The following is a 113,750-nucleotide window of genomic DNA, read 5'->3' as shown; positions in this document are numbered from 1 at the left end:
GGCGGTTTCCACCTTGATCCAGCCGGCGCGCTGGAACAGCAATGTCAGCGGCGCATGGCGCTCTACCACATGGAAAACCGGGTAACCGCGACCGGGCCCGGTATGGATATCCACGTAGGGCTCCGCGACCTTGACTTGCAAGGGAGGTGACGGTTCGGATGAAACCGCTTTTACCGGTAACAGCACCAGCATGGATAACAACACAACTACAAGGCGCAACGGGTGCGTCTCCCCTTTCAATCGGACATCAAATAAGCCCGGCATGTCGATTCCGGACTTGTTTTCATGGCAAGCCATTTACGCCATTCGCCTTGTGAACAAGGCTCCAACGGCACCAGTCAGGTTACACAGGACTGGCGCTTTATCAGTTTTCGGGCACCCGGAACGGGTCGTTATAGAGCTGCGCCCCCAGGTCGGCCCATTCCGCCAGCAACCGCAATTCTTCCACCGTCAGCCAGCTGTCATGGACAGCACCCTGGGCAAAGGTATCAAAGAATGCGTCGGAATTGCGCGCCTGGCCAGCCCGTATGGGCGACGAGACCGGCACGGTTTCCGTCACCGGAACAGGGTTACCCATGTTATCCAGAATCAGCTCGCCGTCTTCATCAGTTTGGTAAACCACGTTGCCATCACCGTCAGTGACGATCTCCAGCCGGTCGACCAGGGCGCCGTCTTCCAGCACCAGCTCGTTGTCATTGAACAGCAGTTCCCGGTAGCTGGTGGGCTGTAACGGCTGATCTGCAGACGCCTCACCGGTGAGTTCCAGCTGTGCCGGCGGCACCTGCAACGCATTCATGGCATCCCGACGATTGTGGCAAGAAGAACAGGTAACATCCTCCAGGTTGCCGCCCACATCGGCTTGGCGTGGCAGATCCCAAAGCGGCTGGATATGGTCCTGATAATGGATCACGGTTCGGCATTCCGCCTGCCATTGCTGCTGACAGGGCACCGGGGCGGGCGCCAGGGTCTGCAGATCCGCATAGGCCAGCAACAGGTCTTCGGCCGGAGCCGGATCACTCCAGGCATCAAAGTCGCGCATATCAATGGCAGGGATTTCCCGCTCCGGATAGAGACGGGTGAGCGCCTGGGCCATGGTTTCGCCGGCATCGGCAAATCCGACCACATCGGTGCGGGTGTTTGGGAAAGGCTGCCCGGTAAGGGGAGCGCCCGCATTGATCGAAGGTGCCATGCCATCATTGCGGCCATGGGGTAATGGCGAATTGTTGGCGTGGCACCCCTGACACTGCAGGGTTTCTCCCGGGCGCAGGTTGATCCAGGCACCGTGACGGCTGTATACCGCCTTGCCCGTGGCATCGACCAATTGCAGGCCCAGCGGTGCGTCAGCGGGCACCTGCGCACGCACCGAGCCGTCCGGTTCTACCGGCACATAGCCGACAATTTCGCGCATGCCGAAATTCGCCGCCCGCCCGAACTGGGCCCCGGCAATATCCCGGACATCGTTGTCGGGGATCAATACACCCTTGGTGATACGCAGGAAGCGCACTTGCCGCTCCTGCGGGGTAACCAGTGAGGGGTCCCGAAACTGTTCAAGCGTGGAAATACCTGGCAGCTGTGGGTTATTGAAACTGACAAACCGGCTATCCATGTCGTAGACACTGCGAATATCCAGCCGTGCCAGATTGTCTTCCGCGAGGGCATCGTCACGCTCACTGTCCAGGGCCTGCGAGGGCAGGCTTCGCGCCGTTGCCACTGCCAGCTCTGTGACCCAGAGATCATCCTGCGGGGCCACCACTGGCCGCTGGGTGCCCTCGGCCGGGTCCAGAATCCACAGCCCGAAGGCAGGGGGAGCTTCCGGCAGTCCCTGATTCAGATACTCGGCGGTGCAGGGCCGCAGGGTTTGCCCCTCCAGCAGGCGACAGGGAGACCAGGCCATCAGAAAACGACCGGAGCCATCATCCATGCTCACCAAATCCGCCAGTCGCCCTTCCACCGCCACGGCATCAGTCAGGGAGCTGGCGGGGCCCGGCAACGTCTGTTCAGCCTGACTACCAACCCGACCAAACAGTGGGCCGTCACGATTCACGTAGTTGCCAATATCGATGGCCAGCGGCTGCAACTGCCCGGCTCCGGCCTCGCGCAGACGGGCAGCGGTGAGCAGACGGCCATCGCCCATGAGCGAGAGAGGCAGAAATTCCCGAGTGCGATTATTACCGGCGTCATGGCTGTCGGCCCCATAGAGGGGGGTTAGCGACGTTCCGTCCGGGTTAACCCGGTACAGATCAAAGCGGTTATCGTTATCCTTGTTGTCCCAGCGCAGAAATATCACCCGCCCATCGCGGCCCACCAGGGGCGCCACATCATGGCTCATATTGAAGGTGATCTGCTCAATCTCCACGCCGTCCGCACTCATCACGTGCAGGGCGAAGGCATAGGTGTCACGGCCTTCTTCCAGCGGGGTGAACTGGGGTTTTCCCTCATCCAGCAACCTGGCCCGTGCCTGGCGCTGGCGGGTTGAGGCAAACACGATACGGCCATCGGGCAAATAGGCCGGATAGCGATCCTGGCCTTCTTCTGCGCGCAGGTCGCTGCTGATCAGCCGCCGCGCGACGCCCGTTTGAAAATCGTATTCCCACAGGTTCCAGGTGGGCTGCTCATCCTCGTCCGCATCGACAATCTCCGGGGCCCGCGCAGAAAACAGCAGACGACTGCCGTCGTAGCTCATGGTGAGATCGCGAACGTCGTGGCCGGCACCGAAAATTGTCGTGGTGACATCACGCGCCACAGCACGGGAGGAAGCGCTGTCGCGCACCATCAGCCTGGCCCCGGCCTGGAACGCTGCCGGTTCTTCCAGGGACTCAACCACAATCTCACCGTCGTCATCCCTGGGCAGCGAACGCTGCACATACGCCACCGGGATATCGGTTACCGTGGGGTCTTTCTGCTGATCCCCCCCGTCCATGCCACCGCAGCCGCTTATCCCCACAAGCAAGCCCAGCAGGACAGGTACCCTCATTATTTTCACCGTTCGTCCGTTTTTTTCTGGTTTGTGTCAGTATCGCGAATCTGTTGTTGATTTTCTGGGCCCCAATTCACAGAGCCTGATGCAGAATGTCATGGACAATGACTGCGGGAAACGGGAAATCTGTTAAACGGTCGATCTGTACTGCCAATCAATGACAGACAGACGACAGCGTAACAAAGAAAAAGGATACAGCCATGAAAGGCTATCGGGGGATCTTTCTGGTGGCGCTGGCTCTGAGCTTGCCTGTGACAGGCATGGCCAACAGTCGCGACCAGGCACAACGCATTCACAATCGGCTGGCGGGTGTACCGGCGGATGCCGCCACACTCACTACCATGGCCAACCTGATCGAGGGCAACCCTACCAGCGGCCCCCGTGACGCAGCGGAACTGGCCATGGACCACCCGGCGTTCTATAACGTCACTCTCAAGCAGTTCGCCACACCGTGGACCAATGAGGCCCAGGATGTGTTCGCGCCATTGAATGACTACACCGCCACGGTAATCGGTGCCATTCGCGACGATCTGGACTTTCGGCGAATCCTCTACGATGACCTGCTTTACGTGGGCAACGTCACCCCGGCGGCGTCTGCGGACAGCAATGCCCATTATCGCAACCTGGAAAGTCAGCACGCCAATCTGGCGGATGTGCTCTCCGCCAGCAGCCAGGCCAGCCAGTACGGCACGCCGTCCCAGGCCGTTGCCGGGGTGCTGACCACTCGTGCCGCTGCCAACGCCTTTTTCTATGCCGGCACCAACCGCGCCATGCTGCGCTTCACCCTGATGAACCATCTCTGCCGTGACCTGGAACAGGTGCAGGACACCACTCGCCCCTCCGACCGCATCCGTCAGGATGTCAGCCGCAGCCCCGGCGGCGACAGCCGTATTTTCCGCAACAACTGCGTCAGCTGTCACAGTGGCATGGACCCGCTGGCCCAGGGCTTTGCCTACTATGACTGGGAAGGCCCCCAGGAAGGCGACGGTGGCCGCATGGTCTACAACACCAGCGCCGACCCGGATACCGGCACCCGGGTGCAGGGCAAATACCTGATCAACAGCAACAACTTCCCCTGGGGCTACATCACCCCGAACGACAACTGGGACAACTACTGGCGAAAAGGCCCCAATGCCAATCTGGGCTGGGACCCGAATCTCAACGGCAGTGGCAGCGGCGCCGCCAGCCTGGGCCGGGAACTGGCCCACAGCGACGTGTTCGCCACCTGCCAGGCGGAAAAGGTCTTTCAGTCGGTGTGCCTGCGCAAACCCGCAGACAGTGCCGACACCTCTCAACTGGAGAGCATGACGAACCAGTTCAAAAACGATAACTACCGCATGAAGACACTGTTTGCCGATGCGGCTACCTACTGCATGGGGGACTGAGGCGATGCGATACTTACCACTTTTCAGTGCTCTCCTGGCCGCGTTGATCAGCGGCTGTGGCGGCAGCAGCAGCGGCTCCGACACCACGCCGAACGTTAACAATGGTGGCGGCAACAACAACGTCACCTATGACGGCCCTGCACCGCGCAATGCCGACGTCTCCGCCTTCAAGATCTATCTCTGGAACAATCTGGTCAGCGAGCAACGCTGCGGCGCCTGTCACCGCGATCAGCAGCCGGACTTCTTGCAGACCGGCGATATCAACCAGGCCTATGCAGCAGCCAACCCGCTGATCGACCTCAACCAGCCTGCGTCCTCGCAGATGGTGCAGAAAGTCGCTGGAGGACATAACTGCTGGGAATCGGATTCGCAATTCTGCGCCGATCAGATCAGTACCTGGATCAGCGCCTGGGCTGGCGAAAGTCTGGGGCTGGGGGGCGGCACCACAGAACTGGAAGAACCGCCGATCAAGGACCCGGGCAACAGCAAGAACTTCCCCCAGGACCCGAGCCTGTTCCAGACCCATGTCTACCCGTTGCTGGACGACCATTGCAGCGACTGCCACCAGAGTGATGCCAACACCCCTCAGGGCCCCTACCTGGCCGCAGATGATGTGAACGAGGCATACACGGCCGTGCGTAGCAAGATCGACCTGAACAGCCCGGCATTGAGCCGTCTGGTAGAGCGTCTCGGCGAAGACAGCCACAACTGCTGGAGCGATAACTGCGACAGTGATGCCCTGGCCATGGAAAATGCCATTCGCGCCATGGCGAACGCCATTGTCCCTACCGCCCCCGACAACGATCTGGTGCTGAGCAAATCACTCAATGTGGACGATGGCACCCTGGCCGCCGGCGGCGGCCGTTACGAGAGCAACATCATCGCCCGCTATGAATTCAAGACCGGCGAAGGCCTCACCGCTTTCGACAGCTCCGGGGTAGACCCGGCCATTCACCTGCAATTCAACGGCGACGTCACCTGGGAAGGCGGCTGGGGCATTCGTCTCAACAACGGCAAGGCTCAGGGCAGCACCGCCACCAGCAAGAAGCTCAGTGACATGATACGCACCACCGGCGAACTGACCCTGGAAGCCTGGCTGGTGCCCGCCAGCACCGGCCAGGATGATGCCCATATCATCAGTTACTCCGCCGGCCCGGATGCCCGCAACCTGACACTGGCGCAAAGCGGCAGCAATTATCAGTTGTTCCAGCGTATCGGTGAAGCCACTGACGGCAACGGCGAACCGGTGCTGGAAACGGCTGACGATCCGCTGCAGGCCAGCCTGCAGCACGTGGCGGTGACCTTCGACCCGGTAAACGGTCGCCAGATCTATATCAATGGTGCCCGCAACGGCGCCACTGACCGGGTCAGCCCCGCCCTGCTCAACACCTGGGACGATACCTTTGCCCTGGTGCTGGGCAACGAAGCGTCCAGTGATCGCCCCTGGGAAGGGGTGATCCGTTTTGCCGCCATCCACAACCGGGCACTCACTGAAGAACAGATTCGCACCAACTTCGACGCCGGCGTTGGCGAACGTTATTTTCTGCCCTTCTTCATCGGTCACCTGATCGATCAGCCCGGCGCCTATGTGGTGTTCGAAGTGTCCCGTTTCGATAACTTCAGCTATCTGTTCGCCGCGCCCTACTTCATCAACCTGGAGCAGGATATCGTCAGCGAGGAAGTGCCCCTGGCCGGCCTGCGCCTGGGCATCAATGGCCAGGTACCGGATGTGGCACAAGCCTTCGCCACCCTGGACACAGAGATCGGCGGCGACGGCTACAGCGAACAGGGAGAAACCCTGTCCCGCCTGGGCACCTTGCTGCCGGTGGAACAAGGCCAGGATAACGATGAATTCTTCCTGACCTTCGAACGCCTGGGCAGCCATACCCATGTGCATACCGAGCCGCAGCCCTTGCCCCTGACCCCCAACGAATACGGTGAGCAACCCCTGGCCGGGCTGCGCAACTTTGCCGAAATCAACGCCACCATGAGTGTGCTCACCGGGGTGCCGGAGGGTTATGGAGAGGTACCGGATACCTATCAGCGCCTGCGCACCCAGCTGCCCAGCGAGGAAAATATTGAAGCCTTCCTTACCGCGCATCAGGTAGGCGTGGCGCAGCTATCCATTGAATACTGCAACGCCCTGGTGGAAGCCGAGCGCAACAATGATGGCAGCATCACTCCCCTGTTCGCAGGGCTGAACTACAACGCGGGTGCCGACACCATTACCCAGCAACAATGGCGGGACTGGGTCATTTCACCGCTGTTTGAACGCATGGTCGGCAATGGTCAGGCCGACCAGCCAGCGCGGGCGGATGTGGAAGGGGAACTGGAGAACCTGCTGTTCGACACCAATCTGACACAGTGCAGCAGTGACTGCGTGGAACGCACCGCCACCGCGGCAAAGGCGGCCTGTGCCGCCATGCTCGGCAGTGCCACCATGCTGATGCAATAGAGCCTGTTTGGGGACAGAATCATGAAACGTAACTTTCTAAAAAAACGTAACCCGCCCCTGCATCCGGATGCTCCCTTGTTGAATCTGGGCCACGGTAAACCGGTCAGCCGCCGGGACATGCTGGGGCGCGGACTGCTCACCGGCGCAGCGTTCGGCAGCGTCGGCATGTTTGGTTTGTTCAGTAATCCTCGCGACGCCATGGCTGCATTGTCCGGTGATCTGGAAGGCATGAAAACCGACTGCGGCATCGCCGCCGCCGGGGCCGGCAAGATCCCCTTCATCTGTTTTGATCTCGCCGGTGGCGCCAACATTGCCGGCTCCAACGTACTGGTGGGTGGCCAGGGCGGACAACAGGATCTTCTCAGCAGTGCTGGCTACTCGAAACTGGGCCTGCCCGGCAACATGGCGCCCAATAATGACCCAACTACCATCAACACGGATCTGGGACTGGCCTTTCACAGTGATTCCCCCTTCCTGCTCGGGATTCTCGACAAGGCCCCGAATGCCACCGCCAACACCAATGGTTGCGTGATTCCGGCGCGCTCGGAAAACGATACCGCCAACAATCCGCACAATCCCATGTACGGTATTTTCAATGCCGGCGCCGACGGCGAACTGCTGTCATTGATTGGCTCTCGCAGCTCCATGTCGGGCGGCAATTCCATGTCCCCGGATGCGTCCATCATTGCCTCAGCCCGCCCCACCAAGGTAGACCGGCGCTCCGATGTCACCGGCCTGGTAGACACCGGCAAACTGGTCGGCCTGCTTGATCAGGCGGATGCGGTATCAGTGATGGAGTCCATCGCCCGCATCAGCCACAAGCGCATTGATCGTATCGACAGCGGCCTTACCGACACCAATCGCCGCGACAACCTGCGCAACCTGTTGCGTTGCGGTTATGTGGAAGCCGCAGACATCACCGACCGCTATGGCGATCCATCGACCCTGGATATCCGCCAGGACATGGACATCCTCGGCATCTTCTCGGACGCCGAACTGAACGACCGGGAGTTTGAAAAAACGGCCTCGGTGATGAAACTGGTGGTCAACGGCTACGCGGGCGCCGGCTGTATCAGCATGGGCGGCTTTGACTATCACACCGGCGAACGGGGAACCGGTGAAATTCGTGACCGCCGTGCTGGCCGCTGCATGGGCGCCTGCCTCGAATACGCTCGCCGCAAGGGAGTGCCACTGATGATTTATGTGTTCAGCGATGGCTCCGTGGCCAGCAACGGACGCATCGATGACTCTGCCGAGGGGCGCGGCAAGGGCGAATGGACTGGCGATAATTCCTCGACCGCAGCGTCCTTCTTTCTGGTCTACGACCCCAATGGCCGCCCCACCCTCAATACGACGGGCGGCACGGCGGAACAACATCAACAGCTGGGCTGGATGCGCCCGGATGCCTCGGTGGAAACCGCTGGCACCCCGGCCGCCAACAACGTGAACCTGCTGGCGGAAACCGTGTGGCTGAACTACATGGCGCTTCATGGTGAGCAAGGCTTGTTCTCGGAGAAGTTCCCCAATCACAGTCTGGGCAACAGCGACTCCATGGACCGGCTCACCGCCTTCGAGCCCATTGTCAGTGGTACCATTACCTGACGGCAACCGTTGGCGCTTTGCTTGCAACGCGAAGGGGGCAAATCAGCCCCGGTGCTTTCTTAAATCTTCGCTTTGCGAGCAACGCTCCAACTTCCACACACTGGTCCCGGATACACCGATGCATTGCCCCCGTCCGCTTCTGTCACTGCTTGTCTGCCTGCCACTGCTGCTATCGTTCCCCGTACACGCCGACTGGCAACAACACAGCTGGGATGTGATGGGTACCCGCGCCAGCATCTCCCTGTGGTCCGAGGACGATGCCGCCCCTCTGTTCCAGCAACTGGAAACGGAGATGGAGCGGCTTAACCAGTTACTGTCACCCTGGATAGACGACAGCGAGCTGGCACGACTCAACCGGCAAGGCCACGAAGCACCGCAAGCCATCAGCCCCGAGTTTTACCGGTTGCTGGAACAATCCCTGCACTACTATCAGCTCACCGGCGGCGCCTTCGACATCACCTTTGCCAGTGCCGGCCACCTCTACGACTACCGGGAGGGCAAGGCGCCCCATGATCAGGAACTGAAAATAGCCGCCCGACATATCGGTGCCGACCGGATTGAATTGCTCGCCGATAACCAGGTGCAATTTCGCACATCAGGCACCCGCATTGATCTTGGCGGGATCGCCAAAGGCTATGCCATCGACCAGGGGATCGCACTGCTGAAAGCCTCCGGCGTTGAACATGCCTGGCTAGCTCTCGGGGGTGACAGCTATGTGCTCGGTGACCACCGGGGCCGCCCCTGGGAAGTGGGCATCCAACACCCCCGCGACCAGAAAAAAGTCGCCATGCGCTTACCCATCAGCAACATCGCCATGTCCACATCCGGCGACTACCAGCGCTACTTCATCCAGGAAGGTCGTCGTATCCATCACATCCTGTCACCACAAACCGGCAAGAGCATCGATGGCCTGGCCAGCGTCACCGTACTGGCAAACAACAGTCTGGATGCAGATGCACTCTCCACCAGTGTCTTCGTGCTGGGCGTAGAAAAAGGTCTGGCGCTGATCAACCGGTTAGCGGATACCTCCGCCATCATCATCGACCGCGGCGGTAACGTTTTTTATTCCGACGATTTAACGACACCGGAATAACGGTGAACTATGCCTGCGGGGAAGGTGGATTACGCCTTCAGCTAATCCACCCTACACAAGAACGGAACGTAGGGTGGATTAGCCGGGAGGCGTAATCCACCTTCAAACACCTATTCCCACTCCAGCGCCACATCCCTTACCGGCCCGGCCCAATCTTCCGCAAACAACCCTTTCCTCACATCCCGGTGAAAACTGGAGTACGGCCACTCCTTTACCGCTGACACATAGCCATGCTTGACTGGATTGATGTAGCAGTACTCCACGTGATTGCTATAGTCCTGCTCGTTTCTGATCTGGTGCTCCCAGAAACGGCGTTGCCAGATACCTCTTTCGCCCCGACGCAAACGGCTTTCCCTGATGCTTTCCTGTCTCGGCAGTTGCTTGCCAAAGCCCGTTTTGATCAAGCGCCAGCGTAACGAGAAATCATCATCCAGATCAGGCAACGTCCACACACAATGCATATGATCCGGCAACACCACCCAAGCATTGATCATGAAAGGGTATTTACGGCGAACGCGACCAACCACATCACGCAGATTGTTCACCAGCTCGATTAACAGGGTGCTGCGACGCTGCTGCAAGTTCACGGTAAAGAACCAAGTCTGTCCGCCTTCGAGAAGACGACGATATTGGGGCATGATCACATCCTTGTGATTGCATGTATGGTTTGATGGTGGATTACGCCTTCGACTAATCCACCCTACGTTTCTATGGGCGAGTTACCAGCCAGGCGCCGGCGCCGATCATGGCGCAGCCGGCGATTGCGTTCAGGGGTTGTTGCAAGCGGGGATTGCCATGGCGAGCAATCCGCTGCGCAAGCAACGCATACACCACCTTTACGCCGCCCACACTGAAAACGGTAATCAGCAGCACCGCGACAAGATCCATTGCATCCGGCGTGTGCATATCCACAAACAGGGGAAACAGGCTGGCGTAGAAAACAATGGCCTTGATATCGCCCAGGGTCACCGCCAGCCCGGCCAGGAAACTGACCGTCTTGCTGCTACCATTGATCGACTCTGCCTTTAAGGCCGTGCCACGGCTGCGGATAAGCGTGATGCCGAACCACACCAGCCAGCCCCCCGCGGCAATGCGGACCAGTGTGAAAAACCCGCCCAGTTGCTGGGCCAGCTCGGTCATCCCCCACAGGGCAAGCGCGGCGAACAGCAAATCCGCCACCACGATACCGGCGGCCACCCAGAGACCGTGAGCTACGCCCAGCCGGGCAGAACGCACCACCACCAGCGCAACGCTGGTACTAGGCAGTGCCGCCAGCACCATCATCACCGGAATCAGTAACAGCAACCCGTATCCATCCATGGTCATGCCCTGCGATTAGCCCCGTTACCTTGTGAACAAGACTCCCACGACATCGTTGCTCTCAACACAACGTCGCGGTTAGCGCCTGGCTTGCAAGGCAAAGAAAACAGCGGCCCTTGTTACTCGACAAGCGGCGCCGAGTCACTGCTCGCCGCCGGCTCACGCCCATTGCGCAACGCCTTGTTATACAGATCCGCCAGGCCTTCATGGGCTGCCGCACTGAAACGCTTCAACCGCTTGCGGGTCACCGTGACCTGCTCAAACGCGGACGCCTGCAGAGAATATTGCTGACGCCGCATCAGCCGCTCGCCGCGCTGCTGTAAACTGGCCAACTCCTGCTCTAGTGCGGGCAGTTCCTGGCGGAAAAAATCCAGGCGCTGGACCCGGTTGCTCGCCACCATTACCCGGCTACGCAATTTTCGGGTCTGGTCCAGCATGGCGCTGATGTCATTCAGTTCCTGCTGGCGTTGCCACTGGCGTGGCACGATATCCTGCTGCATTTCCCACAACAGAACCCCCTTGTAAAAATCCAGCTTGGCGGTCATATCCGGCCGTTTACGTTTGCCCCAACTCCGGGTTTTGCGCTCGGCCTCCTGCTGAGCCTGCCAAAGACGCTGCTCATCGTCAGTGGCAAAAGGCAACGGGTCCTGATCCGATACAGCGGCCCGATAATCACCCTGCAGGCGGGTAAGGCGACCCTGGAAATCCTGCTGTGACAATTCCCGCAGCAGGGCCTGAGCCTGGGGTCTGACCTGCTGATGCTTGCGCTCATGGGCGTCGAGCATGGTCTGCATGGCGGGCAAGGTATTCTGCCATTGGGTCAGCAGATTCCGTTGACGCATCAGCTCATGGTAGTTGTGCCAGCCATGCTGGAATTCCGTGGTGGCAAACCATTCGTAGAAAGTCGGAAAACTCTTCACCCGTTTTGGTAAAAACGGGGGCACCGGGTCCATGGCGGTGGACCAGCGTGGCTCACCGACCATTTCCGCAAACCAGTCACCATTGGCAATGCGCGCCTCCACTTCCAGCAGGTACTCTTCCAGCCCGTCGAAGCGCTCCAGCGCGGTCTGAAAAGCCTGACGAGCGGAACGCTGATCGCCCATCTGTTCGTACAGATAGGGGATCGCCAGCTGCGCTTCCTGCACGGTGGAACGCTGGATCGATTTACTGTCCAGCTGCTGCAGCACTGGCAACGCCCTGCCCGGCTGGTTCTCGATCAGCAGGGCGCGGGCGTAAAGCAGCAGGGAGACATCAGCAAAGGGCCCTTCCAGGCGGGCATCGCGCAACAATTTTAGAGCACGGTCCTCCTGGTCGCTGCGCAGCATGTAAATTGCCAGCGCCAGCATGGCCTTGTCCTTGATCGCGTTCACCTCTGGCGCGCCGGGCGGCATATTGGCCAGCTCCCACAACCATTCCTGGCCCAGACCCGGGTGTTTGCCGTTGATCCAGCTGATCGCCAGGTTATAGCGCAGGTAGGCATTGAGCGGATGATTGGCGGCAAAGGCATCCAGGGATTCCGCCGCTTCTTCATAGCGGCCCAGGCGCATCAGCACCCGCGCCCTCAGGCTGTGGTAAACCTCTTGCAGATCCTCAGGCGGCGGACCGGCCTGTTGCTCCAGGGTTTCCAGCGCACGGGGGTATTTCTGTTGTCGGTAATAAAGTCCGGCAAGATGAATCCAGGCGCGCTGGGCCACTTCACCACTGACCTGCTGGTCCAGCAAGGCACTGAACACCCGCTCGGCATCTTCCGGCATACCGTAGGCGCTGTACATGGCGCCCAGCAGGACTTCCAGGTCCGCCCGGTGCACATCCACCTCGCCCCGCTCCAGGGCCATCTGCGCCCGGGTCAGGGCAGCGAAGTAATCTCCCTGTAGGTACAGATACGCCACTTCCCCATAGGCCAACTCCTGCACCTGATGCGGCTTGTCCAAACGCCCCCAGGCCAGTGAGCTGATCAGCAACAACACCACGCCACACCACTTCAGCATGTTCGCCTCAGCGCCAGTCACGGAACAGGAGACGAGGCTGCTGTTTGGCCTTGTCATCCTCAATATGCAGCTGGACGAAATGGCGGCCATGGCGCTTTTCAAACTGCCCGGTGACACCCCGTCGAATTTCCCTATCTTCAGGCCCCATTCCGGTCACAAAGGCAGTGATTTCGTGCTCGCCGTTTTTCACGTTGGCCAGCGCCAGTCGCTGCACCGCCCCGTTCTTCAAGGCCCGAATTTCCCGCTCGGTGTAAAGGTGGCTGGCCAGTACTTCGCCATCCAGCTCCAGGGTAATGCTGTCCGGCTGGAAGTAATGCCCCACATCCAGGGATACATAGATGCCTACCTGGGTATCGGCAGGAAACAGCAGCTCCTCCTCCAGCAGTAGCAGACGCTTATTGACTTCCAGTACGTCGCGCTTGAAGTCCGCCAGCTCCTGATCCAGCTCGGCCCCCTGAAGCTGGCTGGCAACCAGCATCAACAGCAACACTACTACTTGGCGCATTGCGCTCCCCCAATCCCGATGGTTTTTTGGCAATCTACCATAGCCATGCGACTTTGACTGTTGCGATCGTCACACCTGATCCGCTCTTCACGTTAACTTGTCCGATCAACGGCGATTCTTCGCCCATGACATCCCCATCGCTTCCCTATCCGGTACTGATTACCGGTGCCAGCTCAGGCATCGGCCTGGCACTCACCCGCCTTCATCTGGCGCGCGGAGACCAGGTTATTGCCAGCAGCCGCGATCCTGGCAGCTCGCCATTGGCAGCACTGGCCACCCGGCACGACACGCTGACGCTGGTGGCAGCGGATCTGACCGATCCCCAGGGGCCTGCAGGGCTCGCCGAGGAAATCAAAACGCTCAGCGAGCACCTGTCGAGAGTGATTCATTGTGCCGGTGTGCTACACGACACCAGCCGGAATCTGTCACCGGAAAAACGGCTGGAAGATCTGTCGCTAGAGAACCTGGAATACAGTTTCCGCCTGAACGCCTGGGCGCCGATGCTGCTGGCCCGGAGTCTGCTGCCACAGCTACGCCGACAGCCGGCCACCTTCGCCGTCATCTCCGCCCGGGTGGGCAGCATTACCGACAACCATCTGGGCGGCTGGTACAGCTATCGCAGCAGCAAGGCGGCGCTGAACCAACTGATGCGCACCTTCGCCGTGGAGGCCCACCGCCGGGCCCCTCATCTCACCCTGTTGGCATTGCATCCAGGCACCACTGACACCCCTCTGTCGGCGCCCTTCCAGTCCCGGGTCCCGGAAGAGAAGCTGTTTTCTGCAGACTGGGTGGCAGAGCAATTGACGCTGCAACTGGACCAGGCAATACCGGAACAGAGCGGCAGTTTTATTAACTGGCGGGGAGATCCGCTGCCCTGGTAGCAGATACAAATTTTCCACACTTGTCGCTTGCCATACCCTGCCCGCCCAAGCCACTATCGACGGGCTGATGCACAATGTGTATTGGCACCCATGCCGGCGGCCCGGTCAGGATGCCGCGCCATGCGCGCCCCATCAGGGGCGCGGTGGCGTGGCGGGAGATCGGGCCGTTCGGCATGCACCTATCCCGCTTGATCCCCGCGACGAATCATCTCCCCCTTCATTCATGCAACTTTCCCGCTATGCTTGCCTCTAATAGAGCCAATGCCAAGGAGTTCAGGAATGAAACAAGTACTTTCGCTATGGCTGATCACCGCCGCCATCATGCTGGCGGGCTGTCAACGACTGGGGTCGCTGGAGGCACCGGAAGTCAGCGTATCCGGCATTGCCCTCAACAGTATCAGCCTGTTTGAACAGGAATGGGGACTCACGTTGCGTGCCCGCAACCCCAATGACCGGGAGCTGACGCTGAAGAGCCTGGATTACGAAATCTTCATCAACGGCGAAAAGTTCGCCCGCGGCCTCACCGGCGACAGCGTCACCCTGCCCGCCATGGGCGATGCCCAGGTGACCACCACCATCACCACCAGCCTGCTGGGCAGCCTCAAACAGTTGCAGAAAATCCAGCAGCAACAGGACAAGCCGCTGCAGTACCGACTGGTGGGCAAGGCCCGCGTCGCCGGGGTGCCGCTACCCCTGTCCTTCGACAAGGAAGGCGAAATGACCCTGCCGGCGATGCCTTGACCCTTCTTTGAAAAGCATTGTTGTACCACAGAGGGCACAGGTAACACCGAGATAGAACAGCGGTGTTACCTGTGCCCTCTGTGGTAAAAATCATCCACCCTGACGCTCGCGCCGAAACCGGGCCGGGGTCTGGCCGGTCCAGCGGCGGAAAGCGTGATTGAAGTTGGACAGCTCGGAAAATCCCAGCCGATCGCTGATCTCTTCCATGCCCAGCCCGCCCAGGATTAACCACTGCTCCGCCAGCATCCGGCGCACTTCATCCAGCAGCTCCCGGTAACCGGTGCCCTCCGTGCGCAGTTGCCGACGCAGGGTGCGACTGGTGACACCCAGCTCTGAGGCCATGGCCTCCATATCCGGAAAGCGGCCCGGCTGGCTGAGCAGGCGGCGGCGCACCTGCAACGCCACCCCACCTTGTCGATAGCGCTGCACGAGTAATTGCTGGCACTGCTCTTCGCAGAGTCGGGCGGTGACCGGGTTGGCCTGGGGCAAGGGCATATCCAGCAAACCGGCGACAAACCGGGCCTGGTTGTGCGACTGATCGAAACGGGGCGCCAACCCGAAGATAGCAGTAAACGGCGCCGGGTCCTGCTCGGGCAGGCGCAGCACCAGGGAGGACAACGGAATACGGCTGGCGAACAATTCTTCCTGAACCATCATCACCGCGCTGGCATCCCTAGCCAGCAGGTAGGGGCGAATGGTTTCCGGCAGCCCGCTGTCGTCCAGCATCAGCACCGCCTCCCCCTGCTCTTCCTCAAGACGGATATCCAGGAAGGCAAAGGTCAGATCCAGATAGCGCACCCCCAGCTCCACCGCCTGCCGGAAGGTAGGGCTGCTGAGCAGGGCAAAGCCCCACACCCCGTAACTGCTCAGGTGATATCGCTGCCCCATGGCCAGGCCATGTCTGACCGGATCGTCAAGCTGCGCACAGAGGTTCTCCACCACCCGGCGCTCCTGGGCCCGCTCGATGGTCGCTTCCGGTCGGTGCAACATTGCCGGGTCAATATCGCTGCCTGCCAGACAGGCCCCCGCGTCCAGACCCTGTTCGGCGGCGTAGGCCATTTGCAGGCGCACACTGGTGATGGCTCGACGTACATCCATGAAATGTCCGTTTCCCACAATTTTCTGTCCCAGAATGCCATAAACAAGACGTATCCGTCCCGTTAGAGTAACCATCAATAAAAGATTACTGGGATGTTTACCATGCAAGTAACCCACAACGTGGTGATTATCGGTGCCGGCTTCGGCGGGCTCGGTATGGCCATTCGCCTGAAAGCCCAGGGCGAAGAGAATATTTTGATGATTGAGAAAGGCCACGACGTGGGTGGCTGCTGGCGTGACAACACCTACCCGGGCGCCGCCTGCGATGTGCCTTCGCACCTGTATTCCTTTTCCTTCGAGCGCCATTACCCGTGGAGCCGCCGCTTCGCGCCGCAGCAGGAAATCTTTTCCTACCAGCAATACTGTGCGCGCAAGTACGACCTGTACCGGCATATCCGCTTCAACACGGAAGTGGCCGACGCTCGCTACCGGGACGAAGACGGCATCTGGGAAGTAACCCTGACCAACGGCGACACCCTGACCACGCGGGTGCTGATCACCGCCACCGGCCAGCTCAACCAGCCCGCCTACCCGCCGCTGTCCGGTATCGAGGATTTCGGCGGCGCCCATTTCCACAGTGCCCGCTGGGACCACGACGTAGACCTGACCGGCAAGACCGTGGCCGTGGTGGGCACCGGTGCCAGCGCCATCCAGTTCGTGCCGGAAGTGGCCAAGGTGGCCGGCAAGGTAAAACTGTTCCAGCGCTCCGCCGCCCATGTGATTGCCAAACCGGATCGCGCCTACAGCAAACTGGAACACCAGGTGCTGAGCAAGGCACCCATTACCCAGACCCTGGACCGCCTGCGCATCTATGCCACCAACGAATCACGGGCCCTGGGCTTTACCACCTTCCAGAAGGCCATGAAGGTGTACGAGTGGCTGTTCCGTCGTCACCTGAAGCAACAGATCAACGATCCGGAACTGCGCGAGAAATTGACCCCGGATTACCCCATGGGCTGCAAGCGCATTCTGATGTCCAACGATTACTACCCGGCCCTGGCACAGGACCATGTGGAGGTCATCAATCACGGCATCAGCTCGGTGGATCAGAGCGGCCTCACCGACAGCACCGGCACCCATCACGACGTGGATGTGATCATCTACGGCACCGGCTTCAAGGCCACCGATTTCCTCACCCCCATGACCATCACCGGCCGTGACGGGGCAGACCTGAACGCGGTGTGGAAAGATGGCGCCGAAGCCTACCTGGGTATCACCGTACGCGGCTTCCCCAACCTGTTCATGCTCTATGGCCCCAACACCAACCTGGGCCACAACTCCATCATCTACATGCTGGAAAGCCAGATTCACTACATCCTGCAATGTGTGGCAGAGATGGACGAACAGGACATCAAGGCACTGGAAGTCCGCGACCGGGTTCAGGAAGACTTCAACAAGACGGTGCAGGACAAAATCAGCAATACCGTCTGGGACAAGGGCTGTCATAGCTGGTACAAGACCGAAAGTGGCAAGAACACCAACAACTGGCCCGGCTTTACCTTCGACTACCGCCGCCAGACACGGACCCTGGATCTGAGTGACTATGACCTCCTTCGTTGATCGAATCAGCCGGGCCCAGTCCGGCACCCAGCAATTGCTGGCCGGCGTCCTGCGCCAGTCCCTGGCCATGCTTTTCAAACCGGTGGCCAACCCGCGCTTCAGCGTGAAGGCCCAGCGCCGCTGGATGGACATCATGGCCAAGACCACCCTGGTCGCCCAGGATGTGCCCAGCCATGACGCCCCGCTGGGCGGCGTCCCCTGCCGTCACTATGCGCCACTGAATGCCCAGGGCACCGTGCTCTATCTGCACGGCGGCGGCTATGTGGCCGGCAGCCCGGAAAGCCACCGGTCGGTTACCTCCCACCTGGCAAAATTCGCCAATGCCCGCGTGGTCGTACCGGACTACCGGCTGGCGCCGGAGCATGCCTGCCCCGCCGCCATTGAGGATGCCGTGGCAGTCTATAAAGCCCTGCTGGCAGAGGGCGTGGACCCGGCCACCCTGGTCATCGCCGGCGACTCCGCTGGCGGCGGTCTTGCCCTGGCCGCCCTGCAAGCACTGAAGGCGGAAAAGATCGCCTTGCCCAGCAGCACCATTCTGATTTCTCCCTGGGTGGACCTGAGCCTCAACGACCTGTTCGACACTGACCGGGACATCATGCTCAGCCACGCTTGGCTGGCCAGTGGCGCTGGCGCCTATGGCGGTGATGATCCGGCTCGCCCGGCCTGCTCCCCTCTCAATGGGGACCTGTCGGGCCTGCCCCCGGTACTGATCCAGTCCGGCGGCGACGAGATCCTGCTCAACGACAGCCACCGCCTGTGCGCCGCCCTGAACGACGCTGGCACCCCGGCCCGTCTGCAGGTACACCCACAGCGCTGGCATGATTTTCAACTCCACGCTGGCGTATTGGCCGATGCGGATCAGGCACTGATGACTTGCGCCCGCTTTATCCACCAACACTGGAAGCTCGCCGCATGAAACGCATCCTGATCACCGGCGCCGCCAGCGGCATCGGCCTGGCCACCGCCAAGCGCTTCCACGAGAAGGGCTGGCGGGTGGGCCTGACCGACGTCAATGAAACCGCCCTGGCGCGGCTGGCGAGAGAGCTGGACAACAGCTGGTACCGACCTCTGGATGTGACCGACAGCATTGCCTGTGAGCATGCCTGCCGGGAGTTTGCCGAAGACGGCGGCATCGACGTGTTGTTCAACTGTGCCGGCATCCTGCGCATGGGGCGCTTCGAATCCATCACCGCAGAACAGCACAAGCAGATCATCGACATCAACGTGACCGGCCTGATCAACATGAGCCTGGCCGCTCACCCCTTCCTGCAGGAAAGCAAGGCCGCTGCGGTGATCAACATGAGTTCCGCCTCGGCCCTGTACGGGGTGCCACACCTGGCATCCTATTCCGCCAGCAAGTTCGCGGTGCGCTCGCTCACCGAGTCGTTGAATATCGAATGGGACCGTCAGGGGATTCGCGTCGTCGATATCATGCCGCCGTTCGTGAAGACCCCCATGGTGGAAAAGGCCAGCGTCCGGGCGCCGGTGGTTGACCGCATGGGCGTCAACCTGGATGCCGACGATGTGGCCAACACGGTCTGGCAGGCCGCCAATGAAAACGTGCCGGTACACAACCCGGTGGGCCTCACCTTTAAATTGATCAAGCTCCTCGACAAGGCCCTGCCCAGTGCATCGACACGGTTGTTGATGCGCTTTTTGAGCCGGGATTGACCCTCCCACCTCTGTAGGAGCGGCGCTCTCTGTGCCCCGCTCCTACAAAGTGGGCATAGAGGGCTATTGCTCTGATTGAGTCGCCGTAAATGTAATCTTCACCTTCCTCCGCCCCCAGTTCCGCGCCGCCTGCACATCCTCGCCCATATAGATATCGATCTTCTTTTTCCAGCGCCAGTGCATCTTGTCCTTCACCACCCAGGTACCGGGCAGGCCTTCGATCTGCAATTGCGCGTTATGCCCAAGCCCCATGGGAATCAGATCCCGCGACACCGCAATGGACTTCATCCCCGGTGTGAGGCGATCGCCCCAGGCGGCCAGGGCATGGTCCGCTCCCGCCCCCTGGCCATGCAGGGAATTGTAAGCCGTGGCAGTGACCGTCATGGTCACCGGGTCCGGCGCGGCAGGCTTGGTCTGATCCGCCTCACACCGCGCCACCAGCCAGGTGGCCGCCACCAGTACCAGGGTAAACGTGGCGGCATTCACCCGCCGTTGCGGGCTGACTGCTAGGCTCATGGCATGATTCTCCGTCTGGTCACTCTTATTATGCTTCACGGTCTGCTGTCGGCCTGCAACCTGGTTTCCGACAAGAGGGCGGAGGACACGGCTGCGCCCGCAGCCCTCACCGACACCCTGCGCCACTGGCAACCCGCCGGCAATCCCGATGCGGTGGTCCTTGGGCTGCACAGCTTCGGCGACTTCGGCGCTGCCTTTGACGCCATGGGCCCCTACTTTGCCGACAACGGACACCTGCTGGTCAGCTATGACCAGGCCGGGTTCGGCGAACGCACCCAGCAAGGGCAATGGGCCGGGGAAGAGCAACTGGTGTCAGAAGCGGTTTATCAGATCGAGCAACTCTATGAACGCTATCAGCGCCCGGTGTTCCTGGTGGGGGAAAGTCTGGGAGGTGCTGTGGCGATCCTGGCAGCGCTGCAAGCACCTGACAAAGTCGCCGGCATCGTGCTCGCCGGGCCTGCCGTGCGCGAGGGCATCCGCCTGCGCTACGGCTGGAATGCCGCCATTGCCAGCGCCGCCTTCATTGCCCCCGGTTACCAGTTGACCGTGGATCGCCAGCCCGATGACCCGAACCTGGCGGCCCACAGTGCCCGGCGACTGGCCGAGGATCCCCGGGTGATCCGCAACGTACGCATGGATGCCTACTGGGGTCTGATCCAGCTGGCCGACAGTGCCAGCGACCAGGCGCCATCACTCCAGACGCCGTCACTGCTGCTCTATGGCGGCAAGGACAACTCCGTACCCGCCACCGGCATCAGCCATCTACACGACCACCTGGCAGAGCGGGGCGAGTACCGCTTCTACCCCCAGGCCCCCCACCTGCTGCTGCAAGGGCCTCAGTGGCAGCTTGTGGCGGACCATATTCTCGACTGGATTGCCCGCACCCCGCACTGAGATTGGCCTCACAGGACACACTCATACTGGTAAGCTGGCGAAAACCCCAGCGGAGTAAACCATGAGCAAGCGCGTTCTGATTACCGGCGGCAATTCCGGCATCGGCTACTGTACCGCCGAGCAACTGGTCAGCCATGGCGCGGAAGTGTCCCTGGCCTGTCGCGACCAGACCAAAGGTCAGGCCGCTATCGCCCGCATCAAGAACCGCCATCCCGACGCCAAAGTGCGCCTGTTTCCCCTGGATCTTTCCGACCTGGAAAATGTGCGCGACAACGCAGCCCTCATCTACCGGGAGCTGGGTGAACTGGACGTTCTGATCAACAACGCCGGCGTGGTGCCGACCCAGCAGGAATTTACCCGCGACGGTTACGAAATGCAGTTCGGGGTCAATTATCTGGCCCCGGTGCTATTCACCCACCTGATGCTGCCGCTGCTGAAGAAAGGCAATCAGCCACGCATTCTGCATGTGGCGTCCGTGGCGCACTGGCTGGGGCGTATCAACAAGAAGACCTGGCGCGGCCGCAAGCCCTATCTGGTCATGGATGCCTATGGTCAATCCAAGCTGGGCAACATCCTGTTCAGCAATGTGCTCGCCGAGCACCTGCAGGAACTCGGCATTACCAGCAACGCCTTGCACCCGGGAGGCGTGGACACGCCCATTTTCCGACATGTGCCCAAGGCCGCCATGGCCCTGATTCGCCCGACCCTCACCACCCCGGAAAAGGCCGCCACCCTGCCCGTCAGTCTGGCCCTGGATCCGCAGTACGCCGAGGTTACCGGCGAATACTTCGCCAATCACAAACCAGCACTGCGCTCGCCACGGGCACGCAATGCAAAGCTGGCGGAAGAGCTGTATTACGACACCATGGCGGAGCTGGATCTGCCTACGCTGTAAGTTCAACGACATAAAAAAGGGGCCCCCAACGGGCCCCTGAAGGTTCACCTCACACAAAGCAGATTTTCATTAACCTCCCGGGCACAGGTTGCACTGGTCAGAGGCGCTGGCTTCGATGTCCTCATCCAGAATCTCGCTGTTGCTGCCCGTGGCAGTGACCGTATTGCTGGACTGGTAGCGATCACCGGAAGGCACCGTGCTCGGCTGGTAATCACCACTGACATCAAAGCAGACATCACTGCCCAGGATGTCGCCGGTGGCATCACAAACCCCTTTCACCACGGTCTCTCCTTCCCCCATGCCGACACCTCGGCATACCACGCCTTCAGCACAGTCCGCATCCGTCTCACAAAGCAGACCCGCATCCAGCAGGACCGTATTCATATAGTCCGCGGTAGGGTCATCCAGCTCGACACTGAGCGGCACTTCACCGGTATTGCACACGGCAATGTCATACCCGACCTGCAACACGACCTGCCCGCTTTCAGCCACAAGACCGGAACTGCAATCCTTGTCGACCCAGAGCCCTGGCGTTAGTGGCAAAGACTGGCACTGGATGGAGTACGGGTCAGCAGACACAGTGGCGGCACCAAAGGTGAGACTGGCATCCACCGTATTGGTTGGCGGGTTTTCGTTACTGAAGAAGCTTCCGCTGAAAGGCAACGTCTGCCCAGGGGCGAACGCAGACAGCAGCGTTTGCGTCAGCGTGACATCGTCACTGGTATCGTCCGGGGTACCGGCATCATCAATCACCGTAAGCGTCTCACCAGCCGGGAAGGTGCCCGCACCGCTGTTGGTAACCAGCCCCTGGAAATCCACCACATAGGTACGGTCGGTATCGTCATTCACCGTAGCCAGACGGGTGACATCACAGGTTTTGCTGACATCAATGCCACACAACGGGAAGCGGCCGAGCACAAAGTCTTTTAGTTGGGCGGTCACCGAGCGGGAAGAACGGGTTTCCACCATGAAGCTGGAGAAGCAGGGAGTCGCGCCAGCCTGGCCTGCCAGCTGCAAGGCGGCGGATACATTCAGAAAACCTTCAAAGAAAGACTCCGGCGGAAAGTCCGTCTCGCCTGTCTTTGACAGATAAGGCCATGGGCTTGTCTCGGACATCTCATTGGTGATGGCACAGGCCACATCATCGTTGCTGCCGCCGCATAGTGCTCCTATAAAACCCGGGTCCTTGGGATCACCCGTGGAAAACAATTCCTGCAAATTGCTGCTGATGTTGCCACCACTGTTCACCCACTGCATCACCTGCACATATGGCGTGCTGGTACTGCCTTGGGGAAACTCCATTACCACGAAAATATCCCCTTCCTGATGCTCACCGACAAAGGCCCCTCGCTCGCCCAGGCCGACCTGATCCTGAAAAAACCAGAAGCCGATAATGGCATCGCCATTGTTGGCATAACGGTCGGCACCGAAATGCAGCACCAGATCACCATTGACCAACTTGCCGGCTGCATACCCGTTAGTCAGATCATTCTTGTCGGGCACCGAACCGTCACGGTACTTCCAGCTGGGAATATCGTTGATGTCCTTGGAGCCGCCGCCGGTAAAAATACTCAGGGGAGCCGGATCAGCAATGATGCCGCTGAAGGCTGCCGAGCCGTTATCGTTTCCATTATGGAAGGTTTGCCAATCCTGGTCGGCATTATCAATTGCATCACCGTCCATTTCGATGAAGTTGCTGGCCATTGCCGGGGACGTCACCCCCAGAAAAAAAGCTATCAGAAAGCAGCAACAGCGCTGCCAGACTGCTAATCGTTTCATGGGACCGTCCTCCAGATAAATACGCGTATACCAGAGGCAACATTGAAAAAAACGGGCCAGATTTTTATTGGTTGTTTTTGAACGACTTGGAAAAAGACGCTTATTTTTTTGCCGTATTTTTTCCCAATTTCGGGACGCCAATACGGCCATGCCTTGAACGGAAAAAACAAAACCAACAATTTCAGATAGTTGCTCTCCCTTCTTGCCATTACCCTGCGATGATGCAGGCGCCACCCGTTTGACAGCGTTACATGCCAACAACGTTTTGTTGCAAAGCCCGGATATAAGCAGACAACCGATGGTGTAAATCTTGGTGATGGAGGGCAGAAACAGGAGGTTAGCGAACGCGCAGGACGCGACGCCCATTCCCAATAACGCGAAGGGAGTCGCAAAACCGGGACAGCACCATGAACGCCCTGGTCCGCAAGGCCCTGTTTGCCTGGGAAAGCCAGACGCTATCCCCCCTGGCCCAACACCTGCACCAGCAAGGCTGGCATCTGGTGCAGCAACCCCTGACCAGCCTGAAGCCTCAGGCATGGCCCTCAGTGGGCATTCTGGAACTACGAACGACAGAACAGCGGGAAAAGCTGGCGCCTTTTCTCGGCCAGCTCAAGCGTGGTCACTACCTGGCAATCACGGATAACAGCGCCATGCGCTGCAAGGGCATGCAACACCTGGTGGCAAACGGCTTTCGGGATTATTTCACCTGGCCCTGCAACCTGACCCACCTGCACAACACGCTGGGGCATGTACTGGGCATGAGCGCCCTCTGCCACACCAGCGTATGCGCCGAACAACCTCTGCTGCTGGGGCAATCCGCCCAGATGGAACAAGTACGCCAACGCCTCAGGCGCTTCGCCCAATCCGACCTGCCAGTTCTGCTACAAGGAGAAAGCGGCACCGGTAAGGAATGTGCAGCCCGCATGATTCACCAGGCTTCCAGCCGACATCGCGAACCTTTCATTGCGGTGAACTGTGCGGCCATCCCCGACAGCCTGTTCGTGGCCGAGTTGTTTGGCCATGAAAAAGGCGCCTACACCGGGGCGACCCAGGCAAGACGGGGTCGAGTCCATGACGCCGCCAATGGCACGCTCTTTCTGGATGAGATCGGCGACATGGATGCATCCAGCCAGACCACACTGCTGCGCTTTCTGGAATCCGGCCACTATTCCCCGCTGGGCAGTAACCGGGAATATCACTCCCCGGCCCGAATCATCTGCGCCAGCAATCGGCCGCTTGCCGAGGATGTAGATAGAGGTCGGTTTCGGCTGGACCTGTATCACCGCATCAATGTGTTGTGCCAATCGCTTCCGCCCTTAAGGGAACATCGCGATGACATTCCTGAACTGGCCAACGCCCTGCTATCGCAGCTGCCCGGCCAGCATCCACTCAACGAGGACGCCATAAACGCGCTCAAGGGCCATGATTTTCCGGGGAATGTACGGGAGCTGCGCAATTGTCTGTGGCGGGCGGCAGTACTCAGTCATAACGGCAGGCTTGATCCCGCTCATCTTGGCCTGGCAGCCCCGCTATCAACACCCGCCGCATGCTGCACCTTGCGCGAGTTTCGAGAACAACAGGAAAAACTACACCTGCAGCATTGCTTGCAGGCATGCTGTGGTGATGTGCAGCAAGCCGCTCAGATTCTCGGCATCAGCCGCTCCAGCCTGTATCGCAAGCTGGACAAGTACCAACTACCGGCACGACATTGATGTTATCGTCCTCGCTCCACGCAGGCACCGCGAACCACCCGCCGCAGCTGCGGATACACGGCCAGAAACACCTGCTCCAGCTCACCGTAGTGCGCACGAATGTCCTCGATGCTGCCCGCAAACTGATTGGCAAAACGGATTCTTGCGGCAATGCGGTCCAGCACCTCTCCCAATTGATCCAGATCCTGATAGCGACGAAAAATATCCAGCGTCACCAGACGCTCAGTGGTACGACGCATGGGTTCAGGCATGAGAATTTCGCCTTGCCGCAGCAGGGCATAATCGCGGGTAATGACAGAATCCAGCGATTGCGTATAGAAACGCGACCAATGGCGAATCAGAAAATGATCAAACAGCACATCCAGCGCAACCCCGGCAAACCGGCGGCGATGCGGCGAGAACAGCCATCGACTCTCGCGCACCCGGGGGTGCATGTCGGTAAAACGGTCAACCAGGCGGTGATTGCGTAATCCCAACCGCACGGGTGGCGGCAGCGAGGCTTCGTCCACCCCGCGCATGAAATCACCCAACAGATTGCCCACCTTGGACGCCGCAGTGGGTTGCGCCAGGGTCAGGTGGGCAAAGTAATTCATCCGCCACCACGCTCCAGCAGATAACGCAGATTTTGCCGCACCGCCGGCCATTCCTGGTTGATGATGGAAAACACGACCGTGTCCCGGTAAATCCCCCCGGGGCTTACGGTATGGTTACGCAGCACACCATCCTGCTTGGCGCCGAGCCGGGCAATGGCCTGGCGCGACTGGCGGTTGTGCCAGTGGGTGCGCAGCTCCACCGCGATGGCATCGCGGGCGTCAAAGGCATGACCCAGCAACAGCAACTTGCATTCGCTATTGATTCCGGAGCGCTGGTGACGTTTCGCATACCAGGTGTGGCCCAGCTCCAGGCGCCGGTTGTCCTCATCCACCCGAAAGAAACGGGTGCAGCCGATCAGCTCGCCAGTAGCCGCATGGCGCACCGCAAAGGGTAATGCCCCTTCTTCCTGGTGCTGGCGCAACGCCTGCTCCACGTAGGCATCCATGGCGTCCGGCTTGGCTACCAGGGTGTACCAGTGACGCCACAGCTCGCCGTCATCACAGGCCCGGGCCAACCCGGGCACATGCGCCTGCGACAGAGGCTCCAGCACCACCCGGGTGCCGGACAAGGTAACCGGTTCCAGCCAGCGTCGAGCCATGTTCAACCCGGCGGCCAGCTGAACGGGCGACCACCCAGCACGTGCACATGCAGATGGAACACGGTCTGGCTGGCGCCGGCGCCGTTGTTCACGTTGAGGCGGAAATCCTCCAGCCCTTCCTGTTCGGCAACCCGGCTTGCCACCAGCAGCAGGTGGCCAAGCAGGCCCTGGTCGCCCTCTTCGGCATCAGACAACTTGGGGATGGGCTTCTTGGGGATTACCAGGAAGTGGGTGGGCGCCTGGGGGTTAATATCCCTGAAGGCCAGGCACTGGTCGTCTTCAAAGATGATATCGGCGGGAATCTCGCGATCGATGATCTTGGAAAAAAGAGTTTCAGCCATGGTTCGAATCGCTCCGGATAGGCAAGGGCGAGCAGTTTTCAGGCCCGAAGTGTGTGCCCCGGTTCACAGCTCGCACGGGAACTGCGGGTAAAATGTCCGCTGTATGTGGCGTACACCTTAGCGGCAGCCCAGAATAATGGCATTATAGCAGCCTGTCGAAACCCAACCTTATTCCACCGGAACCGCATGGCCACTCTTTTTGTCGAAAATTTAACCGTCGCCGATTTCTCCTACCTGCACCCCAAGCGCGGCATGGTCGGTGAGTCCTGGCTGGTCGATCTGGAACTGACCGGCGACCTGGATCATCAGGGCATGGTGTTCGACTTCGGCCATATCAAGAAGCGCATCAAGCAGATCATCGACGACAACGTGGACCACCGACTGCTGGTGCCGGTGGACAGCGAGCACGCCACGGTGAGCGAGCGGGACAATAATACCAGTCTGGAGTGGCTTTACCGGGGCGGCACCATCCGCATGGTGGCACCCAGCGAAAGCCTGCTGCTGATGAGCGGCCCGGAAGTCTCCAAGGCCAACCTGACCCTGTTCCTGATGGACCTGGTACAACAGGTGGTGCCGGACAATGTGGCCGAGGTACGCATCGTGCTGCGCGAGGAAGATACCGGTACCGCGCCTTTCTATCATTATTCCCATGGTCTGAAGAAACACGACGGCAATTGCCAGCGCATTGCCCACGGCCACCGCTCCGGCATCCATATCTTCGAGAATGGCCGACGCAGCCGCTACTGGGAAAAACTCTGGGCGGACCGCTGGGAAGATATCTACCTGGGCACCGAAGAAGATCTGGAAGGGACCTACTACATCGAGGAGATCCCTCACCACCGCTTCCGCTACGATGCCCCCCAGGGGCACTTCGAACTGGTGATCCCGGAAGACCACTGCTACCTGGTGGACACCGACACCACCGTGGAACAGCTGGCCGGTCACATCGCTGAACAACTGGCCGCCGAAGCCCCTGGCAAGCACTTCCGCGTGCGCGCCTTTGAAGGCATCGGCAAAGGAGCCATCGCCGAAGCCGGCGAAAACATGCCCGGCAAGACCCACAGCGGCTGGCTCAGCGGCGCGGCGGTGATTTGAGGCCTTTATGTAGGAGCTATGCTCGCATGGCGAACCGAGCGTAGCGAGGCGACAGAGGATTGTCGTCCGCCGTTCTTTCTGAAACCTGTCGAGCGCTGAGATTCCTGATCGCCCTGCGGGCGATTTCCGCGCAAGCGCGGTTCGCACCTCAAGAGGTACTCCTACAGCGGCTTCGTAGAAATGCCGACGCCTGGGGGACTTTCTACCCTTTCCCTATCCAACGAGCATAGCTTGTAGCTCGTAGCTACTCCTCCGCCAGAATGCTTTCCGCCTCTTCCTGAATCAGCCTTCGTAACCATCGATGGGCCACGTTGTGGTGGAGCAACGACGACCAGGCCATTTTCAGTTCGAACTGGGGAATGTCGAAGGGCGGCTCCTTGATCAGCAAGCGTTCATTCTGTGCCTGCATGCGCGCCACGCGGCTGGGCAGGGTGGCGACCAGGTCGTTGTTCATGGCAAGCAACGCGGGCATCTGGTAATGACGGGTAAAGATGCTGATCTTGCGGCTCTTGCCCAACTGCTCCAGGGCATGATCAATCCAGCCCAGCCCGCCGAGTTTTTCCGGGTTCATGCCGAACCCCACCCCGAAACCGGTTTTCGATACCCAGATGTGCTGTGCCGACAGGTAGCTGTCCAGGTTGAACCCCTTGGCAATGGGGTTATCCCGATTCAACAGGCAGGAAAAGGAGTCCTTCCACAGGCTCACCTGGTGGAAGGAGCCGGGAATTTCGTTGAAGCGGTTCACCGCCATGTCTACCCGGCCCTGTTCCATGTCCTGGTAACTCACATCCGACGGCGTCAGAAAATCCAGTACCACATTGGGCGCTTCTGCACGCAAGCGCCGCACGATATGTGGCACCAGGGTAGCTTCCGCATAGTCGCTGGTCATGATGCGAAACACCCGGCGACTTTCTGCGGGCTTGAACACATCTTCCGGGGTAAACAACTGCTCGGCCTGAGACAGGATCTGGCGTACCAGCGGGCGCAACTCCTGAGCACGCTCGGTGGCAGTCATGCCGTCACTGGTACGAATCAGCAACGGATCGCCGAACAGTTCGCGCAATCGCTTGAGTGAATTGCTCATGGCGGGCTGGGTGATACCCAGTTGCTCCGCCGCCCGGGTCACATTCTGCTCGCGCAACAGCACGTCCAGGTACTTGAGCAGGTTCAGGTCAGCCGCGCCAATATTCATGATATGAATCGCCACCTAAGAAAACATCACCGAAATGGATTCTATAGCGCGGGATGCGAGGTGTCACATGGCAATGAGTTACGCCTCCAAAAGCAGACAATATCCGGGCAAATCCCGCCACTGCGTGAGATTTGCGTGAAAACATTGCAATGTAAAAGCAATTTTTACCGTTTTCGGTGTTAACCGGGTCGCTGTTTGAGGCTTAATGGCAAGCTGCCAGTATCGCCTAAAGGCAAAAAAATGCGTAAGGTCTAATGCACTGTTAACGCTACACCCTGTCGTGTTGTCTGGAACAGCCGCCCTGTATATAGAGGCTGATTTATCGTTCGCAGGTGTGATTCAGAGGTTACTATGACAAGCAGCGCAACCACGCGAGCCGAGAAGTTCGTGGTTAGATTTCCCAATGGCATGCGGGCCAGTGTCGCGGAAACCGCCGGCCTCAGCCATCGCAGCATGAATGCGGAGATCATTGCCCGCTTGCAGCACAGTCTCAGCAATTGGCCAGCTACCTTGCCCCATGGCGAAACAGCAATTCCTGACGGCAACGAAGAAGCGTACCTGCTGGAACGCTTCCGGCGCCTGCCAGCAGGGAAACAACAGGCACTTCTGGCCCTGCTGGACTGAGCGCTGACGACCTTCTGTCCTTACAATGTGCCGTTGGCCGCCTGTGATTTTTTTCAATAACGGGCATACTCTATGATGGAACATGGCCGCCACCGACTCACGGACAGAAAGGAGCCTTATCGGCCGTGACAGCTCCCCAGAACCACAACCCACTTCCCACCGGCAATGACATCAGTTTGCCGTGGCACCTGCGTCTGCCAAAGCCGCTGGAAAAAGATTTTCGCCTTTATTTTCTGGCCAGCGTGTCGAAGGTGGCACCCTGGGCGCTGGGACTGGTCGCCATTCTGATCGCCACCGCCATGCTGATCGAATCCTGGATCGGCGCGGATGTGATCACCAATTCCTGGCGCCCCCGGTTATTCACCCTGATGCTCGCCGGCGGCTGCGTTATTCTCGCCCGCACACTCCAGTGGCGAGAGTGGCTTCACCCGGCCACGCTGGCCCTGGCTTTCGCCATCGCACTGACCGGCAATTATCTCGGCGTGCATGTCGAGCACCCGCTTGCCTATACCTTTTTCCTGCACACCCCGATGTCGATCATCATGATCTGCATCCTGGTTCGTGTGCCGTTCTACTCCGCTCTGCTCAGCTCCACGGTGATGATCAGCGCCATGGTCGCCACGCTGATCGCCAACCCGGAACGAACCCCCTTCGAGGCTACTACTCTGACTATGGTGGCTATGGCCTTTGCCAGCATGAGCCTGTTTGGCCAGTATGTGTACGAGCGGCTGTTGCGCCAGCACTTCCTCTCCGAACACGTGCTTTACCAGCATCGTAACGAACTGCATTCCGCCAACCTGGTTCTGGAAAACCAGGCCACCGTGGATGGCCTCACCGGTTGCATCAACCGGCGCGGCATGGAGTCCCGGCTCAATCACCTGTTCCATCTGCACAAGCAGGGTAACCCGGATGCACCGGAACGCATCAGCCTGCTGCTGTTCGATATCGATTTTTTCAAACAGTACAACGATACCTACGGCCACCCGGCCGGGGATGAATGCCTGAAGAAAATATCCAACGTCCCCCTTTCCATGGTTCAGGCAGAGACCGATTTCGTCGCGCGCTATGGCGGCGAGGAATTTGTCATCGTGCTTACCGATTCCAGCTTCAACGACGCCCTGGTGTTTGCCGAACGGATGCGCAATCGGGTGGAGCAGCTGGGCCTGCCCCATAGCGGCTCCCGGGTCAGCCAGGTGGTCACCATCAGTGTGGGCGTCTCCTGCTCCGACCACGGCGCCAGCAATAGTGCCGAATTGCTCAAACAGGCCGACGAAGCCCTCTATCAGGCCAAGGGCGCCGGGCGTAATCGGGTGGCGTTGATGAACAGTCAGGGGTTGGTGGAGATGTTGAGTTAGTTAACAGTTAATAGTGAATAGCTAACAGCGACGCGGTTGCGGACTATAGGTTTTGAAACGCAAGAGGCCGCGCCCAGAGAATGGGCGCGGCCTCTTGCGTTTCAAACATGAAAACCCTGGATCGCGCAGCTGTTAACTATTCACTATTAACTGTTCACTGCATCTCCCCCACCACCGTCACCGGATCCAGCTTCACCTCAAACCAGTTCAACCGCCAGTCCAGGTGCGGGCCGGTGGCGCGGCCGGAGGCGCCGACTTTGGCCACCGGGTCGCCCTGCTTCACGGTCTGGCCTTTTTCCACCAGTACCTCGCTGAGGTGGATCATGGTGGAGGATACGCCGTAGCCGTGATCCATGATCAGGGTGCCGCCGGAATAATAGTTATCGTCCTGCACCAGGGTCACCACCGCATCCGCCGGGGCCACCACCACGGTACCGGTGGGCCGTGCCACGTCCACACCATAGTGGGGGCGGCCCGGCTTGCCGTTGTAGACCCGCTGGCTGCCGTAAACACCGCTGATACGCCCGGTGAGAGGCCACTGAAAATCACTGAGGAAGGCCAGCAAGGCAGAGTCGGTATCCCGCGCTGTCTTGATCTCGGCCACTTCATGCCGGATCCGCTTCAGCACCGCTTCCGGCGGCGGCTCCACGGTACGCTTGGGCACGCCCTCAATTCGCTGGATGTCGTATTCCCGTTTGCTAAGCGTCACAGGTACCTGCTGTGCCTCACCCTGCCTTTCCAGTACCAACACCTGCTCAAGGGCGTCATCACGGCCGAAACCAACGGCAAAAAAACCTTCCGGCGTGGTCCGCACGGCCCGGTCGCCCAGTTTGACCGTCACCTCCGGCGCCACCTGCCCACGCAACAGCGCCCCCTGGGTACGCTCCCCTTCCAGGGATAGCAGCCAGTCGCTGGCAAGCGACAGAGGTGACAGCAGACAGAGCACTACAAAAAAATAAATACGCACAGGAAACCTCAAGAAAAAGTCAGCAATCTTGTTGTAGGAGCGTAGCGAATAACGTCGTTGGCAGCGCGATAGCCAGAGTTTCGAGTTGCGAGAAGCGAGTTTCGAAAGGCAAACCCCAAAACGCGGTAAAGCCTGATGATTTTCGCTTCTCGTGACTCGTGACTCGTGACTGACTTATCGCCTCGCTAGCGACGCTCCTACAGAAAACCCGTCACAAAAACGCGCTGCCATCCTCCACATCCAGCTGCACCGGATCCAGATGTTTCTCGGCGTACTGGCGCCACACCCGGGAACGGATGAACAGCCGGTACAGATCCGGGTCCAGGTGATCGTTGTCGCGCATGCGTTGCAGGATGCCAAGCGCTTCGCTGAGTTTCAGTGGCGTCTTGTAGGGTCGTTCCTTGGCAGTCAGGGCCTCGAACACGTCGGCGATGGCCATGATGCGCGCCGGAATCGACATCTGGTCGCGGGTCAGCCCCAGCGGAAAGCCGGTGCCGTCCATTTTTTCATGGTGGCCGCCCGCATATTCCGGCACCTGGCGCAGCTTGGGCGGGAACGGCAGGGAGCCGAGCATGTCCAGGGTCACATCCATGTGGCCATTGATGATTTGCCGCTCCTCCGGAGTCAGGGTGCCCCGGGGAATGCACAGGTTGTAGACCTCGTCGTCAGTGAGCAGGGGCTTTTTCTGGCCCCAGGCATCGGTCCAGCGCCGCGCAGCGATGTCACGTACCCGTTGCTGATCCACCTGAGCCATGGCTTCACCGCCCCGGTTGATCCGCTCCAGAAACGCCAGATCTTCCTTCAACTGGCCGATTTCCGCTTCCATGCGCTCCCGGCTGGCGGGCTCGTCAGCGGGATCAAGCAGGCAGGCCTTTTCGTAACGGAACTGGATCTCTGCACGCAGGGCGGCAAAGCGACTGGCCACCTCATCGATGCGATCATGCAGGGTGTGCAGCTTGGTGGACTTGTCCAGTACCGAGTCCGGCGTGGCCAACTTGCCGCAATCGTGCAACCAGGCCGCCACGTGCAACTCGTACCAGCCATCCTCATCCAGGGAAAAGTCCGCAAAGTCCGAATTATCCTCACAGGCCGCCTGGGCCAGCATCTCGGTGATCACCGGCACCCGCTGACAGTGGGCACTGGTGTGCGGGCTCTTGGCATCAATGGCCTGGGCCAGCACCTTGATAAAGGCATCCAGCAGTTCCTTGAGTTCCTGCACCTGGCTCAGGTTGCTCAGGGCAATGCCCGCATAGGTGAGCAGGGACTGGAAGATCAGGTCGCTGTGCTTGCCCAGCCGGTGCAACCGGGCCGGCAGCGCGCGGTTATAGGCCAGCTGCAGCACACCGATGACCACCCCTTCGTGGTTGCGCAGGGGCCACAGTCGTAAGCCGCCAGCATCCGGGGCCAGCGCATCCAGTAAATGCTGGTCCTCCTCGCTGAGGGCGTTTTCCGACAGATCTACCGCCAGCGGCTTGCCGTCTTCATAACACTGCTCGGGCAGACCGCTTTTGCGCGCCATGGGGCAGAACAGGCTGGCCTCCTCGTGCAGGGAAGCATCACCGGACCGGCGGCACAGGCAGCTCAGGCCCGGCTCGGGCTTGCCATCCGCATACAGCCACACCCAGCCGGTATCGGCCTCACACAGATACAGGGCCTCATCCAGCAACACCTGTAGCAGACGTGGCACGTCGCGCTGCTCGCTGAGATGTTGCGCTACCCGCAACAGTCGCGGCATCAGGTTTTCATCCGCCACCGGTGCGGTGTCGGGCAAAGAGGAGTTCATGAGCAATCCAGCTCCCAATGATCATCCGTAACAAAATCGTGTATTTACCCAGCAAGCATAGGCTGAGCCGGGATTTCAGGCAAAACACACCGCTATACGTCTATTTCCTTCCGACCGGCGCATATACCGCCGGTTCCGGTTGAAGCCGGGGGCGCGATTGCCTACCATCTGCCGGTTCCGAGCCAATCTGGATTCCTACCTCTCATGAGTGTCAGCTATCAACTGCCCGACGGGGCAACCATGGCGTTTGATCAGCCGGCGTCCGCCCTGGACATCGCCGAGCGTATCAGTAAAAAACTCGCCAAACAGGCCCTTGCCGCCAAAGTGGACGGCAAGTTGATCGATGTTTACTTGCCCATCGACGATGGCGCCACGGTGGAAATCATCACCCGCGACACTGACGACGGCCTGGATCTGATCCGCCACGATGCTGCCCATGTCATGGCAGAAGCGGTGCAGGAGCTGTTTCCGGGAACCCAGGTCACCATTGGCCCGACTATCGAAAACGGCTTTTACTACGACTTCTACCGGGAAGATTCCTTCACCCCGGAAGACCTCAAGGCCATCGAAAAGCGCATGATGGAAATCGTACGCCGCAACGAGGATATACGGCGTGAAGTCTGGGACCGGGACGAAGCCGTCAGCTTCTTCCTGAAAGAAGGCGAGGAATTCAAGGCGGAAATCATCCGTGACCTGCCCGCCGACCAGGAAGTGAGCCTCTACCGCCAGGGCGATTTCATCGACCTGTGCCGTGGCCCCCACCTGCCCAGCACCAGCAAGCTGGGCGACGGCTTCAAGCTGATGAAAGTGGCCGGCGCCTACTGGCGCGGCGATGCCAGCAAGGCCCAGCTGCAGCGTATCTACGGCACCGCCTGGCGCGACAAGAAAGAACTCAACGCCTACCTCAAACAGCTTGAGGAAGCGGAAAAGCGCGACCACCGCAAACTGGCCAAGGAAATGGGCCTGTTCCATATCCAGCAGGAAGCGGTGGGCAGCATGTTCTGGCACCCGAAAGGCTGGCGCATGCGCAAGAACCTGGAAAACTACATCCGCGGCAAGATGGAAAAAGGCGGCTATCAGGAAGTAGCCACCCCGCAGATGATGGACCGCATCCTCTGGGAAAAGTCCGGTCACTGGGACAAGTACGGCGATGACATGTTCACCGTCTGCACCCACGATCATCGGGAAATGGCGGTCAAGCCCATGAACTGCCCGGGCCACGTGCAGATCTTCAACCAGGGCATCAAGAGCTACCGGGACCTGCCCATTCGCCTGGGCGAGTTCACCACCCTGTTCCGTAACGAAGCTCACGGCGCCCTGCACGGCCTGATGCGTGCCCGCTCCTTCAGCCAGGACGATGCCCACATCTTCTGTACCGAAGGGCAGATCAACGAGGAAACCGCCGCTTTCATCACCATGCTGCGTGAGGTCTACAAGGACTTCGGCTTCGAAAGCTTCCGCATCAAGTTCTCCGACCGCCCGGAAAAACGTGCCGGCGCCGACGAGACCTGGGACAAGGCCGAAGGCGCTTTGCGCGAAGCGGTGGAATCCCTGGGACTGGAATGCGAATTGAACCCGGGTGAAGGGGCCTTCTACGGCCCGAAACTGGAATTTGTTCTACGCGACGCCATTGGCCGTGACTGGCAGTGCGGCACCCTGCAGGTGGACTTCGTGCTGCCCGAGCGTCTGGATGCGGAATACGTGGCCGAAGACGGCTCCCGCCAGCGTCCGGTGATGCTGCACCGTGCGGTGCTGGGGTCCCTGGAACGCTTCCTGGGCATCCTGATCGAATCCACCGCCGGCCACCTGCCCCTGTGGCTGGCACCGGTACCGGTGGCGGTGTGCACCATCACCAATGCGGCGGATGATTACGCCCACAGCGTGAAGGAAAAGCTGGAAGCCGCTGGTATCCCGGCGGAGCTGGACCTGCGTAACGAAAAGATCGGCTTCAAGGTGCGCGAACATTCCCGCGCCAAGGTGCCGCAGATCTGGGTAATCGGTGAGAAAGAAGCGGACGAGCAACTGGTGGCCATCCGGACCCTGGGCTCCCAGGCCACCGATACGACCAGCCTGGACGCCGCCGTCACCGCCCTGGCCAACGCCACCCGCCTGCCGATCTGAACGAAGCACCTGTAGGAGCCCCTCTCGAGGGGCGAACCTGCTTGCGACAATTTTGCCAGGCACAGTTCGCCCCTCGAGAGGAGCTCCTACAGCGGATTTAATCTCCGCCCCCGGAGGCGTCATGTTCAAAGACAACGAACAACAGCCCGAAGGCTTCCAGGTACCTCTGCAGGAGGCCCTGGACAACCTGAAGCTCACCGACGACGGCCTCATCGCCGCCATCGCCCAGCAGCATGACACCGGCGAAGTGCTGATGATGGCCTGGATGAACCGGGAAGCCCTGGAGGAAACCCTGGCCACCGGTCGCGTCTGTTACTTTTCCCGCTCCCGCAAGACACTCTGGCGCAAAGGCGAATCTTCCGGCCAGGTGCAGATGCTGAAAGAACTGCGCATCGACTGCGACGCCGACACCGTGCTGGTGAAAGTGGACCAGACCGGCCCGGCCTGCCACACCGGCCGCCGCGACTGCTTCTACTGGAAAGCCGACGCCGACAGCGTAACCATCGACAAAACGCCGATCATCGATCCGAAAGAGCTTTACAAAAAATGAGCCTGAAACTGCACAACACCCTCACCGGGCAAAAGGACGACTTCATTCCGCTGGATCCCAACCGCATCACCCTCTACGTGTGCGGCCCCACGGTCTACAACTTCGTCCATATCGGCAACGCCCGCCCGGTGGTGGTCTTTGATGTGCTGTACCGGCTGCTGCAACGGCTCTACCCGGAAGTGGTCTACGCCCGCAACATCACCGACATTGATGACAAGATCATCAAGGCCGCGGCGGAAAACAACGAAGACATCGGCGAGCTCACCGAGCGTTTCACCGCTGCCTTCGCCGAGGACATGGCGTCCCTGAACGCGAAAACCCCGAACATCATCCCCAAGGCCACCGATCACATCAGCGAAATGATCGCCATGATCGAGACCCTGGTGAAAAAGGGCCACGCCTACGAGGCCGACGGCCAGGTGCTGTTCGCGGTGGAATCCATGCCCGATTACGGCAAGCTGTCCGGTCGCAAGCTGGAAGACATGCTCGCCGGCGCCCGGGTGGAAGTGGCCGACTACAAGCGCCACCCCGGCGACTTCATCCTCTGGAAGCCGTCCACCGACGAGCAACCGGGCTGGGAGTCCCCCTGGGGCCGTGGCCGCCCGGGCTGGCACATCGAATGCTCCGCCATGATCCACAAGCATCTGGGTGACGTGATCGACATCCACGGTGGCGGCCAGGACCTGATCTTCCCGCACCACGAGAACGAAATCGCCCAGGGCTGCTGCGCCCACGGCACCGACTACGTGCGCTACTGGCTGCACAACGGCTACATCAACATCGACGGCGAGAAGATGTCCAAGTCCCTGGGCAACTTCCGCCTGGTCCGTGACCTGCTCACCCAGTACCACGGCGAAATCCTGCGCTTCGCCCTGCTCTCCAGCCACTACCGCTCGCCTCTGAACTTCTCCGCCGACGTACTGGATAACGCCGAAAAAGGCCTGGATACCCTCTACTACGCCCTGCTGGGTCGCGGCGAAACCGTGGCGCCGCAGGCGGATTACCAACTGCCGGACAACCACCCGGTACTGGAAGCCCTCAAGGACGACCTGAACACCTCAGAAGCGGTCAGCGCCCTGCACGCCATCGCCGGTGAACTGAACAAGGCCGAGCTGGCCGACAAGCCGAAACGCAAAGCCGAACTGCTGGCCGCCGCCGACCTGCTCGGCCTGCTGACGGTCGAGCCCACCGCCTGGTTCCAGAACAAGAACGTGAGCGAAGACGGCCTCAGCAATGAGGAAATCGACGCCCTGGTCGCCGAGCGCACCCAGGCCAAGAAAGACAAGAACTTCGCCCGCGCCGACGAGATCCGCCAGCAACTCACCGACGCCGGCATCCAGCTGGAAGACACCCGCGAAGGCACCCGCTGGAGTCGCTAACCCCCTGTAGGAGCCATGCTCGCATGGCGAACCTGCTAGCGATAACGGCCAATCACCAAAAGGCCATAGCGGCAAGCCGCAACGCAATAGAAAGTTGTCATGCTCCAAAACGCAAGAGGCCGCACCCAAACCCTGGGCGCGGCCTCTTGCGTTCAACAACCAATAATCCTGCATCGCGTCTAGCAGCTAGTAGCTAGTAGCTCAAAGCGTCAACCCCGCCATCCCCGGCAACCCCGGCAGATCCTCCCGCGTGGCGTTGGCAAACCGCGGCTGCTGCAACTGCTCCTTCAACCCTTCCAGGGTCACCAGTGGCGCCCTGGTGGACACCAGGTTGGCCAGCCACACCGGCACATTGCCACCCGGGTCCACGAAGGTCTCGAATTTCACCCGTACCCAGCCGTCCGCCAGCGGCGTGATCACGAACTGGTTATCCAGAGCTGGAATACGGACGAAGCCCTGCTGCTTGTCCTTGAAGCCTTCGGCATTCTCGCTGTGCAGGTGAATCTCGCCATCGGCGGTCTGGGTCAGCGTATTGGCCAGCACCACATCCCGGTCCGCCACCGGCCAGATGCCATTGAAGCGCATGTGAATACGCTCTTTTTCTGCCATGCTGAGCCGCTCCGCACCCTGGCTCTGGAATATCCACTCCGGGAAAGTATCCACGGCGGTGAGCACCGCCAGCACCGAGGTGGCGCTGGTCTGCAACTCCACCACGCCCTTGAAGGCCTTCACCGGGCTGTCGGACACCTCGCGTACATAGGTGGTCACCTCACCCCGCTGGGTACCCTCGTGGTTCAGCTCCCAGTCTGCCGCCCAGGTGGGTGCCGCCAACATCAACATCGCCAGAACAATGGCTTTCACAAACACACTCCTCACAATCATCTCCGTGGCGCAGTATGCACCGCGCTTGCCGCCAGACAAGGCCCCTCCCGCAAATTGGCACAACCGGCCAACGCGTCCCGTAGGAGCACATGCTTGCATGGCGAACCACCCCACCGGTTCGCCATGCAAGCATAGCTCCTACAGGGACAGAATCAGCCCGCCCCCGCATCAAGGTGGCATCCGCCACCAAATTAGCCGTATCATGCCCCGTTGAGTTGACACTACACAGGTCTTGATACCGTGAAATCGCTTCTGCTCGGCATGCTCTGGTTGTACCAGAAGCTGCTGAGCCCCTGGATCGGCAACCAATGCCGCTTCTACCCCACCTGCTCGGAATATGCCCGGCAGGCGGTGGAAGTCCATGGCAGCCTGCGCGGCAGCGCGCTGGCGGCGAAGCGCCTGTGCAAGTGTCACCCCTGGCACCCCGGCGGTTTTGACTATGTGCCGGGCACCGAGCCCAATGACAGTGTAAAGGCATCAAAATGATCCCTGCTCGCCTGTCGTTCACACTGGTTCTGTCGCTGCTGTGTGCTCAGCTGTTCCTTGCCTGGCACAGCCCCAGCCACATCGAGCCGGCCAGCAGCCCTCACGCGCAGGTCCTGCAGGTGGCGGACTGTGATCTTTGTGGCCACGGCGGCTTTGTCGCCCTGCCCAGCAACGGCGTGCCAGCCATGCCGGCCAGCGTCCCGGTAATCGGCCAGGCACACGCACAACCCTTCCTGCCCCCCTGTTTCGCCCTGCCGGCACAAGCCCGGGCTCCCCCGCATTACGCCTGAATACCCTATCCACTGATTTGACGATGAACGGTCGTGGTGAGCGCCCAGCCCTCTTTCCCTGTTAAGAGGTCCGTGCGCCCGTTTCCCATGCCCGTCGCCGATAGAGACAAAACATTCAGGACCTGACATGAAAAAGTTCTACCTCGCCAGCGCGATGCTGGCCGCCTCCTCTTCAGCGCTTGCTGCCGACGACAATGCCAGTAACCCCATGGCCGCCTTTAACCCGGCCTTCTCGGTGATATTCAACGGCATGTACTACCAAGACAATGCAGACGGAGAAGGCACTGCTCTTCTGGAAGATGCCGACAGCGCCTTTCATAGCCATGGCGGTCACGAAGAACATGGCCACGAAGACATCAAACGCGGTTTCAACCTGAACGAAACCGAGCTGACCATGAGCGGCAGCGTGGACAGTTACTTTGATGCCTGGCTCTCCGCCGCCATCAGCAGTGGCGGCGAATTCGAGCTGGAAGAGGCCTGGATCCGAAGCCAATCCCTCCCTGCCGGCTTGCAGGTGAAAGCCGGTCGCTTCCTCAGCGCCATCGGCTACCACAACGAAAAGCACCCTCACAGCTGGAACTTCGCCGACCAGAACCTGGCCTACCTGAGCCTTTTCGGCGACCACGGCGTTGCCGGCGACGGCGTTCAGCTAACCTGGCTGGCGCCCACCGACAGCTACCTGCAACTGGGTCTGGAAGTGGTCCAGGGCGACAATCTGGAGCCGGCAGGCAGCATCATTGATGCCGACGATGTGGCTGCTGACATCAGCGAGGAACTGGGCGCCAACGTCACCGCCGAAGATCTGAACCTGGCCGACCAGAACGGGCCTCAACTGGGCGTCTTCACCCTGCGCTACGCGCCGGACCTGGGCGCCCACCGTGCCGTACAGCTGGGTTTGTCTGCAGCACGCCACCAGGATAGCCAGGCCTTCCACGAGGAAGGCGGCGGCGAACTGTTCGTTACCCAGGGCGACACCGATATCTTCGGTGCCCAGGCAATCTACAAACACTTCCCCAGCGGTCAGTACGGCAAAGGCGGCTGGAGCGTCACCGGCGAGTACTTCCATGCCGACTCCGACCAGAAAGCGGTCTTCCACAGCGACGCAGCGGAGCTGGGTCTGCCTGTGGAGAGCAAACAGGGCGCCGCCTATGTAGAAGCCACCTACGGATTTGCCCCACGCTGGCAGATTGGCCTGCGCACCGCCGCCAGTGGCATTGGCGGCGAATTTAGCGAAGGCAACGAAACCGAGGAAGTACGCCTGTCACGCCAGCACAGCGCCGCCCTTACCTGGTATGCCACCGAGTTCTCCAAATTACGCCTGCAATTCAATCGTAACGACGTGCACGGGGAAGACGGCAACGAGGAATACAACCAGGTGTTCCTGCAGTACAACCTGAGCCTGGGCGCCCACGGCGCGCACTCATTCTGAGGAAGCCATCATGAAATTGCAGACACTCTCACTAGTGATCCTCCGTCTGCTGGTCGCCGCGCTTTGCGCGGCGTCATTCAACGCCCGGGCCGACCTGCGCATTCTTGCTTGTGAACCGGAATGGGGCCAGCTGGCCACGGAAATTGGCGGCGACCTGGTCACCGTCAAGACCGCCAGCGCCCCCGGCCAGGATGCCCACCACATCCAGGCCCGCCCCAGCCTGCTCGCCCAGGTACGCCGTGCCGACCTGGTGTTGTGTAACGGCGCCGGGCTGGAAGCCGGCTGGTTGCCGGTACTGCTCAACCGCGGAGGCAACCCGGATGTCCGCCAGGCCCCCGGCCTGTTCATGGCCGCCGAACAGGTAGATCGCCTGGAAATCCCCACCACCCTGGACCGGGCCGACGGTGACGTCCATGCGATGGGCAACCCCCATGTGCATCTGGACCCGCGCCGAATGCTGACCCTCTCGGGCCAGCTTGCCGAACGCTTTGCCACACTGGACCCAAACAACGCGGATCAGTACCGGCAGCAGCAACAGGTCTGGCAGGCTGACTTCGAACCGAAGATCGGTGAATGGGAGCAACAGGCGTCCAGCCTGAAAGGACAGAACGTGATTACCCATCACCGTTCCTGGATCTACCTGCTGGACTGGCTGGGCATGCACCGTGTGGATGAACTGGAACCCAAGCCGGGCCTGCCTCCAACACCGGGGCACCTGGCCAAGCTGGTCAGCAAGACAGAAAAGCAGCGGGTGAAGTTGATCCTCTACCGGCCCATCAACGGAGACGACGCCGCCAACTGGCTGGCCAGCCGCACCCCGGCCTGTGCCGTGGAGCTGCCACTGTCTCCCGGAGAGGAAGGCACCGACACCTTGGCCAGCCTCTATGACACCCTGATTCAGCGGCTGATTGGCGCCCATCAGACCTGCAAGCAGGGGAATGCATGATTGATATCCTGCTGCCGGCGTTCATCGCCGGCATGCTGGTCCTCGCCAGCCACATCCCTCTGGGCCGGCAGGTACTGGCACGGGGTATCATCTTTATCGACCTGGCGGTGGCGCAAGCCGCCGCCACCGGTCTGCTGGCCGTACGTCACTTCGCCCATGTGGAAAGCGACTGGCTACTTCAGCTGGTGGCCATCGCCACCGCGCTGGGCTTTGCCCTGCTGCTGCACCAGCTGGAAAAACTCGGCCACCGGGTACAGGAAGCCCTGATCGGCGCCACCTTCGTGGTACTGGCCAGCGCCAGCGTACTCATGCTTGCCAACGACCCCCACGGCGGCGAACACCTCAGCGCCAGCCTGGCCGGACAAATCCTCTGGGTAGACACCTCGCAACTGCTGGGTCTGGCCGCCAGCGCCATCGCCGCCCTCGCCGCAATGGCCCTGTTCCGCCACCCATTACTGGCCTTCTACCTGCCCTTCGCCATCGCTATTACCGCCTCGGTACAAGCCGTGGGCGTGTACCTGGTGTTTGCTTCACTGATCTTCCCGGCCCTGTCGGCCTGGCACAGCCAGCGCCCATTGCTGATTGCCGGTGCCGTCGGCATCGCCGGCTACCTCAGCGGCCTGGCCGCCAGCCTGTGGCTGGACTGGCCCAGCGGTCCCGCCATCGTCACCACCCTCGCCGTAGCGGCCATTCTTGCCGCCGTGACCCGAGTCATCGCAGCCAGGCAGTGAATTGGCTACAATCAAAGCAAGATGTCTCTCTGCGAAAGGACCACTTCAATAATGCTGAAAAAAACACTCATCGCTGCACTTGTCAGCCTACCCCTATTGGCCAATGCCAGCGGCTACGCCGGTCTGGAAATTGTCAGCAGCAAGATCGAGCCGGACAACACCAGCTCCTCCGCCAAGCCGAACGCCCTGCAATTCAAATTCGGCACCTGGATCAACAAGGATGAAACCCTCGGCGGCGAACTGCGCCTGGGCCTGGGTGTCGGCGATGACGAACTGAGCAACAACGTGGACCTGGAAATTGACCGCATGTATGGCGCCTACTTCCGCGGCCAGTTCCCCAACACCCTGCCGGTACGCCCCTACGGCCTGATCGGTGTGTCCTACATCGAAACCACCGCCAACTTCCCCGGTGGCGGTTCCGACGGTGAAAACTACAAGGACCTGTCCCTGGGCCTGGGCGCCGACATCACCATCACCAACCAGATCTTCCTCAGCGTGGAATACCTGCGTGCGGTGGATCGTAGTGGTGATGAAGTGTCGAACCTTGGATTCGGGATTAACGGGCGGTTCTGAGGTCTGTTGATGACTGAAGGCTGAACGAGAAACGCCCACCGGAAGGTGGGCGTTTTGGTTTGGGCCAGTACATCGCCCCGAGCTAGTGAACTAGCAATAGGTCAACAGGCTAAAACGAGGCAGGGCCCAGCTCTGACTTTTCAGACTACGACTACCTGAAACGCTCATTCCATCTTCCATCATTGTCATTATCGCAGTCCTCTTCCGTATCGAAGCGCACCTGCTGGCGACAATCTTTCATCTTGATACCAATTGACGCCAGTTTTTCTTTGATAAGCGTACGCATGCCTTCCTTATCCGTCTTGGCGAGATGGGCATTTGTGTCATACACACAGACAATCGACAGTGACGCGGAGAAATCGCTGTAGTTCACAAAGTGCGTGAGCCACTGGAATCCTTCGTATTTCTCCAATGCTGTCTCGCAAGCTTCGGTCAGTGATTGCCTCAGGGCATTTTCTATTTTTTTGTCGGTCTTTCTCATTTTTAATGCCCGCGTAAAGCGCGCGAGGCACGAGCGTCGTCTTTGACGCGATTGTTATGACACATGACCAAGCCCCACCAAGATGAATATTGATAGAAACAGCAGGATGTACACTGATCCGACCCCGATCATGCATTTCCCTAAGCCAGCCAACTGTGGATCGCCCAGATATCGCCAGCCACGCGCGCATAGAAACCTAAGAAAAGCCACGTTATTGGATATCGAATTATTCAACACCAATGACGGCCTACCCATTGCCTCGTAAGTCTCGGGGTGACGCTCCCTCAAAAGCTTAAACATTTGGTGACAAAGATAGAACCACGCAAATAGCATTGCCACCAAGAGCACGCCAATCATCGGATATAAAACGATCATCCAGACCTCCTTAATCATAAGTCATAACGCCTAGATAACGCGCTTTTCGCCGAGCATCTTCTTGTTATGAGCGCCCGACCTACTGATCTGAAAAATACCAATTGCAGCAACAAACATCCCCAGTTGAGAAAGATGTGCAGACAACTTATACCAGAATGGTAAGCACTCGTAGTATGACAGACCTGTAGCCCAACAATCCCCTATATCGCTCGGCATATTTGGAGCAACATATCCGTACTGCCCCATAAGAATGAACCCGATGAAGAGCAGAAAACCAATCATCACCCGTCCGGATATTATTACCCAAATGGTGCTGGCAACGATGGCCGCCTGGCCAGCATAAACCAGATAAATTTCGAACTGCTCCATCACTACTCCATCAGCTCATAACCGCGTATTCAGTCGAACGATTAGACATATCTTTTTTCGACATAATTCTTAACGGGCTAAGGCATGTAATACCGAATAATCCATAATCTTCAGTGCTTTACCGAAAAAAATAGCAACCATCCCCATCTGATAAAAATCGAACGAGCGGCCTATTTTCTGGATTTTCCCGATATCGCCCCTTTCTGAAAAACACCTTATATCAACCGTTTAGCTTTTTCTGTAAGCCATATCCTACAAATTTATTGTTCGTTCTGTTGAGCATGGGAGGTTTTGGAGGATTGCTGTCTGAGGATTAGGGTTCGCCATGCGAGCATAGTTATTCGCTACGCTCACCCTTCGGGCCGCACGGAACTACGTGCGTTACTCCGCTGCGCTAAGTTCCTGAGGGAATATTAAGGGTCGAGTGTTTGCGGAAATGTTGGAAGGGACATAGCACATGGGCTTCGCGGTCGAACGACCGCTCCCACGGGAGTGGTGATGTGGCGGGCATAAAAAAGCCCGGGCAGCTTGTGGTTGCCCGGGCCTGGTGGTGGCGTTGTTAGCGCCGCTCTCCCTTAACGGTCTTCGTAACGTTGGTGTTTGAAGAATATGCCGGTGTCACCGAATTGAGACAGGGTGAACTCGGACTGGGTGACCAGTTCGCCGATTTTGACGGCGCTGTTGCGACGCTCGCGGGCATAGCGGGCGGTGACCCATGGCCAGATGGATTTTCGGATCTGCCTATCGGTGCCGTAGACGTCGTACACCTTGGTGCCCGCCGGGATGGCCGTGAGGTCATCACGGAAATCGTGAGGGGCGGTGCTGATGGTGTTTCTCAGATCCGGGTTGGGCACGAAGTAGACCTGCGTCGGTGTTTTGACGCTGCCTGCGGCGCTGCCGTCCTGGTTCACTTTGGCCATGTCGCTCATCACCAGCAGCGTCGGCTTGGTGGATACCAGCGAGAACAGCGCGGTGGTGCCCAGGGTTTCGTTCACTTCCGCCTGCACGTAGTTGGACAGTTCATTGGCGAAAATGTTGTGGTTGTCGCCCTGCCCGCTGAGGGTATAGAGCGCAGACACGTTTTCGGAGCGTTTGCCGTCTACCAGCAGTTTCAGGGCCAGGCCGGGGGCGAAGCCACGGTCGGACGGGTCGCCGGTGACGGACAGGCGCAGCAGGCCGTGGTCGGCGCCCTGGAACAGGCCGCTGTAATCATGGCCGGCGACAGACTGGAACTGCACCTTGGCCAGGGCACCACGCGGGTGAATCGGCTTGCTGTAGCCCGGGGGCGCCACGTCGGTGACATCCTGGACTTTTTTCCACAGTACCGAGTTGATCAGGCCGCCGATGTCGATGGGCTCAATGGCAGGCACGTCACTTTCTTCGTAGCTGGTGCGCAGGGCGCCGTTGACCCACAGATGATCCTGCTTGGCCTGGGCGGACCAGTCCTGATAGTCGTCCGGCATATTCAGGCCCCAGGGTTTGAAGGCGTTGTTCATGCCCACCAGGCTGGTAGCCAGCGCCGGGAAGTGACGACGTATCACGTCCACCATGGTGTGGTCTTCCACCCAGTCGATACCGCCGGCGGTGTAGACCTCGTCGGTGTAGTCGGTGGTGAAGAAGCGGTCGGTCATCAGACGACGGGAGGCGTTGAGGATGAAGATCTGGAAGGAGGTCTCGCCGAAGCCAAAGCCTTCCGGACGGGTCTCTTCCGCCAGCTGCCCCACCAGGGTATCGATCATTTCGATGTCGTTGTTGTAGAGCGACTTCAGGTCCGCCAGCAGCTGGGGATCGCTGGTGAGATCCTCGAAACTGGTGATTGGCTTGAGGCCGATCTGGCGACGGAATTCGTTGTAGCGCGGCACACCGCGTTCGCGATCACGCAGTACGTCGATAGCAGCCATGTCGATGTCGCCGATCAGCGGCATGGACAGGTTACGCAGGAAGTCCGGGTAGTTGTTCAGGGTCAGCGAGCCCGGGTGGGTGATGCCGAAGGAATACCACAGGCGATCCTGGCCCACGTCGCCGAGCAGGTCTTCCGCGTCGCCGTTACGGGTGTCCTCAATAGGAATTTCCTGATCGACGATGTTGGAACCGATGTCGTACACCTTGATCTCGTCGCGCAGCAGCGGGTGCATGCGGTACACGGAGACAAATTCTTCGGTCAGGGTGTAAGGCACGCCGTAGTTGTTCGGGGTACGCGAGCCGACCAGGCCGGCCAGGGCATGCTCGATGGAACTGGTGGGGCTGTCGCCCAGGCCGGTGTCGATACCGACCAGATCAAACAGGCTGCCCAGTTGACCCAGGTTGTTGTTGAGCACATCCAGGTCTTCCTGGAATTTGTCGCGGGTGTCGCGATCGCCGCCCAGGCCCCACCAGTTTGCGTACATGGCCCGCTCGAGCACCGGGTTGGCCAGAATCGCCGGGGTCCATTCCACGGTGTGGATCTTGGCCATCAGCGCGGAGTTGATCAGGCGCGCATTGTCGAACAGCCACTGATCAGACTTGCCCGGATTGTTGGCCTTGAGCATGTCGGCGATGGCGTTGTGCTCCAGGGTGAACAGATGATGCATCATGCTCAGCCCCACCCACCAGTTTTCATTGAAGCCGGTGATGGGTTTGCCGCTGAGAAATTCCGTGGGCAGGCGGCCGTTGCCGTCCACTTTCAGCTTGCCGTCCACGAACGAGCGCACTTCGTCGTTGGTGTCCTTGTCGCTACCGTAGAGCTGCGAGCCATCCCACCAGTGGGTGTTGATGTTCTCGTAGGTGACGATGGATTCATCGCCGCTGACATCCGGGTCCGGGCGGGTACGCTGCACGGACATGGTGCCATCGCCCAGCACATCGCCCGGCGGCAGCGGGAATTCAATCGGGTTGGCCTCGGTGCGCGGACCATGGTCGAACCAGTCGTGCACCATGAACTGAATCCAGGAGGTGGCGATAAAATTCAGGGTGGTGGCAGGCTTGAAATCACCGCCACGGGACATGATCAGGTTACTGACTTCCCGGGGGTTGGGGGTCAGCAGGTTGCCACTGGCGTTTTCCGCATACACCGACGCCGGGTCTACGTTACGGCCGAAGTTGGCGTGGGCGGAGCCTTCCGCCGGATTGTCGAGAATATTACAGGTGCCGTCTTCGGTACGGACGGTGAGACTGCGTTCGTCGCAGACAATGCTGGCGTTCTTTTCGTCCCAGCTTTCCATGTCGAACATGTTGTTTTCGAGCAGGTCTTCCCGCTGCCCAGCCAGTACCAGCAACGCACCCATAACGCCCAGGGTGCCGAATTTGGTGAGGGCCGGCCAGGTAACCCAGGGGGTCATAGCCATGATAAGCCTCCGTCTTTTGTTCTCGGGTATGTCGGATGACAACGCCCGGACTCTAGCAACGGGGTCGACCCCTCCACCCCCTCCTGCGGGAGGGGGTAAGCGGAAATCGCGAACCGGGTCATGGTTTGGGGAAAGCAGTTACAAGTTGAAAGTTTAAAGTTGAAACGCGGCCAGGACCTTGCAACCGACCAGGCCGTGCCCGCGTTTAATGGCAAGACGCGGGCACGGCCAACAACAACACTCCGCGATCAGTCGCGCTTTTCAACTTTAAACTTTGAACTTTCAACTCATCTCGGTGCGGCGCGCAGGACGGCTTCGGTGCGGCTGGAGACGCCGAGTTTGCTGTAGATGTTTTTCAGGTGCCACTTGGTGGTGGTGATGGAGGTGCCGGTCTTTTCGCTGATGCCCGCATTGCTCAGGCCACCCTGCAGCAGCTCGAAGATCTCCAGTTCTTTCGGCGTGAGTACCGAATCCGGGTCCACTGCCAGAGGATCGTTGGCGGGCGCGGCATCGAACACAGAGGGGAACAGCTGGGTATAGAAATCCGGCAACATCAGGGCACCGCTGCCCCATAGCCCCTGCATCAGGCTGGCCAGCCCCGGCGCTTCGTCAAACACGGATCGGTTGATGTTGAGCAAACCGTAACGGGTGATCAGTTCATCCACCCGCTTGGCCTGCTCGCTGGCAGAAAGCCCCTTGCCGGTGATCACCAACAGGTTGGCCTCGATGATGGAAGCCCGAGTCATGATGCCAGCCGCCTTCACTACCGCCAGCAGCCGCTGCAACACGGCTTCCGCTTCGGCAAGACGGCCATTAGCGATCAGCCAGTAGGCCGCGGCAAGCCCTTTGCGTTCCCAGCTCTGGCTGTAGGTGGCCGGGGTACGCGTGGCGTTGTCAGCCACCCAGCCGGCCAGGTCGAAGCGTTCCGCTACCGCATCCAGTCGGGCCCAGTGACCGGTCGTGAACGCCTGGCGCATCATTTCCAGCACCGCCATGTTGACGAAGCGTTGGTAATTTCCCAGCTGCAAGATGCCGAGCAGTTTTTCCAGCATGCGCTCGGAGGGCTTTTGCTTGCCCTGCAAGTGCTGCAGCCGGGACAGCGTCAGGTAGACGGTGGAGATCACTTCCGTGGCCGAGGCAGACGACACCATGGGCAACAAGTCTTCGCACAGTTGCTGGGCTTCTTCCAGCCGGTTCTGGTCGTACAGTACTACCACCATGCCCGTCGCCCACAGGGACCAGGTGGGGCAATCCCGCGAGGTGCCGTGAAAGTGTTCGTTGATAAAGGCGACCGCTTCGCCGATGTGGCCAAGCTGGTGATTGGCCAGCGCGGTAATCAAGCCGGCATAACCGGCGGTAAAATGATGCCCCAGCCGCAGCAGCACGTCCCGGGCCTGGCAGGAAAACGCCAGCGCGGATTCCAGCCGGCCATGCTGCAAATGGTAGTAGGCCACCATGGCCAGGGAGAAGGCGCGGATATCCCGGTGCCCGCTGCTTTCCATCAGTAGCGACAGATTGGCGCCTTCCATGAAGTCGGTGTCGTGCTGGAACAGTTGCAGGTGCATTTCCAGAAAATCGATCACCCGGGCATGATTTCCCCAGGCCGCGTCACCACTGCGTGGCGCCTCCTTCAAGGCATCCAGGTAATAGCGGGCACGAAAAAAACGGCGCGACAGGGTCAGGGTGCTGATCAAGGGGGCGGACAATTCGTCGCGACTGAGAATCACGCTATCGGGCAGGGTTTCCGCCCAGTCGAGAATATGGGCGGTGTAGCCTTCGCGCAGCCAGTAATCGAACGCCTGCTCCAGGCAATGAATGAACAGCGTGTCGTCCCCGGCCCGTTTAGCGTGCCATACCGCCTGGCGAAAATTCTGCTGACGCACGAAATAGCGGGTAGCCCGGCGATGAATCGGCGCGATGCAGTCGGGCATGTCGATGGCCACCCGGGCGCGCAGGAAATCCTTGAGCAATGCATGGTAACGATACCAGCCGGGCTTGCCGGGCACCGGCATCAGAAACAGCTCCCGGGAGGTCAACTCCTCAATCAGGCGGGCGGCGCGATCGCTGTGCAGCACCTGGTCGCACATCTCGGCATTGAAACTGTCCAGCAGCGAGCTCTGCATGAACAGGGTGCGGGCGGTATCGGGCAGGCCTTTCAAGACTGCATGGCCGAAGTACTCCATCAACTCCGGCTGGCTGGCATCAAAGTCCTGCAGGGTCTGCATACCGGAACGCATGGCCGCCAGCAGGGCAATCTTGACCCCCGCCATCCAGCCTTCGGTGATGGTAAGCAGGTGAGCCAGCTCGTCCTCGTCCAGGGCCGTGCCACCCAGGCCTTCATTAAGCGCGGTAACTTCCTCGCGACGTATCTTCAGGTCGGCGGCACCGATTTCCACCACAGCATCGTCCAGCCGCAGGCGACTGACATCAAAGGACGGCTGGGTACGACTGGCAATAATCAGATGGACGTCTGCCGGTGGCTGGTCCAGCAGGGTGCTGATGACGCTGAGAGTTTCCGGGCTGCGAATATGCTGGAAGTCATCAAAGACAATAAAGAGGGGCTCACTGACCTGCTCGAGGGCATCAAACAGGGCATCGGCAATGGACGATGGTGGCAACTCGGCCACATCGAAGGGCATGAACCAGGAGGTATCAAACGCCGGCACCACTGCCCGGGTCTGCTCGGCAAAACGGCGTAGGAAGCGCACCGGATCATCATCCGCCGGGCGCAGGTTCAGGGACACCACCGCACGGGGCTCGGCCCCGGTCTGCCACTGGCTGAGCAAGGTGGATTTGCCGGCCCCGGCCGGGGCCAGCAACAGGGTCAGTGGAACCCGGGCGCAATGATCCAGCAATGCCACCAGTTCCTTCCGGTAGAACCGACCCGCAGCGGGCCGGGACGCATCAGTCGTACTCATTTCTGGTCTGCCTAGCGTGTTTTTATTGTTGTCGGCCGGGCTGGGACGCCAGTGCCGATATGCAAACTAGCGGATATCGGTACGACCGGCCCGGCATTTGATCACAACTTGAGCAACCGGGTAGCCCCATGGCCGCAAATCACAACGCCGTTTGCTGAGGGGGAAAAGGCAACGGGAACGCCCCGCTTTCGCCTTACGAGCGCGGCGCCAACGGAGAAGAGCGCGGATCATTCACCATAAAAAAAGCCCCCTTCCCGTTAAGGAAGGAGGCTTTTTCAACATTCCCTGGGTGGATCAGGGAATCGGCAGGTAGCCACCGTCCACTTCTTTGGTGACGATCGCCACTGCGTTGTGGGCATGCAGGCTTTCCAGGTGGTTCACACGCAGCCAGAAATCCTTGTAGCAACCCTGCGGGTTCAAGGCCTGCTTGAGACGGCGCGCCGCATCTTCGCAGAACATCAGGTTCTGACCATTCAGCAGGGCAAACTCCTGCTCGTCCACCCGTTTCACGGCGGTCTGCACCGGGGTTTTCAGGGAACCCTCGATGGAGTCGATCAACGCGGTGATCGGGAAAGCATCCCCTTCGGTGTGGTCCAGCAACACTCTCACCTGGGCCACCGAACGCTGGCTGTGCGGAGTTGCCAGGATGCCCTCTTCCGTGCCGAGCCATTCGAACACCGCATCCGCATCCACTTTGCCTTCCGCAAAGTCGCGGCGGAACTGTTCCTGAATCAGCTGGCGGGACAGCGCCGCAGAACAGGGGCAGGTAGAAGAGTACGGCACTTCCACGTACATCTCGATACGCATGCCTTCTTCACACAGGGTGCCCTTGATGCTTACCGGATAGCTCTTCCAGCCGGAGTAGCTGCTCTTCAGTGCCGGGCGACGCATGGAGTATTCAAAGTCCAGCTGTACAAAGCCACGCGTACTGAGCCCTTCGTGGGTCTGCAGGAAATTACGCAGCAGCTGCTCGATGGACGCGGCACTGACCGAATGGTCGCCGAAAGTCTCTTCGAGCATCAGGAATAGCCGGGACATATGAATGCCCTTGGCGTCCGGATTGGCCAGGTTCACATAGGCCTGAATGGACGTGCTTACCGGGCGCTCGCCGGCCAGGGTGTCACTAACCCGGGCGGGCAGATGGATTTCGCTCATGCCGACCCAATCCAGGGTGCTATGGATGTGATCCACCATGGAATTGGACGCAATGTCCGGCATCTGTTTGGTGCCACCGGCACCCGTTTCACGTGTCATGGGATTCTCCATAGGGGCGTGCAAGAGGCCATGATAGGACTCTCCGGGTGAACAAAACGGTAACCCGGTCGTCATCGCCCTGACTGACAAGGGGGGGCAAGTCTAGCAGAAAGTATCCCGCAAATTGACCATTTGCGGGCGCGGCTTTGTCTATGGGATTGACAGAAGTGGGCTATCAGTCAGCCAGGCCGCTATCGTCAGTAACTCCAACCAGTTCCTGAAAGCGGGCCAACTCGTGCAGCGGCCGGAACATTTCTTCGCTACGGGCGTGGCGACGCAGGGTTTCCGAGGTCTGGATGGCAGCCTCCAGATCGGTAAAGGCATTATCGATTTCGCCCAGCCCGGCCCAGGCGCAGGCGCGCTGGTATAGGGCATGGGAGTTCTCTTCATCCACTTCCAGTACCCGGTCGCACAGGCTCAGGGCCCAGCGCTGCTCCCCCAGCTCCAGGGCCGCATCCGCCTTCCAGGCCAAGGCTTCCGGATCGTCCGGGCGCAGTTCCAGAATCCGGTCGTAGAGCTCGATCTTGGCCTGGGCACTGGGCTCTTTGGTGGCCTTCAGCCACAGGCTGTGGATCTCGTTGGTACGCTCGATCTCTTCCTGGTTTTCGGCGATGGTCAGGGACTTCTTGCGCAGCTCCCGTTCCAGGTCCGCCAGGCGAGCCTCGTACTCACTGGTGAGGCGGGCCATTTCCTTTTCCGCGTAGACCCGCACGTTGTCCTTCAGGTCACGGATGGTGGACCAGCCCACCAGGGCCAGAATGGAGGCGGCGCCAGCAATCAGGTAGAAGAAATAGGTCACCGTATTGGTGGCGTAGCCCATGGCCTTGTCGGCCACTTCCAGCTCCCGGTCGGTGACCAGCAGGTTCATCTGGTTACGGTACTCCATCATGTCCTGACGGAGGTTACGCAGCTCGCCAAGGATCCAGTTTTCCCGAAACTGGGAAATCACCGGCCCCTTCTCGATTTCGCTTTCAGCTTCCTGGCGGGGAGCCTCGTCGGTTTCCGCCAATACCGTGGGCACCAGGCCCATAAACAACACCCCCAGCAAAGCCAGGCGCGCAAGTCGCATTGTCTGCAAGACTCTATCCTCAATCTGTCGACTTACGTTCAAAAAACGGCCCCGAAGCGGTCACTTCAGACCCAGGGTATGGTCGCATTAAGCCCTGCCATGCGCCACCACTGTGGGCACATTGGCCAGGACAACCGGACACGGACAGCTACTTAATCAAGGGAGCAATATTGATTCAGCAAGGGGAGGGGTTTCAGCCTATTACAGGGCTTGTGACAAATCCCGCGCAGGCCAGAGAGGACGTAGAGTCGCGCGGTTTTGGCGGGTTCCCGCCGGCAGTTACTTTGACTTCTAAATTTTTTATCTCTAAAATAGCTTATCACTTTTAGCAAGGAATTACTTGGCGTTGCCCTGAACGGTGCGAGGTCAAGGAGCTATTCAGAGGCTCCTTAAGTCCTTACATCTCAAAGGTGATTGCAGACATATTATGTCTAATAACGGTCACATTACTTTGTTATCAAGAGAACTCACGGCAATGGCCAGACACGAAGACGTGCTGATCGCTTTACGACAGATTATCCGCGCCACCGACCTCTACTCACGGAAATTGAGCAAGGTCTCCGGCCTGACATCGCCGCAACTGCTTATCATGCAGGCGATCTCTGCCCACGGTGAAATCACCATGGGTGATCTGGCCAATGAGGTTTCCCTCAGCCAGGCCACCATTACCACGATTCTGGATCGCCTGGAAAAGCGGGAGCTGGTCGAGCGCAAGCGCGGCGAGCAGGACAAACGCCGGGTGTATGCCCACCTTACCCGGGCCGGCGATGAAATTATCGACAAGGCCCCTACCCCGCTTCAGGACGAATTCATCGAGCGTTTTGACCGCCTGGAAGATTGGGAGCAGTCCTTGATACTGAGCTCCCTGCAACGGGTGGCCGCGATGATGAATGCCGGAGACATCGATGCGTCTCCAGTACTGGACCTGGGCGCTATTGACCGCGCTCAACCAGCGGTGGACATGAGTAGCCGCCGCGAACGCGAAGCCAACTCTTTCTCTAAAACGGACCAAAAGTGAAACCATGGTTGCAGACAGTGCAAAGAAAACGGACTCATCCACCGACAATCAGGATGACATTACTTTCCGTAAACCGGAAAGCCAGGACGGCAGCCGGGTGCACAAGCTGATCAGTGAGTGCAAGCCGCTGGACGAGAACTCCGTCTACTGCAATTTGCTGCAATGCACGCACTTTGCAGACACCTCCGTCGCCGCAGAAATGGATGGCGACCTGGTGGGCTTCATCTCCGGCTACATTCCGCCCAAGCAGCAAAACACGTTGTTTGTCTGGCAGGTGGCCGTGCATGAGAAAGCCCGCGGCAAGGGTCTGGCCAAGCGCATGCTGGCCGAGCTGATAGAGCGCGAAGAAAGCGCCGACGTTCAGTTCATCGAGACCACCATTACCCCGGACAATGAAGCGTCCTGGGGAATGTTCCGCAGCTTCGCCTACCAGCGCAGCATGCCCACGGAAGAATTTATTCTGTTCGATTCGCGCATTCATTTTGCCGGCGAACACAATGACGAATACCTGCTGCGTATCGGGCCGTTCAATAGAGACGAAGCCTGAAACCCAGACCAGAACGAACAAGTACCGAATTCACGCGAGGAACAGGAATCATGGATACCGACATTTTTGACAGTCACGAATCGGAAGTAATGAGCTATGCGCGCAGCTTCCCGGTGGTCTTCAACCAGGCCAAGGGCAGCTACCTGTATGACGAAAACGGCAAGGAATACATCGATTTCCTGGCCGGCGCGGGCACCCTCAACTACGGCCACAACAACCCGGTTCTGAAAGAGAAGCTGCTTGAGTACATTCAGCGTGACGGCATTGTTCATGGCCTGGACATGCACACCACCGCCAAGCGTGAGTTCATGGATGCTTTCTATGAAGTGATCCTGAAGCCCCGCGATATGGACTATGTCATGCAGTTCACCGGCCCCACCGGTACCAATGCGGTGGAAGCGGCGCTGAAAGTTGCCCGTAACATCAAGGGTCGCGAGAACATCATCAGCTTTACCAACGGCTTCCATGGCGTGAGCCTGGGTGCCCTGGCCACCACCGGTAACAGCCACCACCGTGGCGTTGCAGGGGTCACCATGGGCGGCGTTACACCGATGCCGTACGACGGCTATCTGGGCGATGCCTTCGACACCACCGAGTACCTGGACAAGGTGCTGGGCGACTCTTCCAGCGGCGTGGATCACCCGGCTGCAGTGATTGTAGAAACCGTGCAGGGCGAAGGCGGCATCAACGCTGCAAGCTTTGACTGGCTGCGTAACCTGGAAAAAGTGTGCCGCAAGCACGACATGCTGCTGATTCTCGATGACATCCAGGCTGGCTGTGGCCGTACCGGCACCTTCTTCAGCTTCGATGATATTGGCATCACCCCGGACATCATCACACTGTCCAAGTCCCTGAGTGGCTACGGTCTGCCGTTTGCCATGGTGCTGCTGAAGCCGGAACTGGACATGTGGAAACCCGGTGAGCACAACGGTACTTTCCGTGGCCACAACCTGGCGTTCGTGACTGCTGCTGCTGCACTCAACCACTACTGGCGCGACGACAAGTTCGCCAAGGAAGTACAGCGCAAGGCGGACATCATCACCGACCGCTTCCGCGAGATCGCCAACACCTATGACGACCACTGGTTCTACCTGAACGGTCGCGGCATGATGCAGGGACTGGTAGCTCGCGATGGCGAAGTGGCCGGCGAAATCACCAAGGCCTGCTTCAAGCGCCAGCTGGTGATCGAGACCTCCGGTGCCGATGATCAGGTGATCAAGACCCTGTGCCCGCTGACCATTGATGAAGAAGACCTGACCCGGGCTCTGGATATCGTCAAGGAAAGCGTTGCCGAAGTGATGACTGACCGCATCAAACGCGGTGAAGCGCACTCTGTTGCCAGCATCTCTGCCTGACAGGCTGCCCGCTCCCCCTCCCCGGGGGAGCCTTTCCTCCCTCCCTTTTTTGCTCAGGAGTCATATTCATGATCGTTCGTACTCTGGCTGAAGCCGAAAAATCAGAGCGTTGTGTCAAAGCCGAAAACGGCAACTGGCAGTCTGTGCGCCTGTCCCTGAAAGATGACAAGATGGGTCATTCCTTCAACATCACCACCATCTTCAAGGGCACCAAGACCCACATCCATTACAAGAACCACTGGGAATCCGTGTATGTGATTTCCGGCAACGGCAAGATCGAAACCATCGCCGACGGCAAGATCTACGACCTGCTGCCGGGCACCATCTACCTGCTCGACGAACACGACGAGCACTGGCTTTATGGTGGTGACGAAGACATGGTGGTGGCCTGTGCCTTCACCCCGCCCCTGAGCGGCAAGGAAGTGCACGACGAGCACGGCGTGTACCCGGCGGATCTGGACTAAGATCACCAGCCGCTACACGCGGCATGCAGAAGGCTTGCATGCAAAAAAACGGGGCGCTTAATGCGCCCCGTTTTTTTTCCCCTTTCTCGATTTACCGTCGCTGTCATTTCGGGACAACGGTTAAATCAATAAAGCCTCGTTTCTCAGAATGCGTACTTGGCCGTGAGCTGTACGCGCTTCAGGTTACCGTCATCGCCGGCCTCGGTTTCCCGCTCGCCATAGATCAACTCGCCCCCCAGAGACAGCGGTTTGGCCACCTGCCAAATCAGGTTGGCGTGGGCGCTCTGCACGCTTTCATTACTGGTGCCGGCCACGGTATCCGGGTTGTCCGCTTCGCTCATGGATACCGCAACATTGGACCGCCAGGTATCATTCCAGTGGTGACGCAGGGCCAGAACCGCGCTCCACTGATCAATCAGTTCGATATCGCCATCCGCTTCAATCTGCCCGGAGCGGAACGCATTCAGCGTATGGTAACGGCCAATGGCGTTGCCGTAATTGAGCTGGAAACGCACGTCGTCACTCTCACCCAGCATCATCTTGCCCGCCACAGCCAGACCATACCCGTATTCGCTTTCGTCACGGTCCTGGCCACCGATATTATCCTGATAGGCCAGCTCACGACCCATGCCGGAAAGGCTGACATTGCCCCAGTCGCCGGCCAGGTTGTAGCGCAGCACCACATCGGGTACTCCGTTATCGTCGTAGGGGTTTTCCGCACCGCCGTAGAGGGTGGTAGACGGGTTTTCCAGGGCCAGCATGATTGGGCCACGGGTGTAGCGGATCTGCGCTTGCCGCTGGAACACGGTGCCGGCAGCGCCGACAAAATCCAGGGTTTCCGGTAGCGCGCTGACATTGAAGAAGGTCGACCAGGTTTGCCCGAACAACCATTTATCCCAGCTCAGGTAGGCGTGACGAATCCGCGGTGCATAGCTGTTGGTAATACGTTCATTGCCCAGGCCATTGGTCTGAAAATCAATCTCGATATGGCCCTTCACATCCCCCACCGGAGTATGCGTCACGCTCTTTAGCCAGAAGCGGCTTTGTTTGGCGATCATGTGCAGCTTGCCGGAACCCTCTTCACCAGCGACGGGGATGGTAGAGGGCACCATAAAGTCCTCCCCGATGGCGGATGATGCGTCTTCCCCATCACTATATTTGCTGAAGATGGTATCGGCTTTGATAAAACCGCCGAAGGTGATCTGACTGTTACCACCGCTGTGCTGCAGTTTGTTTTCCAGATCGGCAACGCGCTCCTCCAGCGTTGCAGCACCTGCGATACCCGCATGGGCAAACAACACGGCGGCACACAGGTACGTGGGTTTTATTGCTGTCATGGCCCTGTCCTCTTGTTTTCATCAACACGTAAGTCACTCCACGAACAGCTTGCTCGGACCCTGTGCGCTCAACTATTAGCCATAGGTCGAACGCAGTGAAAATGCCATACGGCTGATGCTGGACGCCCGGCGAAGACGAAATCACATGAAAGCGGCCAGGTGATTCCTTGCCATGTTCCCAACACCCCGAGGGAAACGATGCTTGCATCGTGAATACCCCACGCCCTGCCAACTTCTTCGCGATGCAAGCATCGCTTCCCAGGACAAGATGGATAACGCCGGAGCGGCGCCTTGCTGGTTTTACCTGCTACCTGAAGCGTGCCGCCTGTTGCGTCATTACGACCAAGGTCTAATTCAGGCCAGAGCCTTGCTTTCGCACACTGCCAAGACTGCTAAAAATAATTTCATCACTTCAGTGAGGAAGTCCCATGGAAACGGGTAAACGCGTGCCGGTAAAAGCCACACTGAAATCCCATTGCTGGATCGACGCCAACGACTACCAGTCTCTCTACCAGCAAAGTCTGCAGGACAGTGTCGGTTTCTGGCGCAGCCAGGCTCAGCGAATCGACTGGCTACGCGAACCGCAACACATTCGCGACACCCGCTTCCACCCGGATGATGTCCATATTCGCTGGTTTCATGACGGCGAGCTGAACGCCAGCAGCAACTGCATCGACCGTCACCTGGCCGGCAATGGCGATGCGGTCGCTCTGTATTGGGAAGCGGATGAACCCGGCCAACCGAGCCGGGAGATCACCTACCAGGCCCTGCACCTGCATGTCTGCCAGCTTGCCAATACGCTCAAGCGACAAGGTGTCGGCAAAGGCGACCGGGTGATGATCTATATGCCGATGATCCCGGAGGCCGTTTTCGCCATGCTTGCCTGCGCCCGCATTGGCGCTATTCATTCTGTGGTGTTTGCCGGTTTTTCCCCGGATGCCCTGGCCGGTCGTATTGCCGATTGCGGCGCCAGGATGGTGATCACCGCCGATGCCGGTCGCCGTGGCGGCAAGCCGGTTCCACTCAAGGCCAATGTGGATGAGGCCCTGCTCCAGGACGGCACCGATGTGGTGGAAAACGTGCTGGTCGTTCGCCACGTGGGCAATGACATTCACTGGCAACCCGGCCGCGACCTGGACTACGCAGAAGAGCAGGCTCAAAGCGACAGCCACTGCCCGGCGCAAGCCATGAACGCGGAAGACCCGCTGTTCATCCTTTATACCTCCGGCTCCACCGGTAAGCCCAAGGGGGTGCTGCATACCACCGGCGGCTATATGGTCTACGCCTCATTGACCCATCAGCTGGCCTTCGATTACCAGCCCGGCCAGGTGTACTGGTGCACGGCCGATGTGGGCTGGATCACCGGCCACACCTATCTGGTCTACGGCCCGCTGGCCAACGGTGCCACTTGCGTCATGTTTGAAGGGGTGCCCAACTATCCCAACGACCAGCGGGTGGGCGATATCATCGATCGCTACGAGGTGGAAATTCTCTATACCGCCCCCACCGCCATTCGCGCCCTGATGGCAGGTGGCAACCACTGCTGCGAGAGCAGCCGCCGTGACAAACTGCGCGTGCTGGCCACCGCCGGCGAGCCGATCAATCCGGCGGCCTGGCAGTGGTTCCACGATGTGGTCGGTAACGGCCAGGCTGCCGTGGTGGATACCTGGTGGCAGACGGAGACCGGCGGCATCATGATCTGTCCGTTACCGGCTGCCATAGAAGCCAAACCCGGTGCCGCCACCCTGCCCTTCTTCGGCGTGCAACCGGCCCTGGTCGATAACGATGGCAACCTGCTGGATGGCCCCGCCGAAGGCAACCTGGTGATCGCCGATAGCTGGCCAGGGCAGGCCCGCACCCTGTGGGGTGACCATGAGCGTTTTGTGCAGACTTACTTCAGCAGCTTCCCCGGCTACTACACCACCGGGGACGGCGCCCGCCGCGACGAAGACGGTTACTACTGGATCACCGGGCGCGTGGATGATGTGCTCAACGTGTCCGGCCACCGCATGGGTACCTCAGAAGTGGAAAGCGCGCTGGTCGCCCACCCCAAGGTGTGCGAAGCCGCCGTGGTCGGCTACCCCCACGACATCAAGGGCCAGGGCATCTATGTCTATGTGACGCTCAATGACGGCGAAGCTGCCAGCGATGCTCTTCTCCAGGAACTGCGCCAGTGGGTACGCCGGGAAATCGGCCCCATCGCCACCCCGGATTTGATCCATTTCACTGCCGGGCTACCGAAAACCCGTTCCGGCAAAATCATGCGCCGCATCCTCAGGAAGGTTGCTTCCAACGAGCACGACAGCCTGGGGGATATTTCCACACTGGCGGACCCGGCCGTGGTGGCCAGCCTGGTGGAAACCCGGGTGAACCGGTGATTTCAGATCAGCACAGGGCGCACGAAGAGCCGCCCGCGGCCTCGGCTGCGAACCATCCGGAGCTAAGGGCGCCATACAGAAAGTGCCAGAGAATTTACGCTGAAGGGAGTCTGTTGTTTTATTCCACCTTCCATGCTGCCCGCCAGGGCAGCATCTTTTTTTCTTTCATGCTTAAATCAAGGTCATGACAACAATACTGATAGCCGATGACCACCCCCTTTTCCGCGCTGCCCTGAAACAGGCGGTGGAGGCCAGCTTTGTCGATGCCACCATCCACGAAGCAGACTCTCTTGCCACCCTGGAAACCCTGGGCCAGCAGGCCATTCCTTTTGATGTAATTCTGCTCGACTTGCACATGCCGGGTACCCATGGCTTTTCCGGCCTGGTCTATCTGCGCGAGCAATATCGCAAGGTGCCGCTGGTGGTGATTTCCGCCACGGAAAGCGTCGATGTCATTCAGCGCGCCATTCACTTTGGTGCCGATGGTTTTATTCCCAAATCGGCCTCCATCGATACCATGACCGATGCCATGCGCAAGATCATGGAGGGTGAGCGCTGGCTTCCGGAGCATGCCCGCCGGGCCATGCCCCCCACCCTGCCCGACCATTCCGCCATGAGCGAGCGCATCGCCAGCCTCACACCCCAGCAATTTCGGGTGATGGGAATGCTCATGGAAGGCATGCAGAACAAGGTCATCGCCTACGAACTGGATGTGTCAGAAGCCACCATCAAGGCCCACATGACCGCCATCTTCCGCAAACTGGGCGTACGCAACCGCACCCAGGCGGTACTGGCGTTGAAGGATTTGGCGATTGAACCGCAGGGGGTGGAAGGTAGTTAACAGTTAATAGTGAACAGTTAACAGCTCGCGGTTTTGGGTTTATGGTTTCTTCAAGGCGCGAGGCCGCGACCATGGTTTGGTCGCGGCCTCGTGCGTATTAAAAACACATGCGCTCGCCGCGCACTATTAACTGTTCACTATTAACTATTCACTGCCTCCAACGCTCTCCTAAGCATCCCCTCCGTCAACGGCTTCTGCAGAAACCCAATACCCTGTTCTTCCGCATGTTCGCGTACTGCCGGGTTGCGGTCGGCGGTCATGAGGATGGCGGGGACCACATCGTCCCAGCCGCTGTCCAGGCCGTCGATAACGGTAAAGCCGTCTTCGTCATCCAGCTGGTAATCCACCAGCAGCACATCCGGAACCGGGCTGGTGGCGGCTTTTTTCAGGGCGTCCTCAAGACCGCTGGCGGCGATCACCTCACAGTCGAGCATCTCCAGGGCAGCCACCAGGCTGGCGAGCAGAGCCGGGTCGTTATCCACGCAGAAAACCCGCATGCCCTGAATGCCCTGGCTAACGGTTACTGTTTCTTGCAGCACCGGCGGCACCTCACCCTTGGCCAGCGGCACGGTGACACTGAACACGGTGCCCTTGCCCGGCCAGGAGCGGACCGTTAAGCGGTGCCCCAGCAGACGACAGATGCGATCGGCAATGGCCAGGCCCAGCCCCAGGCCCTTTATCGCTTTACGGGTTTGTTGCGGCAGCCGCTGGAATTCCCGGAAGATCGCCTCGTGCTGATCATCGGGGATCCCCGGGCCTGTGTCCCACACGTCAATGCGGATGGCATTGTGTTGGCGACGACAGCCAAACAGGATGCGCCCCTGCTCGGTATAGCGAATGGCATTGGAAAGCAGATTCTGCAGCACACGGCGCAACAGGCCTTCATCCGTTTCCACCACGGCGTGACAGATGACCGCTCGCAGGCTGAGGTCATTGGCGGCGGCCAGCGCAGAAAACTCCTGGCTTAACGGTTCCATCAGACTCCCCAGGCGCAGCGGGTGCACGTGGGCCGGCATGGTGCCGGTATCCAGTTTGCTGATTTCCATCAGTGCGCTAATGATCTGCTCGGCAGCCTGCAGGGAGGTGTCTACATGCCCGAGTACATCCACCTCATGAACAAAGCTACTACCATCACGCTTGATCAACTGCTGGCGCAGTGAAGAGGTAAACAGCTGGGCAGCATTGAGTGGCTGCATCAGGTCATGGCCAGCGGCAGCCAGGAAACGGGTCTTGCCCTCGTTGGCGCGGGCCAGTTTTTCATTCACTTCGGTGAGTTTGCGGGTGCGCTCGGAGACCATGTTCTCCAGATTTTCATTGATCTGAAGCAGGGCCTGTTCGTCGCGTTTGCGTTCGGTGATATCCATGTAGGTACTGACAAAGCCACCCCCGATCATGGGCGTGCCGCGCACTTCCACAACAATACCGTTGGGCAGTGCCCGCTCGAACTGGTGGGAGTGGCCTTCACGCAGCAACTGCACCCGCTTGCTCACATCTTCTTCCAGGTTTTCACCCTCGTAGTAACCGCGCTCCGCGTTATAGCGATACACATCCTCAATGGGACGCCCCAGACGGATCAGCCCCTCCGGGTAATCGAACAGCTTCACATAGGCCTGATTCCAGGCCACCACCTGCATCTCTCGATCTACCACGCAGATACCCTGGCTGATGGTTTCGATGGTGGTGCGCAGCAACTGGTGATTGAACTGGATGAGCTCGGAGGCCTCATCCATCATCCGCACCACATCGTCATGGCGACTATTCTGCTTGCGCAGCAGCGTGCTCATCACGATCCGCGCGGTAGAGGCCCCCATGGTGCCCGCCAACAACCGCTCCACATAGCGCACCAGATGCAAAGGCGCCGGCAATTCCAGCTCCTCAGACACACTGCGCCGACGCATGTAATCGAAGAACAACGGCTCGGCTCGGGGATGGCCCAGCCCGCGTTTACACACTTCCAGCAGCTCTGCGGTAGTAATGGAGGGGTGGCCAATGCCTTCGCGCCACCAGTCCATGGGCATGTCCACAAACCGGGCCGCCTGAGCCTCGTCCAGGGCATCGTGGGTCGCACGCCGGGAAAAATAGATAAACGCGGCCAGGTTCCCCAACAGAGACCAGAACACGCCATGGGTGAGCGGCTCCAGCCCCTCGATGCCAAACAGCGCATGGGGGCGCAACAAGCCCAGCCCCAGCAGGCCCCGGTCGTTCATCACCTGCACCCATTCCATGGGCAATATCACCGGCACCAACAAACAGAAAAACCACAGCAGAAAGCCGACACCGAGACCCGCAAAGGCGCCCTGCTTGTGGCCGGTGCGCCAGTACAGCGCCCCCACCAGCGCTGGCGCAAACTGGGCTACCGCTGCAAAGGACAGCAGGCCGATACTGGCCAGCCCATCGAAACGATCTATCAGCGTATGGAAGGCAAAGGCCAGGCCCAGCAATACCAGAATGCTGGCCCGGCGCAGGAATCGCAGCTGTCGGCTCAAGCCGGCCAGTTGATCCTTCTCATGGAGCCGGGACTGCAACCACAGGGGCAACAGCACCTCGTTGGTGAGCATGATGGCCAGCGAGATGGTGGACACAATCACCATGCCGGTTGCCGCCGCGATGCCGCCGATAAAAGACACCATCAGCATGGCGGAATTGTCCTGCGCCATGGGCAACGACAACATATAGGTGTCTGCCTGACCGATCAGATAAGGCTGGGTGATGACCCCGGCCACCACGATCGGCAACACAAAGATGGCAAACATCAGAAGATACAGCGGAAACAGCCAACGGGTGGTGCGCAGGTGTCGCAGGTCATTATTTTCCACCACCCCCGCATGGAACTGACGGGGCAGACAAAGGATCGCGACCATGGATAGCAACAGGGCGGTGACAAAACTCTGGGAAAACAGGGTGGGCTCGAAAATCTGCAGCACGTCACCTTGCAACGCCAGTTGCTGCCACATATCCATGGGGCCATCGAAAATGGCATACAGGCAGTAGAGCCCGAGCAACACAAAGGCCACCACCTTGATAAAGGATTCGAAACTGACCGCCAACATCAGGCCGGACTGGTGCTCGGTGGTATCGATGTGGCGAGTGCCGAACAGCAGGGTAAAGACCGCCATCAGCGCCGCCACTATCAAAGCCGTATCGACCCCGTACTGGGCAGAATCCTTGAGGACATAATCAAACGACAGGGTGACGGCTTTCAGCTGCAGGGCGATATAGGGGAGCACACCGATGATCGCCACCAGGGTGACCAGCACCGCCAGCCGGCGGGACTTGCCGTAACGGGCAGCAAGGAAATCGGCGATGGAGGTAATATGATGCTGCTGGGCCACCGTGACCATCTTGTAGATCAGGGCTCCCCCCAGCAGCACGGTGAGAATCGGACCAAGGTAGATGGGCAGGTAGTTCCAGCCGTTCTGGGCGGCTTCTCCCACCGCCCCGTAGAAGGTCCAGGAGGTGCAATAGACACCCAGACCCAGGCTGTAGACCCAGGCATTCTGAAAGGTTTTGCGATCCTGGCGTGCCGCCCGGTCGCCCCACCAGGCGATCACGAACAGCACCAGCACATACCCCAGTGCCAGGCCACTCAGCTGCCACAATGAAAACACCGCCGCTCCCGGTTGGTTGCCGTTATTTTCTTTGAGCTTATAACAAGGATTGGGTGAAGCGTAGCGCCACCGCCACCAGCAACAGGGCGATGCCCGCTCGCTGCCATTTGAACTCGGATACCGTCAGGGTCATTTCCCGCCGCCAGAAGGTCAGCAGGCCACGGGTATCACGGGTGCGCTGCCAGTAACGCAGGTAGGCATAGAGCACCACACACAGACCGGCGATCAGGGTTATTTTTTCTGCGTACAACATGTGTCGTCTCCTCGAGCAATCCGGTTGAGCATCGGTCAGGGCATTCGCCTGCCTCGTCATGCGCGGTCCGTTTTTCTTTGTCTGTCGTCTCAAGTGCTCTTTATCAGGGAATATCTGGAATATTGAGAGTTATTCATACGTTCCTTAGTTGAGCACCGGCTTCTGCAGCTGCAGATACATCAACGCCGCGGTTACCGCATCGCCACGGGCGGTGTGACGCTCAATGACGGGAACCTGCAGGGCAGCGGCCATGGCATCGAAGTGCAGATCCGGTTCCAGCTCTGGCTTCCAGTGGCGCATTTTTTTCTGATACAGGGACGACAGCTCGATGGTGGGGTTGGGCAGATCAAACCCCATCAGAGGGCGCAGGTAGCGGTTGACCATGGCCACATCGAAATCCACGCACCAGCCCACGAGGGGCCGATTGCCGATAAAGTCCAGCAGCTGCTCCAGCGTGGCAACCACGGACTCCCCCTCATCCAGGTCCACCGGCCGCAAACGGTGAATTCGGATGGAACTGCCTTCCAGGCTATCCGGGGCTGCCAGTTTGATATCCAGCGCCTGACTGGTCAGCACCCGCCCCTGCTTCACGGGCACCGCGGCAATGGATACCAGTTCTGCATGGCGGCTATCCAGGCCGGTGGTTTCACAATCGATGGCGATGACATCGCTGCCTTCATAGGGCATGAAAAGATGCGCGAAAGGCCCATGCCCATGACGGTGTCGGTCACTAATACGTCGCAGTTGTCTCAGCATGGCTTGTATCCTCGCACCCACGGGCCGCCCTCAGTATTCCAGATGGAAACGACGGGACAGGCGCTGCTTGAACTCACTGACCAGATGCAGGGCATCACGGAGCAGATCCCGCTCCAGGGATGACAGCCGCTGCACCACAATATGGTTGTCGGGAATATTCATGGCATCGCCATGAAGGTGCTCCAGTTGATGATTCAGACGCAGCTCACTGAACAGCTCCATGGCTTCGCCCAGGTCTTCCGCAATGCCAGGCTCCAGCACCTTCGCTGCCACCAGCTTTTCCAGCCGCGACAGTGTTGAGGTTTCACGAATCCGCTGCTGCAACGCCAGAGCGCGCACGCCATGGACCACAGGAAACAGGGCGCCCTTCTTGATATCGATGCCATGCTGCGGTTTTTTCAGGGAGCCGAACAGATTCAGTGGCGTGGCAAACTGCAGAACAGGACGGGCAAAATGGGCCATGAACAGATCGTCATTACTACAGCGATCGAACAAGGCCGAACGAACGGTTTCCAGCAACCGGTTATCCCCTGCTACACAGTGGGCATCCATCAGGGTCGTGATGCGTATCAAGCCTTCGCCTCCGACATCCCCCGCCCAGTCATGAATGCGCTGCTGCCACTGGCTCAGACTGCCCACCCATTCCGGGTTGGACACCATGACCTTGCCGGGGCAAGGCGGGTAGCCCAGGGTCAGTAGTGTTTCGGTAAAACGACGGGCGTCGGTTTCACAGCGGGGCCAGTGCTGACCGTCCGCCAGGATCAGGCCATTATCCTGATCGGTTTTCAGTATCTGCTCCCCGCGCCCCTCGCTGCCCATGATGATCAGACAGGCTTGCTGCTGCTCTGCCGGCACCACCATGCCGAAGGCTTTGGCCATGATGCGCCCATTCAGCGCGGCCAGCAGATCCATGGCAAAGCGCATCTTTACGCCCTGGGCCATCAGTGCTTCCACCAGCTCCGGCAAACGTTCACTGGCCTGCCGTAACTCATCCAGGGATTCTGCCTTCTCGATTTCCAGACCCACCACATAGGAACGGCTGGAGAAGAAGCTGAGCACATCGGTGAGCTCCACCACACCCACCGCCTGCTCGCCGGCCATCACCACTACACGGGCAACTTTGTGGCGGGTCATGCGGGTCAGCGCGGTAAACAGATAGTCGTCCGGGCGGGTGGTCACCAGCTGCCGCTCTGCCGCCGCTTCCAACGGCGTGTCGGCAGTTTGTTCATTGAGTACCAGGGCGGTCAGCAGATCGGTCTTGGTGACAATGGCAAAGCCCTCATCACCGTGGATCAGCACGCTGTCGACACCGTGCTGCTTGAGCGCCGTCACTGCATCACGCAGGGTAGCCTTTGGCGCCATAACCAGGGGCTCGCGCATGCACTGATCCACCCGTGCCAGCATAAAGCCGGCCAGAGTGACGCCTCCTTCTCGACGCTCCGCCAGACGCTGACTTTTTTCCGCCAGCGTCTGGCGGAAGAAGCGGCCAAATTCCGGCTCGCTGTCGCACAGCTCCAGAAACAGGGCGGCGGGAATCAGGTGGCACAGGGTCTGTTGCTCGGCACGGAAGCGGTAACGGCTTTTTCCGTTGAGTACACTGATAGCCCCGAAAAGATCCCCGGCGGCATATACTCCCACCTGGCTGCGCCCATCCGGGGCATTCACGTCCAGCTCCGCCACGCTGCCCTTGTGAACCACGTAGACGTAATCACTGGGGCTGGCCGCCTCCAGAATAATATCGCCGGGCTCGTAATAGGCCAGATCAGTGCCCTGGTTCAAGCGATGCCGGCCTGCTGTTCCCAGCAGGCTGAACGGATACTGGTCGAGTTCCTTTTCAATCATGGCCACGGACCGGTTAGTTAAAAGTTGAAAGTTCAAAGTGTAAAAGCGCGGAGATGGCGCGCCAGGAGCAGAAATGCCGTGCCCGCGTTGCAACTTTAAACTTTCAACTTTTAACTCTCCTCTCTTGTTTCATAAAGCGCAAAACCGGTGCGGATTGACTACTTCCACACCGGTTTGCTCAACGCCTTTCTTTAGTGCGCCACAGCTTCCCCGGCACCCCGCGGAACACGGATGTCTTCCACGATATGCTGGATATGCTCCGGCGGTGGGGCGGTGAACCGGGATACGGTAAAGGCCACGGCAAAGTTGAGCAGCATGCCAACGGTACCGATACCTTCCGGAGACACGCCCATCAGCCAGTGCTCGGCGCTGTTCAGCTCCGGAGACACGAACTTGAAGAAGACGATGTAGCAGAAGGTAAAGACCAACCCGGTGAGCATGCCCGCGATGGCGCCTTCCTTGTTCATGCGCTTGTAGAAGATGCCCATGAGGATGACCGGGAAGAAGCTCGCCGCTGCCAGCCCGAAGGCGAATGCCACCACCTGGGCCACAAAGCCCGGCGGATTGATACCGAAGTAGCCGGCGATACAGATCGCCACCACCGCCGCCCCACGGGCAGCCAGCAGCTCCTGTTTCTCGGTGATATCAGGCTTCAGGGTCTTCTTCAGCAGGTCATGGGAAATGGCACTGGAAATCACCAGCAACAGCCCTGCCGCTGTGGACAATGCTGCCGCGACCCCACCGGCCGCGACCAGCGCAATCACCCAGGCCGGCAGGTTGCCGATTTCCGGGTTGGCCAGCACGATGATGTCGCGGTCGATATATACCTCGGCATCGTTGTCGGTGGGCGTATTGGTCAGAACCCGCTCGCCATAGCTGCCCTGGACTTCGGCACGGGTGCCCGCAAATGTAGGCTTGCCTTCGAAGGGGGCGCCGGCACTCATTTGCACCGCACCATCACCATTCTTGTCCACCCAACCGATCAGGCCGGAGTTTTCCCAGTTATAGAACCAGTCAGGCAGTTTTTCATACTGGGTCTGGTGAACCGTATCAATCAGGTTGAGGCGGGCAAAGGCGCCCACTGCAGGGGCAGAGGTGTACAGCAGGGCAATAAAGAACAGCGCCCAGCCAGCACTGATGCGAGCATCCTTCACGCGCGGCACGGTGAAGAAACGAACGATCACGTGGGGCAGACCGGCAGTACCACACATCAGCGCAGCGGCGATGAAAAACACATCAATGGTGGACTTGGAGCCATCGGTATATTCAGTAAAGCCCAGGTCCGTCACCACCTGATCCAGTTTATTGAGCAGATAGACACCGGAATCATTACCCGCCGCGTCCAGCACGGTGGCACCAAAACCGGTCTGCGGCAGCACATGACCGGTCATCATGATGGACAGGAAGACTGCCGGCACCAGGAAGGCAAAGATAAGCACGCAATACTGAGCCACCTGGGTATAGGTAATCCCTTTCATGCCGCCGAGTACCGCATAGAAGAAAACGATGCCCATACCGATAACCACACCGGTATTCACGTTCACTTCCAGAAAACGGGCAAACACAATACCGGTGCCACGCATCTGCCCGGCCACGTAGGTAAAGGACACAAAAATCACGCAGATCACGGCCACGGTACGCGCCACATTCGAGTAGTAACGGTCACCGATAAAATCGGGCACCGTAAACTTGCCGAACTTGCGAAGATAAGGTGCCAGCAACATGGCCAGCAACACATAGCCCCCCGTCCACCCCATCAGATAGACCGAAGCGTCGTAACCGGAGTAAGCAATGATCCCCGCCATGGAAATAAAAGAGGCTGCGGACATCCAGTCCGCCGCCGTCGCCGCGCCGTTGGCAATGGGAGACACACCGCCACCAGCCACGTAAAAGTCTTTGGTCGACCCGGCTCGTGACCAGATCGCAATCCCGATGTAGAGCGCAAAGGAACCGCCCACAAAGAGATAGGTGAGTGTTTGAACATCCATAATCTTACCCCTCTCAGTCTTCGTGGACGTCGAATTTACGATCCAGCTTGTTCATAGACCGCGCATACATGACGATCAGCACCAGGAACACATAGATGGCCCCTTGCTGCGCAAACCAGAAACCCAGCTTGAATCCGAAAAATTGAATGTGATTGAGTTCATCCACCAGCAGGATTCCGCAGCCATAGGAAACGGCGAACCAGATAGCCAGGTAGGTCAGAATCAATCGCAGGTTGGCAGCCCAATAGGCGCGGGCATTTTCTTCTTTCATTACTCGTCCCTCTGCGTCCTCGTTGTAGCGGGCTATCCACAAATCGGGATAGGCTCGCTATCAAGACTAGCCAAAGGGCACCGGCGGCACAGTATGACTTTAGTCGAAGCCCAGACAGATCGGGCAGACGGGATGGGGCGACGATATGGCTGACAGAAGAATCCGTCAGCATCGTGCCGACTTTGCGAAAAAGCACCGTCTATTGCGGTAGAGTCCCTGTCAGAATGCAGGTTTTCCGTTAAAATGCGCCCCCAGGCCCGGAACGGCCTGTCCACAGAACAACATTGGATGTCCCATGAAAATTGCGCGATGGATGATCGGCGCCCTTTTGGTAGCGGCTGTTGCTATCACCGTGTCACTCCAGCTATCCCCCTCACGGGATCACTGGCCCGTTGCCCAGGCTCAGTCTCAGGCTCAGCCCGGCGAGGTTACCCTTACCTTTCTCGGCACCAGCACCGTGCTGGTCAGCGACGGCACCACCCACTTGCTCACCGACGGCTACTTTTCCCGGGTCAGCATCCCCCAGCTTTTTGGCATGATCGAACCCAATCAGCAACGTATCGATAGCGCCCTGAAACAGGCGAACATCAGCGAGCTGGATGCCATCCCGGTTCTGCATTCCCATTTCGACCATGCCATGGATTCACCCATGGTGGCGCAGCGTACCGGTGCTCAGCTGCTGGGATCTGCGTCCACCGCCATGGTGGGCCGCGGTGGCGGCTTGCCGGAAGCACGCATCACCACGGTACAGACCCACCACCCTTACCGGTTCGGCGATTTCACGCTCTACTTTGTACCCGCCGGTCACGTGCCATTGCCGGCAGCCATCGAAAACTGGACCGGCAAGGGCGAGATTACCGAACCGGTAACGCCACCGGCGCCACTGGGCGCCTGGGAAGAAGGCACCAGCTACGGGCTGGTGATCAGCCACCCGGCCGGCAGCCTGCTTATTCAGGGTAGCGCCGGCATGCAACCCGGCGAACTGGACCGTTACCAGGCGGATTATGCGCTGCTGGCCAGCGCCAGCCTTGGCAAGCAAAGCGAGGCCTACCAGCAGGCATTCATGGAGGAAACCGCCCAGGCGGTGGGGGCGCACACGGTGATACCGGTGCACTGGGATGATTTTTTCGCAGAACTTCGTGACGACGTGGCGCCATTACCATGGGCACTGGACAATCTGGATGCCTCATTCCATGCCATGGCCGACCGTCATGATGGTGATTTCTTTGTGTTGCCGCCGTTCCAACGCTTTACCCTGACGCCGCCTACTTCGGCATCGGCACAGAGTTCTCCGGTGCCGGCAGAAACGGCGCCATAGCCAGAGGGTCGGATTCCCGCTTGATCTGCTCCAGCAGCACGCCAGCCTGGGGCCACTGACGACGCAAATAGCTGAGCCACTGTTTGACCCGTCCTGCCACCTGGGCATCAGTGCCTGTGCCGATAACATCGGCCAGGAACCGGCTCAACACCGGCGGGATATCCTCCCAGCGAGTAGCGCGGCTTTCATCCCGTAGCGCATTGACCAGCCAGGGATCAGCCACTGCGCCGCGACCCAACATCAAATCCTGACAACCACTTTCATGCTGACAGCGGCGGGCGTCTTGCGGAGTCCAGATCTCCCCGTTGGCAATCACCGGCAGCGATATGGCCTCACGGATATGGCTGATCCGGTCCCAGTAGGCCGGCGGTCGATAACCCTGACGCTTGGTGCGACCATGAACCGTCAGCCAGGCAGCCCCCGCCGCCTCCACCGCCCGGGCATTATCCAGTGCCAGCGCATCCTCCTCATTACCCAGGCGCATCTTCACCGACACGGTAATGGATGACGGCACCGCCCGGCGCACTGCCGCCGTGACGGCATGCACCACGTCCGGCTCATCAAGCAGCACAGCCCCACCACGATGGCGATTGACGGTTTTTGCCGGGCAACCGAAATTCAGATCGATGGCCGGCGCGCCCAGCTCCACCGCCCGGGCCGCATTCTCCGCCATACAGGCAGGGTCCGAGCCCAGCAGTTGAACATGCACAGGAATTCCCGCCCGGGTACGGGAGCCCTGTTTCAGCTCCGGACACCAGCGATAGAAGACACGCGGCGGCAGCAGCTGGCCGCTGACACGGACAAACTCGCTGACACACCAGTCATAACGGCCCACGTCGGTGAGAGCCTGGCGAACCCAGAAGTCAGCCAGGCCTTCCATGGGGGCAAGGATCAGTTTCATGGCGCGAATTCTAACAGAAAGCGTCGCCAGCTCCCCTGCTGTTTTCCGCTGAAATCAGCAGAGCACCACCACTTCCCGGCAATCCGACTACCCGAAAAACAGCAAAAAGACGCACTTCGAGACAACCGGTATCGGTCCACAAAACCCGTGATACTCCTGACATAAACGGGACCCGGTTTCTTGCACTTCCGGTTTTCCTTTGCCAAGGTGAACCTCAATGTTCGTGAAAAATGGAAGATTTTGCGGGCATTGTTTCACCGCCAACCAGACATGAGGGTACACAATGACCATTCGATCACTAGCAGGCGCCGTCGCAGCCACGGTGATGATGGCGTCACTGGCAGCATGTAGCGATAACGCTGAAGAGCCCGCCGCCAGCGCCGAAGCACAGGGACAGAACTGGCGCTATGCCCACGAAGAATACGAAGGTGATGTGCAGGATGTTTTCGCACACAAGTTCAAGGAATACATCGAAGAAAACTCGGCACATACGTTACAGATTCATCGCTTTGGTGAGTTGGGTGAATCCGACGACATCATGGAACTGACCCAGGCCGGCGTCCTGCAATTCGTCAACCAGTCACCGGGCTTTACCGGCTCCCTGATCCCCGAGGCACAGATTTTCTTCATTCCTTACCTGCTGCCGGTGGAATCCGAAAAAGTGGTTACCTTCTTTGAGGAAAGCAAAGCCATCAACGAGATGTTTCCCAAGCTCTACGCCGAACAGGGCCTGGAACTGCTGACCATGTACCCGGAAGGGGAAGTGGTCATCACAGCGGATGAGCCAGTGACGTCGCCGGAAGGTTTCCAGGGCAAGAATATTCGTACCATGACCAATCCTCTGCTTTCCGAAACCTACCAGGCTTTCGGTGCCACCCCGACTCCCCTGCCCTGGGGCGAAGTGTACGGTGCACTGCAGACCAATATCATTCAGGGGCAGGAGAATCCGATTTTCTGGATCCAGTCCGGCGGGCTCTATGAAGTGTCGCCAAACCTGATTTTCACCGGCCATAACCAGTTCACCACGGCCATGATGGCCAACCAGGAATTCTTCAACGGCTTGTCTGAGGAAGATAAAGAACTGGTTCGCAATGCCACCGATCATGCCTTTGAACATATTGCAGACTACGTGCCCGGTCTTGGCGAAAAAATGCTCGACAAGATTCTTGAGGACAGTGACGAGGTTACCGTCACCCGTCTGAGCAAAGAACAGCGTCAGGCATTCCGGGAACGGGCTCCGCAGGTGGAAAACCGGTTCGTGGAAATGACCGGTGAGAGCGGCGCCGAACTGCTTGAGCAGTTCAAGGCTGACCTTGAAGCTATTGAAAAAGAATAACAGGCAATACCACGCCGGGGCCGAACAGCTCTGCGGTCGGCTCCCGGCGACCGATCAATTCCGGAACCCTGAATAGCAGTACAGGATTCCACGGGGTTCCCCGGCAACACCAGAATCACCACAAGCCGGGGGCGCGGATCAGGATGATCCGCTCAACCGGTAATTGCAGAAGGACGCAATCATGAACGATGGGGCACCATCACCGCAGAAGTCCACCCTGCCAGGCTTTCTCGGCACCCTCGACAACGGCATCGCCAAAGTCGAAGCCGTTATTCTCGCTACCGGCGTTCTGCTCATGGCCATCAACACGGTGGCAAACGTCGTAGGCCGTTTCGTTCTTGGCGAAAGCCTGCACTTTTCCGAAGAGCTGAACCGCATCCTGATCGTCATGATCACCTTTGCCGGACTGGGTTATGCAGCCCGACATGGTCGTCATATTCGCATGTCCGCCATCTATGATGTGTTCCCGACTACGGTCCGCCGGTGGATGATGATTCTGATCAGTTTCGTCACCTCCGCGATCATGTTTTTCCTTTGCTGGTATTCGGTCAGCTACATCTACTCGGTGTATAGCAGCGGCCGGGTGCTACCCACTCTGGGCTTTCCCATTTATCTGATTTATCTGTGGGTACCGGTGGGTCTCACTGTCACAGGCATTCAGTACTTCATGGCCGGGATAAAGAATATTTTCTCCCGGGACGTGTACCTGTCCACCACGGTGCTGGATGGTTACGACGAACAAGAAACGGAGATCTGACTGATGATGGCCTGGATCATGTTTCTCGTCATGCTGGTGCTGTTGCTGTTCGGGTTTCCGATGATGGTACCGCTGATCGTCGGCGCCGTGGTCGGCTTCGTGATGATGTTCGACGGTTTCGATCGCATGGATTTCTTTATCCAGCAAATGCTCGCTGGCATTCGCCCGACGGCCCTGATAGCGGTGCCCATGTTCATCCTTGCCGCCGACATCATGACCCGCGGCCAGTCTGCCAATCGGCTGGTTAACATGGTGATGGCCTTTATCGGCCACATAAAAGGAGGCCTGGCGGTCAGCACCGCCGCCTCCTGCACCCTGTTCGGGGCGGTGTCTGGCTCTACCCAGGCCACTGTGGTTGCCGTTGGCTCACCGCTGCGACCGCGCATGCTGGAATCGGGTTACAAGGATTCCTTTACTCTGGCGCTGATCATTAACGCCAGCGATATCGCTTTTCTGATTCCGCCCAGCATCGGCATGATTATTTACGGGGTGATTACCGGCACCTCCATCGCCGAACTGTTTATCGCCGGCATTGGCCCCGGCCTGCTCATCCTGCTGATGTTCTCCGCCTACTGTGTGGTCTACGCCCATATCCAGAAAGTACCCACCGAACCCAAGGCCAGCTGGAATGAACGCTTTTCCTCGGTGCGAAAAGCGCTCTGGCCTCTAGGTTTTCCCGTCATCATTGTCGGGGGTATCTACGGCGGCATTTTCAGCCCCACGGAAGCGGCCGCGGCTTGTGTGCTGTATGCGGTCATTCTGGAGTTCGTGATTTTCCGATCACTCAAGGCCATGGATATCTATGCCATTGCCAAGTCCACCGGCCTGATCACCGCAGTGGTGTTTATTCTGGTGGCAGTCGGCAACGGCTTCTCCTGGATTATCTCCTTTGCCCAGATCCCGCAGACCTTGCTCGGAGCCGTGGGTATCAATGAAGCCGGCCCTTTCGGCGTATTGATGGCCATTGCCGTGGCCTTCTTTATTGCCTGCATGTTTGTGGATCCCATCGTGGTGATCCTGGTCCTCACCCCCATTTTCGCGCCGGCAGTGGCCTCTGCCGGTCTCGACCCGGTACATGTGGGGATACTGATCACCATGATGGTGGCGGTCGGCTCGGCTACGCCGCCCTTTGGCTGTGACATCTTTACGGCCATCGCCATTTTCAAACGCCCGTACTGGGAAGTGATACGAGGCACTCCACCTTTCGTCATCATGCTTCTGGCAGCCACGCTGCTGGTTATCGTGTTTCCACAGATCGCCTTATCCCTGCGAGATCTGGTCTTCAACTAACTGGAGCGAGGAATAACTCCCCGCAAGGAGGCAGTTATGTACCAAAGGATTCTGGTTCCCGTGGATGGCTCCCAGGGCTCGCTCAAGGCGCTGGACCATGCCGCCAAGCTGCAGCAGGACAACGATGCCGAGCTGTATCTGCTCTGCGTCTTCAAACACCACAGTCTGTTCGAGGCGTCCCTTTCAATGGTTCGCCCCAACGATGTGCAGCTGCCGGATGATGCGCTGAAGGAATATGCCTCTTCCGTTGCAGACCAGGCAAAACAGCTGGCCTCCGACGCCGGTGCCAAACAGGTGAGGGCCTTCGTCAAGGGAGGCAGGCCCTCCCGGGCCATTATCCGTTTTGCCAAGGACAACAATGTGGACCTGATCGTGATGGGTTCACGGGGCACCAGTGGCGATGTGGACGGCTACTTTCTGGGCAGTGTTTCCCAGCGGGTCGCCAGCCTGTCGCACTGCCCGGTACTGATTGTCTGAATTTAAAACAAAAGAAGGGAGCTCAAGGATGAAATACCCATACACTCTGCCGCTCAGCGCGGCGCTGCTCACCGGCATGGCCACCCTGCCCGCCAATGCGGAACTGACGGTGACCCCCTACGGTTCATTGCGCATCCAGGCGGAAGCGGTTTCCGTGGATGAAGCCCAGCCCGGAGAGGACGACTCCTATACCGGCCTGCGAGACGCCTATTCGCGGCTCGGCGTCAGCGCTATCTACAACGACTTCGACAACGTGGATATCACTGCCACGCTGGAATTTCCGATCAACTCTGCCCGTCTGCGTGCCGAGGACCCCACCTTCTTTCATGAACTCTATAAAGAAGACAACAACAGCATGCCGCGGGTGGCGACGATTTCTGCGGCCCATGATCAATACGGCAGCGTGACGGTGGGCACCCAGTGGCTGGCCTACTACAACAACGTGGCCTACCCGGTGGATTTCTTCAGTTCGTTCTATTCCGGTTATGCCACCCAGGCCGCCTTTCGCCGCGACGCCCTGACCTATACCTCGCCGAGCATGGCCGGAATCACCGCCACGGTCTCCGGGGTGGACATGACAGACGAAGCCGGCACCAGCTACCTGGATACCATGCAATATGCCCTGTCCTGGTCAGTGGATAACCTGACACTGGCAGCTGCCTATCAGGACACCGAACAGGACTCAGGTGACCGCCCGGATCAGGTCGGCGCGTCAGCCACGTACACCACCGGGCCCTGGCGTTTTGCGGCCAAGGTGGAACAACTGCTGTCCCACAGCAGCGTCACCGTCGATGACGATCCCGTCACCTACAACCTGTACGGCTCCTACAGCTGGAACAAGTACACCTTCAAGGCCATGTACGCTCAAGGGGAAGAGTCCGACGGAGAAGGGGAAGCCTTTTTCCAGGGTGATTCCGTCCATGTGGGCATGGACTACCAGCATACCGAGGCGCTCAAGTTCTTCGCCGAATACTTCTATGAAGAGCTGGGCTACGCCATCTACACCCCCAACTCGGACAGCTTCAATCCGTTGGCTGGCTACCAGGTACAAAGCGACGGACAGGTCTTCACGGTGGGGCTGCGCTACGATTTCTGAACGCGACGGCACGGCTTAAAACGTAACAGGCCGCGCCCAGCCAGGGCGCGGCCTGTTACGTTGTTTATGCTTGGGGGTTACGCTGTTGCCGCTTTGAGAGGATCCCCGCCGGTGACGCAGACTAAACGCCATAGCTTAGGAGATCAGAGGAAGAAGCTGCCTGCGGCCTCCGGCGGGCATTTCACTATAAGCAAGCCGCCGCCAGCACCGGAACCCCCTGTTTAGAACCATTTGGAATCAATCCCCTCCTGCTTCTGAAATCCCGTGTTTACCCTTTCATTATCAGCCACTTGCAACCCATCAAAAAAATCGAACAATGGACCATCGGGCCCCCGCAGATCGGTAGATAGCAATTGATTCACTACCGCCTGTGCATTACTGTTCCCGCCGGATGCACTGACCCAGACCGCCCAAACTGCCTTTCTGACTGCTATCATCGCACCTGTGAATAGCTCAGCGCGTTTTGGTGACACACTCAGGCTAGGAGATACCCATGGCAAAGCAGGCAGCCCCCGCGCTGGAAACCTCACTGGACAATCTGGAATCCCTGGTGGAACGGATGGAATCCGGTGACCTGACCCTGGAAGAATCCCTGAAAGCCTTTGAAGAAGGGGTTCGCCTGTCCCGGGAATGCCAACAGGCCCTGCAGCAGGCCGAGCAGAAGGTACGTATTCTGCTGGAGCAGAACACTGACGCCGAGCCGGCTCCTTTTGCCGGTGAAGATAATGGCCAGTAGCTTCCCCGCCCTGGACCAGCTTGGTGAAATCAGCCGGGCCCGCCTGGAGCAGGCACTGGATACCTTCGTGCCTGCCGCCAGCGCCGCACCGCGGCTGAGCCAGGCCATGCGCTATGCCGCACTCAGCGGCGGTAAGCGAATTCGCCCGCTACTGGTCTACGGCGCCGCCCAGCTGGCCGGGGCCAAATCTGGCAAAGCCGATGTGCCCGCCGCCGCGGTAGAATTGATCCATGCCTATTCGCTGGTCCACGACGACCTGCCAGCCATGGACGACGACGATCTGCGTCGGGGCCAGCCCACCTGTCACAAGGCTTTCGACGAGGCCACCGCCATCCTCGCCGGCGACACCCTGCATACCCGTGCTTTCGAATTGCTCGCCAACAGCGGCCATTACCGCGCAGAAACCCGCATCGCCATGATCCAGCACCTGTGTCTGGCCGCCGGCGTGGACGGCATGGCCGCCGGCCAGATGCAGGACATGCTCGCCCAGGGCCAGCAGCAGACTGTCGCGGCACTGGAAGAAATGCATTATCTGAAGACCGGTCGGCTTATCACTGCCAGCCTGCAACTGGGCTATTTCGCCGCGGAAGTGGACGCCCCTGCCCTGCTCGATGACCTGAACCGGTTTGGCGATGCCATCGGCCTGGCCTTCCAGATACAGGACGATATTCTCGATATCACCGCCGGCACCGAGCAGCTGGGCAAACCCTCCGGCTCCGACCAGAAACTGCAGAAAAGCACCTTTCCCTCCCTGCTTGGTCTGGAACAGAGCCAGCAGCGGGCGCGGGAACTGTGCCAACAAGCCCAGCAGACCCTGGCCGGCTATGGAGAACGCGCCCAACCATTGCAACAATTGGCACAATACATCATCTCCCGCGATCACTGACGCCTGACGCCCGGTGAAGGTATACTAGGCACTCATTTCGCCGTGCATTTCAGGCTGCATACCTCTATGCCCAAGACATTTACGCAAATCCCGCTGACTCGCCCGGCCACTCCGCTGCTGGACACTCTGACCAGCCCCGCCGAGTTGCGACGGCTGCCAGCCACCCGGCTGGAGCAGGTGGTGGACGAACTGCGTGAATACCTGCTTTATGCGGTGGGCCAGTGTGGTGGACACTTCGGCGCCGGCCTGGGCGTGGTGGAGCTGACCGTCGCCCTCCACTACCTGTACAACACCCCCGACGACCGGCTGGTATGGGATGTGGGCCACCAGTGCTACCCTCACAAGATTCTCACCGGCCGCCGCGAAGGCATTACCAGTATCCGCCAGCAGGATGGCCTGTCCGGTTTTCCCAAGCGTAGCGAATCCGAGTACGACACCTTTGGTGTGGGCCACTCCTCCACCTCCATCAGCGCGGCCCTGGGCATGGCGTTGGGCGCGGAAATGGCGGGCAGCGACCGTCGTGCCGTGGCCATCATCGGTGACGGCGCCATGACCGCCGGCCAGGCCTTCGAGGCCATGAGCCACGCCGCCCACACCCGCTCCAACCTGCTGGTGATCCTCAACGACAACAACATGTCGATTTCCCACAATGTGGGAGGCCTGTCCAACTACTTCGCCCGCATCTGGGCCAGCAAGAGCTATATCGCCCTGCGCGAAGGCGGCAAGAAGGTGCTCTCCACCATGCCGGCGGCCTGGGATTTTATCCGCCGTACCGAAGAAAGCATGAAGAACATGGTGAGCCCGGACATGCTGTTCGAGGCCATCGGCTTCAACTACATCGGTCCCATCGACGGCCATAATGTGGACGAACTGGTGCGCACCCTGGGCAACATGCGCGCCCTGGAAGGGCCGCAGTTACTGCATATCTACACCACCAAGGGCAAGGGCTTCGCCCCCGCCGAAGCGGACCCGGTGGGCTACCACGCCATCAACAAGATCGAGCCCAAACCGAAGGTACAGGTGGCCGTCCCCAGCCAGCCGAAGAAACCCAAGTACCAGGACATCTTTGGCCAGTGGCTGTGCGACATGGCCGAACAAGACAAACGCCTGGTGGGCATTACCCCGGCCATGTGCGAAGGCTCCGGCATGGTGGAATTCAGCCAGCGCTTTCCGGACCGCTTTCATGACGTGGCGATCTGCGAACAGCACGCGGTAACCCTGGCCGGCGGCCTGGCCTGCGAAAAGCAGAAACCGGTGGTGGCGATCTACTCCACCTTCCTGCAGCGCGGCTACGACCAGCTGATCCATGACGTGGCCCTGCAGGATCTGGATGTAACCTTCGGCCTGGACCGGGCCGGCCTGGTCGGCGAAGACGGCGCTACCCATGGCGGCGTGTTTGACCTGGCCTACCTGCGCACCGTGCCCAACATGATCATCGCCGCCCCCTCCGACGAGAACGAGTGCCGGCAATTACTGTATAGCGCCTACCAGCACGAAGGCCCGGCGGCAGTGCGCTACCCCCGCGGCACCGGGCCCGGCGTAGAGATTGAAGAGACCATGGAAGCCCTGCCCATCGGCCAGGCGCGTACCCTGCGCGACGGCCAGCAGGTGGCGATCCTGGCCTTCGGCGCCCTCACCCCGGCAGCGCAGGAAGCGGGAAAGGCGATCAATGCCACGGTGCTGGATATGCGCTGGGTGAAGCCTCTGGATCGTGACGGCATCCTCAAGGCAGCCGCCAGCCACACCCTGCTGGTGACCGTGGAAGACCACCAGCGTATGGGCGGGGCCGGCTCGGCAGTGAACGAGCTGCTTCACGAGGAAGGTCTGCTGGTGGATGTGCTCAACCTGGCCCTGCCGGATCACTTCATCCACCACGGCAAGCGGGATGTGCTACTGGCCGAGGCCGGACTGGATGCCCAGGGTATCGAGACGCAAATACGCACCCGCCTGAGCGAACAGCAACGCCTGCGCGAAGCACGCTGAAGAGGCCTCCGACGCTAGTCAGCGCAAGGGCGCCGCTTTCGCATCAACCGGTTTTTGATTCTTTGCGTTCGGCGTCTGGCGTCGAGCATCAGGCGATTCACCTGTCATCCTTGACCAGCCGCACCCTGGGTGGCGGTTCATACAGTCGCCAGGTGTCCCGGCCGCTTTGTTTTGCCTGATACAGGGCGCGGTCCGCCGCATCCAGCAGGGCCCTTGCGGTCTGTTTCGGGCTGGGGGTCAATACGGCCACGCCCACGCTGACAGTGACTTCGCCGGTGCCGGGATTACAGGCATGAGGCATTGCCAGAGCGCGTATCGAGCGGCATACCCGTGAGGCCAGTTGTTGTGCCTCGGTGTCAGCAATGCCGGGATAGAGCAACACGAATTCCTCACCACCGAAGCGTGCCACCACGTCGCCACCCCGTCGCCCGTAACGCCGCAGTTCATTGGACAGCTGCTGAAGACAGCGGTCTCCCTGCAGGTGTCCGTAATGGTCGTTGTAGGCTTTGAAGCAGTCCACATCCACCAGCATGATCGTCAGCGGTTGCTGCTCACGCTGGCAGCGGCGCCATTCCCGATCCAGGGCCTCATCAAAGGAACGCCTATTGGCAAGCCCGGTCAGGCTGTCTTCCCGACTGAGCCGATGGAGCCGTTCGGCCAGCGCCTGGGTGCGTTGTTGCTGGCGCAGCAATTGCCGCTGATTGAAAAACAGCAGGCGATCTCGCACTTCGGAGGTATAGCACAGGAACATCCCCAGCAGGCTCACCCCGGTATAGGTACGGTGGGTCACCTGCCAGTCCACTCCGTGGCCGAAGCGCTCAGACAGCCACCAACCCAGCAGCCCCCCTCCCCAACACGCCGCTACCGCCACCGGGAAGCGCAGGCCCACCATCGCGTAAACAATCACCAACGCATAGATCACCGACACATGGGCCAGCTGGACGGAGACCGATCCATCAATGAAACCAGGGATGGCCATGGACACCGCCACCGCCAGAAAACTTCCCAGCCCCGCATACCAGGGAAAATAACGATTCAGGGCCGACACCTGGGCAAGACCGCCAGCCACCAGCACGATGACCCCTACCCAGATATAGGTCGCCAGCCAGCGGCCACGTACCGCTTCCGGCGCCAACGCATAGATACCGGAGATCAGAAGGAGATAAAGCAGAAGAATATAAAAGGCATTAACCCGGAAACCTTCCACGGCTTCCCGGCACTGATATTCACGATATTCCGTTTCCAGGCGCCGGGGAAAGCGTAGCCAGCGCACCCCCGGCACCACCACCCGTCTGGTACGGGGATCGGTATCCGACATGGCAAATCCCTGCCTGCGGTTGGTCAGTTATTATCCATTCAGGCTAAAAGCTAACCCGGTGTGGCGCTATCCTTTTCGTGCCAGCGGTAGTGACAAAACGATATTAGGGCAATTCAAACCAGTGCAACAAGACACATACCGGCGACCTGCAACCTCTGCCCACCCTGGCGACGTTTCCTGCGATTGCTCAGGTAAACCACTGCGGCAGGAAAACAATCAGCAGCTGTACCACCACCGCCGCATACACCCCGGCCAGCAGGTCGTCCACCATGATCCCCAGCCCGCCTTCCACGCGACGGTCCAGCCAGCCGATGGGCCAGGGCTTGATAATGTCGAACACCCGGAAAGCCACGAACCCCGCCAGCGCCCCCCACCAGGTCACCGGCACCGCAATCATGGTGATCAGCAGGCCAGCGATTTCATCCCAGACAATACCCGGGTGATCGTGTACGTGCATGTCATGGGAGGTTTTCCCACACAGGAACGGGCCTACTGCGATCACCAGCGCCGTCACCAGCAGATAGCCCCACAGCGGCAGCTGGGCACATAGCCACCAGATCGGCATGGCAGCCACCGTGCCGAAGGTCCCCGGCGCAATGGGCGCCAGGCCCGAGCCAAAGCCGAAGGCAAGAAAGTGGACCGGGTTTGTCATCTTCGGGCGTTTCAGTTCCATCGACATCTCTCGCTTGTACGCAACACGCAACATGCGTCACCCCACATGCCGACAAGCCCGTGTGCGTTACTCAAAAATGCTGCCAGCCAGTGGCGTGCAACGTCGTTATTGTTCCGTCCCGGCCTGCCAGTCGCAGGCCCTCCTGCTGCTCCACCGTGCCCAGACAATAGCAGCCCGGCGGCAGGCTTTCCTGCGCTGGCAGGGTAAAAAGCAGCAGGTAATCATCGCCACCCTGGAGCTGCAGGCGACGTTGTTCTGCCTCGCTGCAACCGGCCAGCACCGCACTGCCCAGCGGCAGGGCATCTTCCTGCAAACAGGCCCCCAGACTACCGGACGCGGCCAGAATATGGCCCAGGTCCGCCAGCACCCCGTCGGAGATATCAATGCAGGCCGTAGCGCGACCACGCAGCGCCAGCCCCAGACTGAGTTGCGGAGACGGACGCCGGAAATGATCGATGGCGGCACCGCTGCGCATCCCCTGTTGCCATTGCTGCAAACCCAGCAGGCCTGCCCCAGTGACACCGCCCACACAGATGCGATCGCCTGGCTGCGCGCCATCACGCCGCAGGGCCTGCCCCGGCGGCACCGCCCCGGTGGCCTGAATGGAAACAGACAGCGGGCCCCGGGTCACGTCGCCCCCCACCAGGGAGATGCCGGCCTGGTCCGCCAGGGTAAACATGCCATCGGCAAAGCCGGCCAGCCAGCCTTCATCCACGTCGGGTAGCGTCAGCGAAAGCAGAAACCAGAGGGGATCGGCGCCCATCGCCGCCAGGTCGGACAGATTCACCGCCAGGCAGCGATAGCCCACATCGGCGGCATCCATGTCGTCAGGGAAATGGCGACCGGCCAGGCTGGTGTCCTGGGTCATCACCAGTTGCTGACCGGCAGGGGGAGTCAGGATGGCCGCATCATCACCGGGGCCGAGCACCACGCCGGTATCAGGGCCGTGGTGACCATGGCGATGAAAGTAGCGCCGGATCAGGGAAAACTCATCCAGGCTCTGCGGCTTTGGGGTGTCTGTCATGGGAGAAGCATAGCGCGCAGGGAGCCCTGCGCGCATCCGCTCAATCGCGGAAAGGACGTTCTGACGCTTCCTGGTAGCGCAGCTTGCGCGCCAGCTTGTCGAGTACGCCGTTGACGTACTTGAAGGAATCGTCGGCGCCGAACACCTTGGCCAGTTCGATCCCTTCGTTGATCACCACCCGATAGGGTACATCCAGGCGCTCTTTCAGCTCGTAGGCGCCGAGTCGCAGGATCGCTTTCTCGATCTGGGACAGCTCCTCTACCCGACGATCCAGATAGGGCGTCAGCAGCTCGTCGAGCTCTTTCACCTGGGCCGGCACCCCGTGCAGCAGGTCATGGAAGTACTCGCGATCTGCCTTGGCAAAATCCTGGTTAGCCAGGAACTGGGCTTCGATGTCGCTCACGGCGGCACCGGCCAGCTGCCATTGATACAGGGCCTGCATGGTGAATCGGCGCGCCTTGCGGCGGGCACTGGGTGTGGAAGGATTGTTCATGCTGCCTCAACGTCAGGAAGTGGTGCGGGACGCCTGCGCCCCGCGCCGCGTCCCGAATAATTACAGTGCCTTAAACAGGGAGACCATTTCCAGCGCGCTCATGGCCGCTTCGGCACCCTTGTTGCCGGCCTTGGTGCCGGAACGCTCGATAGCCTGCTCGATGGTATCCACGGTCAGTACGCCGAATACCACCGGCACACCCGTGGCGTTCTGCACAGAGGCAATACCCTTGGCCGCTTCGCCGGCCACATATTCGAAGTGGGCGGTGCCACCGCGAATCACCGCACCCAGGGTGATCACTGCGTCGTAGTCACGCTTTTCGATGATCTTCTTCACTGCCACCGGCATTTCCCAGGCACCAGGTACACGGATGATCTCGATGTCATCGGGGCTGACGCCGTGACGAACCAGCGCATCCACCGCGCCTTCCAGCAGGGCTTCCACCACAAAGCTGTTGAAGCGGGCCACGACGATGCCGTAACGGCCGCCCACATTATTCAGAGTGCCTTCCAGGGTTTTGATGTTTTGCATGTTTATTCCTCGCTAACACGCTCCACGCTGGCAAGCCTCACGCGTGCAAGCGTGGAGCATGTTGCGTGCAAGCGTTAATTTAACTGTCTGCTTCCACATACTCGGTGATTTCCAGATCGAAACCACTGAGCGCATTAAACTTCATTGGCGAGCTGAGCAGGCGCATCTTGCGCACTCCCAGGGCCTTGAGAATCTGGGAGCCGGTACCGATGTTGCGGTAGGCGCGGGATTCCCCTTTGGGTTTGCTGGCCGTGCCGCCGAAGAAGGCTTCCAGCCGCTCCACGGTATCCTGGGATTCATAATCCTGACCCAGAATAATCACCACGCCGGCATCCGCCTGGGAGACAGATTCCAGAACGCGATGCATGTTCCAGCCGGTGCGGCCGTTCATCTTGGCGCTCATCAGATCTCGCAGGGGATCCACCTGATGCACCCGAACGGTCACTTCCTTGTCTTCGCTGATCTCACCTTTGACCAGGGCCACATGAGTCAGACCATCCACGGTGTCGCGGAAGGCGACCAGACGGAAATCACCGTACCAGGTATCCAGCGTGTTATCGGACATCAACTCGATGGTTTTCTCGTTGAGCGCGCGATACTGGATCAGGTCGGCAATGGTGCCAATCTTCAGGTCGTGCTCCTTGGCAAACACTTCCAGGTCTTCACGACGGGCCATGGAGCCATCGTCGTTCATCACCTCACAGATCACCCCGGCAGACTCGCAACCGGCCAGCATGGCCAGGTCGCAGGACGCTTCGGTATGACCAGCGCGACGCAGCACGCCACCCGGCTCAGCCATCAACGGGAAAATGTGGCCAGGCTGGACGATGTCATAGGCGCGGGCATTACGGGCAACGGCGGCCTGCACGGTGCGGGCACGATCGGCAGCGGAAATCCCGGTGGTGACCCCTTCACGGGCCTCAATGGACACAGTGAACTTGGTACCGAAACCACTGCCGTTGCTCTGTACCATCAACGGCAGTTCCAGCAGCTCACAGCGTTCCCGGGACATGGGCATACAGATCAGACCACGGCCGTAGCGGGCCATGAAATTGATGGCCTCGGCGGTGACATGCTCGGCGGCCATCACCAGATCGCCCTCGTTTTCCCGGTCTTCATCATCCATCAGGACAACCATCTTGCCCTGGCGGATGTCTTCGATCAGTTCTTCAATACTATTGAGCTGCATAGTGGTACTCGACCTATCAAGCGTGGAAGCAAACTGCACTTCCTCTGCATTTTTCACCGGTGATGAGCTGCAAGCTACAAGCCGCAAGCTACAAGGAAAACCAGTGCAAACCCTGTCTTTCCGGTACGCGATATTCGCGCACTCAAGCCTGCAATTGATGGCAACTCGCTTTTATCGCGTTGAAGCTTGTCGCTTGCAGCTTGTTTCTGGCGGCGTCAGCCGCCTTTCAAAAACCCGTTTTCGGCCAGAAATGCCATGGAGATACCTTCCGCATTCGGCTCGGCGGCCTTGTCGCCCAGCAACAGGCGCTCCAGATAGCGGGCGATTATATCAACTTCCAGGTTCACTGGCGTCCCCACCTGCCATTGACCAATAGTGGTGACATCCTGGGTATGGGGGATGATGTTCAGGGAAAACACCGCGCCGTCCACACTGTTCACCGTCAGGCTGATGCCATCCACGGTAATCGAGCCCTTGTGGGCAATGTAGCGGGCCAGCTCCGCCGGGGCTTCGATATCGATGCGCACCGAGCGGGCATCCTGCTTCATCTGCACGATCTTGCCCAGGCCATCCACGTGGCCGCTGACCAGATGACCGCCCAGCCGGGTGGTCGGTGTCAGGGCTTTTTCCAGGTTCACCTGGCTGCCCACAGCGATCTGCTTGAGGGAGGTCAGCGACAGGGTCTCCCCGGACACATCCGCCTCAAAAGCTCCGCCGGGCAGCGCCGTGGCGGTCAGGCAGACGCCGTTAACGGCAATGGAATCCCCCAGCTGCACATCGGAAAAATCCAGCGCATCGCTCTTGATCAGCAACGTCACGTCGCCCCCCTTCGGGGTCATGGCCGCGACCTGGCCCATGGCTTCAATAATGCCGGTAAACATGGAAATGCCTCTTGATGTCACACTGTAGGAGCCATGCTTGCATGGCTCCTACAGCGGTGTCTGAATCACGCCGGAACCAGCGTCAGGCGCAGGTCATCACCGACCTGGCGCACATCCTGCCACTTCAGCGATACCTTCTCGCTCATGCTGGCAAGCTGCGGCAACCCCAGCAGAGGACGGGACGATGAGCCCAGCAGGGCCGGCGCCATATAGACGATCAGCTCGTCGAAAAGCCCCTCGCGAACGAAGGCCCCGGCCAGCGTGGCGCCACATTCTACCAGTACTTCGTTGCATTCGCGCCGGTTCAGTTCGATCAGTAACTGTTGCAGGTCGATCCCGGACCCGGAGGCGGGCAAAAGCATCACCTCGGCACCGGCGGATTCCAGGGCATTCTGCCGCCCGGGATGCTGTTCGCCTGCCACCAGCAGGCAATGGCCCGGGGCACTGACCACCGGCACATCCGGCGGAGTCTGCAGGGTACGATCCAGGATCACCCGCAGGGGCTGACGCACGCGGTCACTGCCCCCCGAGTGTTGCTGATAGTCGGTCAGGGCCCACTGCTGCGGGCGAACCGTGTAGGAAGGCCGGTCCGCCAGTACGGTGCCGACACCGGTAATCACCGCAGAGCTGCGGGCGCGCAGGCGCTGCACATCCTCGCGGGCCGCCGGGCCGGTAATCCACTGGGATTCGCCACTGGCCATTGCCGTGCGGCCATCCACACTGGCGGCAATCTTGATGCGCAGGTAGGGCCGCTGGCGTGTCATGCGCGAGATAAAGCCCGGATTCAGCGCCCGCGCGTCGGCTTCCAGCAGACCAGAGGCGGTTTCAATACCCGCTGCCGCCAGCGTTTGCATGCCATTACCGGCCACCTGGGGATTCGGGTCTTCCATGGCAGCCACCACCCTGGCCACCCCGGCAGCCACCAGCGCATCCGCGCAGGGCCCGGTACGACCGGTGTGGGAACAGGGCTCCAGGGTCACATAGGCAGTGGCCCCGCGGGCCCGATCACCCGCTGCTGCCAGGGCATGACGTTCGGCATGGGGCTCGCCGGCACGGGCATGAAACCCTTCCCCGACAATCTCACCATCGCGCACCAACACACACCCCACCCGCGGGTTGGGGTCGGTGGTGTAGAGGCCCTGCTCTGCCAACTGCAGGGCACGGGCCATATATTGATAATCCAGACGCGTAAACATGGCAGGCATTCTACTGGATGCCGGCGCCCGGTGCCGCAACAAAGCGATCCGCATCTTCCACAAAATCCGCCAGCACCGCTCTGCCCTCGTTAGCCATGAACTGCTGGAACGCCTGCGCCACAATCGACAGTTTTTTCCCGGAAGGCCGCACCAGGTACCACTGGGTGACAATGGGCAGGCCCACTACCTTCAGCGGCGCCAACCCCACCCAGCCACCCAGATTGAGGGTATGGGCGGAGAGAATGGAAATACCCAGCCCGGCCATCACCGAATGGCGGATGGCCTCATTGCTTTCCACCGTCATCTTCACATTCAGCTGCTTGCCCTGTTGCTGCAGGTAGTGCTCGATGGCGTGACGGGTGCCGGAGCCGGGTTCGCGCATCAGAAAGGGCTCGCCGGCGATGTCATCCAGGGTCAGATGGTCACGGCGGGCCAGCGGGTGATTTTCCGCGGCAATGGCCACCAGCGGATTATCCAGAAAGGCACTGGAGATCAGCGGGCGGCCGCCGGGAACATGACTGAAGACGCAGAAATCATCCAGCCCCTGCTCCAGCCGCTCGATGATCTGCTCACGGTTGCCCACATGGAAGGACACTTCCACGCCGGGGTACAGGGCACAGAAAGGCCCCAGCAGATGGGGCACGAAGTACTTGGCCGTGGTGACCACCGCCAGGCGCAGGGTGCCGGCCTTGAGTCCGCGCAAATCCGCCAGGGTCATATCCAGATGCTCGAACTCCTCCAGCACCCGGCGGGCGCTGGCCACCGCCGCCAGGCCGGCATCGGTAAAACGTAATTTGCGGCCCTGTTGCTGGTAGAGCGGCATGCCCATGGCATCCACCAGTTTGCGCAGCTGCATGGATACCGTGGGCTGCGTCAGATGCAGCATTTCCGCCGCCCCGGTTACGGTGCCCGCCTCATGCACTGCCAGCAGGATCTCCAGTTGCCTCAGGGTACCCACGCGGGCATGTAACCGGCTCATGATTAGACCTTTATCTATATAAAACCTAGATAGTATCTATTTTTATCTAATATTTCTCTCTCTGATAATGGCCTCCGATTTCACCCGGAGGTCCCATGCCACAACACTCTCGACAGCGTTTTTTCATTCTCTTCGTTGCCCTGCTCAACCTTGGACTGGCCACGGCCCTCATCGCCAACGGGCACGCCGGCCTGCCACTGGGAGTCATCGGCATCGCCTTGCTGCCCCTGGCATGGCTGGCAGGGCGCAACCCGGCCGCCGCCACTGACGCCCAGCGAGGCGGGGATAGCTATGCAGCTTGATGCGGTAGTGCTTTTCTTCGTGCTGGGGCTGGCTGCCGGGATATTGAAGGTTCGCCTTCCCTTTCCCGGCGGGCTTTATCAGACCCTGACCCTGTTCCTGCTACTGGCCATCGGCCTGAAGGGTGGCGCCGCCCTGGCGGAGCACGCCAGCCTGCGGATTGTCCGGGAATCGTTACTGGTGGTGGGCTTCGGTGTGGTTCTGCCGTTAATGGCCTTCCCGCTGCTACGCTATGTGGGCGGCCTGAACCGGGTCAATTCAGCCGCCATTGCCGCCCACTATGGCAGCGTCAGTGTGGCCACCTATGCTGTCGCCGTGGCAGTGCTGGATGCCGCTGGCGTGGCCTACGAGCCCTACTTTCCGCTGTTTGTGGTGTTGCTGGAGATTCCCGCCATCATTGTCGGCCTGGTGCTCGCAAAAGGTTTGTCCGCCGGCCTGGCCAGCCGCAAGCTGGCCCATGAAACCCTGCTCAGCCCGGGGATCGTGTTGATGGTGGGCGGCCTGCTGATCGGTGCCTTCGCCGGCGATAGCCTGAGCAAGATCTCCCCCTTCTTCATGGAGCTGTTCCAGGGCGCCCTGGCGCTGTTCCTGCTGAAGATGGGCCTGATTACCACGGAACAACTGGGCGCTCTCAAGCAGGACGGCCCGTTCCTGACCGCCTTCGGCGTCTTCATGCCGCTAGTGGCGGGCGGACTGGGCGCCCTGCTGGGCCAGGGGCTCGGCCTGTCGGTGGGCGGCATCACCCTGCTGGCGGTACTGGGGGCCAGCGCGTCCTACATCGCGGTGCCCGCTGCCATGCGCGTCGCCCTGCCCCAGGCCAACGCCACCCTGTCCATGGCCGCGTCACTGGGCATCACCTTTCCGTTCAATGTGCTGGCAGGTATCCCGTTGTATCTGCTGCTTGCCCAATGGCTGCACGGCAGCTGAGCATCCTTCTTGCAGCACAACGAAAAAAGCCACCGGTCACGTCCGGTGACCGGTGGCTTTCCAATGTTCAACTCAGAGACTAGTCGTCTTTCTTGTCACTTCTCCCGCGCAGGCGATCCACTTCCGCGGAAAACTCGGAAATGTCCTGAAAGCTGCGATACACGGACGCGAAACGCACATAGGCCACATCGTCCAGTTGCTGCAACTCTTCCATCACGAACTCACCCAGCTCCCGGGCCGGCAACTCACGTTCCCCAGTGGCGCGCAAGCGGTGACAGACACGACTGATCGCCGCCTCCAGATCCTCCATGCTCACCGGCCGCTTCTCCAGCGCCCGCAACATGCCGGCCCGCAACTTGGCTTCATCAAACGGCTGACGGGTCCCATCGGACTTCACCAGCCGCGGCATCACCAGCTCGGCGGTCTCGAAGGTAGTAAAGCGTTCGTTGCAGCTAAGACACTCACGCCGACGACGCACCTGCCCGCCATCCGCGACCAGACGGGAGTCGATCACTTTGGTGTCTTGGGCGGCACAGAATGGACAGAACATCGGGAACCTCAAAATAGTTAACAGTGAACAGTTAATAGTTAACAGCTAAAACCCGTTAACTACGAGCTTTTGTGGTTCTGATAATGGCAATTAGAACGCGTAAAATTTCACGGCAATCCGATTGCAGCGATAAACCCGCTTCTTCACTGAAATACCCTGAATCCAACAGCAGGTCTATCCAGTAGTCGGTTTCATTCGCCTCTTTCAAAGCAATATGCATTTTATGAATAAAGTCCGCTTTACTTTCTGCATATTCCGCTTCACGGATCAAAGCACCAATAGCCGTGCCGCAACGTAAAAGCTGCTTACTCAGCACGTATTCCCGTCTCTGGCTCTGCAGAAACTCGCAACACTTCACGATCCTTAACGCAAAAGCGCGGGATTTCTCCCGCGCCACATGCCGGTCAGCCATCCATGCCCCCGGTTTTCGCTGTTAACTATTCACTGTTAACTTTTCACTGCCTTTATCTTTCGTACACCGGCAAACGCGCACAAATCTCTTTCACTTTCCCCTTCACGGTCTCGATCACGGACTCATCGCCCATGTTATCGAGGATGTCGCAGATCCAGCCGGCCAATTCTTTGGCATCGGCTTCGTTAAAGCCGCGACGGGTGATGGAGGGCGAGCCGATGCGCAGGCCGGAGGTGACGAACGGGGAACGCGGGTCGTTGGGGACGGCGTTCTTGTTCACGGTGATGTTGGCGCTGCCCAGGGCGGCATCCGCATCTTTACCAGTGATGTCCTGCTTGATCAGGCTGAGCAGGAACAGGTGGTTTTCGGTGCCGTTGGAAACCACATCAAAGCCACGCTCGATGAACACGCCGGCCATGGCCTGGGCGTTCTTCACTACCTGCTGCTGGTAGCCTTTGAAATCGGCCTGCATGGCTTCCTTGAAGCAGATCGCCTTGGCGGCAATCACGTGCTCCAGAGGGCCACCCTGACCACCGGGGAATACCGCAGAGTTGATCTTCTTCTGAATGGCTTCGTTGGTCTTGCCCATGATCAGGCCACCACGGGGACCACCCAGCGTCTTGTGGGTAGTGGTGGTGGTGATATCGGCGATGCCAACCGGGCTCGGGTAGACACCCGCAGCAACCAGGCCGGCCACGTGGGCCATGTCCACCAGCAGGATGGCACCCACTTCGTCGGCGATGTCACGGAAACGCTGCCAATCCACCACTTGGGAGTAGGCGGAGAAGCCGGCCACGATCATCTTCGGCTTGTGCTCACGGGCCAGGGCTTCCACCTGGTCGTAGTCGATCAGACCGGTGTCGTTGTCCAGGCCGTACTGCACCGCGTTGTAGGTCTTGCCGGAGAAGTTCGGCTTGGCGCCGTGGGTCAGGTGGCCACCGGCGTCCAGGCTCATGCCCAGTACGGTGTCGCCGGGCTGCAGCATGGCCATGTAGACCGCGCCGTTGGCCTGAGAACCGGAGTGCGGCTGCACGTTGGCCCAATCGGCACCAAACAGCTCGCAGGCCCGATCGATGGCCAGCTGCTCGACCACGTCCACATTCTCGCAACCGCCGTAATAGCGCTTGCCCGGGTAGCCTTCCGCGTATTTGTTGGTCAGCACGGACCCCTGGGCTTCCATGACCCGTGGAGACGCGTAGTTTTCAGAGGCAATCAGCTCGATATGCTCTTCCTGGCGAACTTCCTCGGCCTCAATGGCCGCCTGGATTTCCGGATCGAACTCGGCGATGGACATGGATTTCGGGAACATGGGCTACCTGTCAGCATGCAAAGAGATGGGTTGGGGCGCGTATTCTACCCAAAAGCCAGCGGCTTGGCACATGAAGGCCTTTCATTTCTCCATGACCAACTTTCATTGCTCCAGCCCGTTCATCGCCCCCTGGTTGAGACCTGTATCACACTTATTGCCAACAGCGGAGCAGGCTGCCTACACTGTTGACCACGGGCAATACCCATAATAATTCTAAGGGAAAGCAGCATCGGGTGAATGCCGGGCACCTGTTTCACCCCGGATAATGCCGCGAAACGTGCTGCGGGGAGCGCCATGGAACGAGCCATAAACAATGCTGCAGAGGGCACCGCGGAAGAGCTTCTTGAGTTTATCGGGGACATTTATGAAGCCTCATACCACCCCGAACACTGGAAAGTGGTCATTACCGAGCTGTGCCGACGCCTGAATGCCAAGTCCGGCGGCATCCACGTGGAGGACTACCACCAGAAGACCCGCTACATGATGGCCTGTTACGGGCTGCCCAAAGTGGCCGAGTTATCCTACCGGCTGGGCATGGCCAAATATGATCCCATCTATCAGATCCAGAGCCTTCGCCCCATCGGCAGGGCCGGCCTGGTCTGCCGACATGATGAGGCCCGCCTGGCCCACCCGCTCTACTACCGGCTGATCGCCAAACCCAACGATCTGGGCTACGTGGCCGCCATCAGCTTTTTCAACGATGACCACTGGCATGTAGGCATTGGCGTTCACCGCTCCTTCAAGGCGGAGCCCTTCGGGAAACGGGAACTGCAGCTGCTCGATCAGCTGGCCCCCCATTTCCAGCGGGCCTTGCTGATCCAGCGTCAGTTGCACCTTCAGGAAAGCCGGGCACAAACACTCCAGTACGCCCTGTCCAAAGTCATGCTGGGCACTGTCATCATCGACCGGGACAACCGCATTCGCTACTGCAATGACCTGGCCACCCTTCTGCTGGACACCCATCCCGCCCTGGTGCAGACGCCGCAGGGATTCAAGGCGCATTACCCGGAAGATGACCTGAAGCTTCAGGAAATGCTGCTACGCCTGCGCGAAACTCCAGGCCTCGACCCCTGGCCACAGGATCAGGCGATTGGATTGCGCCACCCGGAGCGCAGCCATCCTCTTACCGTGATTGGTGTGCCCTGCCACGAGGCGCCTCACTCACAGTTTGGCCCAGCGGAACCCGGGCTGGTGGTGCTTTACCTGTCAGACCCCGGTGCTTCCTTTAATGCCTCCGAGGAGCAACTGATCCAGACGTTTGGCCTGACCCGCAAAGAGGCCGGCATCGCCATTGCTCTCACCAACGGTCTGGATCTCAAGGAAATCAGCAACCAGAAAGGCGTCAGCCTGGCCACCGTACGGACCCAGCTGAAAGGCATCTTCCACAAGCTCGGGGTCAACAAGCAGCAGGATATCATCCGGATCCTGCTCGGCAGCGGCATTGGCAACTCGCCGCACTAGGGAGCCTGCAACTGCTCATCTCCTGATCCTCCGGGGCCCACAGCCTTTCACTCGGCGCCGCTTTCCGTTAGCTTAGGCGCCATTCCGACGGGGTCCGCTGGGCCCCGTACACTCAATGACACTGCGGTCGGAGTTTATGAGCCAGTACATCTTCACCATGGACAAGGTGGGCAAGGTTGTCCCGCCGAAAAAGCACATTCTCAAAGATATCTCCCTGTCCTTCTTCCCCGGCGCCAAGATCGGCGTACTGGGCCTGAACGGCTCGGGTAAATCCACCCTGCTGCGCATCATGGCCGGGGTGGACAAGGATTATCTGGGTGAAGCACGGCCGCAGCCGGGCACCAATATCGGCTACCTGCCCCAGGAGCCGGAACTGGACCCGAGCAAGAATGTCCGCGAGATCGTGGAAGAAGCCCTGTCCGAGATCCTCAGTGCCCAGCAGCGGCTGGACGAAGTCTATGCCGCCTACGCGGAAGAAGATGCGGATTTCGACAAGCTGGCCGCCGAGCAGGCCAAGCTGGAAGCCATCATCGAAACCAGCGATGCCCATAACCTGGAGCGCAAGCTGGAAATCGCCGCCGACGCCCTGCGTCTGCCGCCCTGGGATGCCAGCGTCGAGCACCTGTCCGGTGGTGAACGCCGCCGGGTGGCCCTGTGCCGCCTGATCATGAGCGCCCCGGACATGCTGCTGCTGGATGAGCCCACCAACCACCTGGACGCGGAATCCGTGGCCTGGCTGGAGCGCTTCCTGCACGAGTTTCCCGGTACCGTGGTGGCGGTGACTCACGACCGCTACTTCCTGGACAACTCCTGCGAATGGATTCTGGAACTGGACCGCGGCGAAGGCATCCCCTGGAAAGGCAACTACTCCTCCTGGCTGGAACAGAAAGAGAAACGCCTGGAACAGGAAGCCAAATCCGAGTCCGCCCACCGCAAGACGGTAGAGAAGGAATTGGAATGGGTACGCCAGAACCCCAAAGGCCGGCGCAGCAAGAACAAGGCCCGGGTGAGCGCATTCGAGGAACTGGCCAGCCAGGAATTCCAGAAACGCAACGAAACCCAGGAGCTCTATATCCCACCGGGTGATCGTCTCGGCGAGCAGGTGTTCGAGTTACACGGTGTGGGCAAGCAGTTCGACCACAAACTGCTCTACGAAGACCTGAGTTTCCAGATTCCCCGTGGTGCCATCGTCGGCATTATCGGCCCCAACGGTGCCGGTAAAACCACCCTGTTCCGCATGCTGGCGGGCCAGGAAACCCCGGATAGCGGTGAAATCGTTACCGGCGACACCGTACAGATGGCCTACGTGGACCAGAGCCGCGAAGACCTGGACAGCAAGAAAACCGTCTGGGAAGAAGTGTCCGAGGGCAACGATATCCTCAAGATCGGCAACTACGAGGTCCCCAGCCGCGCCTACCTGGGTCGCTTCAACTTCAAGGGTGGCGATCAGCAGAAACGGGTCGGCGATCTGTCCGGCGGGGAACGAAATCGTCTGCACCTTGCCAAACTCCTCAAGCAGGGCGCCAACGTGCTACTGCTCGATGAGCCCACCAACGATCTGGATGTGGAAACCCTGCGGGCCCTGGAAGAAGCCCTGCTGGCCTTCCCCGGCTGTGCCATCGTGATTTCTCACGATCGCTGGTTCCTGGATCGGGTCGCGACGCATATTCTCTCCTTTGAGGGGGACGCACGGGTAGAATGGTTTGAAGGCTCCTATACCGAATACGAGGAGTTCAAGCGCAAGCAACTGGGTGATGACGCCCTGCAACCCAAGCGCATGAAGTACAAGCGTATCGAGGTGTAAGGCGAGAGAAGGCCACCCCGGCAGCAGGAACGCAGCCGGGGTGCGGGGATCACAAGGAATAACAACATGAATGAACGGCGCCGGGCGAACCGCGTTGCCTTTGATGGCGAAGCCACACTGATCTTTCAGCAAGATACCTTTGCGGTAGAACTGGCGGACCTGTCCGTCATGGGCGCCCAGGTACACAGCAGCCAGCCGCTGGCCCTGCCCGATGCCTCGCCGATCACCCTGGCCATTACCCTGGAAGATTCTGACATTCATCTGACCCTGCCCGGCACCGTGAAACGTCAGCAGGGCCTGGAAATCGGCATCATGTTCAGCCGTCCTTCCGTGGACGACATGCAGCACCTGCGCCGCCTGGTCATGCTGCACCAGGGGGACGATGGAGAAGACGACCCCAGCAACATGCTGCCGCGCTAGCCAACCGGAACCGCCTATGGCCGATATCCAGCTGGAAGATCCCCACTTTATTGCAAAGCTTCGCCAGGGAGACCCGGCAGCCTTTGGCCAACTGGTCAAAGGCCATCACAACATGTTGCTGGCCACCGCACGCACCTTGCTCAGCCCGGCAGATGCCGAGGAGGCTGTGCAGGATGCCTGGATTGCCGCACATCGAGCGATCGCTAAATTCGAGGGGCGCAGCCTGTTGCGCACCTGGCTGACGCGCATCGTGATCAACCAGGCGAAAATGATGCTAAGGAAGCGGGGGCGGGAAATTCAGTTTGATCCCACTAACGATCCTGACGCTCTGGCGCATCGCTTTCACGGTGATGGCCACTGGCAGCATCCTCCACAGCACTGGGAGCTCTCCAGCCCTGAAAACCTGCTGACCCGCGAAGAACTGCGCCGCTGTATGGAAAAACACCTGCATTTCATGCCTGACAGCCAGCGTCTGGTGCTGGAGCTACGAGATCTGCAAGGCCTGCCTGCAGACGATGTCTGTAACATGCTGGAAATCAGTGCATCGAATATTCGGGTATTGCTTCACCGAGCAAGGGCCCGTTTATTCGAAATGGTGGATCACTTCCAGGAGACCGGCGAATGCTGAAATGCCAACACCTCGTTGAAAAGGCGGACGCCCTGGTTGATGGCTCCCCGATCAGCCGCCGCGAGCGTTTTGCGCTGCGCCTGCATCTGCTGATGTGCCAGCATTGCCGGCGTTATGTCAGGCAGCTGCGTGCTCTGCTGGGTTTTCTGCCCCGCGAGGAGAAACCGCTGGACGATGCCCGCACAGAGGCCATTCTGAAAAAGCTGGACGCATCAAGAGACCACCCGTCCGGGTAACCGCCCCTTCCCGGGGATATCTGAGCAAGAGCCGTTAACTGCCGCCTGCGATGCCGGGTGTGGCCCGATCCCCGGCCATCCATTTGGCACTGTCTATCACGTCGAACACCAGACTGATGCCATTGATGGTCAACAGCAGCACGGCCAAGCCCAGCTCCACATCGCCTGCTTCGGCTCGGAACCCGCTATCGGCCAGTAGCATCAACAGATAGATTTCCAATGGTGCCCAGGCAATCAGATGCGGGATCGACAGCACCTTGTTCATGCCCCGGTAGATCCACATCAAGGGGCCATTGGTGGCCGCCACAAACAGCGCGGCCAGTGCAGCGGCCATCCCCACCCGGGTATCGAGCAGAAAAAACGGCAGCACATTCACCGGCACAAGGATGCCGACCACCCAGATCTGCACCCACGCTGGCAAACTGCGCAACGAACGCCAGATATCATTCATCCGATCCATCATCTTTTTCCGGTAGGGTTTCTGGTTTGCACAAATGATGCCCTGGATCCAGGCTTGTTACAGATCCAATGCCTGGTGCCCTGACTCCCACCGCCTCGCTAACCGGCCTCCCCGGCACAATAGGCCGCAGTGATCGGGTGGCTGGGGTGCTCAAACACCTGCCGGCAGCCGTTGGACTCCACCACACAGCCACAGCCTTCCTGCATCCAGCAGACCGTCACGCTGTCGGCGATGCGCCGGGCCTGAGCCAGGTTGTGGGTCACCATCAGCAGGGTATAGCGGCCCTTCAAGGAGACGATCAACTCCTCCACCACTTTCGAGGACACCGGGTCCAGCGCCGAGCAGGGCTCGTCCAATAACAGCACCCGGGGCTGCAGCACCAACGCCCGGGCAATACACAGGCGCTGCTGCTGACCACCGGACAGCCCCAGGGCCGACTGATGCAATCGCCCCTTCACTTCCTCCCACAGCCCCACTGCACGCAGGGCCTGCTCAGCACGGCCATCGCGCTCGCGGCGAGGCACACCGTGTTCAGAGAGGGGAAAGCGCAGATTATCGATAATCGACAACGGGAAGGGATTGGGCTGCTGGAACACCATACCGATCTGACGGCGCAGCGTTGCCGAATCGTGGCGGGCAGAAACGACCTCACCCCCCAGTAACACGCGACCACTGACCCGACACCCGGGAATGCTGTCGGTCATGCGGTTGATGCTGCCCAGCAGGCTGCTTTTGCCACAGCCACTGGGCCCGACCAGCGCCATCAGCTCACCACCGCCCACGGTCAGGCTGGCCTGTTCAATGGCCGCCTGATTGCCGTAGTGCACACACACGCCTTGCAGTTCCAACGAAGGGGGCATCATCAATACAGCACTCCTTGAGCCGGGCGCAGCCAGCGCCGCACCAGCAGATTCAGTATCACCAGAATGGCCACCAGCACCAGGCCGGTGGCCGCTGCGCGGGGCATACCACCGGGCACGTTCATGGCCAGGTCATAGATATGCACGCTCAGAGCGCGACCGGAATCCATCACCGAATCCGGTCGTCGCAGCACATAGCCGGCGGTGAATAACAAGACGGCGGTTTCCGCCAATGCCCGGCCGATGCTGAGAATAATCCCCACCGCAATCCCCGGCGCGGCCTGCGGTATCAGGATGCGTTTTACCCAGCCCCAGCGGCTGATCGAGAGCGCCTCACCCGCCTGCCGATAGGAAAACGGCACCGCCCGCAGCGCCTGCTCGGCACTGCGGATCATCAACGGCAGCACCATCAGCGCCAATGCCAGGCCACCACTGAGAATGGAAAATCCCAGCCCCAGGCTGATGGCAAAAAACTGGTAGCCGAACAGGCCGTAAACGATGGAGGGTACCGCCGCCAGCATATCCAGCACGCCACCCAGCCATTGCGCACGGCGGGTGCCCGCCGGCACCTGTTCGCTCAGATAAAGCGCGCAGCCAAGCCCCAGCGGCACGGCCACCAGCAGACACACCGCCAGAATCCAGCCGGTGCTGATCAACAACGCCGCGATACCACCGGCACGGCCAGCCTGGCTCGGATCCTCCAGAAGAAAGTCCACGGATAACACTCCGCTGCCTTGTGCCAACAGCGACCACAGCATCAACCCCATGGGCACCAGCACCGCCAGCAACAGCAATGCCCCGCTCACTGCCGCAAGACGATCAGGCCAGCGCATGCTTCTCTCCCCGCAACCGCCAACTGAGCAACAACAACAGCGCAGTCACCAGCAACAGCAATAGTCCGCTGGCAAACAACGCCACTCGGTGATCGCCAGTGGCATAGGCCATTTCCAGAGCGATATTGGCAGTCAACGTCCGCACCGGGTCGAAAAGAGAGCCAGGCCACTGCACCACATTGCCAGCCACCATCAATACCGCCATGGTTTCCCCGAGTGCACGACCGAATTGCAGCACTAGCCCACTGACAATGGCCGGCCCCGCCTGGGGCAACAGGACCCGGCGGAGCATGCCCACCCGGGACAGGGATAACGCCTGGCCGGCCTGCAGGTAGCGAACGGGCAACTGGCCCAGGGCCGTATCGGTGACCAGCAATGCCAGCGGCAGAATCATCAGGGCCAATACCAGCGATGCCGCCAGCCACGAGGCCCCCGGCGGTGCCCACTGGTTAATCCAGGGCACCAGTACCAGCATCCCCCACAGGCCATACACCACTGAGGGGATGCCGGCCATCAACTCCACCAGCGCCAGCATAGGCCGGCGCAGTGCCGGGGCGAAATAACGCAACCAGGCAGCCAGCAATACCGCCAGCGGCCCGGCCAGCAGCAGCGCCAGCACGCTCACCACAATAGAACCGGCCACCATGGCCGCCATGCCATAACGGGCCTGGCCGGGTTGCCAGTCGTTGCGCCACAGGTCACTGCCATGATCCAACAGAAACGGCGCGGACTGCATCAGCAGCACCAGCACGATACCGCCCAGCACCAGCACGGCTGCAGCGCCGGCCAGCCTTAGCCCCCAGCTCAGCAGCCGGTCAGCGCATGGCGGGGAGGAAGTAGTAAGCATGGTATATCTCGGCCTGGGCCGGATCAGCGAGGAAATCCAGCAGCGCCTTTGCCTGTGTGTTCAGCTCGCCCCGGCTGACCAGGTTCAATTCACGGCTTAACGGGTAATCGCCCTGCTCCAGCGCCGCCAGGCTGGCCGGCACGCCCTGCAGCGGCAACAAGCGCAGCGGCACGTCATGGTCTGCCTCATAAACCGCCGTGCCAATAGAGACATAGCCAATGGCATACGGGTCGCCGGCCACCGCCTTGATCCCCTGCTGGTTTTCACCAATCACCAGGTCCGCCTGGACCTGGTCGTTATCAAGGCCAAAATGTTCAAGAAAAAGCTCCTGCGTCGATCGGCCGTCGGCCTTGTGCACCACGGTGATGGGCCGATCTGCGCCACCCAGCAGCGACCAGCTGTCCAGCTTTCCGGTATAAATGGCGATAATCTGATCCCGGGTAAGCGGGGCCACCGGATTTTCTGCGTGCACAATCAGCGCGATGCCATCGCGGGCGATAACATGGCCGGCAAGGTCCTGCTCGTCCTGTTTCAACGCACGGCTGACCATGCCCAGATCCGCCAGCCCCTGGCGCACATCGCTGATGCCGCGACCGGAACCACCGCTCTGCACATCCACTTGCACCCCGGTCTGCGCCTCAAATCGTTCAGCCAGTTCCGCCATTAGCGGCGCGATGGTGCTGGAACCGGTAATCACCAGCTTGTCCGTTGCCGGCTGGCAGCCCGTCATTGCCAACACGCACAACAGCGCGCCCCACATTTTCCGCTGCATCGCTTGTCCTTATATTCACTTTTTACTGTCGTCTTGGATGCCATCTTGACGCAATAATTACAGTCATCGTCTCTCGCCGGTGTAACCTGAACACAAAGATGGCATCTTTACTTCATTGCACTACACCGTAGGCAGTGAAACCACGTTACACCGAAGCAACCACCAGAGGATCAACAATGCGTGAAGAGGTACAGAACTACTACGGCCAACAGCTGCATTCCAGTGACGACTTGCAGACCAATGCCTGCTGTGATCAGGAGCCGCCGGCCTATCTGAAACCCCTCCTTGCGCAGCTCCATGATGAAGTGGTCATGCGCTACTACGGCTGCGGCCTGGTAGCTCCACAGCAATTGAAGGGTATGCGTATTCTCGACCTGGGCTCCGGCTCCGGGCGCGACGTCTATCTCCTTTCTGCCTTGGTGGGCGAGCACGGTGAAGTGGTGGGCGTGGACATGACCGACGAGCAGCTGGAGGTAGCCAGACGTCATCAGGACTACCACCGGGACGTTTTCGGCTATGCGAAAAGCAATGTGCGCTTTCTCAAAGGGTATATCGAAGAGCTGGATCAGCTGGATCTGGAAGAGGGCTACTTCGACATTGTTATTTCCAACTGCGTGATCAATCTCAGCACCGACAAGCCCAAGGTCATACGTGACGTGAAGCGGCTGCTCAAACCCGGTGGCGAGTTCTTTTTCTCCGATGTGTATGCAGACCGCCGCGTGCCGCAACCGCTGCTCAATGACCCGGTGCTGTACGGCGAATGCCTGGCCGGCGCCCTGTACTGGAATGATTTTATCAATTTGGCTAAACAGAACGGCTTTGCCGACCCCCGCCTGGTGGAATCCCGCCGGCTGACCATCGAAAACCCGGACATCGAAGCGCGCCTCGGCCAACAACGTTTTTATTCCGCCACCTACCGTTTGTTCAATATCGAAGGGCTGGAACCGGCCTGCGAAGACTACGGTCAGGCGGTGATCTATCAAGGCACCGTAGAGCAGCATCCCCATGCGTTCATGCTGGACGATCACCATGTCATCGAAACCGGAAAGGTGTTTCCGGTATGCGGCAATACCTGGCTGATGCTGGAAAAAAGCCGTTTCTCCGAGCATTTCACTTTTATCGGGAACTTCGATACCCATTACGGCATCTTTGAAGGGTGTGGATTGAACGTACCCTTTGAAGATAATGATGCCGGCAACGGTGGCGCTCCCTGCTGCTGACAGGGCCACGTAACGCCCGCTATTACCGCCGTGCGGTGTAACAGCGGTTCACTCCACGCATCCTAGTTTTACACCCGGCGAGCAGGCGTTGCCCTCGCTCTGGACCCTGATCGACCAACCCTGGATTTTCCAGGGTTAATCCGGCAAGGACTCACCCATGAATGTTCGCAAACTCATCCTGCTGGCGGTCTTTGCCATCCTGATCGCCAGCTACTTTTTCTTCGATCTTGGCCAGTACCTGAGCCTGGACTATATCAAGAATCAACAAGCCTCTTTTGATGCTCTGTATCAGGAAAACCCGGCACTGATTCTTGGCGGTTTCTTTCTCACGTATGTGCTGGTTACCGCCCTGAGCCTGCCCGGGGCCGCCATCATGACACTGGCCGCCGGCGCCCTGTTTGGGTTCTGGGTGGCCTTGCTGCTGGTGTCTTTTGCCTCATCCATGGGCGCCACCCTGGCCTTTATCGCTTCCCGGTTTCTGTTCCACGACACGGTGCAGCAACGCTTTGGCGATCGCCTGAAAAAGCTCAACGAAGGTGTCAGGAAAGATGGCGCTTTCTATCTTTTTACCCTGCGCCTGGTTCCTGCTTTTCCGTTTTTTGTCATTAACCTGGTCATGGGCCTGACCCCCATCAAAGTCCGCACTTTTTACTGGGTCAGCCAGGTCGGCATGCTGGCGGGCACCGCCGTCTATGTGCTGGCAGGCACTCAACTGGGGCAGATAGAGAGCGCCAGCGGATTGCTGTCACCTGAACTGATCGGCGCCTTTGTATTGCTGGGCATCTTCCCGTGGATTGCCAAAGGCATCATGGCCCGCCTGCAGGCCCGCAAGGTCTACCAGGGCTGGAAAAAACCCAAACACTTTGACCGCAACCTGATCGTTATCGGCGCCGGTTCCGCCGGCCTGGTGAGCGCTTATATTGCTGCCATGGTGAAAGCCAAAGTCACCCTGATTGAAAAACACAAGATGGGCGGTGATTGCCTCAACACCGGCTGCGTACCGTCCAAGGCTTTGATCAAAAGCGCCAGCGTGGCCTTCCATGACAAACAGGCGGAAAAATACGGTTTCGATACCATCAGCAGCCAGTTCCGTTTCAGCAAACTGATGGCGCGGGTGCACAGGGCCATCGCAAAAATCGAACCCCATGACTCCGTGCAACGCTACACCGACCTGGGCGTGGACTGCCGCCAGGGAGACGCCCGTTTCCTGTCACCCTGGGAAGTGGAAATCCGTAACGGTGACCAGGTGGCCACCCTCACCGCACGCAGCATCATTATTGCCTCCGGCGCCCGTCCCTTTGTGCCGCCCATTCCCGGCATTGAGGAGATGGACATTCTCACCTCCGACAACCTCTGGGAGCTGGATGAACAACCCGAACGACTGCTGGTACTGGGGGGCGGCCCCATCGGCTGCGAGCTGGCGCAGACCTTTGCCCGGCTGGGCAGCCAGGTCACCCAGGTGCAAAGACAGCCCCGTCTGATGGTGCGAGAAGATCCAGAGGCCTGTCAGCTGGTGAAGCAATCCCTGGAGGACAGCGGCGTACAGGTGCTCACCGGGCACAATGCCATTCGTTTCAGTAACGAGGCCGGGGAGAAATATCTGCATGTGGAGCATGAAGGTGAAGAAAAAGCGCTGCCCTTCGATGCCGTGCTGGTGGCCGTGGGCCGGCAGGCCAATACAGACCATCTCGGGCTGGAGACTCTTGCGTTACCCACCGACCCGGACGGCACCATCCAGACCAATGAGCTGCTGCAAAGCCGCTACCCGAATATCTACGCCTGCGGCGATGTGGCCGGCCCCTATCAGTTTACCCACACCGCCGCCCACCAGGCTTGGTACGCCGCGGTGAACGCACTGTTTGGCTTCCTGAAATCCTTCAAGGTGGACTACCGGGTCATCCCCTGGTGCACCTTTACCTCCCCGGAGGTGGCCCGAGTGGGGGTCAACGAACAGGAAGCGGATGAGCAGGGTATCGACTACGAGGTTACCCGTTATGGCATTGACGATCTGGACCGGGCCATTGCCGACAGTGCTGACGAAGGCTACGTGAAAGTGATCACTGCCAAAGGCAGCGACCGGATTCTCGGTGTCACCATTGTCGGCCAGCATGCCGGCGAGCTGATCGCCGAGTATGTACTGGCCATGAAACACGGTCTGGGTCTGAACAAGATCCTTGGCACCATCCACATCTACCCCACCATGGCGGAAGCCAACAAATTCGCCGCCGGCGAGTGGAAAAAAGCCCGCAAGCCGGAAGGCGTGTTGCGGTGGGTGGAGCGTATTCATAACTGGCGACGATAGCGTGTTTTCATCAGGCGCTCTGGTCTTGCAGAGCGAGCGCCAAACGACTTTTACATCGATTTTGCGGAGACCCCTCATGGCTGCTCGGTTACTGCTACCACTACTGTTGATTCTTGCCAGCCCACTGCTGGCCTTTGATCACCAACGTTGGGATGCGTTGCTGGACAACCATGTGCAATGGCAACGGGGCGGTGTCACCACCAGCGTTGATTACCCAGGCTTGCGCAAGGATCGGGCAGCACTGGACGAGTATCTGGGCGCTCTCTCGCAGGTATCAAAAGATGACTTCGAAAGCTGGCCTCGGGATGAAAAGCTGGCCTTTCTTATCAATGCCTACAATGCCTTCACTGTCGACCTGATTCTGCGTCAGGACACCCTGCCCGACTCCATCCGTGATATCGGTTCCTTCTTCTCCGGCCCCTGGGATCAGCGCTTCTTTACCCTGCTGGGTGAAGCACGCACCCTGGACGACGTTGAGCACAAGATGATTCGCGGCAACCCCGCACTGATGGATCCGCGCATTCATTTTGCTGTGAACTGCGCCTCCGTGGGCTGCCCCGCCCTGCGCCCGGAAGCCTATCGGGCCAAGGAGCTGGAACAGCAACTGGCCGACAGCACCCGTCGCTTTCTGACCGATCGGCAGCGCAATCGCTTCAACGAAAAATCGCCACATCTCGCAGTCTCAAAGATCTTCGACTGGTATGAAGACGACTTTATCGATGCTGCCGGCAGCCTCTCCCATTACTTTCTGCAGTATGCGGATACGCTGGAGATACCCGCCAACCACCGAAAGTCACTGGACGCAGAACGGCTGAAGATCCAATTTCTGGATTATGACTGGTCACTGAACAGTGAAACCAACGGGAGCTAAGTCATGGAAGGCAACTCCACCTCACATCGCCTGCTGGGCATCTGGCATTCCTTTCGCAACCTGCCCCTGTGGCTACAGGGCTGGGTACTGCTGGTCCTGATGCCCCTGAACGGCGCCAGCCTGTTGCTGCTGGAGAGCTTCAGCGGCCAGGCCACCGCCCTCGCTCTGCTGCTGGTATTGGCGGTAAATCTGTCACTCATGTGGCACCACGGCGGCATGAACAAGGACATGTCCCTGGTTCATCTGCTCGCCTGGATTCCTCTGGAATTGGGCCTGCTCGGCCAACTCGCCGGCGTCTGGGGCGACGACTTCCTAACCCCAAGCCAATGGGCCTTCACCGTGGCCGTAGTGATGGTCAACGCGGTGAGCCTGTTCTTCGACATCGTCGATGCCTGGTGCTGGGCGCAGGGGGATCGGGTGACGCTCCACCCGGACCATAGTTAACAGTTAAGAGTGAACAGCTGCGCGGTTAAGGGTCCTATTATTTTCAACGTATGAGGCCGCGACCAAAGTCTGGTCGCGGCCTCATCCGCTATATAAATCACAAGACAGAATCGCGAGCTGTTAACTGTTCACTATTAACTGTTCACTGCCTCACAAGTATTCCAGCGCCTCCGCCACCGTACTCACCCCGATCACCTCCACCCCTTCCGGCAGCTGGCGCGGCAAGTTTGCCTTGGGAACAATGGCTTTCTTGAAGCCGTGTTTGACCGCTTCGTAAAGACGCTCCTGGCCCTGGGGCACCGGGCGGATTTCGCCGGACAGGCCCACTTCGCCGAACACCACCAGCTCACGCCCAAGGGCCCGATCGCGGAAGCTGGAGACGATGGCCAGCACCTGGGCCAGGTCGGCGGCGGTTTCGGTAACTTTGACGCCTCCCACCACATTCATGAACACATCCTGATCGCCCACCTGGATGCCGCCATGGCGATGCAGCACCGCCAACAACATGGCCAGACGATTGGCCTCCAGGCCCACACAAACCCGGCGCGGGTTGCCGAAGTGGGAGGCATCCACCAGCGCCTGCAGTTCCACCAGCAAGGGTCGGGTACCTTCCCAGACCACCGTTACCAGGGAACCGGACGCAATCTCATCGGCCCGGTTGAGAAAGATGGCAGAGGGGTTCTTCACTTCTTTCAGCCCTTCGCCGGTCATGGCGAATACGCCCAGCTCGTTCACTGCGCCGAAACGGTTTTTCAGCCCGCGCAAGGTGCGGAACCGTGAATCCGTGGAGCCTTCCAGCATCAGCGAGCAGTCGATCATATGCTCGAGAACCTTGGGACCAGCCAGGGTGCCATCCTTGGTGACATGGCCCACAAGCAACAGCACGGTGCCGGTCTGTTTGGCAAAACGGGTCAACGCCGCCGCACACTCACGCACCTGGGCCACACTGCCCGGGGCGGACTGCAGGGCAGCAAGGAACATGACCTGAATGGAATCGACCACCAGCACCCGGGGCTGTTCCTTGCGAGCCAGATCCAAGATCTGTTCCACATCGGTTTCCGCCGCCAGCCGCAGCTGTTCCTTGGGCAGCTTGAGCCGGTCAGCGCGCATGGCCACCTGGGAAAGGGACTCTTCACCGGTGATATAAAGGCACTTCTGGACAGTCGCCAGCTTGCACAAGGTTTGCAGCAACAGGGTAGATTTGCCGGCACCGGGGTGCCCGCCAATCAGGATCGCCGAGCCCGGCACCAGACCACCGCCCAGCACCCGGTCCAGCTCGCCCATGCTGGAACTGATGCGTGGCGTTTCCGCCAGCACGATCTCACCCAGATTCTGCACCTCGGACAATTGCCCGGAAAAACCGCCACGGCTACCGGCACCTTTCGACATGGGGGTAGCCGGGTCATGGACGAATTCCTGCAGGGTATTCCAGGTGCCACAGGCGGGGCATTGCCCCTGCCACTTGGGGAAATCAGCGCCACAATCGGTGCACACAAAGGCAGTTTTTTTCTTGGCCACAAACAAGTCCTTCTTATGTATTACTCTCTACGATAGCCGCTGTAGGAGCGCCGCTTGAGGCGCGAATCCAGGCCTGAAGGGAAGAATCTTTTACCACAGAGGACACAGAGATAACTGAGGATAAGCCGGTTTTCTCTGAGAGCTCTGTGTTCTCTGTGGTGAAATCGCACTTGGTTTTCGCGCCTCAAGCGGCGCTCCTACAGCGGCTTCGCATGATACCGACTGCGCGAATCAGGCGATGATTCGTTCCGGCCGGCCGGTAATCTGACAGAACAATTCATAGCTGATGGTGCCACAGGCGCGGGCAACCTGATCCACATCCACGAGGTCTCCCCACAGCTCAACCTCGTCACCGATATCAGCCTCAATGCCATGCAGGTCGATGGTCAGCATATCCATGGAGACACGCCCCACCAACACCGTGGGCTGGCCATTGACGGCGGCAGGAGTGCCGCTGGGTGCATGACGCGGGTAACCGTCACCGTAACCGGCAGCTACCACGCCGATCCGGCCGGGCCGGGCTGCGGTCCAGGTGGCACCGTAACCCACCGTGTCACCCGGCTGAATCTCATTGATGGCGATCAGCCGGGCGCTGAAACGGTGGCTTACCGCCAAATTCAGCTGCGCGGCGCTCTGCCAGTCGAAGGGTGACGACCCATACAGCATGATGCCCGGCCGCACCCGCTGGGCACGGGTATGGGGGTAACGGATCAGGGCTGCCGAATTCGCCGCTGAGAGAGGCACGCCGAGGCTATTTGCAACTTCAGCGGCCAGTGCTATCTGTGTATCAGTGCGACCATCGTCGGCTTCGTCGGCGCAGGCAAAGTGGCTCATCACCCCCACCGGGTTCATGCCGGCAGCGGCCAATTGCTCGGCGGCCTGCAAAGCACTATCAGGACGTAGTCCCAAGCGGTTCATGCCAGTATTCAGCTTCAGCCACAGGCGCAGGGGGCCGGGGTTATCTCGCAACAGCGCCACCTGCCAGGGGGAATGCACGACCATCTCCAGAGACAAGGCCCTGGCCTGCTCAAGTTCTGCGCGATCAAAAAAACCCTCCGCCACCAGAATCGGTTCACTGATGCCATGCTCACGCAGGGCACGGGCTTCCTCCAGCACCGCCACCCCGAAGCCGTCCACCTCTCCTGCCAGGGCATCTGCTGCCAGTGTCAGACCATGGCCGTATCCGTCGGCCTTGATCATGGCAAACACCTCGCCACCGTCTGCCAGGGTCCTGGCCCGCCGCGCATTGTGCCTGAGCGCCCCGGGGCGGATTTCGATACGGGTTCCTCTCATGGACAATACCGCCTGACGCTGGACGCCGGACGCCCGACGCCGAAAGAATGGAACGTCGCGTCCGGTACCCGGCGTCCAGCGTCCAGCGTCTTATTCATCCATGGCTGATAGCTGCGCATAGTATTCCGGTGCCAAGTCATCGAAGCGCAGGAATTCACCCCGGAACGCCAGGCGCACGGTGCCGATGGGACCGTTCCGGTGCTTGCCGAGGATGATTTCCGCCACGCCCTTTTCGTTAGTTTCCTTGTTGTAGACCTCATCGCGATAGAGGAACACGATCAGATCCGCATCCTGTTCAATCGCCCCGGATTCCCGCAGGTCGGACATTACCGGGCGTTTGTTGGGACGCTGCTCCAGGGAGCGGTTGAGCTGGGAAAGGGCCAGTACCGGGCAGTTCATTTCCTTGGCCAGCCCTTTGAGGTTACGGGAAATCTCGGAAATTTCGTTGACCCGGTTTTCTACGCCGGGCACCTGCATGAGCTGCAGGTAATCGACCATGATCAGGCCCAGCTCACCACCGCATTCCCGGGCAACCCGGCGCGCCCGGGCACGCATTTCCAGCGGGCTAAGGGCCGCAGTGTCATCGATGAAAATCTTCTGCTCACTGAGCATATGAATGGCGGAGGTAATGCGCGGCCAATCATCCTTGTCCAGGTTACCGGAGCGAATCGAACTCTGATTGATTCTGCCCAGGGACGAGAGCATCCGCATGACGATGGCATCGGCGGGCATTTCCATGGAGAACACCAGCACCGGCTTGCCGTTCTTGATCGCCACGTTCTCGCACAGGTTCATGGCAAAGGTGGTTTTACCCATGGAAGGACGCGCAGCAATCACCACCATGTCGGAGGGCTGCAGGCCGGAGGTGATCTTGTCCAGCTCCTCGAAACCGGTGGTCAGACCGGTCAGCGACCCCTTGTGCTTGTAGAGCTCATCAATGCGGTCCACCGCCTTTTTTAGCACGGTTTTAATGTCCAGCGGGCCCGCCCCTTTCTTCTGCTGTTCGGCAATGCGGAAAATCGCCGATTCCGCCTCATCAAGAATCTCCAGGGATTTGCGGCCCTGGGGGGTGAACGCGTTCTTGGTGACATCCTGGGACACATGGATCAACTGCCGCAGGATGCTGCGCTCACGCACGATATCTGCGTAGGCGTTGATATTGGCCGCACTGGGCGTATTGCGGGCCAGCTCTGACAGATAGTTCATGCCGCCCACATCATCCAGCTGGTCCAGATGGGTCAGCGCCTGGGACACGGTGACCAGGTCACAGGGTTTTTCCTCTTCCACCAGTTGCCCGATGACGGAAAATATCTGGCGATGCTCCTTGCGATAGAAATCTTCCGTGCTGATCCGCTCGGCGACATCATCCCAGGCGCTGTTATTCAGCAACAAGCCACCCAGAATGGCCTGTTCCGCCTCCAGGGAATTGGGGGGGACCCGGAGGTTTTCCGGCAGGTGTTTATCCAGCGACAGGGCATCATTCATGGGGCAACCAACATAAGAGGAGAAAGTTGAAAGTTAAAAGTTGCAACGCGACAGGGGGCGAAAGCGCCATTCTAAACGTCTCTCCGCGCCAACGCCCTGAACGCGGCCAGCAACCCTGAAATTGTCACCGGATTGGCTCGCGTTTCCACTTTGAACTTTCAACTTGTCACTAAACGAAAAAGGGCACTGCCCTTGCGGACAATGCCCTAATTCTGTCACCGCGCCCCGCAAGGGGCAAACCGGTTGTCGGTCAACTGTCGATTACTCGGCAGGAACCACAGCCAGCTTGATGGTCACGGTCACGTCGGCGTGCAGAACCACGTCGATGTCGTACTCACCAGTGTTACGCAGAGCACCGTGGGGCAGCTTCACTTCGGCCTTTTCCACTTCCACACCAGTGGCAGCAGTAATGGCGTCGGCGATGTCGCGGGTACCCACGGAACCGAACAGCTTGCCTTCGTCACCGGCCTTGGAGGTCACGGTCACGCTGGCTTCGTTCAGTTTTTCACCACGTTCCTGGGCGGCGGCCAGCTGCTCGGCAGCTTGCTTCTCCAGCTCGGCGCGACGCTGTTCCACTTCGGCCAGGTTGCCTTTGGTAGCCGGCAACGCTTTACCTTGCGGAATCAGGAAGTTACGACCGTAACCGGAACGCACATCCACCACAGCACCCAGGTCACCCAGGTTCTTGATCGTTTGCAGCAGGATCACTTGCATGATGGTCCCCTCGGCTTAATTGTCGTGGCTGTCAGTGTACGGCAGCAGCGCCAGGAAGCGGGCCTGCTTGATCGCAGAGGCCAGCTGACGCTGGTAGCGTGCCTTGGTGCCGGTAATACGGCTGGGCACGATTTTGCCGGTTTCAGTGATGTAAGCTTTCAGGGTGTCGAGATCTTTGTAATCGATGTACTCAACACCTTCCGCGGTAAAGCGGCAGAACTTGCGGCGGCGATAAAAACGGGCCATTGGATAATCTCCTCTTTAATCCTGGTTGAGGGTGTCCAGCGTTTGGGCAATCAATTGCAAACGGTCCCGGGCGTCACCTTTGTAACCGGCGCGACTCAGGCAACCGGTAACTTTAATGCGCTGACCCTCTTTCAGGCTCTGCGCCTGTCGGGTCATCCCACCTGCCAGTATCACGGCAATGCGGGCCTGGACTTCGCGGGGATGGCCATCTTCCAGTTGCCGGGAGCGATGCTCCAGCCACAGGCGTTGGCGCGGTACCCCTGCCGGCGTCACTATCACTTTTTCCAAAGTGACAATCACACCAGTGAGTTCACAGCGATTGCTTTCCAAAATCAGCTGGCAGCCCCCTCCTTCTCGTCATTCTTGGCTAGCGGGGACGGCTCGGAGGCCGCCTTGTCGCAACGAATCACAAGGTGACGGATTACGGCATCGTTAAAGCGGAAAGTGTTTTCCAGCTCGCCCAGGGTCTCGCCGTCACATTCGATGTTCAGCATCACGTAGTGGGCTTTGTGGATCTTGTTGATCGGGTAAGCCAGCTGACGACGGCCCCAATCTTCAAGACGGTGGATGGTGCCCTTACCATCGGTCACGATCGCGCTATAACGCTCGATCATGGCCGGCACCTGTTCGCTCTGGTCCGGGTGAACCAGGAACACAACTTCGTAATGACGCATGTTAGCTCCTTACGGTTGCGATACCTCACGGCATCAATTCAGCTTCCCATCCGCCAGATGCTGGACGGTGAAGCAAGGAGACCTGCTCGACAGGCTAAAGCCTATAGGACGCAGGAAGCGCGCGATTCTATCCCATTGCACGCCCTTTCCTCAAGGCATATCCGTTGCCATCCGGTAAAGACGGACGTATGCTCAGTAGAAACAAAACGCTACAAACGCTTACAAGAAGCGTCGTTAACCCTAAATCCCTGAAATAAAAGGGAAAACAACAAGAACGGGATACGACCATGAAATTTAGCGCTCTGGCCTTCGGCCTGTGCAGCCTATGCCTGCTGAGTCCCCTGTCCGCCCAGGAATCGGCCCCGCCACCCTGTGGCAGCCCGGTGGCCGTGCCGGACAAACCGGCTCTTGAGGATTACCCGGATTACTCGGACTTCCTGCTGCAGGTGATGCAGTACAAGCAGGCCAATCGTCAGCAAGCCAACCATCAGGCAGCCTGCCCGCAGGATTATGAGCCCGACCCGGTGGCCAGCAGCGACCCCACTGTCATCGACCAACCGGAAACCCTGGACAGCGCCCTGGCCCGCACCGAGCGCCTGAGCCCGATTGATTACCAGCGCAATCGCACCTGGTATAACCGCTCCACGTCACAGAGTTTTGGCCTGCCGGCCCTGCCCGGTAACTCCCTGTCCGGAGAGCATATCCGCACCCTTCTCGGCAACGCCGGGTCAGACACCCCGCTGGTGCTGCCGATGACCATCGTCGGCATGCAGCTAAACGGGCTGAACGATGGCGGCGAAGCCTGGAACCTGCTCACCGAACAGCTTTACCGAAACCTGTTTGGCGAAGAGCGCAAGGCAGACCTGGCCACCCAGATGGCCGGCAACCCCAATGCCATCGTCGAGATATCCAGCAACGGCAATCTGATGCTCTACCTGGATGTGAACAATGAGTCAGTGCTGACCACCGGCCTCATTGAAGTGGAAAGCTGCCTGAGCAGCGGCTGCGAGAATTCGCCCTGACCCGCGCGCAGATGTGAAAGAGGCCCCGGAGCACGCCATGTCCCTGATCCGCTTAATCATCCTGGTGACCCTGCTAGGGCCGCTGCTGCCGACGATGGCAGCGGCCGCCGGCAGCAGCGGGCTGAGCCAACCCCAGCAACAGGCCCTGAAGCAGGCACTGGGGCCTCGACCGGACATTCATGAGTACAATCGCCAGGACCAGTTCGTCACCGATCTGCTGGCCTGGCAACAGCGCAAGAGCCGCCTGACCGCCAGACTGGCCCGCGGCGAATCCATCGCCCCACCCCGACCCAGCAGCCCCAATGACTGGCACCATGTCACCGGCCCGGAGGATCTGGACACCGCCGTGCGCAATGCCGATGGCTATGTGCAGCCGCAATACCGGGAACCGATTCGCTATAACCGCACCACCCATATCAGCTTTCCGCTGGCGCCACTGCCCGGCCAGAAGCTGGCCGACAAGGCTCTCAGTGTCCCCGGCGCTCTGCCCAATAACCTTGACGATGACATTCCGGAAATACTGCTGGAGGACAACGTGCGCATCCAGCGGGAACTGTCCGTCAGCCGCACCCCGCTGCCGCTACCCACGCTGGAAAGGCAATTAATAGTTAATAGTGAATAATTAATAACTCGCAATGCTGGTTCGTGGTTTTGCCAACGCAAGAGGCCGCGCCCATCCTTGGGTCGCGGCCTCTTGCGTTGAGAAAAACCAAAGCCGTTGCTCGCGCAACTACTCACTGTTAACTATTAATTGCTTTCCCTCTGTGCGCGCACATGAAACAGCATCACCCCCGTGGCCACGGACACATTCAGGCTCTGCACCTCGCCGGCCATGGGGATTTCCAGTAGCTGGTCGCACTTGTCCCGGGTCAGGCGCTTCAGGCCGGCACCTTCCGCGCCCATCACGACTGCCAGGGCATTCGGGGGCTGGAACGCAAACAAGGATTCACTGCGCTCTTCAAGTGCAGTGCCCACCACCCAGACGCCCCTTTCGCGCAGCTGATCCAGCAAACTGGCCAGGTTGCCCACCTCGTAATAGGACAGGCTTTCCGCTGCCCCCACCGCCGTGCGACAGGACACCGGAGTGAGCCCGGCGGCGTTGCGGCGCGGTACGATCACCGCATCGACTCCGGCCGCATCGGCACTGCGCAGGCAAGCCCCCAGGTTATGGGGATCGGTGACATTTTCCAGAATCAACAGCCAGGGGCGTTCGGGCTTGCCATCCAGCCACTTCAGCAGGCCACTCTCATCGCCGGGCTTGCGCGGCCGCGCCCGGGCCACGATGCCCTGATGCTGGGGACCGGCGTGTTTTTCCAGCACCTCCCGACGCGCCCGCTGTACCGCAATGCCGAAGTCCCTGGCAGACTGGATCATGGCGGCCAGCCGAGGCTCCTCCCGCTCGGCACGGCTGTCTTGTACAAACAGCTCCAGCACCGCCTCAGGACGATGCCGCAACAGGGCTTCCACCGCGTGGAAGCCGGAATACATCTGGGGTTTCTGGGGTTTGCTCATGATAACGCCTGCACGCATCACACCCGCACGCGGCGCGCCCGGGCAAATAGGGGATCAGGGGAGCCTGACCACAAACGACGCCACCGGGACCGGGGGTCACTTGCAGGCAGG

Annotated in this window: 107 protein-coding genes (1 of these 107 running past the window's edge); 52 read left to right on the top strand and 55 right to left on the bottom strand. The window is 59.7% G+C overall.

Going from position 1 to position 113,750, the window contains the following annotated elements; genetic code table 11:
- Together ACMG4N_RS06105 and ACMG4N_RS06100 are read right to left on the bottom strand one after the other, a co-directional pair.
- A protein-coding gene (locus ACMG4N_RS06105) for an outer membrane beta-barrel protein (RefSeq protein ID WP_414433107.1) crosses the window boundary here: on the bottom strand, positions 1–219 show its 5' portion. It extends 525 nt beyond the left edge of the window; only the first 219 of its 744 coding nucleotides appear in the window; the start codon lies at positions 217–219; its stop codon lies off the left edge, out of view.
- A 145-nt stretch (positions 220–364) separates the two neighbouring features.
- A complete protein-coding gene (locus tag ACMG4N_RS06100; protein WP_414433106.1) occupies positions 365–2,974 on the bottom strand; it encodes a hypothetical protein in 2,610 nt (869 codons plus the stop codon).
- Positions 2,975–3,177: 203 nt separating this feature from the next.
- On the opposite strand from ACMG4N_RS06100, the gene ACMG4N_RS06095 reads away from it, so the two are divergent.
- The 4 genes from ACMG4N_RS06095 to ACMG4N_RS06080 all read left to right on the top strand — a co-directional run bounded on the left by ACMG4N_RS06095 (position 3,178) and on the right by ACMG4N_RS06080 (position 9,512).
- Complete coding sequence (locus ACMG4N_RS06095) at positions 3,178–4,362, top strand: hypothetical protein (RefSeq protein ID WP_414433105.1); 1,185 nt, start codon at positions 3,178–3,180, stop codon at positions 4,360–4,362.
- A 4-nt stretch (positions 4,363–4,366) separates the two neighbouring features.
- A complete protein-coding gene (locus ACMG4N_RS06090) occupies positions 4,367–6,817 on the top strand; it encodes a LamG domain-containing protein (RefSeq protein WP_414433104.1) in 2,451 nt (816 codons plus the stop codon).
- A gap of 21 nt (positions 6,818–6,838) precedes the next feature.
- Positions 6,839–8,419 carry a general secretion pathway protein GspF gene (locus ACMG4N_RS06085; protein WP_290510772.1) on the top strand — a complete coding sequence of 527 codons (1,581 nt, stop codon included), beginning with the start codon at positions 6,839–6,841 and terminating at the stop codon, positions 8,417–8,419.
- Positions 8,420–8,537: 118 nt separating this feature from the next.
- Positions 8,538–9,512, top strand: a complete 975-nt coding sequence (locus ACMG4N_RS06080) for an FAD:protein FMN transferase (RefSeq protein ID WP_414433103.1) — start codon at positions 8,538–8,540, stop codon at positions 9,510–9,512.
- Positions 9,513–9,622: 110 nt separating this feature from the next.
- Here the strand turns inward: ACMG4N_RS06080 and ACMG4N_RS06075 are convergent, their stop codons facing one another.
- The 4 genes from ACMG4N_RS06075 to ACMG4N_RS06060 form a co-directional block, all read right to left on the bottom strand.
- The gene (locus ACMG4N_RS06075) at positions 9,623–10,150 is read right to left on the bottom strand and encodes an REP-associated tyrosine transposase (RefSeq protein ID WP_414433102.1); all 528 of its coding nucleotides are present in this window, start codon (positions 10,148–10,150) and stop codon (positions 9,623–9,625) included.
- 70 nt (positions 10,151–10,220) lie between these two features.
- Entirely contained in the window at positions 10,221–10,832 is a 612-nt protein-coding gene (locus ACMG4N_RS06070) for a LysE family translocator (RefSeq protein ID WP_414433101.1), read from the bottom strand.
- A 119-nt stretch (positions 10,833–10,951) separates the two neighbouring features.
- Positions 10,952–12,820, bottom strand: coding sequence for a tetratricopeptide repeat protein (locus tag ACMG4N_RS06065; protein WP_414433100.1), 1,869 nt, complete (start codon positions 12,818–12,820; stop codon positions 10,952–10,954).
- A gap of 7 nt (positions 12,821–12,827) precedes the next feature.
- Positions 12,828–13,325 (bottom strand): hypothetical protein, encoded by a 498-nt coding sequence (locus tag ACMG4N_RS06060; protein WP_290510768.1) that lies wholly within the window; start codon positions 13,323–13,325, stop codon positions 12,828–12,830.
- A 125-nt stretch (positions 13,326–13,450) separates the two neighbouring features.
- Here ACMG4N_RS06060 and ACMG4N_RS06055 point away from each other — a divergent pair, with 125 nt between their 5' ends.
- Positions 13,451–14,206, top strand: a complete 756-nt coding sequence (locus ACMG4N_RS06055; protein WP_290510767.1) for an SDR family NAD(P)-dependent oxidoreductase — start codon at positions 13,451–13,453, stop codon at positions 14,204–14,206.
- A 279-nt stretch (positions 14,207–14,485) separates the two neighbouring features.
- Positions 14,486–14,947: an LEA type 2 family protein gene (locus ACMG4N_RS06050; protein WP_297770032.1), complete on the top strand. Its 462-nt coding sequence runs from the start codon at positions 14,486–14,488 to the stop codon at positions 14,945–14,947.
- Between the two features lie 90 nt (positions 14,948–15,037).
- Here ACMG4N_RS06050 and ACMG4N_RS06045 read toward each other — a convergent pair whose 3' ends face one another.
- Positions 15,038–16,045 (bottom strand): AraC family transcriptional regulator, encoded by a 1,008-nt coding sequence (locus ACMG4N_RS06045; protein ID WP_297770030.1) that lies wholly within the window; start codon positions 16,043–16,045, stop codon positions 15,038–15,040.
- A 102-nt stretch (positions 16,046–16,147) separates the two neighbouring features.
- Between ACMG4N_RS06045 and ACMG4N_RS06040 the strand changes: the two genes are divergently transcribed.
- From ACMG4N_RS06040 to ACMG4N_RS06030, 3 genes are read left to right on the top strand one after another with little or no spacing between them, the layout of a single operon-like run.
- Entirely contained in the window at positions 16,148–17,605 is a 1,458-nt protein-coding gene (locus ACMG4N_RS06040; RefSeq protein WP_297770028.1) for a flavin-containing monooxygenase, read from the top strand.
- Positions 17,589–18,521, top strand: a complete 933-nt coding sequence (locus tag ACMG4N_RS06035) for an alpha/beta hydrolase (RefSeq protein ID WP_297770026.1) — start codon at positions 17,589–17,591, stop codon at positions 18,519–18,521. Before ACMG4N_RS06040 ends, ACMG4N_RS06035 begins: the two co-directional genes overlap by 17 nt.
- A complete protein-coding gene (locus tag ACMG4N_RS06030) occupies positions 18,518–19,276 on the top strand; it encodes an SDR family oxidoreductase (protein ID WP_414433099.1) in 759 nt (252 codons plus the stop codon). The genes ACMG4N_RS06035 and ACMG4N_RS06030 overlap by 4 nt, the downstream gene beginning before the upstream one ends.
- A gap of 63 nt (positions 19,277–19,339) precedes the next feature.
- Here the strand turns inward: ACMG4N_RS06030 and ACMG4N_RS06025 are convergent, their stop codons facing one another.
- Positions 19,340–19,792: a 3D domain-containing protein gene (locus ACMG4N_RS06025; protein ID WP_297770021.1), complete on the bottom strand. Its 453-nt coding sequence runs from the start codon at positions 19,790–19,792 to the stop codon at positions 19,340–19,342.
- Positions 19,793–19,795: 3 nt separating this feature from the next.
- On the opposite strand from ACMG4N_RS06025, the gene ACMG4N_RS06020 reads away from it, so the two are divergent.
- Both ACMG4N_RS06020 and ACMG4N_RS06015 read left to right on the top strand, forming a co-directional pair.
- Positions 19,796–20,686, top strand: a complete 891-nt coding sequence (locus ACMG4N_RS06020) for an alpha/beta fold hydrolase (protein ID WP_297770019.1) — start codon at positions 19,796–19,798, stop codon at positions 20,684–20,686.
- A gap of 61 nt (positions 20,687–20,747) precedes the next feature.
- Positions 20,748–21,581, top strand: coding sequence for an SDR family oxidoreductase (locus tag ACMG4N_RS06015; protein WP_297770017.1), 834 nt, complete (start codon positions 20,748–20,750; stop codon positions 21,579–21,581).
- 69 nt (positions 21,582–21,650) lie between these two features.
- Here the strand turns inward: ACMG4N_RS06015 and ACMG4N_RS06010 are convergent, their stop codons facing one another.
- On the bottom strand, positions 21,651–23,360 hold the full coding sequence (locus tag ACMG4N_RS06010) for a hypothetical protein (protein ID WP_297770015.1): 1,710 nt from the start codon (positions 23,358–23,360) through the stop codon (positions 21,651–21,653).
- A 407-nt stretch (positions 23,361–23,767) separates the two neighbouring features.
- Between ACMG4N_RS06010 and ACMG4N_RS06005 the strand changes: the two genes are divergently transcribed.
- Entirely contained in the window at positions 23,768–25,072 is a 1,305-nt protein-coding gene (locus ACMG4N_RS06005; RefSeq protein WP_297770013.1) for a sigma-54 interaction domain-containing protein, read from the top strand.
- A gap of 2 nt (positions 25,073–25,074) precedes the next feature.
- Here the strand turns inward: ACMG4N_RS06005 and ACMG4N_RS06000 are convergent, their stop codons facing one another.
- The 3 genes from ACMG4N_RS06000 to ACMG4N_RS05990 are packed head-to-tail and all read right to left on the bottom strand — an operon-like array spanning position 25,075 to position 26,605.
- Positions 25,075–25,665 carry an ACP phosphodiesterase gene (locus ACMG4N_RS06000; protein WP_297770011.1) on the bottom strand — a complete coding sequence of 197 codons (591 nt, stop codon included), beginning with the start codon at positions 25,663–25,665 and terminating at the stop codon, positions 25,075–25,077.
- Entirely contained in the window at positions 25,662–26,264 is a 603-nt protein-coding gene (locus ACMG4N_RS05995; RefSeq protein ID WP_297770009.1) for a GNAT family N-acetyltransferase, read from the bottom strand. The genes ACMG4N_RS06000 and ACMG4N_RS05995 overlap by 4 nt, the downstream gene beginning before the upstream one ends.
- 2 nt (positions 26,265–26,266) lie before the next feature.
- Positions 26,267–26,605, bottom strand: a complete 339-nt coding sequence (locus ACMG4N_RS05990) for a histidine triad nucleotide-binding protein (protein WP_414433098.1) — start codon at positions 26,603–26,605, stop codon at positions 26,267–26,269.
- Between the two features lie 186 nt (positions 26,606–26,791).
- Here ACMG4N_RS05990 and ACMG4N_RS05985 point away from each other — a divergent pair, with 186 nt between their 5' ends.
- On the top strand, positions 26,792–27,700 hold the full coding sequence (locus ACMG4N_RS05985; protein ID WP_297770003.1) for a 6-carboxytetrahydropterin synthase: 909 nt from the start codon (positions 26,792–26,794) through the stop codon (positions 27,698–27,700).
- Positions 27,701–27,944: 244 nt separating this feature from the next.
- On the opposite strand, the gene ACMG4N_RS05980 is transcribed toward ACMG4N_RS05985, so the two are convergent.
- Entirely contained in the window at positions 27,945–28,892 is a 948-nt protein-coding gene (locus ACMG4N_RS05980) for a LysR family transcriptional regulator (protein ID WP_297770000.1), read from the bottom strand.
- Between the two features lie 351 nt (positions 28,893–29,243).
- Between ACMG4N_RS05980 and ACMG4N_RS05975 the strand changes: the two genes are divergently transcribed.
- Positions 29,244–29,516, top strand: a complete 273-nt coding sequence (locus tag ACMG4N_RS05975; RefSeq protein ID WP_297769999.1) for an Arc family DNA-binding protein — start codon at positions 29,244–29,246, stop codon at positions 29,514–29,516.
- Between the two features lie 125 nt (positions 29,517–29,641).
- Positions 29,642–30,871, top strand: a complete 1,230-nt coding sequence (locus ACMG4N_RS05970; protein ID WP_297769997.1) for a GGDEF domain-containing protein — start codon at positions 29,642–29,644, stop codon at positions 30,869–30,871.
- 154 nt (positions 30,872–31,025) lie between these two features.
- Here the strand turns inward: ACMG4N_RS05970 and ACMG4N_RS05965 are convergent, their stop codons facing one another.
- Both ACMG4N_RS05965 and ACMG4N_RS05960 read right to left on the bottom strand, forming a co-directional pair.
- A complete protein-coding gene (locus ACMG4N_RS05965; protein WP_297769996.1) occupies positions 31,026–31,838 on the bottom strand; it encodes a M23 family metallopeptidase in 813 nt (270 codons plus the stop codon).
- A gap of 211 nt (positions 31,839–32,049) precedes the next feature.
- Complete coding sequence (locus ACMG4N_RS05960; RefSeq protein ID WP_297769995.1) at positions 32,050–33,621, bottom strand: HD domain-containing phosphohydrolase; 1,572 nt, start codon at positions 33,619–33,621, stop codon at positions 32,050–32,052.
- A gap of 204 nt (positions 33,622–33,825) precedes the next feature.
- On the opposite strand from ACMG4N_RS05960, the gene thrS reads away from it, so the two are divergent.
- From thrS to cysS, 3 genes are all read left to right on the top strand, one after another.
- Positions 33,826–35,742: a threonine--tRNA ligase gene (thrS, locus tag ACMG4N_RS05955; protein WP_414433097.1), complete on the top strand. Its 1,917-nt coding sequence runs from the start codon at positions 33,826–33,828 to the stop codon at positions 35,740–35,742.
- A 121-nt stretch (positions 35,743–35,863) separates the two neighbouring features.
- On the top strand, positions 35,864–36,292 hold the full coding sequence (gene hisI / locus ACMG4N_RS05950) for a phosphoribosyl-AMP cyclohydrolase (RefSeq protein ID WP_297769993.1): 429 nt from the start codon (positions 35,864–35,866) through the stop codon (positions 36,290–36,292).
- On the top strand, positions 36,289–37,671 hold the full coding sequence (gene cysS / locus ACMG4N_RS05945) for a cysteine--tRNA ligase (RefSeq protein WP_414433096.1): 1,383 nt from the start codon (positions 36,289–36,291) through the stop codon (positions 37,669–37,671). The genes hisI and cysS overlap by 4 nt, the downstream gene beginning before the upstream one ends.
- A gap of 201 nt (positions 37,672–37,872) precedes the next feature.
- On the opposite strand, the gene ACMG4N_RS05940 is transcribed toward cysS, so the two are convergent.
- A complete protein-coding gene (locus tag ACMG4N_RS05940; protein ID WP_414433095.1) occupies positions 37,873–38,532 on the bottom strand; it encodes a hypothetical protein in 660 nt (219 codons plus the stop codon).
- A 261-nt stretch (positions 38,533–38,793) separates the two neighbouring features.
- Between ACMG4N_RS05940 and yidD the strand changes: the two genes are divergently transcribed.
- The 6 genes from yidD (at position 38,794) to ACMG4N_RS05910 (ending at position 43,008) form a co-directional block, all read left to right on the top strand.
- Positions 38,794–39,039 (top strand): membrane protein insertion efficiency factor YidD, encoded by a 246-nt coding sequence (yidD, locus tag ACMG4N_RS05935; protein WP_414433094.1) that lies wholly within the window; start codon positions 38,794–38,796, stop codon positions 39,037–39,039.
- Complete coding sequence (locus tag ACMG4N_RS05930) at positions 39,036–39,329, top strand: hypothetical protein (protein ID WP_414433093.1); 294 nt, start codon at positions 39,036–39,038, stop codon at positions 39,327–39,329. Before yidD ends, ACMG4N_RS05930 begins: the two co-directional genes overlap by 4 nt.
- A 127-nt stretch (positions 39,330–39,456) precedes the next feature.
- The gene (locus ACMG4N_RS05925; RefSeq protein WP_414433092.1) at positions 39,457–40,758 is read left to right on the top strand and encodes a hypothetical protein; all 1,302 of its coding nucleotides are present in this window, start codon (positions 39,457–39,459) and stop codon (positions 40,756–40,758) included.
- A 10-nt stretch (positions 40,759–40,768) separates the two neighbouring features.
- Positions 40,769–41,704 (top strand): metal ABC transporter substrate-binding protein, encoded by a 936-nt coding sequence (locus ACMG4N_RS05920; RefSeq protein WP_414433091.1) that lies wholly within the window; start codon positions 40,769–40,771, stop codon positions 41,702–41,704.
- Positions 41,701–42,435, top strand: a complete 735-nt coding sequence (locus ACMG4N_RS05915; RefSeq protein ID WP_414433090.1) for a metal ABC transporter permease — start codon at positions 41,701–41,703, stop codon at positions 42,433–42,435. Before ACMG4N_RS05920 ends, ACMG4N_RS05915 begins: the two co-directional genes overlap by 4 nt.
- A 51-nt stretch (positions 42,436–42,486) precedes the next feature.
- Positions 42,487–43,008 (top strand): outer membrane beta-barrel protein, encoded by a 522-nt coding sequence (locus ACMG4N_RS05910; RefSeq protein WP_297769978.1) that lies wholly within the window; start codon positions 42,487–42,489, stop codon positions 43,006–43,008.
- A 151-nt stretch (positions 43,009–43,159) separates the two neighbouring features.
- On the opposite strand, the gene ACMG4N_RS05905 is transcribed toward ACMG4N_RS05910, so the two are convergent.
- The 6 genes from ACMG4N_RS05905 to ACMG4N_RS05880 all read right to left on the bottom strand — a co-directional run bounded on the left by ACMG4N_RS05905 (position 43,160) and on the right by ACMG4N_RS05880 (position 52,797).
- Positions 43,160–43,489, bottom strand: coding sequence for a Fis family transcriptional regulator (locus ACMG4N_RS05905; protein ID WP_414433089.1), 330 nt, complete (start codon positions 43,487–43,489; stop codon positions 43,160–43,162).
- 405 nt (positions 43,490–43,894) lie between these two features.
- Positions 43,895–44,233 carry a hypothetical protein gene (locus ACMG4N_RS05900; protein WP_414433088.1) on the bottom strand — a complete coding sequence of 113 codons (339 nt, stop codon included), beginning with the start codon at positions 44,231–44,233 and terminating at the stop codon, positions 43,895–43,897.
- A 575-nt stretch (positions 44,234–44,808) separates the two neighbouring features.
- Positions 44,809–47,556, bottom strand: coding sequence for a peroxidase family protein (locus ACMG4N_RS05895; RefSeq protein ID WP_414433087.1), 2,748 nt, complete (start codon positions 47,554–47,556; stop codon positions 44,809–44,811).
- Between the two features lie 287 nt (positions 47,557–47,843).
- The gene (locus tag ACMG4N_RS05890; RefSeq protein ID WP_414433086.1) at positions 47,844–50,474 is read right to left on the bottom strand and encodes a LuxR C-terminal-related transcriptional regulator; all 2,631 of its coding nucleotides are present in this window, start codon (positions 50,472–50,474) and stop codon (positions 47,844–47,846) included.
- Between the two features lie 294 nt (positions 50,475–50,768).
- On the bottom strand, positions 50,769–51,728 hold the full coding sequence (gene folE2, locus ACMG4N_RS05885) for a GTP cyclohydrolase FolE2 (protein ID WP_414433085.1): 960 nt from the start codon (positions 51,726–51,728) through the stop codon (positions 50,769–50,771).
- Positions 51,729–51,903: 175 nt separating this feature from the next.
- A complete protein-coding gene (locus tag ACMG4N_RS05880; protein ID WP_414431141.1) occupies positions 51,904–52,797 on the bottom strand; it encodes a tetratricopeptide repeat protein in 894 nt (297 codons plus the stop codon).
- A gap of 475 nt (positions 52,798–53,272) precedes the next feature.
- Between ACMG4N_RS05880 and ACMG4N_RS05875 the strand changes: the two genes are divergently transcribed.
- The 4 genes from ACMG4N_RS05875 (at position 53,273) to ACMG4N_RS05860 (ending at position 56,181) form a co-directional block, all read left to right on the top strand.
- Complete coding sequence (locus tag ACMG4N_RS05875) at positions 53,273–53,815, top strand: MarR family winged helix-turn-helix transcriptional regulator (RefSeq protein WP_297769963.1); 543 nt, start codon at positions 53,273–53,275, stop codon at positions 53,813–53,815.
- Between the two features lie 4 nt (positions 53,816–53,819).
- Entirely contained in the window at positions 53,820–54,362 is a 543-nt protein-coding gene (gene ectA / locus ACMG4N_RS05870; RefSeq protein ID WP_290510498.1) for a diaminobutyrate acetyltransferase, read from the top strand.
- 50 nt (positions 54,363–54,412) lie between these two features.
- A complete protein-coding gene (gene ectB, locus ACMG4N_RS05865; RefSeq protein ID WP_297769958.1) occupies positions 54,413–55,717 on the top strand; it encodes a diaminobutyrate--2-oxoglutarate transaminase in 1,305 nt (434 codons plus the stop codon).
- A gap of 68 nt (positions 55,718–55,785) precedes the next feature.
- Positions 55,786–56,181, top strand: coding sequence for an ectoine synthase (locus tag ACMG4N_RS05860; RefSeq protein ID WP_297769955.1), 396 nt, complete (start codon positions 55,786–55,788; stop codon positions 56,179–56,181).
- A 143-nt stretch (positions 56,182–56,324) separates the two neighbouring features.
- Here the strand turns inward: ACMG4N_RS05860 and ACMG4N_RS05855 are convergent, their stop codons facing one another.
- Entirely contained in the window at positions 56,325–57,518 is a 1,194-nt protein-coding gene (locus ACMG4N_RS05855) for a DcaP family trimeric outer membrane transporter (protein WP_297769952.1), read from the bottom strand.
- A gap of 428 nt (positions 57,519–57,946) precedes the next feature.
- Between ACMG4N_RS05855 and acs the strand changes: the two genes are divergently transcribed.
- The gene (acs, locus tag ACMG4N_RS05850; RefSeq protein ID WP_414433084.1) at positions 57,947–59,896 is read left to right on the top strand and encodes an acetate--CoA ligase; all 1,950 of its coding nucleotides are present in this window, start codon (positions 57,947–57,949) and stop codon (positions 59,894–59,896) included.
- 184 nt (positions 59,897–60,080) lie between these two features.
- Positions 60,081–60,737 (top strand): response regulator, encoded by a 657-nt coding sequence (locus ACMG4N_RS05845; protein ID WP_297769947.1) that lies wholly within the window; start codon positions 60,081–60,083, stop codon positions 60,735–60,737.
- Between the two features lie 140 nt (positions 60,738–60,877).
- Here ACMG4N_RS05845 and ACMG4N_RS05840 read toward each other — a convergent pair whose 3' ends face one another.
- The 6 genes from ACMG4N_RS05840 to ACMG4N_RS05815 all read right to left on the bottom strand — a co-directional run bounded on the left by ACMG4N_RS05840 (position 60,878) and on the right by ACMG4N_RS05815 (position 69,455).
- The gene (locus ACMG4N_RS05840; protein WP_414433083.1) at positions 60,878–64,345 is read right to left on the bottom strand and encodes a PAS-domain containing protein; all 3,468 of its coding nucleotides are present in this window, start codon (positions 64,343–64,345) and stop codon (positions 60,878–60,880) included.
- A gap of 37 nt (positions 64,346–64,382) precedes the next feature.
- Positions 64,383–64,598 carry a hypothetical protein gene (locus ACMG4N_RS05835; RefSeq protein ID WP_297769942.1) on the bottom strand — a complete coding sequence of 72 codons (216 nt, stop codon included), beginning with the start codon at positions 64,596–64,598 and terminating at the stop codon, positions 64,383–64,385.
- A 144-nt stretch (positions 64,599–64,742) separates the two neighbouring features.
- Complete coding sequence (locus ACMG4N_RS05830) at positions 64,743–65,354, bottom strand: 3'-5' exonuclease (RefSeq protein WP_297769939.1); 612 nt, start codon at positions 65,352–65,354, stop codon at positions 64,743–64,745.
- Positions 65,355–65,384: 30 nt separating this feature from the next.
- On the bottom strand, positions 65,385–67,196 hold the full coding sequence (locus ACMG4N_RS05825) for a DUF294 nucleotidyltransferase-like domain-containing protein (protein WP_297769936.1): 1,812 nt from the start codon (positions 67,194–67,196) through the stop codon (positions 65,385–65,387).
- Positions 67,197–67,387: 191 nt separating this feature from the next.
- Positions 67,388–69,184 carry a sodium:solute symporter family protein gene (locus tag ACMG4N_RS05820; protein WP_297769934.1) on the bottom strand — a complete coding sequence of 599 codons (1,797 nt, stop codon included), beginning with the start codon at positions 69,182–69,184 and terminating at the stop codon, positions 67,388–67,390.
- Between the two features lie 13 nt (positions 69,185–69,197).
- A complete protein-coding gene (locus tag ACMG4N_RS05815; RefSeq protein ID WP_297769931.1) occupies positions 69,198–69,455 on the bottom strand; it encodes a DUF4212 domain-containing protein in 258 nt (85 codons plus the stop codon).
- A gap of 295 nt (positions 69,456–69,750) precedes the next feature.
- Between ACMG4N_RS05815 and ACMG4N_RS05810 the strand changes: the two genes are divergently transcribed.
- Positions 69,751–70,773, top strand: coding sequence for an MBL fold metallo-hydrolase (locus tag ACMG4N_RS05810; RefSeq protein WP_414433082.1), 1,023 nt, complete (start codon positions 69,751–69,753; stop codon positions 70,771–70,773).
- Here the strand turns inward: ACMG4N_RS05810 and ACMG4N_RS05805 are convergent.
- Positions 70,721–71,683, bottom strand: coding sequence for a tRNA dihydrouridine synthase (locus tag ACMG4N_RS05805; RefSeq protein ID WP_414433306.1), 963 nt, complete (start codon positions 71,681–71,683; stop codon positions 70,721–70,723). The two genes, ACMG4N_RS05810 and ACMG4N_RS05805, sit on opposite strands and share 53 nt — an antisense overlap.
- 316 nt (positions 71,684–71,999) lie before the next feature.
- On the opposite strand from ACMG4N_RS05805, the gene dctP reads away from it, so the two are divergent.
- The 8 genes from dctP (at position 72,000) to dxs (ending at position 80,235) form a co-directional block, all read left to right on the top strand.
- Positions 72,000–73,010: a TRAP transporter substrate-binding protein DctP gene (dctP, locus tag ACMG4N_RS05800; protein ID WP_297770824.1), complete on the top strand. Its 1,011-nt coding sequence runs from the start codon at positions 72,000–72,002 to the stop codon at positions 73,008–73,010.
- Between the two features lie 181 nt (positions 73,011–73,191).
- Positions 73,192–73,767 (top strand): TRAP transporter small permease, encoded by a 576-nt coding sequence (locus ACMG4N_RS05795; RefSeq protein WP_297769925.1) that lies wholly within the window; start codon positions 73,192–73,194, stop codon positions 73,765–73,767.
- A gap of 6 nt (positions 73,768–73,773) precedes the next feature.
- On the top strand, positions 73,774–75,057 hold the full coding sequence (locus ACMG4N_RS05790; RefSeq protein WP_297770821.1) for a TRAP transporter large permease: 1,284 nt from the start codon (positions 73,774–73,776) through the stop codon (positions 75,055–75,057).
- Between the two features lie 36 nt (positions 75,058–75,093).
- Complete coding sequence (locus tag ACMG4N_RS05785; protein WP_297769922.1) at positions 75,094–75,534, top strand: universal stress protein; 441 nt, start codon at positions 75,094–75,096, stop codon at positions 75,532–75,534.
- 28 nt (positions 75,535–75,562) lie between these two features.
- Complete coding sequence (locus ACMG4N_RS05780; RefSeq protein WP_297769920.1) at positions 75,563–76,630, top strand: porin; 1,068 nt, start codon at positions 75,563–75,565, stop codon at positions 76,628–76,630.
- 493 nt (positions 76,631–77,123) lie between these two features.
- Positions 77,124–77,366, top strand: a complete 243-nt coding sequence (locus tag ACMG4N_RS05775; protein ID WP_035244971.1) for an exodeoxyribonuclease VII small subunit — start codon at positions 77,124–77,126, stop codon at positions 77,364–77,366.
- Positions 77,356–78,252, top strand: a complete 897-nt coding sequence (locus tag ACMG4N_RS05770; RefSeq protein WP_297769914.1) for a polyprenyl synthetase family protein — start codon at positions 77,356–77,358, stop codon at positions 78,250–78,252. Before ACMG4N_RS05775 ends, ACMG4N_RS05770 begins: the two co-directional genes overlap by 11 nt.
- 66 nt (positions 78,253–78,318) lie before the next feature.
- A complete protein-coding gene (dxs, locus tag ACMG4N_RS05765) occupies positions 78,319–80,235 on the top strand; it encodes a 1-deoxy-D-xylulose-5-phosphate synthase (protein WP_297769911.1) in 1,917 nt (638 codons plus the stop codon).
- Positions 80,236–80,332: 97 nt separating this feature from the next.
- Here the strand turns inward: dxs and ACMG4N_RS05760 are convergent, their stop codons facing one another.
- From ACMG4N_RS05760 to ACMG4N_RS05720, 9 genes are all read right to left on the bottom strand, one after another.
- The gene (locus ACMG4N_RS05760; RefSeq protein ID WP_297769907.1) at positions 80,333–81,553 is read right to left on the bottom strand and encodes a diguanylate cyclase; all 1,221 of its coding nucleotides are present in this window, start codon (positions 81,551–81,553) and stop codon (positions 80,333–80,335) included.
- Between the two features lie 187 nt (positions 81,554–81,740).
- On the bottom strand, positions 81,741–82,226 hold the full coding sequence (locus tag ACMG4N_RS05755) for a phosphatidylglycerophosphatase A (RefSeq protein WP_297769904.1): 486 nt from the start codon (positions 82,224–82,226) through the stop codon (positions 81,741–81,743).
- Between the two features lie 70 nt (positions 82,227–82,296).
- Complete coding sequence (thiL, locus tag ACMG4N_RS05750) at positions 82,297–83,250, bottom strand: thiamine-phosphate kinase (protein ID WP_414433081.1); 954 nt, start codon at positions 83,248–83,250, stop codon at positions 82,297–82,299.
- Between the two features lie 40 nt (positions 83,251–83,290).
- Positions 83,291–83,743, bottom strand: coding sequence for a transcription antitermination factor NusB (gene nusB / locus ACMG4N_RS05745; protein ID WP_035244976.1), 453 nt, complete (start codon positions 83,741–83,743; stop codon positions 83,291–83,293).
- Positions 83,744–83,803: 60 nt separating this feature from the next.
- Entirely contained in the window at positions 83,804–84,274 is a 471-nt protein-coding gene (gene ribE / locus ACMG4N_RS05740; RefSeq protein WP_290539409.1) for a 6,7-dimethyl-8-ribityllumazine synthase, read from the bottom strand.
- A gap of 79 nt (positions 84,275–84,353) precedes the next feature.
- Positions 84,354–85,463 (bottom strand): bifunctional 3,4-dihydroxy-2-butanone-4-phosphate synthase/GTP cyclohydrolase II, encoded by a 1,110-nt coding sequence (gene ribBA / locus ACMG4N_RS05735; RefSeq protein WP_297769893.1) that lies wholly within the window; start codon positions 85,461–85,463, stop codon positions 84,354–84,356.
- Positions 85,464–85,678: 215 nt separating this feature from the next.
- Positions 85,679–86,344 (bottom strand): riboflavin synthase, encoded by a 666-nt coding sequence (locus ACMG4N_RS05730; protein ID WP_297769890.1) that lies wholly within the window; start codon positions 86,342–86,344, stop codon positions 85,679–85,681.
- A 65-nt stretch (positions 86,345–86,409) separates the two neighbouring features.
- Complete coding sequence (gene ribD / locus ACMG4N_RS05725) at positions 86,410–87,540, bottom strand: bifunctional diaminohydroxyphosphoribosylaminopyrimidine deaminase/5-amino-6-(5-phosphoribosylamino)uracil reductase RibD (protein ID WP_414433080.1); 1,131 nt, start codon at positions 87,538–87,540, stop codon at positions 86,410–86,412.
- 10 nt (positions 87,541–87,550) lie between these two features.
- Positions 87,551–88,519 carry a LysR family transcriptional regulator gene (locus ACMG4N_RS05720; protein WP_297769884.1) on the bottom strand — a complete coding sequence of 323 codons (969 nt, stop codon included), beginning with the start codon at positions 88,517–88,519 and terminating at the stop codon, positions 87,551–87,553.
- Between the two features lie 95 nt (positions 88,520–88,614).
- Here ACMG4N_RS05720 and ACMG4N_RS05715 point away from each other — a divergent pair, with 95 nt between their 5' ends.
- Positions 88,615–88,821, top strand: a complete 207-nt coding sequence (locus ACMG4N_RS05715; protein ID WP_414433079.1) for a hypothetical protein — start codon at positions 88,615–88,617, stop codon at positions 88,819–88,821.
- Complete coding sequence (locus ACMG4N_RS05710; protein WP_414433078.1) at positions 88,811–89,746, top strand: sodium-dependent bicarbonate transport family permease; 936 nt, start codon at positions 88,811–88,813, stop codon at positions 89,744–89,746. The genes ACMG4N_RS05715 and ACMG4N_RS05710 overlap by 11 nt, the downstream gene beginning before the upstream one ends.
- 79 nt (positions 89,747–89,825) lie before the next feature.
- Here the strand turns inward: ACMG4N_RS05710 and nrdR are convergent, their stop codons facing one another.
- Genes nrdR through glyA form a run of 3 tightly spaced genes read right to left on the bottom strand, consistent with a single transcriptional unit; the run spans position 89,826 to position 92,017 of the window.
- Positions 89,826–90,296 carry a transcriptional regulator NrdR gene (gene nrdR / locus ACMG4N_RS05705; RefSeq protein ID WP_335627137.1) on the bottom strand — a complete coding sequence of 157 codons (471 nt, stop codon included), beginning with the start codon at positions 90,294–90,296 and terminating at the stop codon, positions 89,826–89,828.
- A 55-nt stretch (positions 90,297–90,351) separates the two neighbouring features.
- Positions 90,352–90,708, bottom strand: coding sequence for a four helix bundle protein (locus ACMG4N_RS05700; protein ID WP_414433077.1), 357 nt, complete (start codon positions 90,706–90,708; stop codon positions 90,352–90,354).
- A gap of 52 nt (positions 90,709–90,760) precedes the next feature.
- Positions 90,761–92,017, bottom strand: coding sequence for a serine hydroxymethyltransferase (gene glyA, locus ACMG4N_RS05695; protein WP_297769873.1), 1,257 nt, complete (start codon positions 92,015–92,017; stop codon positions 90,761–90,763).
- Positions 92,018–92,311: 294 nt separating this feature from the next.
- Here glyA and ACMG4N_RS05690 point away from each other — a divergent pair, with 294 nt between their 5' ends.
- From ACMG4N_RS05690 to ACMG4N_RS05670, 5 genes are all read left to right on the top strand, one after another.
- Positions 92,312–93,478: a helix-turn-helix transcriptional regulator gene (locus ACMG4N_RS05690; protein ID WP_414433076.1), complete on the top strand. Its 1,167-nt coding sequence runs from the start codon at positions 92,312–92,314 to the stop codon at positions 93,476–93,478.
- A gap of 136 nt (positions 93,479–93,614) precedes the next feature.
- The gene (ettA, locus tag ACMG4N_RS05685; protein ID WP_035244986.1) at positions 93,615–95,282 is read left to right on the top strand and encodes an energy-dependent translational throttle protein EttA; all 1,668 of its coding nucleotides are present in this window, start codon (positions 93,615–93,617) and stop codon (positions 95,280–95,282) included.
- A 66-nt stretch (positions 95,283–95,348) separates the two neighbouring features.
- Positions 95,349–95,702 (top strand): PilZ domain-containing protein, encoded by a 354-nt coding sequence (locus tag ACMG4N_RS05680; protein WP_297769866.1) that lies wholly within the window; start codon positions 95,349–95,351, stop codon positions 95,700–95,702.
- 16 nt (positions 95,703–95,718) lie between these two features.
- Positions 95,719–96,330: an RNA polymerase sigma factor gene (locus tag ACMG4N_RS05675; protein WP_414433075.1), complete on the top strand. Its 612-nt coding sequence runs from the start codon at positions 95,719–95,721 to the stop codon at positions 96,328–96,330.
- Positions 96,324–96,566, top strand: a complete 243-nt coding sequence (locus ACMG4N_RS05670) for a zf-HC2 domain-containing protein (RefSeq protein ID WP_297769860.1) — start codon at positions 96,324–96,326, stop codon at positions 96,564–96,566. The genes ACMG4N_RS05675 and ACMG4N_RS05670 overlap by 7 nt, the downstream gene beginning before the upstream one ends.
- A gap of 34 nt (positions 96,567–96,600) precedes the next feature.
- Here ACMG4N_RS05670 and ACMG4N_RS05665 read toward each other — a convergent pair whose 3' ends face one another.
- From ACMG4N_RS05665 to ACMG4N_RS05645, 5 genes are all read right to left on the bottom strand, one after another.
- A complete protein-coding gene (locus ACMG4N_RS05665) occupies positions 96,601–97,017 on the bottom strand; it encodes a hypothetical protein (RefSeq protein ID WP_414433074.1) in 417 nt (138 codons plus the stop codon).
- A 107-nt stretch (positions 97,018–97,124) separates the two neighbouring features.
- Complete coding sequence (locus tag ACMG4N_RS05660) at positions 97,125–97,889, bottom strand: phosphate ABC transporter ATP-binding protein (RefSeq protein WP_414433305.1); 765 nt, start codon at positions 97,887–97,889, stop codon at positions 97,125–97,127.
- Positions 97,889–98,719, bottom strand: a complete 831-nt coding sequence (pstA, locus tag ACMG4N_RS05655; RefSeq protein ID WP_414433073.1) for a phosphate ABC transporter permease PstA — start codon at positions 98,717–98,719, stop codon at positions 97,889–97,891. The genes ACMG4N_RS05660 and pstA overlap by 1 nt, the downstream gene beginning before the upstream one ends.
- On the bottom strand, positions 98,706–99,566 hold the full coding sequence (gene pstC, locus ACMG4N_RS05650; RefSeq protein WP_414433072.1) for a phosphate ABC transporter permease subunit PstC: 861 nt from the start codon (positions 99,564–99,566) through the stop codon (positions 98,706–98,708). The genes pstA and pstC overlap by 14 nt, the downstream gene beginning before the upstream one ends.
- The gene (locus ACMG4N_RS05645) at positions 99,535–100,338 is read right to left on the bottom strand and encodes a phosphate ABC transporter substrate-binding protein (RefSeq protein WP_414433071.1); all 804 of its coding nucleotides are present in this window, start codon (positions 100,336–100,338) and stop codon (positions 99,535–99,537) included. The genes pstC and ACMG4N_RS05645 overlap by 32 nt, the downstream gene beginning before the upstream one ends.
- A 176-nt stretch (positions 100,339–100,514) precedes the next feature.
- Here ACMG4N_RS05645 and ACMG4N_RS05640 point away from each other — a divergent pair, with 176 nt between their 5' ends.
- From ACMG4N_RS05640 to ACMG4N_RS05625, 4 genes are all read left to right on the top strand, one after another.
- Positions 100,515–101,558 carry a methyltransferase domain-containing protein gene (locus ACMG4N_RS05640; protein WP_414433070.1) on the top strand — a complete coding sequence of 348 codons (1,044 nt, stop codon included), beginning with the start codon at positions 100,515–100,517 and terminating at the stop codon, positions 101,556–101,558.
- 157 nt (positions 101,559–101,715) lie between these two features.
- Entirely contained in the window at positions 101,716–103,860 is a 2,145-nt protein-coding gene (locus ACMG4N_RS05635) for an FAD-dependent oxidoreductase (RefSeq protein ID WP_414433069.1), read from the top strand.
- Between the two features lie 76 nt (positions 103,861–103,936).
- Entirely contained in the window at positions 103,937–104,731 is a 795-nt protein-coding gene (locus tag ACMG4N_RS05630; protein ID WP_414433068.1) for a DUF547 domain-containing protein, read from the top strand.
- Positions 104,732–104,734: 3 nt separating this feature from the next.
- Positions 104,735–105,175, top strand: a complete 441-nt coding sequence (locus ACMG4N_RS05625) for a hypothetical protein (RefSeq protein WP_414433067.1) — start codon at positions 104,735–104,737, stop codon at positions 105,173–105,175.
- Positions 105,176–105,325: 150 nt separating this feature from the next.
- Here ACMG4N_RS05625 and radA read toward each other — a convergent pair whose 3' ends face one another.
- From radA to rpsF, 7 genes are all read right to left on the bottom strand, one after another.
- The gene (gene radA / locus ACMG4N_RS05620) at positions 105,326–106,693 is read right to left on the bottom strand and encodes a DNA repair protein RadA (protein WP_297769832.1); all 1,368 of its coding nucleotides are present in this window, start codon (positions 106,691–106,693) and stop codon (positions 105,326–105,328) included.
- A gap of 231 nt (positions 106,694–106,924) precedes the next feature.
- Entirely contained in the window at positions 106,925–107,986 is a 1,062-nt protein-coding gene (gene alr, locus ACMG4N_RS05615) for an alanine racemase (RefSeq protein ID WP_414433066.1), read from the bottom strand.
- 90 nt (positions 107,987–108,076) lie between these two features.
- Positions 108,077–109,471 (bottom strand): replicative DNA helicase, encoded by a 1,395-nt coding sequence (gene dnaB, locus ACMG4N_RS05610; RefSeq protein ID WP_035245003.1) that lies wholly within the window; start codon positions 109,469–109,471, stop codon positions 108,077–108,079.
- Positions 109,472–109,732: 261 nt separating this feature from the next.
- Entirely contained in the window at positions 109,733–110,185 is a 453-nt protein-coding gene (rplI, locus tag ACMG4N_RS05605; protein WP_297769824.1) for a 50S ribosomal protein L9, read from the bottom strand.
- Positions 110,186–110,200: 15 nt separating this feature from the next.
- A complete protein-coding gene (rpsR, locus tag ACMG4N_RS05600; RefSeq protein WP_035245006.1) occupies positions 110,201–110,431 on the bottom strand; it encodes a 30S ribosomal protein S18 in 231 nt (76 codons plus the stop codon).
- Between the two features lie 15 nt (positions 110,432–110,446).
- Positions 110,447–110,761: a primosomal replication protein N gene (gene priB, locus ACMG4N_RS05595; protein ID WP_297769819.1), complete on the bottom strand. Its 315-nt coding sequence runs from the start codon at positions 110,759–110,761 to the stop codon at positions 110,447–110,449.
- 2 nt (positions 110,762–110,763) lie between these two features.
- A complete protein-coding gene (rpsF, locus tag ACMG4N_RS05590) occupies positions 110,764–111,105 on the bottom strand; it encodes a 30S ribosomal protein S6 (RefSeq protein ID WP_035245010.1) in 342 nt (113 codons plus the stop codon).
- Positions 111,106–111,392: 287 nt separating this feature from the next.
- On the opposite strand from rpsF, the gene ACMG4N_RS05585 reads away from it, so the two are divergent.
- Positions 111,393–112,127, top strand: coding sequence for a hypothetical protein (locus ACMG4N_RS05585; RefSeq protein WP_414430294.1), 735 nt, complete (start codon positions 111,393–111,395; stop codon positions 112,125–112,127).
- A gap of 37 nt (positions 112,128–112,164) precedes the next feature.
- The gene (locus ACMG4N_RS05580; RefSeq protein WP_414433065.1) at positions 112,165–112,749 is read left to right on the top strand and encodes a hypothetical protein; all 585 of its coding nucleotides are present in this window, start codon (positions 112,165–112,167) and stop codon (positions 112,747–112,749) included.
- Positions 112,750–112,874: 125 nt separating this feature from the next.
- Here the strand turns inward: ACMG4N_RS05580 and rlmB are convergent, their stop codons facing one another.
- Positions 112,875–113,639: a 23S rRNA (guanosine(2251)-2'-O)-methyltransferase RlmB gene (rlmB, locus tag ACMG4N_RS05575; protein WP_414433064.1), complete on the bottom strand. Its 765-nt coding sequence runs from the start codon at positions 113,637–113,639 to the stop codon at positions 112,875–112,877.
- Positions 113,640–113,750 lie beyond the last annotated feature (111 nt).

The organism is Alcanivorax sp. IL2 (genome assembly GCF_047495475.1).
In the GTDB taxonomy this organism is placed as follows: domain Bacteria; phylum Pseudomonadota; class Gammaproteobacteria; order Pseudomonadales; family Alcanivoracaceae; genus Alcanivorax.
Note: the sequence above shows the minus strand (reverse complement) of the source record. Positions and strands in the feature narration are given on the sequence as shown.

Excerpts from the sequence above, each read along its gene's own strand:
- ACMG4N_RS05855 (WP_297769952.1), bottom strand. The coding sequence starts at position 57,518 with ATGACAGCAATAAAACCCACGTACCTGTGTGCCGCCGTGTTGTTTGCC.
- ACMG4N_RS06090 (WP_414433104.1), top strand. The coding sequence starts at position 4,367 with ATGCGATACTTACCACTTTTCAGTGCTCTCCTGGCCGCGTTGATCAGC.
- ACMG4N_RS06060 (WP_290510768.1), bottom strand. The coding sequence starts at position 13,325 with ATGCGCCAAGTAGTAGTGTTGCTGTTGATGCTGGTTGCCAGCCAGCTT.
- ACMG4N_RS06050 (WP_297770032.1), top strand. The coding sequence starts at position 14,486 with ATGAAACAAGTACTTTCGCTATGGCTGATCACCGCCGCCATCATGCTG.
- folE2 (WP_414433085.1), bottom strand. The coding sequence starts at position 51,728 with ATGACACGTGAAACGGGTGCCGGTGGCACCAAACAGATGCCGGACATT.
- ACMG4N_RS05645 (WP_414433071.1), bottom strand. The coding sequence starts at position 100,338 with ATGCAGCGGAAAATGTGGGGCGCGCTGTTGTGCGTGTTGGCAATGACG.
- ACMG4N_RS05905 (WP_414433089.1), bottom strand. The coding sequence starts at position 43,489 with ATGAGAAAGACCGACAAAAAAATAGAAAATGCCCTGAGGCAATCACTG.
- ACMG4N_RS05975 (WP_297769999.1), top strand. The coding sequence starts at position 29,244 with ATGACAAGCAGCGCAACCACGCGAGCCGAGAAGTTCGTGGTTAGATTT.
- ACMG4N_RS05730 (WP_297769890.1), bottom strand. The coding sequence starts at position 86,344 with ATGTTTACCGGCATTATTGAAGCCATGGGCCAGGTCGCGGCCATGACC.
- ACMG4N_RS05900 (WP_414433088.1), bottom strand. The coding sequence starts at position 44,233 with ATGGAGCAGTTCGAAATTTATCTGGTTTATGCTGGCCAGGCGGCCATC.
- ACMG4N_RS06045 (WP_297770030.1), bottom strand. The coding sequence starts at position 16,045 with ATGGATGTACGTCGAGCCATCACCAGTGTGCGCCTGCAAATGGCCTAC.
- ACMG4N_RS06040 (WP_297770028.1), top strand. The coding sequence starts at position 16,148 with ATGCAAGTAACCCACAACGTGGTGATTATCGGTGCCGGCTTCGGCGGG.
- ACMG4N_RS05910 (WP_297769978.1), top strand. The coding sequence starts at position 42,487 with ATGCTGAAAAAAACACTCATCGCTGCACTTGTCAGCCTACCCCTATTG.
- ACMG4N_RS05585 (WP_414430294.1), top strand. The coding sequence starts at position 111,393 with ATGAAATTTAGCGCTCTGGCCTTCGGCCTGTGCAGCCTATGCCTGCTG.
- cysS (WP_414433096.1), top strand. The coding sequence starts at position 36,289 with ATGAGCCTGAAACTGCACAACACCCTCACCGGGCAAAAGGACGACTTC.
- rpsR (WP_035245006.1), bottom strand. The coding sequence starts at position 110,431 with ATGGCCCGTTTTTATCGCCGCCGCAAGTTCTGCCGCTTTACCGCGGAA.
- rlmB (WP_414433064.1), bottom strand. The coding sequence starts at position 113,639 with ATGAGCAAACCCCAGAAACCCCAGATGTATTCCGGCTTCCACGCGGTG.
- ACMG4N_RS06020 (WP_297770019.1), top strand. The coding sequence starts at position 19,796 with ATGATTCTCCGTCTGGTCACTCTTATTATGCTTCACGGTCTGCTGTCG.
- ACMG4N_RS06065 (WP_414433100.1), bottom strand. The coding sequence starts at position 12,820 with ATGCTGAAGTGGTGTGGCGTGGTGTTGTTGCTGATCAGCTCACTGGCC.
- ACMG4N_RS05810 (WP_414433082.1), top strand. The coding sequence starts at position 69,751 with ATGAAAATTGCGCGATGGATGATCGGCGCCCTTTTGGTAGCGGCTGTT.
- ACMG4N_RS05895 (WP_414433087.1), bottom strand. The coding sequence starts at position 47,556 with ATGGCTATGACCCCCTGGGTTACCTGGCCGGCCCTCACCAAATTCGGC.
- alr (WP_414433066.1), bottom strand. The coding sequence starts at position 107,986 with ATGAGAGGAACCCGTATCGAAATCCGCCCCGGGGCGCTCAGGCACAAT.
- ACMG4N_RS05700 (WP_414433077.1), bottom strand. The coding sequence starts at position 90,708 with ATGGCTGACCGGCATGTGGCGCGGGAGAAATCCCGCGCTTTTGCGTTA.
- ACMG4N_RS05880 (WP_414431141.1), bottom strand. The coding sequence starts at position 52,797 with ATGCGACTTGCGCGCCTGGCTTTGCTGGGGGTGTTGTTTATGGGCCTG.
- ACMG4N_RS05820 (WP_297769934.1), bottom strand. The coding sequence starts at position 69,184 with ATGGATGTTCAAACACTCACCTATCTCTTTGTGGGCGGTTCCTTTGCG.
- rpsF (WP_035245010.1), bottom strand. The coding sequence starts at position 111,105 with ATGCGTCATTACGAAGTTGTGTTCCTGGTTCACCCGGACCAGAGCGAA.
- ACMG4N_RS05635 (WP_414433069.1), top strand. The coding sequence starts at position 101,716 with ATGAATGTTCGCAAACTCATCCTGCTGGCGGTCTTTGCCATCCTGATC.
- ACMG4N_RS05640 (WP_414433070.1), top strand. The coding sequence starts at position 100,515 with ATGCGTGAAGAGGTACAGAACTACTACGGCCAACAGCTGCATTCCAGT.
- ACMG4N_RS05890 (WP_414433086.1), bottom strand. The coding sequence starts at position 50,474 with ATGAGTACGACTGATGCGTCCCGGCCCGCTGCGGGTCGGTTCTACCGG.
- ACMG4N_RS05790 (WP_297770821.1), top strand. The coding sequence starts at position 73,774 with ATGGCCTGGATCATGTTTCTCGTCATGCTGGTGCTGTTGCTGTTCGGG.
- ACMG4N_RS05835 (WP_297769942.1), bottom strand. The coding sequence starts at position 64,598 with ATGTTGTACGCAGAAAAAATAACCCTGATCGCCGGTCTGTGTGTGGTG.
- ACMG4N_RS06035 (WP_297770026.1), top strand. The coding sequence starts at position 17,589 with ATGACCTCCTTCGTTGATCGAATCAGCCGGGCCCAGTCCGGCACCCAG.
- thrS (WP_414433097.1), top strand. The coding sequence starts at position 33,826 with ATGAGTGTCAGCTATCAACTGCCCGACGGGGCAACCATGGCGTTTGAT.
- ACMG4N_RS05925 (WP_414433092.1), top strand. The coding sequence starts at position 39,457 with ATGAAAAAGTTCTACCTCGCCAGCGCGATGCTGGCCGCCTCCTCTTCA.
- ACMG4N_RS06005 (WP_297770013.1), top strand. The coding sequence starts at position 23,768 with ATGAACGCCCTGGTCCGCAAGGCCCTGTTTGCCTGGGAAAGCCAGACG.
- dctP (WP_297770824.1), top strand. The coding sequence starts at position 72,000 with ATGATGGCGTCACTGGCAGCATGTAGCGATAACGCTGAAGAGCCCGCC.
- thiL (WP_414433081.1), bottom strand. The coding sequence starts at position 83,250 with ATGACAGACACCCCAAAGCCGCAGAGCCTGGATGAGTTTTCCCTGATC.
- ACMG4N_RS05710 (WP_414433078.1), top strand. The coding sequence starts at position 88,811 with ATGCAGCTTGATGCGGTAGTGCTTTTCTTCGTGCTGGGGCTGGCTGCC.
- ACMG4N_RS06070 (WP_414433101.1), bottom strand. The coding sequence starts at position 10,832 with ATGGATGGATACGGGTTGCTGTTACTGATTCCGGTGATGATGGTGCTG.
- ACMG4N_RS06055 (WP_290510767.1), top strand. The coding sequence starts at position 13,451 with ATGACATCCCCATCGCTTCCCTATCCGGTACTGATTACCGGTGCCAGC.
- dnaB (WP_035245003.1), bottom strand. The coding sequence starts at position 109,471 with ATGAATGATGCCCTGTCGCTGGATAAACACCTGCCGGAAAACCTCCGG.
- ACMG4N_RS06095 (WP_414433105.1), top strand. The coding sequence starts at position 3,178 with ATGAAAGGCTATCGGGGGATCTTTCTGGTGGCGCTGGCTCTGAGCTTG.
- ACMG4N_RS05630 (WP_414433068.1), top strand. The coding sequence starts at position 103,937 with ATGGCTGCTCGGTTACTGCTACCACTACTGTTGATTCTTGCCAGCCCA.
- ACMG4N_RS06025 (WP_297770021.1), bottom strand. The coding sequence starts at position 19,792 with ATGAGCCTAGCAGTCAGCCCGCAACGGCGGGTGAATGCCGCCACGTTT.
- ACMG4N_RS05860 (WP_297769955.1), top strand. The coding sequence starts at position 55,786 with ATGATCGTTCGTACTCTGGCTGAAGCCGAAAAATCAGAGCGTTGTGTC.
- ACMG4N_RS06075 (WP_414433102.1), bottom strand. The coding sequence starts at position 10,150 with ATGCCCCAATATCGTCGTCTTCTCGAAGGCGGACAGACTTGGTTCTTT.
- ACMG4N_RS05830 (WP_297769939.1), bottom strand. The coding sequence starts at position 65,354 with ATGCTGAGACAACTGCGACGTATTAGTGACCGACACCGTCATGGGCAT.
- hisI (WP_297769993.1), top strand. The coding sequence starts at position 35,864 with ATGTTCAAAGACAACGAACAACAGCCCGAAGGCTTCCAGGTACCTCTG.
- ectA (WP_290510498.1), top strand. The coding sequence starts at position 53,820 with ATGGTTGCAGACAGTGCAAAGAAAACGGACTCATCCACCGACAATCAG.
- ACMG4N_RS06100 (WP_414433106.1), bottom strand. The coding sequence starts at position 2,974 with ATGAGGGTACCTGTCCTGCTGGGCTTGCTTGTGGGGATAAGCGGCTGC.
- ACMG4N_RS05930 (WP_414433093.1), top strand. The coding sequence starts at position 39,036 with ATGATCCCTGCTCGCCTGTCGTTCACACTGGTTCTGTCGCTGCTGTGT.
- ACMG4N_RS05825 (WP_297769936.1), bottom strand. The coding sequence starts at position 67,196 with ATGATTGAAAAGGAACTCGACCAGTATCCGTTCAGCCTGCTGGGAACA.
- dxs (WP_297769911.1), top strand. The coding sequence starts at position 78,319 with ATGCCCAAGACATTTACGCAAATCCCGCTGACTCGCCCGGCCACTCCG.
- ACMG4N_RS05770 (WP_297769914.1), top strand. The coding sequence starts at position 77,356 with ATGGCCAGTAGCTTCCCCGCCCTGGACCAGCTTGGTGAAATCAGCCGG.
- ACMG4N_RS05675 (WP_414433075.1), top strand. The coding sequence starts at position 95,719 with ATGGCCGATATCCAGCTGGAAGATCCCCACTTTATTGCAAAGCTTCGC.
- ACMG4N_RS05690 (WP_414433076.1), top strand. The coding sequence starts at position 92,312 with ATGGAACGAGCCATAAACAATGCTGCAGAGGGCACCGCGGAAGAGCTT.
- ribD (WP_414433080.1), bottom strand. The coding sequence starts at position 87,540 with ATGTTTACGCGTCTGGATTATCAATATATGGCCCGTGCCCTGCAGTTG.
- ACMG4N_RS05665 (WP_414433074.1), bottom strand. The coding sequence starts at position 97,017 with ATGAATGATATCTGGCGTTCGTTGCGCAGTTTGCCAGCGTGGGTGCAG.
- ectB (WP_297769958.1), top strand. The coding sequence starts at position 54,413 with ATGGATACCGACATTTTTGACAGTCACGAATCGGAAGTAATGAGCTAT.
- ACMG4N_RS05795 (WP_297769925.1), top strand. The coding sequence starts at position 73,192 with ATGAACGATGGGGCACCATCACCGCAGAAGTCCACCCTGCCAGGCTTT.
- ACMG4N_RS06080 (WP_414433103.1), top strand. The coding sequence starts at position 8,538 with ATGCATTGCCCCCGTCCGCTTCTGTCACTGCTTGTCTGCCTGCCACTG.
- ACMG4N_RS05780 (WP_297769920.1), top strand. The coding sequence starts at position 75,563 with ATGAAATACCCATACACTCTGCCGCTCAGCGCGGCGCTGCTCACCGGC.
- rplI (WP_297769824.1), bottom strand. The coding sequence starts at position 110,185 with ATGCAAGTGATCCTGCTGCAAACGATCAAGAACCTGGGTGACCTGGGT.
- ACMG4N_RS05915 (WP_414433090.1), top strand. The coding sequence starts at position 41,701 with ATGATTGATATCCTGCTGCCGGCGTTCATCGCCGGCATGCTGGTCCTC.
- ACMG4N_RS06010 (WP_297770015.1), bottom strand. The coding sequence starts at position 23,360 with ATGAAACGATTAGCAGTCTGGCAGCGCTGTTGCTGCTTTCTGATAGCT.
- ettA (WP_035244986.1), top strand. The coding sequence starts at position 93,615 with ATGAGCCAGTACATCTTCACCATGGACAAGGTGGGCAAGGTTGTCCCG.
- nrdR (WP_335627137.1), bottom strand. The coding sequence starts at position 90,296 with ATGTTCTGTCCATTCTGTGCCGCCCAAGACACCAAAGTGATCGACTCC.
- pstC (WP_414433072.1), bottom strand. The coding sequence starts at position 99,566 with ATGCTTACTACTTCCTCCCCGCCATGCGCTGACCGGCTGCTGAGCTGG.
- glyA (WP_297769873.1), bottom strand. The coding sequence starts at position 92,017 with ATGTTCCCGAAATCCATGTCCATCGCCGAGTTCGATCCGGAAATCCAG.
- ACMG4N_RS05785 (WP_297769922.1), top strand. The coding sequence starts at position 75,094 with ATGTACCAAAGGATTCTGGTTCCCGTGGATGGCTCCCAGGGCTCGCTC.
- ribBA (WP_297769893.1), bottom strand. The coding sequence starts at position 85,463 with ATGCAGCTCAATAGTATTGAAGAACTGATCGAAGACATCCGCCAGGGC.
- ACMG4N_RS05715 (WP_414433079.1), top strand. The coding sequence starts at position 88,615 with ATGCCACAACACTCTCGACAGCGTTTTTTCATTCTCTTCGTTGCCCTG.
- ACMG4N_RS05755 (WP_297769904.1), bottom strand. The coding sequence starts at position 82,226 with ATGGAACTGAAACGCCCGAAGATGACAAACCCGGTCCACTTTCTTGCC.
- ACMG4N_RS05980 (WP_297770000.1), bottom strand. The coding sequence starts at position 28,892 with ATGAATATTGGCGCGGCTGACCTGAACCTGCTCAAGTACCTGGACGTG.
- ACMG4N_RS05720 (WP_297769884.1), bottom strand. The coding sequence starts at position 88,519 with ATGAGCCGGTTACATGCCCGCGTGGGTACCCTGAGGCAACTGGAGATC.
- ACMG4N_RS05985 (WP_297770003.1), top strand. The coding sequence starts at position 26,792 with ATGGCCACTCTTTTTGTCGAAAATTTAACCGTCGCCGATTTCTCCTAC.
- ACMG4N_RS05660 (WP_414433305.1), bottom strand. The coding sequence starts at position 97,889 with ATGATGCCCCCTTCGTTGGAACTGCAAGGCGTGTGTGTGCACTACGGC.
- ACMG4N_RS05995 (WP_297770009.1), bottom strand. The coding sequence starts at position 26,264 with ATGGCTCGACGCTGGCTGGAACCGGTTACCTTGTCCGGCACCCGGGTG.
- ACMG4N_RS05920 (WP_414433091.1), top strand. The coding sequence starts at position 40,769 with ATGAAATTGCAGACACTCTCACTAGTGATCCTCCGTCTGCTGGTCGCC.
- ACMG4N_RS06015 (WP_297770017.1), top strand. The coding sequence starts at position 20,748 with ATGAGCAAGCGCGTTCTGATTACCGGCGGCAATTCCGGCATCGGCTAC.
- acs (WP_414433084.1), top strand. The coding sequence starts at position 57,947 with ATGGAAACGGGTAAACGCGTGCCGGTAAAAGCCACACTGAAATCCCAT.
- nusB (WP_035244976.1), bottom strand. The coding sequence starts at position 83,743 with ATGAACAATCCTTCCACACCCAGTGCCCGCCGCAAGGCGCGCCGATTC.
- ACMG4N_RS05580 (WP_414433065.1), top strand. The coding sequence starts at position 112,165 with ATGTCCCTGATCCGCTTAATCATCCTGGTGACCCTGCTAGGGCCGCTG.
- ACMG4N_RS05815 (WP_297769931.1), bottom strand. The coding sequence starts at position 69,455 with ATGAAAGAAGAAAATGCCCGCGCCTATTGGGCTGCCAACCTGCGATTG.
- pstA (WP_414433073.1), bottom strand. The coding sequence starts at position 98,719 with ATGCGCTGGCCTGATCGTCTTGCGGCAGTGAGCGGGGCATTGCTGTTG.
- ACMG4N_RS06030 (WP_414433099.1), top strand. The coding sequence starts at position 18,518 with ATGAAACGCATCCTGATCACCGGCGCCGCCAGCGGCATCGGCCTGGCC.
- ACMG4N_RS05760 (WP_297769907.1), bottom strand. The coding sequence starts at position 81,553 with ATGTCGGATACCGATCCCCGTACCAGACGGGTGGTGGTGCCGGGGGTG.
- ACMG4N_RS05875 (WP_297769963.1), top strand. The coding sequence starts at position 53,273 with ATGGCCAGACACGAAGACGTGCTGATCGCTTTACGACAGATTATCCGC.
- ACMG4N_RS05775 (WP_035244971.1), top strand. The coding sequence starts at position 77,124 with ATGGCAAAGCAGGCAGCCCCCGCGCTGGAAACCTCACTGGACAATCTG.
- ACMG4N_RS05670 (WP_297769860.1), top strand. The coding sequence starts at position 96,324 with ATGCTGAAATGCCAACACCTCGTTGAAAAGGCGGACGCCCTGGTTGAT.
- ribE (WP_290539409.1), bottom strand. The coding sequence starts at position 84,274 with ATGCAAAACATCAAAACCCTGGAAGGCACTCTGAATAATGTGGGCGGC.
- ACMG4N_RS05845 (WP_297769947.1), top strand. The coding sequence starts at position 60,081 with ATGACAACAATACTGATAGCCGATGACCACCCCCTTTTCCGCGCTGCC.
- ACMG4N_RS05625 (WP_414433067.1), top strand. The coding sequence starts at position 104,735 with ATGGAAGGCAACTCCACCTCACATCGCCTGCTGGGCATCTGGCATTCC.
- ACMG4N_RS05990 (WP_414433098.1), bottom strand. The coding sequence starts at position 26,605 with ATGGCTGAAACTCTTTTTTCCAAGATCATCGATCGCGAGATTCCCGCC.
- ACMG4N_RS06000 (WP_297770011.1), bottom strand. The coding sequence starts at position 25,665 with ATGAATTACTTTGCCCACCTGACCCTGGCGCAACCCACTGCGGCGTCC.
- ACMG4N_RS05680 (WP_297769866.1), top strand. The coding sequence starts at position 95,349 with ATGAATGAACGGCGCCGGGCGAACCGCGTTGCCTTTGATGGCGAAGCC.
- ACMG4N_RS05960 (WP_297769995.1), bottom strand. The coding sequence starts at position 33,621 with ATGAACTCCTCTTTGCCCGACACCGCACCGGTGGCGGATGAAAACCTG.
- ACMG4N_RS06085 (WP_290510772.1), top strand. The coding sequence starts at position 6,839 with ATGAAACGTAACTTTCTAAAAAAACGTAACCCGCCCCTGCATCCGGAT.